Origin of the sequence: Niallia sp. Man26, assembly GCF_022049065.2 — a bacterium.
GTDB lineage: Bacteria > Bacillota > Bacilli > Bacillales > Cytobacillaceae > Niallia.
Genome location: NZ_CP095744.1, coordinates 1211103 through 1326445 on the forward strand (window position 1 = coordinate 1211103; position 115343 = coordinate 1326445).

Here is a 115343-nt window from a genome sequence, read left to right on the forward strand (position 1 = left end):
GGTCTTTGGTTGGAACCCGAAATGATTTCGAGAAACAGTAATTTATTTAAAGAACATCCGGATTGGATTATCCAAGTTCCAGGTCGTGTTCCACAGCAAGTGCGTAACCAACTAGTTTTAGACTTGAGTCGAAAAGATGTACAAAATTTCTTAATTGAAACTATCGATTCGCTCCTGAAAGAAAATAATATTACTTATTTGAAATGGGATATGAATCGTAATCTTACAGATATGGGAAGCATCCTACTGGAAAGTGACTACCAAAAGGAATTGGGACATCGCTATATTCTTGGCTTGTACTTTATATTAGAAACGTTGCTAGCCAAACACCCAGATGTATTAATAGAAAGCTGTGCTGGCGGTGGCGGTCGTTTTGATCCTGGTATGCTATATTACACTCCACAAATTTGGACCAGTGATAATACCGATGCAATAGAGCGTTTGGCAACTCAAGAAGGAATTTCTCTACTCTACCCTCCAGTCTCAATGAGTTGTCATGTCTCAGCCGTCCCGAACCATCAAGTCGGTCGTATGACAACATTAAATACTAGAGGAATTGTCGCACAACAAGGGAATTTTGGTTATGAAATAAATTTACTTGATGCAACTATGGAAGATAAACTTCAGATGAAATTACAAATTGAATTTTATAAGAAATATCGTAACACGTTTCAGTTTGGACAACATTATCGACTTAATGTATATGATGAGCAAAATGAAAAAGCTTGGATGAAATTGGACGCAAAAAAAGTGATAGTAAGTCATGTTTATCGACTCGCCAAAGTAAATACTGTACCCAAACGATTAAAGCTCCAAAATCTTGAGGAAACAGCATCATATCGTTTAGAAGGAACAAAAAGAACATTTAAAGGTGACGAATTAATGGAGATTGGAATTGCCTTAGATAAACCAACTCATGATTTTTATGCGTCACAATGGGTTTTTACAAGGGAAAAGTAGTTTCATGTTGAGGAGGATTTAAAAATGTTGACATTAAGATTAAGAAACAGTGAAGGGGAAATTTTAAGTGAAAGGTCCCATAAAACAGAAACATATTTAGCCTTTAAAGAATATGCGTACGAAAGCGGCGATTATATTGAGCTAGTTGTTGAAAAAGTACCCCAGTTTTTGTGGATACAAGTTGATGAGGCGCTTGCTCCAAGTTTAATTTATTTAACGGAGAAAACTTGGAAGTATAAAGTAATTACAGAACCAACACTTAAAAGAGCGTTTTCTCCAAAAATATTTAGTGGAGAGCGCCACTACATAACTGTTAAAAAAGCAACCAAACAAGATATTAACACGTATAGAAATTTGGCTTTAAATCCTCATGACCAAAAAGACGATTCTGGAGCCTATCCACATGCTTATGCCAATGTAGAAACTAGAAACGATTCAACTTTTTTTGCACGAAATGCAATAGACGGAATAATAGCAAATGAAAATCATGGTTCTTTTCCTTATCAGTCTTGGGGAATTAATCAGCAAGCAGATGCTGAAATTACAATTGATTTTGGTCGGCTTGTAAGTATCAATAAGGTAGCTCTAGTGCTAAGGGGAGACTACCCACATGATAGCTTTTGGGAAAAAGTAACAGTGGAATTTTCTAATGGTCAGGATTTTACTATTAATCCAACTAATAGCTTAGAAAGGCAATTTTTCAGTTTTGAAGATGTGGTATCTAGTTCAGTAAAATTAAAGGAACTTATTAAACATCAGGATGATTCCCCATTTCCTGCTCTTACTCAAATAGAGATTTACGGTAAAGAAATAAATGAATTTTAATCTCTGTTGCAGCAATTAATAAGCGATTATCATTCTAAAGGTAGATAGAGAGGGGATTATATATGATAGTAAATCCGATTTTAAGAGGATTTAATCCAGATGCAAGTGTAGTAAAAGTAGGAAGTGACTATTATCTAGCTACTTCGACCTTTGAATGGTGGCCGGGAGTAGAAATCTATCACTCTACTGATTTAGTTAATTGGAATTTGGTAGCGCAACCTATAAATAGAATTAGTCAAGCAAATTTAGTGGGGAATTATAACTCAGGTAGTATATGGGCCCCCCATCTTAGCTACTCTAAAGGAAAGTTTTGGCTATTATATACAGATGTAAAAACCGGCACAGCTTTTAAGGATACCATTAACTATGTTATTTCATGTGAGACTATTGATGGAGAATGGAGTGAACCCACTTTTGTAACAGCAAGTGGATTTGACCCAGCGTTTTTCCATGATGAAGATGGTCGTCATTATGTTATGAATATGCTATTTGACCATCGTTTGGATAAACCAAACTTTTCAGGATTAGTCATACAAGAATATGATTTAGAAGAAATGAAACTTATTGGGGAACGAAGTCACTTTTTTCGGGGGACAGATTTAGGCGTCTGTGAAGGACCCCAGTTATTAAAAAAAGATGGGTGGTATTATTTGCTCTGTGCAGCAGGGGGAACAGGGTATAGTCATGCCTCAACAGTTTGTCGAAGCAAAAACATCTTTGGCCCTTATGAGCTATCACCGTTTCATCCTCTTATCACAACTAAAACAGATTCAACAAATCCATTACAAAAAAGTGGTCATGCATCCTTTGTACCAATATCTGAACAGGAGTGGTATATTGTTCACTTATGTTCCCGTCCCTTAACTGAGCGTGGAAATTGTACTTTAGGTAGAGAGACTGCTTTACAAAAAATTGAATGGATTGATGGATGGCCGCGTTTGGTTAATGGAACTCCATATCCGGAAATGAGGGTACCAAAGCCTAGCATTGCGCTAAATACCAGTCAGAACACAGACAATTCAACATTCTGTAATTTTAACACAGAAGTTTTACCAAATTACTTTAAAACATTGAGACGCCCTCTTGGTGAAAAAGCTTCACTTATTGAACGCCCTGGATATTTACGATTATATGGAGAGCAGAGTTTATCAAGTCTTCATCAACAATCTTTAGTAGCGAGAAGGTGGCAAAGTTTTCGATTCCGAGCGGAGACAGAGATAGAGTTTTCTCCGAAAAGTTTTCAACAACTTGCAGGGCTAGTATTATTTTATGATACGGATAATTGGATTTATTTACATATATCCTATGATGAAGAAAGAAGAAGGAAATATATCCAACTTGAAACAGCTAAAATTAATCAATTCAGTTATGAATCAGATCGAATTCTCATTAGCCAACATGAAGAACCTATTAAATTAGCGGTAGAAGTTAACAGAGAAAAGGCACAGTTTTATTATAACTTATCTAATGAATGGATTAAGATTGGCGAAGAGATAGAAGTTAATCATTTAAGTGACGACTATATAAAAGCTAATGGTAAATTAGCTTTTACAGGTGCTATGGTGGGAATATGTGCTCAAGATATGGATAATCATACTTCTTACGCAGACTTTAAGTATTTTAATTATCAAGAAATATCACGAGATAAATTAAAAATATAAAAATAGTAAAATCCCATGCCTATTATTTGTCATCGACACTTATTGGCATGGGATTTGCTTTATGTTAAGTGTGGTATGCGCTTACATTAAGTGGGGTGGTAGAATACAAATTAATGAATTTTAGCTGATTTAATCTTTAAAGGAGGATAATATGAGGATAAAAATATTTCATTGTCTATTAGCAGTATTATTAGTTATGAGCTTTAGCTGGAAAACAGAGCCTAAAGTTTCTGCAGAACAGATTCAAAAAGATTTAAGTGAGGAAGTAAATCTCATTATTGAAGAAAAGGATGGGTTTATTCATCCAGGGATCAGTGTTGACCCAGAAAAATTAATGGAAACAAGACAGGAATTAATAAAAGGGAACGATCCTTGGAAAAGCTATTATAACGCTATGAAAGAGACTAAATATGCCTCAAAAACATTTGAATCGGCTAACTTAAAAGCTGGAACAATAGATCAGCCTAAAGATACCACTTTTCAGAAGGCTTCGGCTAATGTTAATTTAAGCAACGATGGTTTTAGAGCATACACACAGGCAGTATTATATTATTTAACTGGTGATAGTCAATATAGATACAATGCATTAAGACTAGTCCGTATTTGGGAAAACATGGACCCAAATAGTTTTAAGTATTATGCCGACTCCCATATACATGTTGGAACACCATTTTATTATATGATAAGTGCTGCGGAGCTACTGCGATATACTACAGTTTTAGATTCAACATACAATGATGAGAAAACAGGAATAAAGAATTATAATTTAAATTGGACAGAAGAGGATACTAATAAACTCACTGAAAATTTAATTGATCCAGTTATCGACACTTTCTTATACACGAATTACAGATACTTGAATCAACATACCTATCCCGTAATTGGAGCTATGGCAGGATATATATTTAAAGATGACAAAAAACGATATGAAGAAGCAGTAGAGTGGGCAATGGTCAACTCCACAACGGAAAAACCAGAAATAAACGGTGCTCTTAGTAACCAATTTAAATTAATAGATAAAGATAACCCTCTAAATCCCACTGGTCAAGATTACGTACAACATTTAGAGATGGGACGAGATCAAGCTCACGGGTCAGGGGACGTCATCAATTTTACGGGTATTGCACGAATTCTTACCCAACAAAAAACAAAAGTGGACCCTGTCAACGGAACAGTATCCATAGCAGAAAATGCAGTAACTCCTTATTCTTTTCTGGAAGAGCGAATATTAGAAGGTTCAGAAAAGCTTTATAGCTATATGGGAGGTTTTACTATACCTTGGACAGAGCTAGGGATTCAAGACTACGGTGGGAAAGTATCTGAGGCATATCGTGGACGAACAGGTCTATACTATAGCATGAGTGAGCTTTATGATGCATATAGATATAAGGAAAATATGACAAAAGAAGAGTTAGAAAAACAGGCTCCACAAATTTCATATATGGCCAAAAACTTAACTTCACCTGTTTTTTATAACGGAACAGTTAAAACTAATTTTTGGGGATCTTTTAGTGATAATAAACTGACAGAAATAGGAGCTGAATATTGGTTATCTATCCCAAAAGAGCGGGATTTAGACAGCGAGTTATCTATCCCTTCTCAAAATGTAAGCGATTCCTCCGTTTTGTTTAGTGAAAGAGCAGCTATATTAGACAAGAGCTTAAGTAAGTTGATAAATACAGAGGATATATCTTTTATACGTGTTAACTCGGCAAATAATCAAGGTGATATAAAAGAAACAGATTACAATAACCTCTATCCGAATGATAAAAATACAGTACGTGGAGGGAATCAAATAGCATTGCCTTCTTTAATAAAATCAACTAAAGAAGAGAGTAAATATCTTTCCTTGCGAATACGCTCAAATGGTAATGCAAAGTTATTAATTAGCAGCAATAATTATTTGGATGAAGCTTACCAAGAAGTAAGTATCCCAAATACTCACGGAGAATGGAAAAACATAATATATACAACTAGTGATAAAAAACAAATCTCCAGAACTGCTAGGCAATTAGATAATATGGACTTTTATTCTGTGATTGCAGATACAGATGTTCAAGTCGATTTTGACCGTCTACAATATGTAAATGGAAACGGTGGATTAGCAACAGAAGTACCAGCATTCCATGATACTTTTAGCAATGATTACTATCTCCTTAAAAAGGTACCTTTTGAGGAAAAAATTGAGGTTGATAGTAAGGATAAACTAGTTTACAGTCTAGAAAATGCCCCAGAAGGAATGACTATTGATAATAATGGGATTATCAAGTGGACGCCTGATAAAAAGACCAAGGAACCAATTACTGTCACAGTGGTTGTGGATAATGGTAAGGTAATAAATACAACCCAACTTAAGTTTAATGTTGCAAATAATCCTAACCAAGCTTATAAAAATGTTCTATCTTTATATGATCAAAATCAGGAATACACACAAAAAAGTATTCTAGAAGTTTCTAAAATGAAAGAAGAAGTAGAGATATTATTGGATAAAAAGGCTGAAGATATAGAATTCTTATCAGCATTGAGCAAATTTGCAAAGAGTATAGGAGCATTAGAGTTGTTGAATCCACACTTGGAGGATGGTTCCTTTAATTACTATGCTTATGACTCCATTTTATCTTCAGTAACAACCATGAATAGAGACAACGTAAAAAAATTAGTAGATAATGATACAGCAACTTTTAGTGGAGATTTAAGAGCCCCAGTTATATTTGATTTTGGAGCAGAATATAAAATCTCTCCAAAAGCTTTTTCTATCCAAGCAAGAAAAGGATTTCCTAATCGATCGGAAGGATTAAATGTTTACGGGTCTAATGATGGGAACGAATGGACATTACTATCAGATAGACCTACTACGAATACAGAAGAAATGGAACGAATTCCTGTAAAGTCTTCCTTGACCGATCAATCTTTTAGATACTTTAAACTTCAAATAGATTATCCAGGTATACCAACAGATCCGGCATATCCAGGGATTTCGTCATTTGCAGAATTGAGAATAGACGGGTCCCGTCTAGAAGTAGATAATCAATAGTTAGAACAAACAAAAACAACCATACTCATTTGAGTGTGGTTGTTTTTGTTTGTTCTTAAATGGTATAAGCCTATAAGCCGAAATTTATTGCAAAGAAAAGAATAGCCAAACAATAGTATATACTTCTTCTAAGTGAATCTAAAATATTTGGCAATTTAAAATTGCTGCAAAAGAGTTGTGATTACGCTGGAAAATATAAATAAAGGAATTAAAAAAATTGTGTCGGATTTTTTCGTATTCCTTATTTAAATATTATTTACAAACCGCCACAAGTTGGCACGAAAATTGCTATTAATAATGTAAAAGATAAGGGAGAAGGTTTAAAATGACAAAGAAGGTATTTTTAGTTTCACACAATAAATTAGCAGAAGGCTTAAAAAAGTCTGCAGAAATGATAGCTGGAAAGCAAGATAATGTATATGCATACTGCTTAATGGAGGATAATTCTCCTAATGGCTTAATTAAGGAACTAAAACAACAGATTAAAAAGGAAGATCAAGTCTTCTTATTAGCAGACATTGTTGGGGGAAGTATGTATAACGAGGCAATGACTTTATTATCCTTACCCAATATAAAATTAATAGGAGGAATGAATTTATCTTTATTATTAAACATTATTTTACATGAGGATATAACAGATGAACAGCTGTTAACTATTATCCAGGAAGCAAAAGACGGCATAAGTTTAGCACAAATCCCATTAGTTGCTAGCAATCAAGGTAATTTTTTCAGCTAAAATAGGATATTCTTTAGCTAATGGTAAGATTCTATATATGATAACTCCTTTTACAAAAAACGCCAAAGAGCTTTATGGTTATATAAAATCGCGCCAGAAACATGAAATAGATATTTGTGTCGGAATAAATATATAAATTTTATAAAAACATGCAATTATAAGGATTTTTTAAATTCGACAGTAAGTTGGCACAGAAATTGCTTTATAAATAGTGAAACAAAATATTAAGGGAGAATTAAAGAATGGAGAAAAAAATATTTTTAATTTCACACAGTGATTTTGCCGAAGGGATTAAAGGAGCATTAGAGATGATCACGGGAAAACAAGATAATCTTTTTGCGTATTGTTTAAAAGAAGATAATACGCCTAATGTTTTAATTGAGGATATTCGACAAAAAATTAACGAGAATGACCAAGTAATCCTACTGGCAGATATTACTGGAGGAAGTATGTATAATGAAGCAATTTCTCTACTAGTTCTTCCGAATGTCAGATTAATAGGAGGGATGAATTTATCATTATTGTTAAGTCTTGTTTTAGAAGAAAATATAACAGACGAGAATCTAGAAAAGATTATACAGAGTGCAAAAGATGGAATTAAACCAGCTAATATAAGTAAGATTACTGAACAAGATGATTTCTTTAATTAAGGGGGATAATTAATAATGAATAAGTTAATTAGAATAGATGAAAGATTAATCCATGGACAAGTGGCGTTTCTTTGGACTAAGCATTTGAATTTAGACAGAATTTTAGTCGCAAATGACTCTGTAGCAGATAATGAAATTCAAAAAACTTCTTTAATCATGGCTGCAGGAGATAGGGTGAAAGCAAGTATTGTGAAGGTTAAAGAAGCTGTTGAAATCTTAAACGACGAGCGAATTGATAAACTTAAAGTCTTAGTATTGGTAAATAACCCTGAAGATGCCCTATACATTTGTGAGAATGCTACTAATATACCTAAAGTAAATGTTGGGAACTACGGAAGAGTGAGTGGAAAGATAAAAGAAAAGAAAGCGGTTACGGAAAACTTGTATGTAGAAGATAACGATATAAATACTTTTAAGAAAATAATAGATTTAAAGATTCCTTTGGAATACCAATTAGTACCTGATAATACACCGTTAGATTTAACAAGTAAATTTTAAACAATATACAGACATAAAAGGGGGAGCAAGCTATGTTAGTGGAAGCTATACTTATAGCAGTAGTAACGTATTTGGCTAAGTTTTTTTCATTAAGTTTTGCGAATCTACAAATGCGTCCGATTATCCTCGGACCGATAGTAGGATTGGTTTTGGGGGATTTTCAGCAAGGCATAATTATAGGAGCAGCATTAGAAGCTGTATTCTTGGGGATTTTTGGAGTCGGTGGATCACTACCATCAGATACTGAAATGGGAGCAATAATCGGTACTTCTTTTGCCATATTAATGAGCAAAGATGTTGGAGCAGCGGTAGCTCTAGCTGTTCCGGTTGGTTTAATTTCCGTATTTATTTACCAATTGATTAAAATAGTTTGGCATAATGCCGTAGTTTCTATAGTAGATAAAAGTATTGAAAATGGAAATAATCGACGGTTTGAACAGATTCATATATTTGCTGTTATTGTCTTTGGGATACCATATGCTATTATCTCATTTATCGCTATTTTGGTTGGTGTAGAACCAATAAATAACTTAATGAATAATTTGCCTCAAGTAGTTAATGATTTCTTAACTATTGCATCTCGCTTATTGCCTGCTTTAGGATTCGGTTTATTATTAAAGTCTCTATGGGACAAAGAAATTATTGCGTTCTATTTCCTTGGTTTTGGATTAGCAGCATATTTAGGTTTAGATACGATGGGTATTGCTCTATTTGGAACAGTAGTAGCTGTTGTTTACGCAATGAATTATTTTAATAAACAAAAATTAGAACAAAAACTTCGATTAGCTGGTGAAAGCAGTTCTTTGCAGACAAATGAAAGCGCTAAAAATAATAATACAGTAGATGATTTCTTTAACTAGGATAAGGAGGGTAAATAATGGCTAAAAAAATGAAAGCAAAAAATAATAATATAGCTCCCGAAGAAAAGAAAATATTAAAAAAGGTATTTTGGAGATCTTTAACACAATCTGCAGAAATGAATTATGTAAAAATGCAAGGTATCGGTTATGGATTTGCCAGCATTCCTTTTCTAAAACATATTTATAAAGATAATAAAGAGGAATACTACAAGGCACTTGAAAGAAGTTCATCATACTTTAACACTTATCCAGGTTTTGTTCCTTTTATTATGGGTGTTACCCTTTCAATGGAAAAAGAAAACTCAGTAAAAAAGATTGATAATATGGATGAAACTGTTAATGGAATTAAGGTGGGGTTAATGGGACCACTAGCCGGTCTTGGTGACTCTTTCTTTATGGGAACCTTAAGAGTAATAGTTACAGGTATATCTTTAAGCCTAGCAACTGCTGGGAATATATTAGGTCCTATATTATTTTTCTTACTTTTTCATATCCCATTCTTCTTTGTTAGATATTTCGGAACATTTATCGGTTATTCGGTAGGCGCAACTTATATTAAAACAGCAACCGAGAGCGGCTTATTAAAGGCAGTTACAAAAGGTGCCACTATATTGGGACTTATAATGGTAGGTGCGATGACCTTTTTGAATGTTCCCTTTACCTTAGGTTTTACAACCACTATTTCAGGTCAAGAATTTGTCCTTCAAGATATCCTAGACAAAATTATGAAAGGTATACTTCCGCTTTCTCTAGTTTGGTACTGTACACACTTATTAAGAAAAGGAAAAAGTGGGAATTTTGTCTTAATGATTATTGTTGTCTTATCAGCAATATTAGCCGTTCTAGGCATTGCTGTTTAAGAGGTTAAATCATGAATAAGAATGGGGAAAAGTGGTATACAAAATCAGGTGATGAAATACAGGCTCATGGTGGAATGATTTTAAAATTTAATGAAAAATATTATTGGTATGGAGAATATAAGGGAGCACCAAATGTTGAAAATACAACACGTGTAGACTTTATCGGAATATCGTGTTATGAATCGGATAATTTGATTGATTGGGAGTATGTGGGATTAGTTTTACAAGCAGATTGTGAAAATAAGGAAAGTTATTTACATCCTTCTAAAGTAATTGAACGTCCAAAAGTCCTTTATAATGAGAAGACAAAGAAATTTGTTATGTGGTTTCATTATGATACAGCAGATTATCTATATGGGGGGCTGGAATTGCAATATCTGATAGCCCTCAAGGACCATTTGAATTAACGAAGGTAATAAAACCTAATCGAAAAGATTGCCGTGACATGACTCTATTCGAAGAAAATGGAAAAGGGTATTTAATTCATAGTAGCGATTTTAACAAAACACTTTATATCTCTGAACTAACAGATGATTTTCTAGATGTAAGCGGCTTATATACTAAAATATTAGTAGATCAAGAAAGGGAGGCACCAGCAATCTTTAAAGCCAATAATTATTATTTTACCATTACATCTGGCTGCAGCGGTTGGTCTCCCAATGCTGCTTTATATTCTAGAACACCTCATCTATTTTCACCGGCTAAATTAATAGATAATCCATGTGAAGGGCCTAATTACCGTAGTACATTTAATGGGCAAGGAACATTTGTCTTTGAAGATAAAGGGGAGTTATTCTTCATGGTAGATCATTGGGTCCCTAAAAATTTACGTGACTCTGGTTACAGTATCTTACCTATTAAAGTCAATAATCGAGAAATAACAGTATCTTGGACAGAAACTCCCTTTTCTAGAGACTAATTTTTATCCAGAAACAAATCTCTCTATGTATATATGTTATGAAAGGAGAAAGAAGATGCGAATTGAACTGAATCTGGGGCAGAAGCAAAGTCAGAAACTTATTATGACACAGTCATTACAACAATCCATTGAAATTCTTCGTTTTAGTAATGAAGAATTAAATGAATTTCTTCAAGAGAAATCTTTAGAAAACCCATTTCTCGATGTGAATATAGTAAGTGATTTTGTGAATGTTCCAGTTCGGTCTTCAAATCAAAATGCTTCTCACAGTAAGGAACCTATTGACATTTATCATATAAAAGATAAAAATATCTCTTTGCGTGACTACCTAATAAGTCAAATTAATTTGGAATTTGATGATACGTTTTTGAGGAAAATTATTTTATATTTAACAGAAAACCTTGATGCAAATGGTTATCTAGATATAAATTTAGAAGAAGCACAGCAACAAACCGCTGCTAGTATTGAAATATTAACTAAAGCACTTAGTTTGTTGCAACAATTAGATCCCCCTGGGGTTGGAGCAAGGAATTTGCAAGAATGTTTGCTGCTACAAGTACAACGAATTGGAGAGAAATCTCCACCTTGTACATACGAAATATTAAAGGATAATTTTGACGATTTTGTTCATAAAAGATGGGCGAAAATTGCAGAGATTTATAGATTAGAGCTAAACAAAATACAAAAAATTGCTGATTTCATACGAAATTTATCTCCTTATCCAGGTGGTAATTTTGGTGAAGTCGATAAAAATTATATTGTTCCAGATGTTATTGTACATATTGAGAATAATAATATTACCCTTTCATCTAATAAGTCGGGTAAACAAAAAATCATTTTTAGATCAAAGTACTTTGATAAAATTAGTAAATTAAAAGACGAAGAAGTACAAACCTATTTGAAAGAAAAGAAAGATGATTTTGATTTATTGCAAAAAAATATTATACAAAGAGATAATACTATTCTGCGGGTAAGTAACGAGATAGTGAATATTCAACATGAGTTTTTCTTAAATCCTAGCAACCCATTAAAAGCTCTAAAATTAAAAGACATTGCTAAAAAATTAGAACTACATGAATCCACAGTGAGTCGTGCAGTAAATGGTAAATACCTGCAAACTAATTTTGGCGTTTTTGAATTAAAGTATTTTTTTAATGCAGGGTTGGCACAAAAAAATGTAAAGGAAGATATTTCAACAGCAAAAATAAAACAAAGAATTAAAGAGTTCGTTAAAGAGGAAAATAAAAGAAAACCTTTATCCGATCAAAAAATAGTTGAATTAATTAAAAAGGAAGGTATTCAAATCTCAAGAAGGGCGATTGCAAAGTATAGGGAAGAATTAAATATACCCTCTTCTACTAATAGGAGAAGATATGATTAAAGAATGGATAAATTTGAAATAAACTATTATTTACAGATAATGAAGTTTGTTAAAGCATAAATCTAAAAAGATTTATGCTTTATTTGTAAATTTAGTTGGGTGGGAAAGCTTTACAATTTTAAATAATATAATTATTTTTCATGTCCCTTTAAAATACTGCTTTGGATTTGTGTATCATTCATGTTTACACTAAAAAATTAGGCAAGTTAATTAAGTTTTCATTTACGTCCAAAAGAACGACTAAAACTTTGTCCCGATTGCACCATTTGGCGTACAATCTTTAAACGCCGAGATTCATATTCCTGTAGGGCCACATTTGCTGAATTTCCTTTAATCCCCATTTCAATACAGCTAGCTAAAGTGTCAGCATCTCTTAATGAAGAATTGAATCCTTTTGCAGTAAGGGGTGTTAATACGTGTGCTGCATCTCCTACCAATGCTATACGTCCACGTGCAAGGTTATCAGGAACGTATTCGGCGATTGGAATTCCCGTAAGGTTACGTGTTTTAATGCTATGATTAATAGCGGATAACCAAGGTTGCTCCCATCTTTGATTAGCTTGATTTACTAGTTCAATTAGTGTCTGTTCTGGAATGTCGGTCCCATTAAGTGAATGTTTAACAACCATTCCATCCACACATCCTAGCTCACGCAATAAATCGTTACGAGTATTATCGTACCAAGCCCATCCTAACCGTCGATTTCCTAGCTCGTACGAACCGTCTTCAGCACCAACAATAGATCCAAGTAAAAAATCACCGATTCCATCTGGCATAACAAATCTAGGAGCATAGAGGCTTGGGCGATATTCATTAGGTATATCCTTCTCATCTACAATACCTACCCATATCAAGTATCCCGCAAAGGTTGCGTTTGGGTTGTGCGGTGCAACATGACGACGTACAATACTACGATGTCCATCGGCCCCAATTACAATATCTCCAAGGAAGGTTTCGCCCTTATCCGTAACTACCCACGCTGAGTTTTCATCTTGATTCACAGTTTGGATGCGAGTATTGTAGTGTAAGTCAATCCTAGGATTTGCTAAAGCCTCTTTGCGTAATCGGAACTCTATTGATGTCCAAGCCTCAGCAGATTTAATCCCACCTGATGCGAGACTTCTAAGGAATTTAGCTGTTTTAGTTTGATCAATTTCTCCACTGTCAACCTGAAGTCCAGCTCCATTTCGTCGTTCCACACTAGCTCTCTCTAAAATGGTAACGTTTATTCCAGTTCGCGACAGAGCAATTGCTGTCATTAATCCTGAAAGCGACGCACCTACCACTATTGCAGACTGTTTTTCATGGTTAATTTTAAAATTTCCGATCATTTCATCACTCCTATTTAAATTATGTGTTAGAACTATGTAATTAGGAGAGAGGATAAATCAAACCAATATTCTACATATGGAGAGCCGAATTTCATCGGCTTTTCCATATGTAGAAATAGTAAAGTAATCATAGGTTAGATAAATCATCAATTGTGACCAGAAATTGGGTGAGGTACATAGGGTTTTTCGAGTAATGCGATATCTTCAGTAGTTAATTTAACAGATAAGGAACCTAATGCATCTTGAAGATGGGATATTTTTGTAGCTCCGACAATAGGAGACGTTACTTGTTCTTTTTGTAACAACCAAGCAAGAGCAATATGAGAACGTGGAACACCATATTTTTTGGCAATCAAAGATACTTGTTCCACAATTTCTTTATCGGCTTCAGCTGTCGAATCATATTTAATTTTTTGTACGCGATCAGTTTCAGAACGGTGTGTTTTTTCTGACCAATCTCTGGTTAATCTTCCAGAAGCAAGTGGACTATAAGGAGTTACTCCAATCTTCTCTTCCTTGCATAGCGGAAGCATTTCTCTTTCGTCTTCACGATAAATTAGGTTTAGGTGGTTCTGCATGGAAACGAACTTAGTCCAACCATTTTTTTCAGCAACATACAAAGCCTTTTGAAACTGCCATGCAAACATAGCTGAGGCACCAATATATCTAGCTTTTCCAGACTTAACTACATCATTAAGTGCTTCCATTGTTTCTTCAATAGGAGTGTCGTAATCCCAACGATGGATAATGTACAGGTCAACGTAATCAGTTTCTAATCTTTTAAGACTTTTATCAATTTCGCTCATAATAGATTTTCTGGATAATCCCTTACCATTAGGACCTTGATGCATTTGATTATATACTTTTGTTGCTATAACAACTTCATCTCTATTAGCGTAATCTTTTAATGCTCGGCCAATAATTTCTTCACTTATACCATTTGAATAAACATTGGCAGTATCAAAGAAATTAATCCCTAATTCAATGGCCTTTTTAATAATAGGACGAGAATTATCTTCGTCTAATGCCCAAGGGTGAACCCAACCCTTTGGGTCACCAAATCCCATAGTGCCAAGGCATATTCTAGAAACATCTAACCCGGTATTCCCCAGTTTTGTATATTCCATTGTTTTTTCCTCACTTTCTATTTGTCCTCAATTGATTTTATAATTCTCCTAAAATTAACATAAGAAACTGTTTGGATTGTAGCTAAACTTTTTCAACTTTCCTCCTTCTCAAAATGTAGTTTTAAGTTCTAGTTTATTTACAAATTAAATAACTAGAACTATTATTAGTCTAACAACTTCGTGTTACACGAAGTCAAGAGATGTGTACCAATTTTATAGGGGGGATTAGATGTATACTGTTAAAGAAGTAGCTAAGATGTTAGATATAACAGAACATACTGTACGATTTTATACTGATAAGGGGTTAGTTCCAAGTTTAAAACGGGATAAAAATAATAATCGATTATTCGATCAAGATTCTGTGAACTGGCTAAAAGGTGCTAAGGCTTTAAAGAAAGCTGGCATGTCAGTTGAAGCAATAAAAAACTATGTAGATTTGTGTTTAAAAGGAGATGAAACGGTAATAAAGCGTTATGAAATTATATTGGAGCAAAAAGATGTGGCATTAAAAAAGCTTGAAGAAGCTAAAGAAATAGCAGCATTATTGGAAAAGAAGGCTGCACGGTATCTGGACATTATCAACCAGGAAATGCCTGATCATATGAATCCAGCGAAATGGGGAGATAATAATAACAAGAACGAAAAGGAAATAGAAGTAATACCTAAATAACATAAGTAATACTAAATAATTGTTAGAACATTTAGGAACATAATTTCAAGTAAGAAAATAGTACTACAATTAAGTAAATTGATTAGTCTATTGGAAATCTTTATAAGAGTGATTACTTATAGTGTTATTATATGTAATCACTCTTTTTATATTTGAAAGAACTTGCTCGAAAACAATATTTTTAATTTTTATGGCGTCATTGAGAAGGCGTAGGATGGAATTTATTCTAAATTTCTTTCTAATAATATTTCAATTTGTTTTTCCATTACTTGAGGTGGGTATGGCATCTCATTAGTGAACCACCATTCGACAACTTGTACATAAGCTGCCCCAAAAAATTGAAGTATAACGTCTTCACTTAGACCAAGATTCTTTCCGTCTAAAGTTATATCCCAACCGTTTTTAATATCCTCAATAACAAACTCTAAAAATCGTTTACGAAAAAAAGGAGCTCCTTTACTATTTAACATCATGGAAAAGAAGAGATAGTTATCCCTGAAATATTCAAACCAGCTTACAACCTCATTCTCTTCAGATGCTGAATCACATATTTCTCGTAGCTCATGTATATGTTCTTCAATAAGTTTATCAATTAGATCAAACTTATCCAGATAATGAAGGTAAAAGGTTTTTCTGCTAATATCTGCTTGATCGACAATGTTTTGAACTGTAATTTGATCAAAACTATTTTCAGACATTAAATCAATTAGTGCTTTTTTTATTGCCTTTTTAGATTTGATTATTCTTCTATCGACTTTAGTCATGTGTGGAAACACCAATCTTTCTTAAAAGTAATTACACATTATTATAAAACTTGTGTATTAACACACAAATTTAGGATATATGGGAATTGCAGTCATTTTATTTCTCTATATAATTATACACAGTTGTCTCCTATTATACCATTGTAACTTTTTATCTTTTTAATTCATAATAGGGAGTCAACCTATCTAAAGTTATAGTTTTATTATAATAAAAGGAAAGGAAGAATTATTATGTCAAAAATTCAGGATAAAGTAGTAATTATTACTGGTGTTTCTAGTGGAATTGGTGAAGCTACTGCAAAAGAACTTGCTTTTAGAGGAGCAAAGGTAGTTATGGCCGCTAGAAGAGAAGAAAGATTAAAAACAATCCAAGAAGATATAAAAAATAATGGAGGGGAAGCTCGCTATAAAGTAACAGATGTTTCCTCACATCAACAAATGGAGGAATTAGCTGACTATGCTTTAAAGGAGTTTGGCAAAATTGATGTATTGATTAATAATGCAGGGGTAATGCCATTGTCACCTGTACATGAGAATAAAATTAAAGAGTGGGATACGATGATTGATGTAAACATTAAAGGTGTACTTTATGGTATTTCCGCTGTTCTTCCGTTTATGAGAGAAAGGAAAGAGGGGCATATTATTAATGTATCATCGGTAGCTGGTCATTTAGTCTTTCCATCCAGCTCAGTGTATAGTGGTACAAAATTTGCTGTACGAGCTATTACAGAAGGACTACGTCAAGAGGAATGTATGAATAATATACGTACAACTATAATTTGCCCAGGTTCTGTTGCTACAGAATTAACTGACCACATTTCGGATGAAGAATTAAAAACATCTATAAAAAAACAAAGTGAAATTGCTATTGACCCAGCTAACATTGCTCGTGCAATTGGATTTGCAATTGAGCAGCCATCAGATGTAGCTATTAATGAGTTAATTATTCGTCCTACAATTCAAGAACTATGATAATAACAAAAATAATCGTAACACTATTTGGTATTCTTTACACCACATCTTATAATGTAAATTCTTATAGGAGATGATTACTTGGATAAACAAAATAAACTGTTGATAATAATATTAACAATAGGAGTATTTGGTCTTTTAACTACTGAAATGGGAATCACCGGAATATTACCAACACTAGCAGAACATTTCAATATTAGTATATCCAAAGCGGGCCTTCTAGTTAGTCTCTTTGCACTTGCTGTTGCTATCTCTGGACCGACTTTACCAATATTGTTCTCAGGAATTAATCGTAAAACGGTTATGTTACTGGTACTTGGAATATTTGTTATAGGTAACATTGTTTCAATGTTCGCACCAAACTTTACTGTATTGCTAGTTGCTCGTGTTATACCTGCCTTTTTTCATCCAATTTATTGTTCTTTGGCTTTGACAGTTGCGGCTACTTCCGTAAGTAGGGAAGAAGCACCGAAAGCTGTTTCAAAAGTAATTATGGGTGTTACTGCAGGAATGATACTTGGTGTACCAATTACCAATTTTATTGCTAGTCAGACATCTATAGAGATGTCAATGTTATTTTTTGCATTAGTTAATGCTATTGCTTTTATGGCTACATTGATTTTCGTTCCATCGTTGCCTGTTAAAGAAAGGTTGTCTTATGGAACACAATTAGGAGTATTGAAAAAGCCGTTAGTATGGTTAGCGATCTCTACCGTAATATTTATTGGATCTGCAACTTCTAGCATTAATAGTTTTATTGCAGAGTATCTCGGATCTGTAACAAATATATCTGGAAATACTTTAACTTTGGCATTATTTATTTTAGGGGTTTCTAGTCTGATAGGTAACCTTGCTGGAGGAAATTTACTTACTAAAAATGCAGTAAAAACCGCCATGTATTTTCCTGTTCTGTTAATAGTAGTTCATATATTGTCCTTTTTTACAGGAACGTCAACTATTCCTATGATGATAACAATTTTTTTATGGGGAATTTTATTTGCAATATCCAATAATGTTAGTCAGTTTTGGATTACCTCAGCGGCTCCAGAAGCTCCTGATTTTGCGAATGGTCTGTTTTTAGCTTGTGGTAATTTAGGGATAACAATTGGGACTGCTGTTGGTGGATTTTTCATATCAGGTATGGGAACTCAATATATCGTATTAGGAGGAATTATATTCCTAATATTGAGCTTTGTTTCTATTCTACTAAGAAGTTATATGTATAACATGAAAAATCAGTCTGTATAGTTAGTAGTTGCAATGCACTTTAACTAAAACATCTGACTTAATATATAAAGAATCGCCTTTAACTCAACATTTATCATTGTATTGATTCACTTTTAATAAAGTAATAGCTGTTAGTTCCTACTTATGGAATCTAAAAAACATATACCGTAACTTTAATTCGGATTACATGTAGGATTACTATTGCTTTAACAAGTTTAGTTAGAAAAATATTTTTATAATGAGGAGGACTTTGTATGCAAAAAGTTATTTTAAACAATGGTGTGAAAATGCCACTCTTAGGTTTTGGTGTGTTCCAAGTTCCAGATTTAGCACAATGTGAACAGGTAGTAGCAGATGCAATTGACGCTGGCTATCGTCTAATTGATACAGCAGCAGCCTATATGAATGAAGAAGCAGTTGGTGCTGCCATTAAAAAAAGCGGAATTTCACGAGAAGAACTTTTTATTACTACAAAACTTTGGGTGCAAGACCAAGGTTATGAGAATGCAAAAAAGGCATTTAATGTCTCATTAGATAAACTAGGACTCGATTATCTTGATTTATATCTCATTCATCAACCTTTTGGAGATTATTATGGTTCCTGGAGAGCAATGGAAGAACTCTATGAAGAAGGCAAGATTCGTGCTATCGGAGTTTCTAACTTCTATCCAGATCGTCTGGTTGATTTAATTAAAAACAATAAAATTGTACCCGCTGTAAATCAAGTAGAAACACACCCATTCTTCCAACAGAACATAGCTAAGGAAGTAATGAAGGAATATGGTGTTCAACTACAATCATGGGGACCTTTTGCAGAGGGACAAAAGAATATCTTCCAAAATGGAGTACTTACTGAAATTGGAGAGCAATATGGAAAGACGGTGGCACAAGTTATTTTACGTTGGCATTTACAGCGAGGGGTTGTGACAATACCTAAATCTGTGCATCAGGAACGTATAGTGGAAAACTTTAATATTTGGGATTTCACTTTAAGTGATGAAGATATGAGTAAGATTGCATTAATGGATATAGGTAAAAGCGAAATAGTTGATCATTTTTCTGCAGATATGGCTAAGATGTTGAATGAGTGGAGGATACATGAATAATTGATAAGAATTATTGTTGGTTCTATAAGTAAAGAGTAAACTATAAAAGACCGATTTTTCCTATTAGGAAATTCGGTTTTTTCTATTCAAATGGATAAGGAGGGCGAATTAAAAGACAAGTGGCCGCTAACTTATTTTTATATTCATTACTTTCCTTTACGTATAGGAACTTGCTGAACAGCTAAATATACGTATATATTTCAAAAAGATTGAGGATGATCATATGTCTAAACTAATCAAACAACAAAAAGAACTTATCGAATTTCTTGAACGTTATACACGAGAAGACGGATATTATGATACTGCCATTCCATTTTTACGTTTTGTTCGATTATCTAATACTACTGATCCGGATTATAGTGTGTATAAACCTGCCCTATTCATTGTTGTTCAGGGTACGAAGGAAGTCACTTTAGGACAGGAGCATTTTACTTATGGACCTTCTGATTATCTTGTGGCATCAGTTGGATTGCCAGCCAGAGCCCGTGTATTGGAAGCTTCTTCCGATGTTCCATATTTATCATTAAGAATTGAGTTTACGGCAAGTCAAATTCTAGAGGTTCTAAGCGGTACTGAAATTCAAGGTACCCCAATTGAAAAGGGAGAGCGAGCAATCTATGTTAGCCAGATTGAGTCATCTTTATTAGATGCTGTCATTCGATTAGTAAATTTGTTAGATAATCCAGAAGATATACAAGTACTTTCTCCTCTCTTTATTAAAGAAATTTTATATAGGGTTCTTCAGGGTACTCATGGAAATATATTGAGGCAGACTGCTATTGAAGGAAGTCACACTCACCGAATAAAAGAAGTAATTGAATATATAACAAATAATTATCATAAGGCATTTCATAGTCAAGAAATTGCGGATATAGCAAATATGAGTGTTGCCTCCCTTTATAGGTATTTTAAGGAGGTAACAGCTATGAGTCCTCTTCAATTCCAAAAGAAAATTAGACTGCAACAGGCTCGTCACCTACTATTCTCTGAGTCAACAGATGCAGCTGATGTTGCTTTCCGGGTAGGATATGAAAGTCCTTCTCAATTTAGTCGTGAATATTCTCGTTTCTTCGGTCTTCCACCAAAAGAGGACATAAAGGGATTAAGAGAGAAAAAAGACTACAAACTAAAAAGAATAAGTCTCTCCTAATTGTTTTGAAAAAAATAAACTCATTGACATAATTAATGAGTTTTGAAAACAATATAAAGGGACATGTAAAATATAGTTGTTAATTCATCAAGTGAAATAATTTAATAAGAAGAGATTAATAATGGATTTCAAGACTATATTATAAAAAAATATGTAATGATATTAAGGGTGAAAAAAAGACTAGATAGGTGAGCATATCTAGTCTTTTCTTCATTTTGTTTGCTAATCTTTTACTTAATGAATATTTGTAATAAAACAACTAAATAGTAAATATTTCAATCTTAGCTATTTATTGATGCAGTATTTTTTGAAGGGCGAGTAAGTCCAAGTGAGATTGCTGACAATAGTGCTGCGATAGCTATTAATACAGCCCCAATCCAGACGTTTGCTAGCATTGAAACACTTCCTACTATAATCCCGCCAATACCTGCACCAACAGCCATACCGATATGAATGAAGGAGGTATTTAGACTAAGCATGATACCAGAAGCTTCTGGAGCTAGTGAGGCTAAATTGAAATTCTGTGTTGTGGCAAAAACCCAGGCTGAGCCTGCCCAAATCATAAGTAATATTACTCCAGTTACTATTGAACCAGAAGTAATAGAAAGGATTATAAATAGTATAAAAAGAGAAATTAGTAATATACTAATGCTACTAATTAGTGTTTTACCACTACCAAATCGATCTCCCAAAAACCCTCCAAGCTTGGAACCAATTAAGCTAACAATTCCTAAGGAAAAGAAAGTTAAACTTATACCATCTTCATTCATGCCCATTACAATAGACAAGAATGGTGTCATGTATGTGTTTAATACTGAATAGCCAGTAAATACAAAGAAAGTGATCCCAAATGCTAAAGTTATTCTAGGTTTTTTTAAGAAAGCTAGCTGTTCACGTAGTGGAACAGGTACTTCAGCTTTAGTAGCAGGTATAGTTTTAGCTATCACTAGAATACCTACAAGACTCAAGATACCGATTCCCCAGAAAATAACTTTCCAATCATATGTGGATGCTATAACACGACCTATTGGTACGCCAAAAATTAAAGCAGAGCTAGAGCCCGCTAAAACGGTTGCTATTGCTCCTGCCTGACGATTTGGACCAGCTAATTTCGGTGCTACAGTCATTGCAGTAGTAACAAAAACTCCTGTTCCTACTGCAAGTATAACTCGAGAAACTATTAAAAAAGTAAATCCAGATAGTGTAGCAGTTAAAATACTTCCTATTACTAAAATCATGAGAGAAAGCATTAATAATTTACGACGATCCATTTTTGCTGCAGCCATCATTACAATTGGAGAACCAATAGCGAAACCAATAGAAAAGATGGTTATTAGTTGTCCTGCGGTTGATAACGAAACATTTGCTGAATCTGCAACTTTATCTAGTATGCCAGCAATTACAAATTCTGCTGTACCCGCTAAAAAGCTAATAAAAGCTAACATATATATTTTCAAAGTGTTTACCATATTTATCTACTCCTAATTTTAAAAAAATTTCACGATAGGTTATTAATAATAAATTCATTCTTAACAATCATTAGGGTGAGGAACATTTGAGATTGTGAATAATAGTTATCTAATACTATTTTTGACATTCCGATACTTTCCTACATGCAATTTATTTGCATTAAAACAGTTAATTCCCGATAAGTCCTATGATTTTTATATTTAATCCATAAAATAACTTACTTATTCATCGTCAACTGAACTTAATAAACACAGGGACATTTTCTAAGACCATAAAAGCAGAAATAAAAATTAGCTAAAAAAAGAGTATGAGAAATGAAATTAAATATAAGCCGATTACCTAACAGTAAATTACGGGAGATATACGGAGTAAATCACAGGCCTCTTTTTATGTGGAAAGAATTAAGGAACTACTATGTTATTGTGTACTTGTTTTGCTGACTCTTTAATATTTTAATTAGTTGTTTTACAAAACAAGGTTCTTAATACGTGGTATTTACATATGAAATCATCCTATTTTCTAAGTTCTTTATACCTAGGTTTGTTTAATACTAGAAAATTACTTAACTACCTCCAGTCTTTTTCCTTAATATAGGTGAACTATATACTCTCTCTACTTATAGTCTTAAATGATTAATGCTTCCTTTTTATAGTCGACACTTATAAGGGCAATAATATTTATTACATGTTTATTATGCCTTAAGTAATATGAACATCGTTATCTCATTCTTATCAAATGCTTGCCTAAATTTATCAGATGTATTAGATAAGTAATTTCAATTTGTGGCCCTTTTTAGTTTCCTTATTATAATTACTATTACTACAAGGCAAATTAATATCTGATACAAGTGTAGAAACTAGAGCACAATTTTAGGTTTAATTTCTTTTGTGTAAACACACAAAAGTACTTGCCTTGTAGTTAACTACAAGGTATATAATTCAATTTGATTTTATATCCCCTATAAGTAAGGTATCTCTAAAATACTAAAGGAGTACTGCTAATGAATATAAAAGAGGTCAGTATTAAGTTTGATATTTCTACAGAAACTCTAAGATATTATGAGCGAATTGGCTTAATACCAAAAATTACTCGTGACGATAAAGGTTATCGAAATTATTCAGAGCAAGACCAGCGTTGGGTTTATTATGCTAAGGCGCTTAGAAAAGCAGGGGTTTCGATTGAATCTTTAATTGAATATGTATCACTTGTACAAGAAGATGAAAGCTCACGTCAACTGAGGAAAGAAATATTAATCGAACAAGAAAAAAAGTTAGAAGAGAAGATTGAAATAATGCAAGAGGCATTGGGTTACTTGAGAACTAAAATAGTTGCTTATAATGATTATATTAAATCTTATGAAAAAACATTAGAGCTAGGTTACAAAGAAAATGAAGAAGGAGTTGTAGAATAATGGATTACGTTACATTAAATAATGGAATAAAAATGCCAATGGTGGGATTAGGGGTATTTAGAGTCAAAGACCAAAAGGAATGTGAAGAAATGGTCTATCAAGCAATAAAATTAGGATATCGTTTGATAGATACAGCAGCAGCTTATGAAAATGAAGAAGCTGTGGGAAGAGCGATTAAAAGAAGCAGTGTGCCACGTGAAGATTTATTTATTACTACTAAGCTATGGGTAACAGATACTAATTATGAAAGAGCAAAAAAAGGTTTTCAACGGTCATTGGATCGTTTGGGATTAGATTATATAGATTTATATTTGATACATCAACCGTATAATGATTACTATGGTGCTTGGCGGGCACTTGAGGAATTATATAGAGAAGGTAAAGTCCAAGCAATTGGCGTTGACAATTTTCAACAAGATCGTTTAATAGATTTCATCAGCTTTATTGATATAAAACCAGCTGTTAACTTGATTGAAGCGAATGTTTTCTTCCAACGTGAGGAAGAACTATTAGTAATGAAAAACAAAAATATACAGATGGAAGCATGGTCACCTTTTGCTGCTGGAGAAAATAAATTATTTACCAATGAACTTCTACAAAAGTTGAGTATAAAATATCAAAAATCTGTAGCCCAAATTGTTTTACGTTGGTTATATCAAAGAGGAATTGTATCTATTCCTAAGTCTTCAAACCCTGAAAGAATGAAAGAAAATATTGATATTTTTGGATTTGAAATAACAAGAGAAGATATGAACGCAATCGCACATTTAGATACTAGTCAAAGTTGTTTCCCAACACGTACTAAAGCTAATGAAGTTGAAGAATTTCTAGAAAACGCCAAAAAATTTCAAGTGTAGTGTAATAAGATATTTATAAAATAGCCAGGCTTTCCTTGATAAAGAAAAGCCTAGGCTAACAGTCTTGGCCAATTGAGAGTATGGAAAAATATCGATGAAATTTACACCGAACCGGTATTGAGAAAGATTAAAGATAGGGGAATAGTAGAAGGCACCTGTTGGAGCGAGTAGGGATGTATGTTTTCCTAATTATTCCTAAAAAATAAAGGAAAGTAGTTACCAATTCTCAATAACTGAAACAACTAAATATGTCACAATAATGGCAACATTCCAAAACTTGCTTATGTCACAAACGTGGCAGCATTCCTGTAATAAGTGAAGAGAATCCTTCTTGTGTCACAAACGGGGCAGGTTTGTTGAAGAAGAATTAAAATTAAAATAGCCTTGTACTTACTGAATTTTAAAACAGATAATTGATCAAGAACGGAGTGTTCCATAAATGATTATTATTTATAACTAGTTAGTATTCTGTTTAAATAGCTTTAGGCATAACCTTAACTAACATTAATAGTAGGAAGTGAACATAATGTCGGTTTTTATTCAAAATAGCGATATAAGCATTATTAACTCAATTAAGTTTAAAAAGAGGAATCTCACAGTTTTAAGTCTTGGAGTAAATTTTAGAGATTTTGAAGGTTTTTCAAATAATTTTATAAAAAATACTTTTGAGTTTCCTTTATTCTTTGTATTATCAACTGAGTTAATGGATGATGAAGATATAGAAAAGGTGAAGGAATTACATACTGATTACTTATGTAATAAAAAAAATGAATGGATGATTCTTAAAGTAGAGTCTGCTGCTCAATTAAAACTAACAACGAGACATTGTGAGGGGTTTGCTTCTAATGGTTTCCGTTCGTTTATGATAAAAGGTGAGAGTTTACTATTGGGTGAGTTATGTCCAAGTGTGAATTGGAATCATCCAATAGAATTCCCTGATCTTAATTGGGACAAGGTAATAACCTTAATTGATATAGAAGAAGTTGGGTTAACGGTATTCACTGATGATAATAGAATCAATAGTACATTAAAATTGTTAAATTATATTCCTAAAGAGTATGAAATTGATTTGAAGAATTGTGATATTTAATTTAAAAGTTCATAAGCTAACAGGTCCTTCCTTAAATAATGGAGGGTTCTTTTTTATACAACAATCTGGTCAGAATCCTTATTATAACTTAAGCATTAACCAAGTTTTGTGCTTGTTAGCCCAAGAAGGATTTTAAAATTATTGTACGAATATCTAAGTTATCCTATTTAAAGAGAAGTGATTTCTATATGAAATATAAACAAACGGAATTTACCGGAGAACTAAGAGATAAGATTAAAAACACCGAATTAATACTAAAAGACTATATCGAAAGTTTGTTAGACGAATATAAATCTGTTTTTGCAATGAAGAATTTAGAGTTTGATGCTGGATTCGATATAGAGGGAAATGACCCCTTTATGCCTGGGTACAGCTCCACAATTTCATTAGGAATTGCTGATGAAAATGAGGAACTAATAGATATACATATCATTAGAATTTGGGAATGCGAACGTTATTTATTGGGAATGGCAACTTCAAAAAAAGTTCCTGGTAGCAAAGTTATCGGTGAATTAATTGATGAGACTTTTGAAGATATCAAGGAAGAATTGAAAGAATATATTGATGAGTTTTTAGCTGATTGATTATGCTATTTTTCAACTATTGTATGGATCTGGTACAAACTTGGCAATATCAGTGTAAGCTATAAAAGGGTTATTGTTTATAACACAATCATGGGAGTATTTTTCTGTGTATAAGAAAAAAACCTTATTGTGTCACAAACAGGGCAGCATTCCTGTAATAAATGAAAAACTGGCTTATGGCAGAAACATGGCAGTTTAGTTGAAGATTATTAATTAAGAAAGGAGTATTATAATTACTATTAGTGTTTTAAGGGAGATATATTAAATGAGGCTAATTTGTCAAAAATGTAAAATTGTCATTTCTAAAGAAATAACAGAATTAAAAAATGTATCTGCATTAAATAACAAAGATCAAGCTGATTACATACCCGAAGGATTTTTCATTATTGAAAATGGCGAACAAGATATAAATTATAAGGGTCAAATTATAATGAACTTGAAAGATTTAATCAACTCTGAATATCATACTGATTCAAGTAGACTAAATGGCTGCTGTGGATACGATGGTTTAGACGGGATAAACAGAGTTTGTATAAATAATCATGAAATTGGTACTGAAAATTCGGATTGTTGGATGCCACATTTTATTTCTATTGATCCTATATTAGTTGACTATGATTAAAATTTTTATCCGATTAAATAGGGTCTCCTTTAATTATTGTAGATATTGATCAAGTTTCTTTTGTAATCTGGTACATAATCGAGGTTTCACTTTAACGAGGAAGATATTTCCTTTTTGAGTAGCACCTTTAAAATATTTTGTGTCACAAGCGGCGCAGCATTCCTGTAATAAAGAAATCTTGCTTATGTAACAATAATGGCAGTTGAGTTAAAGAAGGAGATGAATACAAGTTTGACCTAGACATTCCGTCTTTGTTAAAAGAATGCAAATTCAATAGTTAAAATTGTGGCAGTTTAAAAATTTGAAAAAGGGTTTAAAGTTTAATGGTATAATCTACCTTAGATAAAGACCACATCTCACTGGAGGGATTAATTTGTTAAATGAAGATATAGAAATAATTTTAAGTAAAATTGAGGAACTTGAAAGTTATGATGTTGAGATTGAAGTAGATGACCCTGAAATTGAATCTATATCTATTCACTTATTTTCAATAGAAGAATTTGAAGAAGGGCAGTTAGGATATAGAATGGACGAAGATGGCAATTCTTTAACAGGGGATAACGAGGGTGATTGGAAAGAAAATTGGTATGTTATTGGATACGATGAACTTGTAGGAGACCCAATTTTTATTGATATAAAAAATAAAAACTATCCTGTATTGACTGCAATACACGGTGAAGGAGATTGGGAACCAGAAGTAATGTATTCCTCATTAAATGAATTTTTAGAATATGTATCTTAAAAAGGACTGGTTTAACAAGTCCTTTTTTATCTGATTTTATTAAGGATTTTGAAAGTTGAAACAACTAATTATTTTAACTTTCCCTGCGAAAAGAGAACCCGTTATGCGGCAGCTCCATTTTCTTTTTTACTAACGTGGCAGTATAGTTTAAGTTCATTTGTTCACAAAGTTTCTCGTAATGATAGTTAAAAGAACCATATATGATAACTCGTTCTTTTACTCTTTCTCTGGATACTTTAATTCAAAATTTCTAGACTTTCCAGAGCTTGGGGTAGGTTAGTTTCATTAATTCCTATAAGGGGCCAATAAAAAAACCGTCAAAGACGGCATTATTTTATTCGAATAATTATATCCTCATATTTAATTAAGATTATCGCTTTAGTTATTGGATTTTGGACTTCTAACAAGCCGTTTTCATAGTCAAAAAAAACAAAGTGGATTCTGCTTCTATATATTACTTTCTGACCGAATACAATATGGCATCATCCTAAATGGTATTCAAAAAAATAATATTTGATTTATACAGAAAGTGATGAATAGCTGTATGTAATATTATTTTGGAGTAATTCAAGGATAACATAATCCCGATTATTAAGATATGAATATTAAGTAGGAATAAGCTTACTGATTAGGTCAGTATGTATGACAAATTTAAGCATCTTAAATAAAAAAAGTCTGAATCAAACTACTTCAGACTTAGATTAGTTTATGGGAGACTAATTTTAACTTCATTAATTCTTCTATACTAAATATTATGGATTGATATTGATATACTTTATTGCTTTATGCAAACTTGAAAATGTAGTTAGATCCTGCGTTTTAATCCCTAATTGTATCATCGTTTGGGCGATTTCTGGACGTATTCCCGAAAGTATTGTTTTTACACCTACTAAATTTAAATCATCTATTACTCTAAATAGATGATTTGCTACCATTGTATCAATTATAGGAACCCCTGATAAATCAATAAAAACATGAGATAACCCTAACTTAGAAACAGATTCTAAAGCCTTCTCCATAAGTTCCTGAGCCCTCTGGGTATCAATATCTCCTATTAATGGTAGAACACCTATATTTTCTGTAATTTGAATGACCGGTATAGATAACTCCATTGCTGTTATTTCAGCTGCCTTTATTCGGGAAAGATAATTTTCAGAATAGGATAAACTTAGTAAATGTACAGCTCGATCAACAACCGAATCAAAATTAGAAATTATTTTGTAGAACTCAGAAAGAGACATATGATTTTGGATAGCTTCATTTTTTATCATTTCTCCAATTTCATTACGATAGAATCTAACTTCCTCTATACCTACATCTAGTGGTAAATTTAATTTTATTAACAATTTTATGCCTTCATTACCCCAATGTGTTAAATGTTGATAGGTCATTTCTAAATCATCTGAGATAGATTTTGCAAAAATATCAATTAGGTTTTCTCTCCACTTTTTGAGTTCCTTATCAACTTCCATTGAATAATGATTCAAATCTGTGGTGTATCGTTGTACTGCTAAACTGGATTTTTTGTCTATTATTTCTGTAGTTATTTTTTGTACAACAATATTTGTTGAAATACTCATTAGAAAACCACCTTTACTAGTTCATATATAATAATTATATCTCAAAAACCTTATAATCAGAATTCCAATGAATAATTATAGATAGCCTCATCCCGTTCAAACTCTCAACTTCTTAATGAGAGATTTAAAAACTACCATTAACGGGACAGTTTAGTGTTAAAACAAAAAACCCTTAACTAAAGGTTAAATTAGGTAGTTAAGGGTTTTTTGTTTTAATTATTAATTACTCTGCTTGGTGGCTATGTCCGTCACTTTTCCTGATTTTCTCAATATATTAAGTTCATTTATCTTTGCGATTTTTTCTATCTCTTTTAAAAGCGAAGATCTTAGCCATAGAGTGTTTAAAATGGAGACTATTGCCCCAATAACGGTAATCAATATAATTTCTGTTAGCCTTTGTCGTCTGAACATGGTTGGTTATCTCCTAGGTTTTTTAATTATGCTTTGTTAAATAACATGAATATATACGCAACAATGGAAGGAACATGGCAGTTTAGTGGAAGAAGGTTTTGAAAAAATTAGGAGGAAATTCAATGGTTTTGTTGAATCCTAATGGCATGATATCCGTCAATATGCGATTGGGAGTTGTAAAAAATGACTTGGCAGCCTAATAAGTTCTCTACTGAAGAAAGATTTGAAGTTGCATATGAAATACTTAATGAGTTACTAAATAAATATAAGAAAAACCTTCTCTCTGTTGCGATAGAAGGATCTACCGCAAAGGGAATGGATGGACCTGAATCCGACTTAGAATTAAGAGTAGTAATAAATGGGCGAGAGAGCAGTTGGGAAGCTTTTTTTTACAAAGGTATGTTTGTTGGCATTAGTTTTAGTACTCTAGAAAAAATGAAATCGAAAGCAAAGAGTATTGATTATGAGTGGCCAGTAAAAAGTGATTCTCTTTTTACAAGTAAAGTTTTATATGATTCAACAAATCTCTATGAAGAAATAAGGAATACCGCGAAAGAAGCAGAAGAGCAAGCGGACTTTAACATCTTGATTAAAGATGCACTTACTGATATGTATGAACATGTTTATAAGGTTTTTGCATTAAAGGATACAGATTCTATACTTGCTGCGCATGAATCAAGACAAGTTGCATATTGGGCGGTAATGTCCGTTGGTTTAAAAAATAAGCACAGATATTTATCAAGTAGGGCAATGTATAAAGAAAGTTTTGAGTTGGAATGTTTGCCTGAAGAATTTGAACAGAAAATACGTGGCTTACTATCTTTAAATACGGATGTCCATAGTTTGAAAAATAATGTGGGAGGATTATGGGTTTCTACTCTTAATTGGATTGAAAATATTAATATAAATCTTGAAAAAACGGAACTTTCCTTTTTATAAAAGAGGTACTGTATATCAACTTACTTTGATTCTAAGCATCAGGGTATGCATTTTAAATAACTTACAAAAGAAACAGTAACATTGTTTAGGGAGTGAGAAAAAATGGATAAACTACTCCAGCAGTTACAAAGTGTCGGTGTTCATTACATTAAAAGTGATCGTTTAATCATTTTAGAAATTCTGGAGAATAACATTACTCAAGCTTCAGAAATAGATATGCTAATAAACAAGTTTTTAAACCAACTAAAAAGCAGTAAACTGAAAAAAGTAAAATTTGAGTGTCCTAAAACATTATTAGATAGCTTGAATATTACTAGAACTAAAATGAAAATTGTTGGTGAAAGGGTTATATATACGAGATCTTTTACAACCCCACTAGATAATTTGGTACCAAAATTTGAGGTTTGGTCTATTACTGAACATAACTCTATCTCCTTTTTATCTGAAGTAATGGGTAAAAATTTTATTGATGCTGAGGAATTTTTGGTAGGAATGAGGACGGAACTTTCAACGCAAGCAGAGAAAATGTATACAGTTTACATAGTAAATAATGAACCAGTTGGTGTAGTTTTTTCTCATATAGAACCGAATACAGATAAAGAAGGTCGCATTTTTTGGATAGGCATTCATCCGAATTTTATAGGGACAGGGATGGGTAAGAACTTACATTCAATAGGATTATACAGATTAAAAAATGATTTTAAAGCAAAATATTATTTAGGAATGACTCAAGTTGATAATATTCCAATGAGAAATATTATGATATCAAACGCTTGCGTTCAAAATAAAAATAAAGTAATTTCTTTACAATATTCTATTTAGTAATGAGTTGTTCGTTAAAGTATTTAAAGTATGGGGAGGGGACTATGGAACGAGTTGAATTTTTTGAAAGCAGTCTTTTTAGTTCAGATGTAGAGAAAACTTTACTAGTTCATAAAAAAATCATTAAAGAATATCTTCCAGAGGCTGATGTTCAGCACGTTGGAAGCACTGCTATACCTAAAAGTTTGACCAAAGGAGATTTGGATATACAAGTACGTGTATCTCCTCAACATTTCTCAGGGGCAGTTCAGATACTATCATCCTTGTATGAAAGTAACAACGGTAGTGTAAAAACGGAATTTTTTAGAGCTTTTAAAAAGGATTCGACCATTCCTCCTTTAGGAATTCAATTAACTGTAATTGGCTCTGAATATGATTTCTTTTGGAAATTCAGGGATGTTTTATTACAAAATGAAGCTTATAGAATCGAATATGATAACTTAAAGAGAGAGTTTGAAGGAAAAGAGATGGATGAGTATAGAAATCAAAAAAATATTTTTTTCCAAAAACTAATGCAAACTCCTGAATTTAAAAAACTTTAAACGTTTATTATTATTTTTTTGCTTCGTCACTAACATGGCAGCATTCCTGTAATAACTGAAGAGAAGCCTTCTTGTGTCACAAACAGGGCAGCATTCCTGTAATAAGTGAAAATGCGATTTGAAAGAAAAAAGACCTCTTGATAAGATAAATGTGTCCTCAGCTGGCCAGCTAAAAGGGACAAAATATCTACTCGGAGGTCTCACTATGAATTATAACCAAAATCATAAAATAGCTCAAATCACACCTAAAACTTTAGTAATAGGTATTGATATTGCCAAACATCATCATGTAGCTAGAGCGCAGGATTATCGTGGAATAGAACTAGGTACTACTTGCTTTTTTGATAATACCCAAGAAGGATTTAAGACATTTATTGATTGGGTTAATCAAATAAAAGAGTCATGCGAAATGGAGTCTGTCATTACTGGAATGGAGCCTACAGGCCATTATTGGCTTAATTTAGCTCATATTCTAAAGGAGGAACAGATTAAGTTCGTCACGGTCAATCCTTTACACGTCAAGCACAGTAAGGAGCTAGACGATAACTCTCCAACTAAAAACGATGTAAAAGACGCAAAAGTCATTGCACAACTAGTCAAAGATGGTAGATACGCCGAACCAACGATACCACAAGGAGTTTTCGCGGAACTGCGTGTGGCTAAAAAATTACGCGATTTATTAAATGTAGACTTACAAATTGTGCAGGGACAGGTACACAACTGGATTGATCGATACTTTCCAGAGTTTTTTACCGTTTTTAAAAGTTGGGAAGGGAAGGCAGCTCTTCATTTATTAAAGCTTGAAGCATTACCGGAAGAATTGGTTAGATATACAGAAGAAGAATTACTTGAATACCTTAGGCAAGCAGTGAAACGTAGTATAGGGATTAAGAAGATTCAAGCCTTAAAAGAAGTAGCCAATCGCTCGATTGGCATCCGACAGGGTGCCATGATGGCTAAAATGGAATTAAGAACCTTAATCCAAAAGTATGAACTCATTCAAGCCAAGTTCGAAGAGCTTGATCAAACTCTGGATACTCTGCTTCAAGATATTCCAGGCGTTGATCAAATGTTAGAGATAACAGGAATTGGGCGCGATACAGTGGCGGGTTTCTTCGCTGAGGTAGGCGATTTGAGTGAATACAATCATCCCCGTCAGATAACCAAACTGGCAGGACTCAGCTTAAAAGAAAATACATCAGGTAAGCATAAAGGGAGGACCAGAATAACTAAACGTGGTCGAAAGAAATTACGAGCATTGTTATTCCGGGCATCTATGATTCTAGTAGCCAAGAACAAAGCCTTTAAAGCCTTACATCATTACTACACAACGAGACCTGACAATCCGTTGAAAAAGATGCAGTCTTTAATTGCTTTGTGTAATAAGCTCATCCGTATACTCTTCTCTATTGGTAAGAAACAGTTTGTGTTTCAAGAGGAGAAGATGTTGAAGGACATCCCTCATATGCATGCATTTATCCAAGAACCAGTAGCAGCTTAATCTCTATTAAACTAAACTTTTAACAAATAGATTTGAACAGATGAACAGACAAAATCAGCATGGGATTAGTCGGCAACGGAACTAACGTAAGGACATGATCCTGTAGGGCAGCATGACCGACATCCACCTTATGGAAAGGTTGAACGAAGGAATGTAGGAGCGTAGACTCTGTGAGACTTGGGAGGGTAGACCCCCGTAAGAGATGTGGACATCCATTGGTGCGTACATACCAATTTATCCAACTTTTTGAAATAAACCGAAGGTTGGCTGGTTTCTTGTGCTCATTTTTTTCGTAAACAGCTTGATTGTGTTCTTTTCTCTATAACTAAATCTGTAAAGTTAAACAAGTTAGGTAGTAATATGGAGAAAAACTGCGTATTTAAGAGATAAGTGTTTGTTTATTGAGGGAGTATAGTTTAAGTGAGTAGTATCACAAAGTTTAAAGTAAGTGGCTATATGTCTAATAATTCCTATGATTACTGGATTTTCAGGAAAAAAATAAGAGAGGTCATATGTTTTCCTTGGCTAATAGCGGAATATGTTCTTAAGTGGTAAAATATAAAATGTTTGTAACTATCTTAAAAAGAGTAGGGGTTTAATGAGAAATAAAACCATCTCAAATTTGAAATACTACGCAGAGGTTGGTAATGGTATTAGTACTGAAAAAATAGAAATGCTTGAGAATATACTAGATGTACGTCTACCAAAAAGTTATAAAGAATTTTTAAACAATTTCGGGTATGCTGAGTTATTTGGCCAAACTGTATTTGGATATGAGCCTCCGGATGAAACAACAATAATTGTCCATACAGAAGAGTGGTTAGAACGTGGATTAGAAAAAGGTTATGTAGTAATTTCAGATTCACATGAGTTCATTTACTGTCTAAATACAAATGAAACCAATGATCAACTAGAATGTCCAGTAGTATGTTATCATCCTTATGAATCATTTTTTAGAGTTGATTATTCATCTTTCAATGATTATTTAGATGTTATTATAGAGGATGGAATTGACAACATAGACTAAATACGTCTGAATGAACACAGGCAGCTTTTTATAGTTAAAGAACAATAAAATTAGAAGATTGTTATTTTTTGGAGCATTCATCCTGCATGGATGAATGCTCCTTTTTATTCGTCAACTAAATGTCGCAACATTCCTGAATTATCTTTATTCTTGTCCAGATAAGTGTAGACGCTCCAAAAGAAATTTATATAAACGTAGAAAAAGATAATAAGATTGACATGAACTTTTGTTTTTTATTATGAACAATGATGATGTAAATACTAATTCTGAATTGATTTTAATTTATAAAAGATGGAGTGATATAATGGACTACTGGAGGAATAATACAATTTGGTTTGATGATGTTCCTGATTATCTATATGCAGATATAGATTTAAACAACGAAACGGTAAATAAACGGGAACTTGGTAGTGCTAAAATTGAAGAAAAGGAATTGGGGAAAATTAAGTATCTTACGCTTTGGAATTATAAAAAAAATAATGTAGGTGTCTTAGACGATGTTCCAGAAGAGCTTATTTATTTAGAAATGAATAAGTCTAATATAGAGAATTTTAAAAGCATAGAGAATTTTAGAGGGTTAAAACGTTTAGAACTTCATTACTGTACAAAATTACAAAATGATTCTGGTATATCAGCTTTTACTGATACTTTGGAACATTTACATATAAATCAATCAAAGAAGTTTACGCCTAATGAGGAACTATTCTCTTTGAAAAACCTTCGTGTTTTATGTTTAAATGCCTGCGGTGATTTACAAAATTTAAATTTCTTAGAAGAATTTCCTCACTTGATTGACTTTAGGTTTGCAAATACTAATGTATTGGACGGGGATTTAAATCCAATATTAAACCATCCGACAATTAGAACCGCTGGTTTTCTGAATAAAAAACATTATAATATAAAATCTAATGATTTAAATGAGCGGTTAAATTCTAAAAATGAGGGGAGACCATTTGAAGAAGTTATAAAAAATAAATATAATGACGAAACATTTAGATATATTTATTAATAATAATTAACTCTATTGAATTGTTAGAATGTGTGCTTTCAGACATAATAATTTTTAAATAAGTATGGTTAGAATTAAATTCTTGAAGATCGTGTTACCTTAACAGGTGACACGATCTTTCTACTTTCCATGTATACGTATCTGTATAGAAAAGACGTGGCAGCAAGCAAAAGAGACTTTATTGCTCCTAAACAATATGATAAAAAATATTTTGTTTTATTTGTAGTGTCATAACTCAAGGATTAATGACACAGCATTACGGTACTAACGTGGCAGCATTCCTGTAAGAAATGAAAAAACTCTTATGGGAGAAACAGGGCAGTTTAGCTGAATAAGCTTGGATAAAAATCAATTATTTCAAGATGAAAGAATCTTAGTTAATTAAATCAAATTAAGGCTTAGTGCTTTTTTTATTTAATTCTCTTTAAGTTTTAGAACTACAGGGAGTTTATTGCAAGTTCATTATATAATAGAACTAAAAACTAACTGTGAGCAGGTGTTTTGATGGTGAATGAGAAAGAACTGCTGAGTATAATCAATGAAATGGATGGATCTGACACTATTTATAATGAAATGCAGGGAGTTTATACAAGTGAAGGATCTCCATCTTCGATTGCATACAATAAAGCAAGGTCGTTGACAGATACAACTTTAATTTCTTTTCTAAGTGACCTGTTAGAAAAAAGTAAAAAAGAATCAATTAAAAGGAATATCTATTTTATTCTAGGAAAAATTGGAGAGAATACAGGTGATAAGCGAGTTGTCGAGATTCTTTTACAAAGAATTGGAATAGAAACAAATAAATATACACTCGATACGATACTAGAAAGAATAGAAGAACAAGAAGTTATACCAGACTGTTATCCAATCATTAAATGTGTATCTGATGTAAGAGGGTCAGTCAGACATTCGGCTATTAACGCATTGGGAAGATGTAAAAATTCAGACGCAGAAGATGCATTAATAAAAGTCATAAGGAATTCAAAAGATGAGTATGACCTTTGTTATGCCATTGGTTCTCTAAGTATGATGGGTGCTACTAAAGCTATTCCAGACATTCTTCCTTTATTTAAAAATGAAAAAGGGGAAGTAAGACGTGCTGCTCTTTGTGCTATTGATAAATTGGGTGGTTCTGCATTCCTTCCCCTTTATATGGAGGCCTTAGGCGATCGTTCATTATCTGTAAAATATTATGCTCTATTAGCTATTAAAGATCATGGGGATGAAACAGCTATCGATGTTGTATATAAACGAGTAAGAACGATTTTAAGTAAAAAGCGGAAGATTAATAGTGACGAGTTAGTAGCAGCCTTTGAATTTCTGAATCAGTTCAAAAATCAGGATGAGAAAATCGAAAAACTATTGGAATGGATAGTATCAAAAAAGTGGGATTTCCTTTCAGATAGAGAAAAAGAAGGATTCAACAGTTGTTTTTCAACTAATGATCTATCTTACAGGTGAAAAAATTTCCTATCAAAGGTGTTAGAAAAATTATTTTGGATTTGGATTTTTTGATTGCAATTTAACTTCCATAATTAAACTACCCGTGGCTTTCCTTAGTTAACTAGGAAGGTCCTTTTCTTATGTAACCATCAGGGCAGCATTCCTGTAACAAGTGAAAACTCTCATTATGGGATAAACTGGAATGTTAGCTTAAGAAGAAAATGAAGTGAGTTGTGCTAAAATTAAAACCTACGTATGCCTATTGTTGAGTATCAAAAAAATGCTCATTATTTATTTCTTAATGGGGGATCGAAATGCTACTATTTCCTACTGGGAAACAACCAAAATTTATTAAGGACTTGAAAGACATTATAGAAGCTCCAAAAGAAATTGCATTAAAAGGAAATACTCAACATCTTGAGTATTTGAGTAACTTCGCTGAGATTGAGATAGTTTGGATATATTCTGTTAATCAAAAAGAATTTGACTTAATTATTAACTCCATCAATCCTAAAACATTATACATATATGAAATGCGAGTTGAAGATCTATCATCTATAGAACGGCTTAAAGACTTAGAACAGTTGTATCTTTGTTGGAATCCTAAAGCAAATAAATTATGGGATATGTCGAAAAATCCTAATTTAAAACACCTTTCCATTGAGGATTTTAAACGATTGAATCATATTGACCAACTCGAATCGTGTTATTTATTACAAGAATTAAATTTGGCTGGAGGAATTTGGACAACTTTAAATATCGACACACTGGAACCTATCAAGCAGCTTCAGAACCTTAAAGTTTTGGGGTTATCAAACTTAAAAGTAAAAGATAATTCTTTAGAGCCTATATCGCATTTAAAGGGTTTAATGGAACTCAACTTATCGAATCAGTTCTCTACCGAGGAGTTTGCAATGCTGTCAGTTAAGCTACCTAAAACTAAATGTGAATATTTTCATCCTTACGTTAAACTGAAGGATGTCCCAACAGATGAAAAAGACATTATGGTTATTGGAAAGAGAAAGCCATTCTTGAATTCAACTAAAGATATAAAAAAGCTACAAAAGTACGAAAAACAGTTTAAGGAGTTTCAAAAGAAATACCTAATCACTTAAAATACTTCTTATTTCAAATAGGGCATTATTTCTTCTTGGAGGAGTAATGCCTTGTTTCTTATTTCTCTTCTGTAATTATAATGCAAGTATTCCTGTATTAAATGAAAAAATAGCTTATGGAAGAAAAGAGGGAGGGTTGTTCAAGAGGAGTTTTTGGTAAGTAGTTGAATATTAATAAAATTATTGTCCTTGGAGGTTCTTATGAAAAAATACGAGAAGATGGTTGTATCCATTAATGATTCCGATTTTAATTGTTATGCAAATAAAGGGGATTGGCTTTACAAGGCCAATGATAAAGATACAAAAAAAGGACTGTTTCGTTTACCGAAAGATATTCATTTCTTTGTTTCCTTAAATGAGGATCGGTTACCATCTGAAATTGGTGTTGTTAAGAAAATTGATGGTTATATAACCGCACATGAGCTAGCGGTATTAGATTACTCTTCTAGAAAGAAAGATATAAATCAACTCAATGATAATATTATTAGTGAATATGAATGGTTTCTGGAAAAAGTAAATGCACTTCCTGAACATACCCCCGTGGCATTAACTTGGTTAGAAAAGGTATTTCCCAAAAAAATAAAGGAACTAAGACTACATAAAAAGTTTTTCACTGGAATGTCTAGAGAAGAGAAGGAAGAACTGTTTCAAAATTAAGAATGCACAAACGTGACAGCATTCCTGTAACAAATGAAAACTTGGCTTATGGAATAAACATGCTGATTAGTGATATAAGGTTAAGAGTAATTTGTTAATATATTAAATAAATGAATTTATTTAGAAGGTGTTTGATCATGTTTTTTAAAAAGAAAAAATTTTATGTTTGTTCTGTTTGTGGTTTTGACAGGTTACGAGGTCCTTTGTATAACAAAGATGGGTTACCTGATATAAGCCTAATTTGTGGATGTTGTGGGTTTCACCCAGGTTATGATGATGATGAATTAGGATATTCCTTTGAGACTTATCGTAATAAGTGGATACAGAATGGCATGGAATGGTTGAGGGAGGAAGAAAAGCCAACAAATTGGGATCTGAATAAACAATTGAGTAATATCAATGTTTCTTATAAAGGCTAACGGGGTGTAATCCTGAAGTAGATGGAGAGAACTTTTTAATGTCACAAACTTGGCAGGAGAGTGAGAGAAGGAATTACGAAGTAAAACAGCGAATAAAAAGAATTGTTAATAAGGGGGGGAAGTGATATTACAAAGCCTTTAATTATAAAAAATAAGACATACAATCAAATAAAAAAAATGGTTTCACCAATATATAAGGGGATAATTCCTAACTCTAATGAAATTGTTACAGGAATAATTTTTCCAGAAGAAACAATTCTATTGAGTGATGTTAGAAAAGCGTTGAAAAGAATAAATCAGGACAGTGAAATGAAAAGGGTAGCTGTTGGTTATAGCTTTACGATTGAAGCACAACAATTATTAAAGGAATATAATTATAACACTTTTTCGATAAGTAATTTTGAATGGACAGAAGAACGTTATAAAGAAATTAAGGGTGGAAGTTCCTAATTGAGGAACTTCTTATTTATATATAAGATTGTGAGTAAATGCACTTAAACTAAACCAGCTAATAGTTTGTCAACATTTTTCAATAAAAAGATAAATAATCTCGTGGTATACTAAAAATGCACATGCCAAATAACCTACCGCTATATTTTAATTGGAAGGTTTTGTTGTATTTAGTTAGATATAGTTATTAATCTATATCTTGGAAAGTTGTTCGTTTTTTTAATAAGGCAAAGATCCAGTGTAAGAGCTTGTTTACACATGCAATAACGGCTACCCTAAAGGGTTTTCCTTCTTCTCGTTTCTTATCATAAAACTCTCTTAGTTTTCGATTGCGTGGAATAATCTCGTCGGTTGTCTTCTTTTTACGACTATCCCTTATACCACTTTGAACAGCCATATATAAGGCGTGGCGAAGTCTACATGAGCCACGTTTCGTTATTCGATTCACCGATGCGGTAAACCTCCCAGATGAGTACACACTAGGATCTATCCCAGCGAATGCAACAAGTTTCTTGGCATCATTAAATCGATCTATTTCTCCAATTTCGGATATAATCGTGGCAGCGATTTTTTCTCCGATTCCAGGGATAGATTGAAGAATATAATACTCTTCAATTTCTTTAGCGAGAGCATTTATTTCATCTGCAATCTTGGATAGATGCTCTTGGTATTGAAGAACTATCTTAATTAAAATTTCTAGATTGAAAATATGACTCTCATAGAGATTGTTTTGAAATGGATTACGTAGGGCAGCCTCTATTAACATTTGTGCCTTTTCCTCTGCCCAGGACACCGAACGATTCTTACATAATGAAGCTATTTTATCAGTTAATTCTTTTTCACTGACACTTAATACCGCCTTAGAAGTAGGGAATTCTAGTAAAGTAAGCAAAGATACTTTTGAGTATAAACTTCCGAAAACTCCTCGATACTCAGGGAATACCTGATCAATTAAGGAATGTAACTGTATTTTTGTTTTCGCTGAAATTTCTGCAATACTCTCTTGTTGCCTTGTTAGATTTCGAAGGTTTAAGAGTTGAATTCCTCGCTTCTTGTAAGGCTGTAGTTCTTCCTTATAATACAGTTCACAAAGATGATAAGCATCGATTGCATCTGTTTTAACTTTGCGTAGGCTTGAACTCTTGGCTCTATGTGAAATAAGAGGATTGACGAGAATATATACATATTTTTGTTCCTCTAAAAACTGAATAACTGGGGTGTGATAATGCCCAGTTGACTCTAATACAACCGAAGGTTGAGTACCCAAAGCTGCTTTTTCAACATCTTGAAGAAAATCTAATAACCTACCTAAACCCTCTAGATTATGTGTAATACTAAAACTCTTCCGATATGGTTTACCTTTATCTAAAAATGCTTGAACATGGCTTTCTCCTTTTGAAACATCCAGACCAATCACTGGATTCATACTAATTTCTCCTCCTTAAAAAGCATATTAGTCGGTAACCCCTAAACTCCTTGTAATATCATAGGTTCGCTTGTTAAACGGGTTCATTGTCCCAACCAGCCTGAAACATGTTTATACAAGTAGGGGGTGAACAGTTTAGCTGACGGGATTTATTCCCACGGGGGCGCCGTTCTACCCCGACTACCGTAATCATAAAACTAAAAAAAAAATGGTCAACCAGAAAAATCTGGCTAACCATATATTACGAACGGGGGCTTGAGCGAAAGATCAGAGCTGTCATTTGGCGGCTTTTCTTATTGACAGTTTTTTTGAATAACGAGTCGTTATTATAATGGTTTTACAGATGGTTGGGCAGTATGATGAAAGAATAATAAAGTAAAAGTAGGGAGACTTTGAGTGCTCCCTACTTTATTTTATAATATTTTTTATTATGAACAATGATGTAAATACTAATTCTGAATTGATTTTAATTTATAAAAGATGGAGTGATATAATGGACTACTGGAGGAATAATACAATTTGGTTTGATGATGTTCCTGATTATCTATATGCAGATATAAATTTAAACAACGAAACGGTAAATAAACGGGAACTTGGTAGTGTTAAAATTGAAGAAATAGCATTGGGGAAAATTAGGTATCTTACGCTTTGGAATTATAAAAAAAATAATGTAGGTGTCTTAGACAATATTCCAGAAGATCTTATTTATTTAGAAATGAATAAGGCTAATATAGAGAATTTTAAAAGCATAGAGAATTTTAGAGGGTTAAAACGTTTAGAACTTCATTACTGTACAAAATTACAAAGTGATTCTGGTATATCAGCTTTTACTGATACTTTGGAACATTTACATATAAATCAATCAAAGAAGTTTACGCCTAATGAGGAACTATTCTCTTTGAAAAACCTTCGTGTTTTATGTTTAAATGCCTGCGGTGATTTACAAAATTTAAATTTCTTAGAAGAATTTCCTCACTTGATTGACTTTAGGTTTGCAAATACTAATGTATTGGACGGGGATTTAAATCCAATATTAAACCATCCGACAATTAGAACCGCTGGTTTTCTGAATAAAAAACATTATAATATAAAATCTAATGATTTAAATGAGCGGTTAAATTCTAAAAATGAGGGGAGACCATTTGAAGAAGTTATAAAAAATAAATATAATGACGAAACATTTAGATATATTTATTAATAATAATTAACTCTATTGAATTGTTAGAATGTGTGCTTTCAGACATAATAATTTTTAAATAAGTATGGTTAGAATTAAATTCTTGAAGATCGTGTTACCTTAACAGGTGACACGATCTTTCTACTTTCCATGTATACGTATCTGTAATAGAACTAAAAAGACGTGGCAGCAAGCAAAAGAGATTTTATTGCTTTTAAACAATATGATAAAAAATATTTTGTTTTATTTGTAGTGTCATAACTCAATGATTAATGACACAGCATTACGGTACTAACATGGCAGCATTCCTGTAATAAATGAAAGCTTGCTTATGGTAGAAACGAGGCAGGTTTGTTTAAGTGAAATTAATCACAAAATGAATATTATTTCTAATAATATAGGGAGTCTAGTCCTCAAATTTTTCTTTTGGGAATAATTCCTTGACAATTTAATTAACCTAAGATAATATGATGTCAGTCAGTACTGACATAAAAAAGGGTGATGATAGCAATGAGTAACAGTAAAAAAATAAGTACAAATGATAAATTGTTGATGGCAGCAATTGATCTATTTGCAGAAAAAGGTTATAAAGGTGTAACAACTCAGGAAATTGCTACCTCTGCTGGATTGAGCGAAAAAACACTGTTTCGTCATTTTGGGTGTAAACAAAACCTGCTCGAGACAGCAGTTGAAAGGTTTCATTATACGGAAGAAATGACAAAACTTTTTAATGAGAAAATTGTTTGGGATTTACAAACAGACTTACTCTTAATCAGTCGAACTTATCATAAAATTATGAATAAAAATCGGAAAATGATTATGATTAGTATTAAGGAAGAAGAAAATTTACCAGGATTCCGAGAAAGAAAAAATAAGCCACCTTTGCAATTATTTGAAATCTTATCAGATTATTTTTCAGTTATGATTGAAAAAGGGAAAATAGTTAAAACAAATCCAGATGTTCAGGCTTTTTCGTTTATGGCAATGAATTATGGAGCATTTTTAAACAACTTAGAAACAGAGATTAATTTCCCCTCTGTGTCACTTGAAAATTTTATTACTGTTAGTGTTCAAACTGTTACTAGGGCTTTAACTCCCTAGTTTTTTCACCCGTATAATGTCAGTCAGTACTGACTGACTATTAAATAAATAAAAGTAATTAAAGAATCAATAAGATAAATAATTAAAACAATTTTAGTGAGGAGTAAAGTAATAACCTTTAGAAAAGAGGAAATAAAATGAAATCCAACCGAAAAATTAAAAAGAGCACCGGTGAGCTATTAATGCAGGTTCTTGTTTTTACTCTTATTATCTCTGTAATGAATGCAACAATGTTTAATGTTGCACTACCAGTTATCAGTAAGCAATTTCAGCTTTCTCCATCACAAGCTAGTTGGATTATAACTGCTTATATGATTATTTATGCAATTGGTACAGTAACTTTTGGGAAAATGACAGATAAATATAGTTTGAAGAATTTGTTGACATTTGGTCTCATATTTTTATCCTTAGGATCTCTAATCGGTTTTATAGCAACCGAATATTGGATGATTATAGTTGCGCGAATTATACAAGCAGCTGGTGCATCTGTTATTCCAGCTCTATCAATGATAGTGCCAGTTCGTTATTTTTCACCTGAGAAGAGAGGGCGAGCATTAGGTACATCAGCAGTCGGTTTAGCGTTGGGAACTGCACTTGGTCCCATAGTAGCTGGATTTGTGACCAGTGCAATGAGTTGGCAAGTTTTATTCGCCATTCCACTTCTTTCACTAATTACATTACCATTTTATCGTAAATATTTAGTTCATGAAAAAGGGAAAGAGTCAAAAATGGACTTCTTGGGAGGAGTATTTTTGGCAGGTACTGTAGCAACACTGTTACTCGCATTAACAAATGGTAATGGTTGGTTTTTGTTAGCTGGTGTAGTTTTATTAATTTTCTTCATAATACGTATCTATTACGCTACTGAACCATTTGTAAACCCGGCTATTTTTCGAAATAAACAGTATTCATTAGGTCTTGCAATTACATTCGTAGTAACGGCAATAGGATTTGGTACACCTTATATTACGCCACAATTGTTATCAAACGTAAACGAATTGTCACCTGCTTTTACAGGCATCGTTATGTTACCTTCAGCCTTATTAACCGCAATTTTGGGAAGAAAAGGTGGGAAAATAGCTGATGAAAAAGGGAATCCATTTTTAGTTTATACAGCATCAACACTTCTCTTTATAGGATTTATATCTTTATCTTCAGTTGTTGGTATGTCATCTGTATTTATTGCTATTTTCCTTATTTTTGGTATTTTGGGGCAATCATTCATGCAAATTGCCATGTCGAACACAATTTCACGTACGCTACCTAAAGAGCAGACAGGAATTGGGATGGGATTTTACTCAATGCTCAACTTCATTTCAGCAGCAGTATCGACAGCCACAATTGGAAAGGTACTTGATTACGGTACACAATCTGTTCATTTAAATACAAGTACTACATTGATATACAGTAATATTTTCCTTGTACTTGCCATTCTAATTGTTCTAATGACTGCTATTTATTATTTGAAATTTGGACATTCTGTCAAAAGGAATCTTACAAATTAGAACTTTAGAACTCAATGATTGGGGGTGGTTCCCAAAAAGTTACTTAACAGTTAACAGATAATAAAATTATTAACCAATTATCTAATTTTAGGAGGAAAAACAAATGAAGATAGTAGCAATTATAGGAAGTATACGTAAGGATTCTTACAACTTAAAACTTACTCAGTTTATGCAAAAACGATATAAAGAAAAATTCAATCTAGAAATTCTAAGTATTCGAGAACTACCATTCTATGATCAAGATATAGAAAATAATGCACCATCTACAGTAAAAGAATTTAAAAGAAAAGTTGCTGAAGCTGATGCAGTTTTGTGGGTAACCCCTGAATATAATGGAACAATCCCAGGTGTATTAGGGAACACGATTGACTGGTTATCTCGGGTAGATAAAGTAATGGTAGGCAAACCATCATGGATTATCGGTGCTACTCCTGGATTTCTAGGTACAGTAAAAGCACAGTTACATTTACGAGAAATTTTATTTTCATTATCATCTCCACTTTTACCGGGTAATGAAGTGTATATTGGGGCTGTGCATGAAAAAATTAATGTTGCGGGTGAACTGATTGATGAGCAAACAGTTAAATTTTTAGATCTTGTAGTTACTAATTTTCTATTCTGGATGAAACATCAAAAATCGTTTACTAGTAAATAATACAACTAATAAATATCCCTTTAAAGGAGAATGATTAAAATGCCTATCGTTAATATTAATATCGCACCAGAACTACTCCATGTAGATAAAGAAGAAGCATATAAGGAAATGGTAAAAGGAATAACACGGACTATTTCAGAAAGTGCAAAAGTACCTGCAGAAGCAGTACATGTTATGATTAATGAGACAAGTGCTAAACGTTATAGTGTTGCTGGAAAGTTTCTTATTGAAAAATAAAGTATTCTTTAGATAGGTTCAGTATTAAATTAATAAAGCTCGGATTCCTAAATAATTATAAAAGTTATTAATATTGTTGATGTGTAATTGTAAATTTAGAGATGATATAGGAATTATTCAGACAAAAATATAGGAAAAGCAAATGAGAGATCACTTGGATGCACAAATCAATAGACTAAGAAATAAAATGATCTATATTGGTATGAGAAAAGGATTTTCCTCTAAAGAAACCTTAATACTAAGTACAAAATTGGATAGTTTGTTAATCTTAAAAATGAGGTTACTTAAAGAGAAGAATACTTCCCCAAAAGAATAGTTAATTATAATTAGATATATTTTGAGGTATTGAAAAAGGAGAGTACTACGGTTTGTAGACTCTCCTTTTGTTTATATAAGGAAACATATGTGAAAAATAACACTTGAACGAAAGGTTATATTAGAGAGAAGCTTTTCTCTTATGTCGCAATAAGAGGAGGTAATTCTGCACTTAATAAATAAACAGTTGAAGGAGAGAGGAGAAAGTATATGAGAGAGTGTAGAAGCATTGAAGAGGTAAGAGAAAGTATTGATTATCATTTAGCAGCTTGTTCAACGTAACGACTTCTATCGCTTATTAACTTTACAATTTGATTATCACGGAAGAAACGTGGCAGCACTCCTGTAACAAATGAAGAAAAATTGGCTTATGTCACAAACCGAAAAGGGTTGTTAATAAGTTAAGAAAAAATGTTAAGCTTTCCAAATGAAACGATAAAATAAACTTAAGCATTTAAAATAGACTATCTTCTTTTATATATCAAGAATTAGTTCTTCATTCAAAAATTAATACTAGGCAAGAGTAAGAAACTGAAATTACATAAGGCAATGCTATAAATGTGCATAGCCTTTTTGTATGTTTGATAATGGAGCTTGTGAACTATTACACTTAAACAATAGGGGGCAATAGTTAAACAAGAATTATGAAACACAAGGTGTTTTCGTGTTTCTTTTTTTAGTAGTATCAACAGTGAAGTTCTGCGAACCGCGAAAAATTTATAGTAAAATGTAATAAAAGAATCAATGTGCAATGTTATCAATCAACTGCAAAAGCCTTTTAGAACGTTTAATTACTTTTAAGAGGCTTTTTCTTATGGTTTTGAACTTTTATAATTTCACAGCCTAAGTTAAGGCGAACAAGCTTCACAAAAAACAGTAAAACATACAATACCTTTAGAGATTTATTTAAAATAAGGTAGCGATGTTTCAAATGTATCAAAATATAAATGATAATCGACAATTTCTAAACTTTCTATTACCATCATTTCCAGGCCCATCAGGTCCACCTGGTTTCCCAGGACCTGGGTTTGGAGGTCCATCAGGTCTACCACCATTACAACCTTCACAAGCTCCAACAGCTCCTCCTCCACCATTTATTCCTCAACAAGCAGCTGCTTCACCATTTGCTGTGGATCCTGGAGCAATAAGATTTTGCCTGTTTCGTAATACTTTTATTTGGCTAAGTAATGGTACAGGATTTTGGTTTTATCCCGTATTCGTAGGTCCAAGATCTGTTGCTGGTTTCAGATGGAATGGAAGGACTTGGGTGATTTTTGGTATTGACACAAGAAGAATTATTTCATTTACATGTTACTAAATACATTTAGGGTGATGCTTTCATTAGAGCATCGCCCTTTTACTTAGTTAAGAATGAATTGGCATTTAGATTAAAGAATCTGTTTATTGAGGGAGCAACTTAATCAAGGATTTAATATTTACTTAGTCATTTATGCATAAATAGCTTCCTACCAACAAGATTTGATTTCATTTTTTAAGAAGACGGGAAAATAAAAAAGCAGAGAATGGAGGAATAAAAGTGATACAAGTAATGGGTAAATCCTTTGAATTCCAAGGGAATTTGGAATTGGATCAAGTTGAAAAAAATATACTGCAATATATGCAAGAAGATCATATCGTATATTCTTATATTTCTTCGAGAGAATTACTTTTTGAAATTAAATTACGGAAAAATATTATTAAAAGTGCAAAAGAAATGAATGAAACCAAGCCTGAATTTACTATTTTTGAGCAAGCTCGATGTAACCGGAATTACTGGCAATTAACTAAGGCTGGTGGTTTTTTGTTAAGACCGGATGTAAGGCCTTCTGATGCAATTATGGACATTTTTAAGAACAGTTCGCTGTATGCGTTTGAATGTGCAACAGCTTCTGTGATTATCTATTACTATGCTACGTTAAAGACCATTGGACATCATTTATTTAATGCACATTTTCAAGAACTGTATCTATATAGCTGGCATACAGATACAGATCTTGGTCTAGTTACGTTTTATTCAGATGGTTTTTTACCTGGTGACGTTGTTTATTTTGATAATCCTGACTATAATTCACAAACACCATGGTTTAGAGGGGTAAATGCCATACTTTTAGATGATTGGAGATATTTCGGACATGGATTTTCCATTAAGACAGATGAAGAAATTGTTCAGGTTCTAAATAAAAAGAGAATGGAAGGGAGTAAACAGTCCGCAGTCCTGACAAGTTTGTTGACAAGACCTTCTTTTTCCCGTTTATCAGCATTAACAAACAGACAACAGACTAGCAGTGATTTCAAAATGAAACAACATGTCGCGCACCATAACCGGAGTTCCATATCATTACTAAATTATTATAATTATATAATTTCATTGGGATATCAGTTCTTCTAAGATAAAATAAGCATAAGCAAATTATACGATAAATTGCATTTTTAATTACCGGGTAAAAACCCAATTTTCAGTAGACGGGCTCCATTTTCATATTTGAGCGTATCATGTAGTGATAAGCTTACTTAAAAAGAAAGGATGTTTAATTATGTATGCAAACGTGAACGCACCTCCAACTGTCGGAGCAAATGTTCCTCCTCAACCGACTACGGCCCCTACTTTTGTTCAATCATTCCCATCCTATACGGCTCCAGCTTACAGTTATGCCTGTCCAACATATCAAAATAATAACTTTATCTTAATTGTCGTGTTATTTATTTTATTAATCATTGTGGGAGCATGTATCTGTTAAATATTTTTTCTGCTTAGGTAGAAAAAATATAGCTCATTTGGTGGTATTAAAGATACGTTAACAATGAGATTTACAATTACAATGCAAGAGAATATAGAAAGTCCCCCTAGCAATGTCGTGGCAAAGCTGTAATAAAAAACGTAAGAGATAAAGTGGGGGAGTGCATTCCTTTTTTAAAGGGGAGTGCTTTTCTTTGTATGCGAATAGGTAGATTGTTGAAAAGGCAGTTTACATATTCTATTTTTCAAAAAAGCTTACTGATTAAGAAATTCTGGCTGATCTTATAATTCGATAGGGGGCGTTAGTTGAAGAAAACAAATAATATAGAATTTACGCATCCATAGTTATAGTGAATAAAAAATTAAACTATTAAAGAAATTCTATAATCTATATATTTTTAAGAATATATATAAAGTACCGCTTCATGGTTTGCGGTAGGTATTGGTGTAGCCGCTGCCTTAGGTTTGTTCGGAAATAAATAGAAAAAGAAAAAACATTAACAATTGCACTCAGAATAGGAGTGCTTTTTCTATGACATTACAAGATAGTTGTAATGAAACTTCATATTGGTAATAATGGAACAAAAAGGGGATGAGGGGAGGAGAGTAGAAGTGGAAAATACACTTTTATTGGTTACAGGAACATCTTTTACATTAAATTTTTTAATTTATATACAAAATATCTATCTCAATCAAAATCAAACAGATGAAGAAATAAGATTCCCTTATTCATCAACAGAAATAGCCTTTAAAGAGGATTTTCCCAAGCAATATGAACAATTATGGAAGGCTATTGCAGAAAAGGTCAAACTAGATAATAGCTATATATATGAACTATCCAATGAAGATAAAAAATTATTTTACGATAGATTATTGGAGGGTAAGTCAGAGGCCCCCGAATGTTTTAATCAGATTTATAAAAGCTTTCAAGCATGGTGGAACAGCTTGGCAGGATCTTTTTCACTGGAAAGATCCATTGATTCATCAACGATTGGAAAATTATATGAGGATTTATCTAATTTACTGAAAGTAAGGGGAAAAACTCCACAAAACTCATTGTACATTAGCTTAATTTATGACAAATGTTTATTAGCTAATAGTCCGTCCTCTCCTTCTTTTGCAGTTTTAGCTATTGAGGAATTTTTTATTAGATACAGAGAATTAGTTCCCAAATTAGAAAAATCCTTTTAATGCGTTTTTTTCAGTAAATGGATTAAACTACTAGCGGCATTAATCATCAGGTTGATGCCTTTTGGGTTTTCCATTTAGAGAAATGATCGATGGTTTTAAATATTAAATGACATGAACCATAATTTTTGTGATGTACTCTTCTTCTCGATTTTTGACCACATTATCATATATATATTCCTCAAAAACATACTCTCCTAAGGTTAAATTTAAACGATTCATTTCAGCAAAAATACGCGTATATGTTTTATCGATGTCTTTTTCTAAACCGATGTGGTAGCCGATTAAATAATAACCCTTTAAAGATGGATGGAATGTGTAGCTGTCTTTTTGTTTCGGTTGCTCCATATATAAATAATTATAGTTAGTGTACTCTCCTTTTAGTACTTCCTCACGCATAGTCATACCGCCGATTGGATAGCCTGTATCTAGTTCTTTCACATATAGTTCGGTAATAAAATCAGACACAGCCTCCACAAATTCTTCATCAGGTATGTCTTTTATATTCCTGCTTAAATACAGGTTAGCTGCAGAAATTTGTTCTAGTGATATTTGCTCAAAGTTGAGGCTTGAGGCTTGTTCCATTAGCTTAATTTTTGCTTCGATAATCTGCTCGTTTTTCTCTAATTCCTTCCTTTTTTGTATCAATAAATCTTTTTGTTGATACATTAGTGATAAAAATTCTTCTGGTGATTTATTCTGCGTATATTGTTGGATATCGTTTAATGACATTCCTAAATCTTTTAATAAATCAATTACAATAAATAACTCTAATTGGCGAATAGAATAGTAACGATAGCCCTTAGAGTCTTTTATAACAGGTGATAAAAGGCCAATTTGTTCATAATAAATAACTGTTTGCTTATTAACTTTACATAGTTTGGCAAACTCGCCAGTAGTGAAATATTTTGAATTTTCATGTTCCATATTTTTGAATCTCCTTCTTGACTATATAGTTACTATATACATTAAGATGATTTCAAAATCAATCATTATGTAGTCCACATTTAAGGATGGAGATGTCTATATGAAAACTATTGAGATTAGGCCAGTAACCAAAGCAAATGCTTCAGAAGTTCTAGCCTTAAAAGTCAATGAAAGCCAGAGGCACTATATTGAAACAACCGAACAGTGTTTAGAAGACGCAAAAAATTGCGTTTACTACAAGCCTGTCGGTCTTTATAAGGAAGGTGTTTTAGTTGGTTTTGCCATGTACGGATGGTTTCCTGAATATGATGAAAATCATAAAAAGGGAAAAGTATGGCTAGATCGGTATTTAATTGATGAAAGATTTCAAGGCCAAGGTCTAGGCAGTATATTTTTAAAAACGCTAATCAGCAAGTTAATTAATGAATTCGCATGCACAAAGATTTTTTTAAGTATTTATGATACTAACATACATGCTATAAGCCTTTATAAGCGCTATGGTTTCACCTTTAATGGAGAATTGGATTTTAACGGAGAAAAAGTGATGGAATTAATCGTATAGCTTTTTATGTATCATTTTAGACCAGAAAAAAAGGAGCAATAAGCAAATGCATTTTAAAATCGAAACTATTAAAACTACAAAGGAGTTTAATAAAGTGAAAGCATTAATCTCCGAATCATTCCCTAGAAATGAGCAAATTCCATTTTGGTTTCTTCTATGGAAGTCGAAGAAAAACTTCGTAGACCTATTAGGTGTATATGCTGATAATTCGTTAGTAGGTTTTATTTATTTAATTACACATAAAGATTTAACCTTTGTTTTGTATTTTGCTATTGATAATAAGCATAGATCAAAGGGGTTTGGTAGTATGGCAATTAGTAAGTTGAGGGAGTATTGCCCAAATAATCGAATCATGCTTAACATAGAAGCAGTTAAAAAAAATGCAAGTAATTATGAGCAAAGAGTTAAAAGAAAGAAGTTTTATATAAATAATGGGTTTAAAAACGCTAGTCTTATGATAGAAGAGAATAGTAATAATTTATTTGAAGTTTTAGTAAATAACAGCGATGTTACAGTAGCAGAATACGCTAATCTGTTGAAGCGATTTACTGGAAGATTGCTATATCTATTTTTTAAGCCGAAATTTATCCGATAGATTCAACATATCAAAGCTAATGTAAAAATTTGCTTTGATCTTTTTTATGTCTGAAACCTATTGTTCTATATTTCGTATTTGTAAACAAAGCCTATTACGAATAAAGTCTCTTGAACCAAAAGGAGGTAAATCAAAATGAAAAAACTATCGACTATCGGAAAGATAAATTTAATTGCAGGTACGCTATTTGTACTAATGGGGATATTGGCTTTTTTTAGTGGATATTTGCCAGGCAGCTTTTTTGTGGAGATGGAGCCTTTCTTATTTATTCCTATTGGCCTTTCCTTATTATTGTCCGCTTCGTCCTTTCAAAAGGCAGATGGAAATTAACGTATTTTTATAACTTTTGGCTGGTTTTGTCAATGAAGGCTTAACGAGTATAATAAAAGTAGATAAATGTAATACGTATCTAAACTTTGGGGAGCACACTAATGATAACTAATATAAAAGAGTATCTATTATATAATAACTTTAATGAACTTGCCGTTGATATTTTAACCTTGGCAAAAGAGATATTACCAGACAGCTTTCTGTTTTTAAGTGCCATTGTCAATAATGAACAGCATATTTTGAAGACTTCTCCTAATACGGAGCATATTAACATTAGAGAGGGAATAGCGCTCCCGCTGAAAGTGGCAATTTGCAGCAGGATTGATTTTACTAAAGGTATCCCATTAGTCTATGAGGATATAAGTAAGGAATCTAGCCTAGATGATATCAAGGGAATATACTCTAACACGAATGTGAACGCTTATTTAGGTGTGCCGGTAATCTTAAGGGATGGCGAGGTTTTTGGGACTTTATGTGCTGTTCATGAGAAGGCTGCACAGTTTAATGAGAAAAGTATAAAGCTGATTGAAAAAATTGCGAAAATGTTTTCTTATTACTTAGAGCTAGAGCAATTAGCATACAGAGACCATTTAACAGGCAGTTATAATCGGCATTTTCTTGAAAGATATTTTAATGAATTTGCCCATGAGGATGGCGCAATTTTCTTTCTAGATTTAGATTGTTTTAAAGAGATAAATGATAGCCTTGGCCATGATACAGGTGATTTGATATTAAAAGAAGTCGCCCTTAGAATGGAGGCAGTCATGCGGCAGAGGAATATAAATGGAGCGGTATTTCGGTTAGGCGGAGATGAATTTATTATTAACTTAGTTGGAAAATTAAGCGTTCAAGAAATCGAGGAAATAGCAGAGGCTTTTATTGAAAGATTATCGTCCTGGGATTTTCAAATCAAGGAGTTTAACTTATCTGTGAGCATTGGCATTGTTCAATACACAAATACAATGAAACTGACGTTAAATAAACTGCTGAAAAAAGCAGATAATGCTTTATATCGGGCGAAAACTAGTGGGAAAAGTACCTACTGCTTTTTTTGATTTTTGGATGAGATTTATATGTGCAGAACCAGTAGAGCACAAAAAATATCCAAAACTAAGCAAATAAGCAGGGAAATTATTTATTGACTTCTACATTAGTTGTAATTATAATGAAAAAACGAAATTCGAATACTAAAATTATTTAGGTCGTGGATTTTTCTAGAGTGAACTCTATTTTCGCCACACAAATGTTGTGAGACATTTGTGTGGCTTTTTTTATGCGCAGAAGGGGGATTTAAATTTGAGTAAATGGCATTATGTATTATTTGTTTTTTTAGGTGGCTGCAGTTACGGAATATTATCTACGTTTGTAAAGCTTGCATACGGAGCTGGGTTATCTGTTAACGAGGTAACGGGGGGACAATATTTTATTGGTACTTTAATTATTTGGATACTCGTTTTGTTTATGAAAAAGAGGGGGATTTCTGGTAATCAAGCCATAAAGTTAATTTTATCGGGCATTCCATTTGGACTGACAGGCATATTTTATTATCAATCCTTACAAACACTTCATGCCTCATTAGCCATTATCTTTTTGTTTCAATATATCTGGATAGGATCATTATTAGAATTGGTGTTTTTAAAGAACAAGCCTTCGAAGGAAAAATTAATAGCAATAGGTATTCTGCTGGCAGGATCGCTATTAGCTGCGGGGATTACCTCGGAAACTGGTGTTCACATTACATGGCAAGGTATGATGTGGGGACTGCTTGCTGCTATAACCTTTGCAACGTTTATTTTTCTGAGCGGTACAGTTGGACATAATACGGAACCGCTGTTGAAAAGCGCACTGCTTTCCTCAGGCGGCTTAATCGTTGTTTTTATCATCTTTCCACCAGTATATTTTGTGGATGTGTCTGTTCTAGGCGGATTTATACAATATGGATTAATACTAGGAATATTTGGTGCAGTGCTTCCGCCGCTTTTATTATCCATTGGTATGCCTAAAGTCGGCCCAGGACTCGGCACAATCCTGACAGCTTCAGAGCTTCCGGTAGCAGTCTTAATGTCTGCGTTAATACTGCGTGAACAAGTAGGTGTTTGGCAATGGTTTGGTGTTGCTCTCATATTAGGAGGCATTATGGTGAGTAATGTCAAAATGTTTAAAGCAAGAAATATTTCAAGTCCCAATTGGTAAGGGATATGCGGAGCTGTCCATTAATTAATGGACAGCTCCAGTTTATTGCATGCTACCAATCAATGCTGTTTTTGCCTCTGAAAAATTTTCCCGATGGTCCGTCAGACCCAATAGCAGTTAACCATAAAATGGACTCAGCAGCTTGCTTCGGTGTCGTTGGAGCAGAAGTTCCACCCATATCTGTGCTTACCCAGCCAGGATCGGCTGCGTTTACTTTGATATCACCTTTGACTTCTCCCGCAATTAATTGTGTTAAACCGTTTAAAGCAAACTTAGACAATTTATACGCTCCGACTTCTGGGGATGTTAATTGGCTTAAACGGCCATAATCAGAAGAAATATTAATAATTTTTCCATATCCATATTTTTCCATGAGAAGCAGAAAGGACTGAATGGTATAGTAAGCCCCAAAAAAGTTTGTTTCCATTGTTTTTTCCAAAATGGCAGGGTCCATAGTTAATAAACTTTCATCTTCGTCTAAATAAACACCTGCATTATTAATCAAAACATCTAATCTTCCAAAGTGCTCATCTACCGTGATGGCGGCTTGGCGAATGCTTTCATGATTGTTCACATCCATCTCGAGAAAAGATACTTCTAAATTTGATTTGCGAAGTTTTTTAACAGCTTCTAGCCCTTTTTTTGAGTCTCGGCTTGTTAAGATAACTTTAAAACCTTTCAAAGCCAATTGGCGGACCAGTTCATAGCCAATTCCGCGATTACCGCCAGTGACTAGGGCAACTTTTGAGTCTGTAAACATATTATTATCCTCCTTGAAAAGAATGGAATTTATCTTGATACTTGATGTACAGGAGTCATCATATAGTTTCTAAGTACAATAGTTACTAAACTTAACACTAATGAAAGAATCCCAACTAATACAACATATTGCGTACCCATTGATGCTATTAAAAGTCCGCCTGCAGCTGACCCGACAGTTGTCCCAACGTTGCAAGAAGAGATAAAGAGTCCGTTAGCAAAATCAGGTGCTTCAGGGGCTGAAGACGTAATTAAATATTGATTAATATTCGCCATTATTCCCCCTGCTAAAATTCCCCAAATGAAAGTAAGCATTGCCATTGGCAGCGGATACTGTCCTGTGAAGAATAAGAGGATGTAATAGTAGAGGGAAATATACTACAGATTTAATCGGGTTTTGCGTAAGCAGCTTTCCTGCGACAATATTACCAATCATATTGGCCCCGCCAAAAATAAACAGCGTTAAAGTTATTGTATTTGGAGACATATTCGTTACTGTCTTCAAATATTCCGTGAAGTAGCTGTAAACTCCAAATACAGATGCATTTAATAAAATAACTGTCACAATAGAAATCCAGATTATTGATTTCTTTAAGACAGACAGCTGTGCACCGTAAGATTGTTTTACTTCGACAGGCATAGAAGGGACAAAAATGAATGTCGCAATAAAGACTATAACAGTAACAACAGCAAAGAATGCCATCGCCATTTCATAAGATAGGACACTATCAATAAAACTTGCGATTGGCACACCGGCTACCATACCCGCAGATACGCCAATAAATACTTTAGAAACAGCTTTTGGAGCTTCTTCTTTACTAACAGAGGAAGCAGCAACTGTAAAAGCCATCGAACAATAAATAGGATGAAAAAAACCTAGAACGACTCGTGTTAATAATAAAACAGTAAAATTAGTAGTAAATACAGACACAATATTCCCTAGCACAAACATGCCTAAAACAATTAACATGACTGTTTTTCGATTTATCCCTGAAAACAATAACGGCATTATTGGACCAGAAATAGCAATCGCGAGTGCAAACAGACTCACCAGCAAGCCGGCAGTTGATACACTGACATTAAATTGTTCAGCAATCGAGGGCAATAACCCGATAACCCCCATTTCGGTATTTAAGATGCCAAAAACTCCTATAGTTAAGATGAATATTAATAATTTTTTATTATACAAAAAAATCCCTCCATAAAATTCTTCATTTTACCGGTGCAGCAAAGGTATTACGCGATGACAAGTTTTTTGTAAGTATAAAGGTTAGAGTTAACTCTAGTTCAAGAAGTATTTTTGAAAAAAAATTGTTTTTTTTATTTGGAGGGAGGGGCATTTAATAAAAAGAGCCATCTAACCTACTGGTTGTAGGTTAGATGGCTCTATGTTAATTTAAACTGCCAATTTTTTCAGTTTTATGAATATCTTCTGTGCCTGCCTCTAAGGCAGTCTTATAATAGTCGCATTTATGTTTAATAATTTCCATCGTTTTATTTATTTCTGCCAGCTGTGCTTCAACAGCGGCTTTCCGTTCTAAAAACATGTCATATCTCTGCTGGAGGGTAGCATCTCCATCCTGACACCAATCAATGAAACTTTTAATTTCCTTTATAGGCATCCCAGTAGATTTCAGACATTCAATGATCCTTAATGCGCCAATATCCGACTCTTTAAACAATCTTGTTCCATTAGTTGTTCGTTCTACAAAAGGCAAAAGGCCTTCTTTGTCATAATAACGGAGCGTATAGGTGGTAAGGTTTAATTCTTTCGCTACTTCACTAATAGAGTATGTGTTCATTGTTTCACTCCTTATTCTTCTATAAATATAGATTTAGAGTTAACTCTAGGATGCGAGGCCAATTCTATCATGGTTATTTACTGATTGTCAAAGCTGATTTTAAAAATATTGTAAATTATCATAAAAATGGATAATTCACTTGACTTAGAGTTAACTTTAAGGTTTATCATATTTGCTAGTAAAAGTTTTAACTAGGAATATAGTGTAATTTGTTTTGTGTTTAAACTAAATTATTAACATGAAAGTTAACTGATTTTTACTAGGTGTTATTTTATATCCAAAACAGTTAACTGAATTTCTAATAGGAAGGTGATTATCATGTTGGTAACAAAGGAAACGGTAAGACTGATCCGGGGACTGCAAGCAAGAAATACGACGATATTTGTTGCTAAAGCCCGTTCTTTTAGTAGTGATGTGTTTCTAACTAAGAATGGTAAAGCTTCAAATGGAAAAGAAATTATGAAGGTAATGGACTTAAATGTAAACACTGGTGATGAAATCACCTTGTTAGTCGATGGACCAGATGAGAAGGACGCCATCCATACATTAAAAAAATTCCTATTTAATAAGTAGAAATATTTAGTATTTACTTGGAATTTTCTATGACCAATCTGCAAAAAAGACTCACTACCAAGAACGTTATTCCGATGATTCATATCACATCTGTCCATGACGACGAAGTTTTCCTATTCCGAAAATACAGCTGAAGTTAATCATAAAGAAAAGGGGAATAACCAATGAATTGGTACCCCTCTTTTTCTTATTACAGATTTTACGGAACGAGAAAGCCCATTCCTTAAGGTGTGGGATGAAAGTGAATGGTTTTTTATTTCTTAGAGTAATCCACTAGGCATTTGAATCTCTTGTTGTTATAATATACGAAACGTACGTTCGATGGGTGGTGAACAAACTTGGAAACAATTTCTTTGAAACTAGAATTATTAAATCCTACTAAAGCTAAAAAAGAGATGTACAAAGAAATGACAAATATCAATACATCTTTTGCGAACTGGTTATTGGAATATCAAGGTCTAAAGGATGCAACATCGAAAGTTTATAAGTTGTTTTCTGATGGGAAATTCCCCTCGGCTATTGTGAACCAAACCATTCGAGAGGTTAAATCTAAGAAAAATAATCAAAAAGCGAAGGTTTTTCGCCGTTTTTGGTGTGGCTTCAACAACCAAAATTTGAAAGTAGAGAAAGAAAACAACCTCTATAAAGTTTCATTTCCTACTCTTGAGAAACGTGTTGGTGTACCAGTTGTAATAGAAACATACCAAACACATTGGTTAGATAAAGTTTTGGAAGGGAAAGCAAAACAAGGAGCAGCGGAGTTGTATGAGAAAAAGGGGCGTTGGTATGTTTCCATTTCTATCTCTTTTGAACCAAAAATACCGAAATTTGAATCTATTAAACCTCCAATAATGGGCATTGATGTAGGGTTAAACTATCTTGCTGTTGCTATGGTTGGAACAACTTCGTTGTTTTTTAAAGGAAATGAGGCAGCATTTATTCGCAGGAAATATGCTTCGAAAAGACGAGTCCTTGGACAGAATAAAAAGTTGGATGCTATTCGCAAATCCAAAAACAAAGAATCGCAATGGATGAAGGAATTAAATCATGTCATAAGCCGAAAAATCGTAAACTTCGCATTAGAGAACGGTGTTCGTCTAATACGAATGGAAGATTTAACAGGCATTAGAAAAACAGCAAAATCAAAGAAAGAAGCAGGTCGAAATCTACATTCTTGGGCACAATATCAACTTCAAACTTTCATTGAATACAAAGCAAAGGTGGAAGGCATGGAAGTTCAATATGTAAATCCTTATAACACATCGCAGATGTGTAAATGTGGTCATATTGATAAAAATAATAGAAACCGTCATCTATTTCAGTGCGAAAAATGTGGATATAAAAGCCATGCAGATGTGAATGCTGGACTTAATATATCAAAATGTGTAAGTGGTATTTCTAAAAAGAAAAAAGCATCCTAACTAGTGTTGTGGTAAAAGCAACACCGCCTGTTTAGGTACATATACACCAAAGGTGTATAGAACGTAACAGGATGGGGTAATGACATACCCCTTAACTAAAGGCTAGTTCAAAGCAGAAATGAATTGCGAACGCAATAGCACTTTAGAATCCCATTGCTTTAGCTGTGGGAGTGTCAAGAAACAAAAAAGCAGGAAATCTTAGATGCATTTAACTTTCGTCATGCTACAAAGGTATTTGACCCTACGAAGAAAATTTCTAAAGAGGACTTTTCATTTATCCTAGAAACTGGTCGTTTATCTCCAAGCTCTGTTGGTTATGAACCATGGAAATTTCTTATCGTGCAAAATAAGGAGTTTCATGAGCGATTGAAGGAGGTTGCATGGGGAGCACAAGGTCAGCTTCCGACTGCTAGTCATTTCGTTATCATTCTTGCACGGACAGATGCAAGATACGATTCTGAGTATGTATGGCAACTGCAAAAAAACGTGAAGCACATACCGGAAGATAAAATTGAAAAGATGAAGTCTGCGTACAAAAGTTTTCAAGAGGGTATGAAGCTGTTGGAAAGCGATAGAGCATTGTTTGACTGGGCTAGCAAGCAAACATATATCGCCCTTGGCAATATGATGACAGCAGCGGCACAAATCGGAATTGATTCTTGTCCAATTGAAGGCTTTAGTCCTGAAAAAGTGAATCAGCTTTTGGAGGAAAAAGGTTTGTTGGAGAATGGCAAGCTTGCGGTATCTGCTATGGTTGCTTTTGGCTATCGCGCAGAAAATCCAGACCGTCCGAAAACACGCCGAGCTATGGAAGATGTAGTACAGTGGATAGACTAATGGATAAACGACTACTAAGAAGTCTGTGCAGCGATTGTTTGGGCTGCATGGACTTGTTTTTTGCATATACACAAAAATAAGGGGGAAATATGAGATAAAACTTGGGGAAACGCTGAAGAGTAAATTAAACAAATAGTAGTAGTAAATTTGGCTATATTTCTCATTATAAAAAAAACAAGTAATACTATGTGCTTAAAAGAGTTATACCATAGATAGGCAATTGACATTAATAAATCCATCATGTAAGATGTATTTTAATAAATATATCTAACACGATGTATCGTAACTGATGTTAATGAGAGGATTGAAAAAATGTTAGAAAGAGCTGATTATCTTCGAGAGTCGATCGATTTTTTACAGCGGTTTATAGCAAAAAGTATGCAGAAGGAAGCTGAGGGCTATGGATTTACAGTGCCGCAGATTAGGGTTATTGCGGAAGTAATGACAAATAAAACTTCAAGTATTAAGCAATTAACTCATAATTTAAAAATGACCCAAAGTTCTGTTTCTGATATAGTGGAAAGACTTATCGGAAAAGGCATACTTGAGAAAACTCCCAATCCTAAAGATAAACGCTCAGTGGTTATCACATTAACGAAGGGTGCAGAAGATGGAATAAACAAAAAGGATTACACCCATTTAAATGAAATGATAACCGGTGCGCTGAGTCAGCTTAATGCCGAAGAACAAGAAATCGTTATGAAGGGAATGCAGCTGCTTGTCGGAGCCGTAAAAGAAAAAATGACATCAGAAGGAATGAACTATAATGAGTCCTTTGATGTAATGCTATTTCCTACTCATGAAAATAAACAATAATTTTCTATTGTAATGTTATTAACAATACTTGTAGTGGGCATTATGAAAGACTTTAGGTGAATTAGCATTCAAGCCTCATACATATAAGTTTACAAGTAGCAATATACTTAAAATAATCGCTTTTCATCATGAATAGCGTTTTTTTGTATGGATAACTTTTAATGATTATTGCAGGAGAAAGGATAATACTGAATATATGGAAACAAGCAACATAATAACGCTGTTAATTTCGTTAATTTCTTTTATAAATATAGCGCTTGGTATTGCTGTTATCTTTTTCGAAAGAAGGGATGTTGGCTATACATGGGCTTGGTTATTAATACTGTTTACTGTTCCGGTCGTAGGTTTTCTTATTTATATTTTCTTAGGCCGCCAAGTGAGAAAAGAGAATTTTTATAAGTTAACTGATTTTGAAAAAAGTGATTTTGAGATGGCTGTTAATAGGGAGCTAGAAGCGGTAAAAGAACATTATTCGCATAATGAAATGCTGGATCAATATTCGGATTTAATTAATATGAATTTAAACTCTTCTAATGCATTTTTAACTACTGATAATGAAATTAATATCTTTACCACTGGGCAGGAAAAATTTGCTTCGCTTTTTGAGGATATTAAGAAGGCAAAAGAAGAAGTGAATATACAATACTATATTATTCAACCTGATAATCTTGGTAAACAACTAAGAGATTTATTAGTTCAAAAAGCGAAGGAAGGAGTTAAAGTGCGTTTGCTTTTTGATGCGATTGGTTCGAAGAAAATATCACCCTCTTTTTATCAAGAGATTATTAAGAATGGCGGAGAGGTCGAAGTTTTTTTTCCTTCTTTTCTAAGATTAATTAACTTTCGTATTAACAATCGCAACCATCGAAAGCTTTGTATTATTGACGGAAATATTGCTTATATAGGCGGATTTAATGTTGGTGATGAGTATATGGGCATGAAAAAAAAGTTTGGGTATTGGCGTGACACTCACTTAAAAATTACGGGTAATGCGGTTAATCACGTGCAGGCGAGATTTATCTTGGATTGGGTTTATTCAAGTAAAGCTGAGCAAGTAGCTGGAGAGGATTTCTCCTTTACAAAAGGGGAGCATAACGGAAACAGTCCTGTTCAAATTGTTTCAAGCGGCCCAAACTCAAAAACAGAGCATTTAAAAAATATGTATGTAAGACTTATTATGTCTGCGAAGAAAAGTATCTATATCCAGACACCGTATTTTATTCCAGATGCGAGTTTTATGGACGCATGTAAAATGGCCCTTTTATCTGGCGTGGATTTGCGTATTATGATTCCGAATAAGCCTGATCATCCCTTTGTGTATTGGGCCACATGGGCATTTGCAGGTGAACTGTTATCATATGGAGCTAAAATCTATTTGTATGAGAAAGGCTTCTTGCATGCTAAGACAATTGTAGTCGATCAAAAGACATCGTCTGTTGGAACGACCAATATAGATAATAGAAGCTTTAAGTTGAATTTCGAAGTTAATGCAACTGTATATGACAAAGCTATTGCAGACGAGCTTGCACATATCTTTCATGAGGATATAAAAAACTGCTCCCACTTAACAATAGAAAGATATGAGGAAAGACCACTAAGCATAAAATTTAAAGAAGCTATATCAAGGCTTTTAGCGCCTATTTTATAAGATGGAAACGGAAACGGAAGAGTTTCCGTTTTTTTAATGAAAATACATCCTTTTATTAAAAATTGACAATCGAAATTATATCGTATAAGATGCATATTATACGATATATCCTGTGCGATGTAGTTTGCAAATTGTTACTACTGTAAAAAATTTACTTGTGTTTTGGCTGGTGAATAAGCACATTATGTTGAAGCATTAAAAGGTTCGGAATCAGAAATGAACTAACACCTAACAAGACTTTGAAATGGACAAAAGGAGCAGGTTTTATGCAAAGGGAGGATTTCAGCAATGTTAAAAATATTTAGCCACTTTCAAAGAAAAGATTGGCTGTTAATTACATGTGCGTTAGTATTCATTGTTATGCAAGTCTGGCTTGATCTGAAGCTTCCGGATTATATGTCGGAAATTACTAGGCTTGTTCAAACAGAGGGAAGTGAAATTAGTGATGTTCTTTCCCAAGGCGGATTTATGCTGCTGTGTGCGGTGGGAAGTATGGCCGCTTCCATCATCACTGTGTATTTTGCCGCAAAAGTAGCAGCGAGATTTTCAAACAGATTAAGGGGAATGGTGTTTGATAAAACCTTATCCTTCTCGATGCAGGAGCTTTCTAGTTTTTCTACGGCAAGTTTAATTACTCGTTCCACAAATGATATTATGCAGGTTCAAATGCTCATCATACTTGGGTTGCAAGTTGTTTTGAAAGCCCCGATACTTGCGGTTTGGGCTATTTTAAAGATTATGGGGAAATCTTGGCAGTGGACTGCCGCGACTGGAGTCGCTGTGTTCGTACTATTGGTGTTAATTGCTATCATAGTTTTAATCGCATTACCTAAATTCAAAGTTATTCAAACATTAACAGATAATTTAAACATGGTTACAAGAGAAAATTTAACGGGAATACGTGTTGTTCATGCCTACAATTCTACTAAGTTCCATCAAAGTAAATTTGAAAAAGCGAACAACGATTTAACAGACACAAACCTGTTTACAACGAGAACGATGGCCATATTAATGCCGACAATTTCGCTTATTATGTCCGGAATCAGTCTTGCGATTTATTGGATTGGCGCCGTATTAATAAATGATGCGCCAATGACAAATAAACTGACGATATTCTCTGATATGGTCGTATTTTCTTCTTATGCGATGCAGATAATTATGGCATTTATGATGGTTTCCATTACTTTTGTTTTGCTGCCTCGTGCAGCTGTTTCTGCAAAGAGGATAAATGAAGTTCTCGATACGGAAGTCAGCATTAAGGATGGAACAGCAACAGAAGGAACTACAGAAGCAGAAATTGAATTTCGAAATGTCAGCTTTAAATACCCTGGGGCATCTGAATATGTTTTACAGAATGTAAGTTTCAAAGCGTCTAAGGGAGAAACGCTTGCTATTATCGGTTCTACAGGCAGCGGAAAGAGTACCCTTGTTAACTTGATTCCTCGTTTTATGGAAGCAACAGAAGGCGAAATTCTTGTGGATGGTCTTAATGTAAAAGAATATAATTTAGAATCGTTAAGAGATAAATTAGGCTATGTATCCCAAAAGGCGGTTATGTTCAGCGGGTCCGTTTCTTCCAATATTGCTTTTGGTGAAGCAGACAAAAGCACAAAAGCTGAAAGCGAAATAAAGAGAGCCGTAGAGATAGCGCAAGGAAAAGACTTTATTGAAAAAATGGATCAGCAATACGAGGCAGCTATTTCACAAGGTGGTACCAATCTCTCAGGTGGTCAGAAGCAAAGACTATCCATTGCACGTGCCATCTATAAATTGCCTGAAATTTATCTATTCGATGATTCCTTTTCTGCTTTAGATTATAAAACAGACCGTGTCCTCCGTTCTAAGTTAAAGCAGGAAATTAAGGATGCTACTTCCATTATTATTGCGCAGAGAATCGGTACAATCAAAGACGCGGATCGCATTCTTGTCCTAGATGAAGGCAAAATAGTAGGAATTGGCAGACACGATGAATTAATGCAGACATGTGATGTATACCAAGAAATTGCTTATTCACAATTGTCAAAGGAGGAGCTTGAAATTGGATGAAAAAAGTCAAGCTGGTCAAGAGCATACAAACATGGAACCAGATAAACAACCAAAAGATGCTAACATTCAGAGCACGCAAAAAGGCATGAATATAAAAAGCCTAAATGAGCTTGCCTCGTATTCGAAGGCTTACTTCCCAGCAATAATTATTGCCTTAATTCTTGCTATGGCGGCTGCCATCTTTAGTATCGTTGGCCCTAATCAGCTAAGCAAGATGACAGATCTTATCACAGAAGGTTTAGTGGGCAGTATTGATATGGACGCTGTTTTCGATGTTGCTATTTTACTTGTGTTTTTGTATGGCGTAGGATTCATTTTCAACTATATCCAAGGCTATATTATGGCGACTGTTACACAAAGAGTTTCTAAGCAATTAAGACATGATATTTCCGAGAAAATAAATCGTCTTCCCTTGAAGTATTTTGATTCGACTACAACAGGAGATGTGTTAAGCAGAGTAACTAATGATGTAGATATGGTCGGTCAAACGATGAACCAAAGCATCAGTGGTTTAATTACAGCCATTACTATGTTTGTAGGATCATTAATTATGATGTTTTACACAAACTGGATTATGGCAATTTCAGCTGTGCTTTCAACCGTAGTTGGGTTTGTATTGATGGTCTTTATCATATCAAAATCTCAAACCTACTTTGCACAGCAGCAAGCAGACCTAGGTAAGCTCAATGGTCATATTGAGGAGACTTATTCAGGGCATAATGTGGTAAAGGCATATAATGGCGAAAAACAAGCGCAGAATGATTTTTCTGTCATTAACACAAGATTATATGATAGTGCATGGAAATCTCAATTCATGTCAGGTCTTATGATGCCACTCATGATGTTCATCGGAAACTTTGGATATGTAGTCGTTTGTATTGTTGGGGCTGCCCTTGCAGTAAATGGCACGATCTCCTTTGGTGTAATTGTTGCGTTTATGCTTTATATTCGGCTATTTACACAACCGCTTCAACAGCTGGCCCAAGCAGCCACTAATTTACAGTCTACTGCGGCAGCGAGTGGACGAGTCTTTGAATTTTTAGGAGAGGAAGAGCTTGCGAAAGAAAGCAACAAATTAGAAAAGTTAGAAAATGTTAATGGAAATGTGGAATTTAAGCATGTGCAATTTGGTTATGACGAAGATAAGTTAATTATTAAGGATTTTTCTGTAAAGGTGGCAGCAGGGCAAAAAGTTGCTATTGTAGGGCCAACAGGTGCGGGAAAAACAACGCTAATCAACTTACTGATGCGATTTTATGAATTAAATGGCGGAGAAATCACGATTGACGGCATTTCGACTAATCAAATGACAAGAGAGTGTTTGCATGATCTGTTCTGTATGGTGCTTCAAGATACATGGGTGTTTGAGGGGTCTATTCGCGATAATATTGTTTATTCAAGGGATGATGTATCAAATCAAGAGGTAGAAGCAGCCTGCAAAGCAGTAGGGCTAGATCACTTTATTAAAACATTGCCTGATAAATATGATACGATTTTAAATGACAAGTCAAGTTTATCTGCAGGACAAAAGCAGCTGATTACCATTGCCCGGGCTATGGTGAAAATGGCGCCATTACTTATTCTCGATGAAGCAACAAGCTCAGTCGATACGCGCACAGAGGTGCTTATCCAGCAAGCAATGGATAAACTAACGGAAGGAAAAACATCCTTTGTTATCGCGCACAGATTGTCTACGATAAAAAATGCCGATTTGATTTTAGTAATGAAAGATGGCGATATTATCGAAGCTGGTAACCATCAAGAATTAATCAGCCAAGACGGCTTCTATGCAGAACTATATAATAGCCAATTTGAAGAGGCATCTTAAAAAGATTACAAAAATATTAATTAGTAAAAGTCTATAGATATATATTCTATAGACTTTTTTGTCTTTAACTCCAAATTAATGAAGTACCTTCTTTGCCTTGAAGCTTTCTTGTATCCACTTGCACTCCTCTCCACCAGCTAAAAATAAGTCTCCTGCACTTACAGCTGCCGAAAAACAATGACCTTTTATCGTTTCAACTGGCACTAAACTCATGTGCGAAAAATCGTATTGATAGATTCGGGAATAGCCATATTCGTCCTTGCTGGAACAAACATACATATTATCATCAGCATGAACCATATGTAAAAAAGCACGCTCTTCTATTTGAGAAGTAAGAGAATGCCAGATGGTTTCCCCATGTTTTCGAAAAGAGATGGTACCTTTATTTGTCTGACATGCGCCAGTTGTCATCCATAGGTAAGTGGGATCTACGTGAATGGATGACACCATTTTTTCTTGTTCATAAAGTAAAGCTTCTAGCACCTTGGTAGATAACGAATATTTCCACAGACCGCCATTTTGTTTATGTATTTGTGTTCCAATGTATATTTCATCAGCAAATAATGTTAAGGAGCGAATAACTGGTCTAACGGATAGTTCTTTAAAAAGCGAAATCACATTCCATTTTTGTCCGAAATCATAGGATACTAGTAATTGTGTGCCAGCATGTGTAATAACTAAGCCGCTGTCATTGCCGACGATATTCCACAGGCGTTGACTAGTTGGGAAGGAAGAGGTGCGCCATCTTCCGGTTTTCAAATGAAGCTTAATATATCTGCCTTTGTCACCAACTCCCATAATATACTCACCAATTCTTTTCAGCTGGTAAATGGATTCTTGTAATGGAATCATTAGCTTCGATTTATTATGTTTATACGAGAAGATTCCATGCCCCTTAATGGAGACTAAAAATTCATGTGGGGCAGGGGAGACAACAGCGGTCGCTCCATTAGCGTGCATGACTAGTGTCCTTTTCCTTTACCCATTCATATGCACCAAGAGCAAATTGCTCACATTCCTGTATTTCCTCCTCACTATCAGGACTAAATTCGATTTTTAATCTAGTGGTAAATACTTCTCCGCCTCTTTCTTTAACTTTGTCTGCCAAAGTATCTACAGCTTGACAGAAGGCAGGATAAAAAGTATCTCCAGAGCCAAAAATACCGAAGGACATTCCATGTAAATCCATTTCACATAGCTCATCATACATATCCTCCAGTTCGTATGGTAAATCCCCATCTCCCCAAGTATAGCTTCCGAAAAGAACGAGATCATATGATGATAAATTTTCAAGAGGAATTAAATCTAATTCCTCTACGTCTATGTCACAATTTAAAGATTCTAATTTATTTTTAATAACAGTAGTTATATCCTCTGTATTGCTCGTCAAACTTACATATCCAATTAATACTTTCATTCTGTCCACCTCTTAAATGAGAATAATTTTCATTTGTTATTAACTATAAGTGATAATGATTATCATTGTCAACATAATAAATAATTCATTTTATGACAAGAGGGGAATGAATTTTACAATTGTGGCAGAAAGGAAACGATTGATTACTATTTATCCAGAAAAATCCAGAAATGGTTCTTGACGTTCTTATACTATACGCCGTATAATATGATTATCCTAATACTATACGCCGTATAATATTATAAACGAACATGGGAGGTGTTCCATTTAAATGTCTTTTCAGCTTGGTTCCTCGTTACTTGATGCCTGTGTTCTTGCAGTCTTGGCTAAGAGTGATGCATATGGTTATTCCCTTACACAGCAAGTGCGTGAGATTATGGATATTTCCGAATCAACACTTTATCCTGTACTGCGCAGGCTTCAAAAGAAAGATTACTTAACAACATATGATCAACCATATCAAGGCAGAAATCGGCGATATTACCGAATTACAGATAGTGGGATTGAAAAGTACCAAGAACTTATTCAAGAATGGTTGGAGCATAAGCAAAAAATTGATTCTGTCCTATTAGGAGGTATAAAAGATGACTAAAGAAGAGTATTTAAAAAAGCTCCGATTGAAGATTAAGAAATTGCCAGATGAGGAGGTAAATGAGGCAATAGAATATTATCATCAATATTTTGAGGAGGCTGGCGCAGAAAATTCCCAAGCAGTGATTGCTAGCTTAGGTTCTCCAGCATTTGTTGCATCCCAAATTCTTGCAGATTATGCCACTAAGGACTTGGATACTCATAAAAACACTACCAAGAAGAATTTCTCCGCCATTTGGTTTATCATCCTGGCTACTGTAGCTTCTCCCATAGCTTTGCCATTGGCACTATTCATCATTTGCTTAGCAGTAACATTAATTTTAGTATGCGGTGTTACCATTCTTACTTTTTTCATTTTTATCATAGGCTTACCTATTTGTGGCCTATTCAGCATTATTTCTGGCGCTGCAGTTATTCTGCAAGATTGGCAAACAGCTATTTTCTTTATAGGAATAGGCATTATTGCATTGGGAATTGGCTTACTCTTATTTTCACCATTTGTCCAATTCTCCAAAAAGGTAAGCGCGAGTATTGTTAAATTACTAAAAAAACTGCTCGATACATTTAGCATGAAACGCAAGGAGGAAATATAAATGAAACAACCTGTAAGACGGATTACGATAATTGCCAGCGGATTAATTGTGCTCGGCATCCTTCTTGCTGCTATTGGCTTTTTCTCTGGTGCAAAATTATCGATTATAAAAACAGAAACTGGCTTAAAAGCAGTTGGACTAGAAGATAGAAAGCATGAGGAATGGGTATTAAATGAATTTAAAAATCTTGAAGTTGATCTGGCTGATGCTGATATTGAGATAATTCCTTCTAATGAGTACAAACTGGAAATAGACAGAATGGAAGGCAGTGAAATAACCCATCAAATTAAAAATAACACACTAATTATTAACGATAAAACAGCTTTTCCAGCAATTACATTTAGTATGAATTTTTCTGGGGCCATCCAACAAACGAAGATCAAAGTTTATATTCCTGAAAGTACAGAGTTTGACGACGTTTATATTGTTAGTAAATTTGGAGATACAAACATTAATGGAGTGACTACAAATAATTTTAAGATTGCATCTAATGATAGTGATGTCGTAATAAAGAATGTTAAATCAAATAAATTAGCGATTGAAAACAAATTTGGCGATATTACCGCTTCGAATATTGAAGCAGCCCAATTAGCTATCCAAATAAATGATGGAGATGCCGAGTTGAGTAAAATTGATATTACAGAAAATGCAAGTGTGATTAACCAGTTTGGCGATACTAACTTAAGCGATTTTACAAGTCATGACATTAAGCTCGAAAGTAAAGACGGCGATATCAACATAAAAGGTAAATTATTAGGTCAATCAATCATAGATTCTAAATTTGGCGATATTAACTTGGCATTAGCAAACAAGGAATCAGAATTGAGTTATGATATCGACAATGATTTTGGTGATATTACTATTAATGGAACAGAAATAGTCTCCAAAGCGTCTAAATCCGTAAATGGAGAGGATACGCTAACCGTTCAATCAAATGATGGAGATGTTGAGATTACTTTGGAATAAAGAAAGGGTAACATCAAATAAATTTATACGGTAACGTATTGGGGCTTTCCAGAGTTGGGAAGCCTTTTTATCAGGAAAGGTTAATGAAGGATTTTTACTCTATAAAAAAGAATATTAGTTTATAAACACAGTCTTTTAAAAGGAGTGAAAGGTAAATGTTTAGTAGAGTCGGTCAAATTATGTTATATGTTCATAACCAAGATGAGGCAGTGAACTTCTGGACAGAAAAATTAGGGTTTGCTGTAATCTCTGAAGAAAACAACAATCAAGGAATGAGATGGATTGAAATTGCTCCAAAAGAAGGAGCGGAAACGAGCATCATTTTGCATAATAAAGAATTCGTTGCTAAAATGTCGCCAGGATTAAATCTTGCTACACCATCTTTAATGTTTTTCACAGACAATCTTGATCAATTATACAGTGAGTTAGTAAACAAAAAAATAACAGTTGGCGAGATTGTAAATATGCCATCTGGCCGAGTATTTAACTTTGCAGATAATGAAGAAAACTATTTTGCAGTAATGGAAAAATAACTCGTTAAAATAAGTATCTCCTCAAAAAACAATATGGGAAGAGGAAATAGAAACGGAGAGAAGAGGTATCGTAGTATGGCCCGACACAACTACATCATAAGCCCTTACCATCCTATGTATGCTGACCAGACGGTCAAGATGTGGAGAGACAGCAAGGAAAAAGCTATTGGTCAAAAAGAAGTTCATAGTATGGAAAACCAGATTACCTTTTTAAATGATATATTGCCTGACAAATATAAAATAGAATTGGCGATAGCCGATAACAAAATCGTTGGAATGATTGCCTATAATGATAGGGAAATAAGCCAGCTTTATATCCATCTGGACTATCAAGGAATCGGGATAGGTCAAACATTATTAGACAAGGCAAAAGAACAATCCAGTGGGAAATTATCATTATATACATTTGAAGTTAATGTAAACGCACAACGTTTTTATGAGAAGAATGGTTTTAGGATCATTGGCAGAGGACATGAAAATGAAGAGAATCTACCTGATATTCAATATGAATGGACAGTTTAACAGCTAATATTTTCTATAGTAATCCGACTAGCTGAAATGATTGATCTGTGTATTACCAAGTATTTTCCATGGATGCTGTCGCTCTAGCGAATATGCTGACAATTCTTCCTTTACTAGGAGATAATAATAAAACTGAAAAACCGTGCTATAATTGGATATTTTAATAGTTAAAGGTCATCAGAATTCCCTGATGACCTTTAACTATTAGGATATGTAAATGGATAAAACCTCTTTTTTTACTTTCATATAAGCCCCAACCTAACATCTTACGGTAAAATATTACTATTCGGATAATGTAAGCAGTAATGGAGGAAAAAACTTGAAAAAAACGTGGATATTTATAATTATTTTCGCTGTTTCAGCAATGGTGGCTAGTGCCTATATTTATAATAATGCTAAAGCTAAAGGAGATAAGGAAATGATCCTTGGCTATACAACTGGAGATAATGATTCTTATAAATCACTGACATCCTTTCATAAATATATAAACACGATAGCGACAGATACTTTTTCATTTAATGAAAATGGCTATATAGTAGGAGCGACACCAGAAAATGAACTGGGGTATGCAAAAAAGAAGCAGATAAAAACATATGCAGTTATTTCTAACTTTGGGGAAACTGATTTTGATGCAGAGTTAGCACATATAGTTATGACGGATAAGGAAGCAAAGAATAGATTTATAAAACAACTGATAAGCTTATCGAAGGAAAATGGATATAGCGGAGTTAATATCGATTTTGAAGCAATTAACCCAATTGATCGTTCAAACTATTCTAATCTTATTAAAGCAGCCTCCTCCGCTCTGCATAAAGAAAAAGTGAAAACAATGGTATCTGTGCCGGCAAAATCATCCGATGATAAGAAGAATGATTGGACTTGGCCGTATGATTACAAACAAATTGGCAAATATGCCGATTATGTTCAAGTGATGACGTATGATGAACATGGTTCTTGGGGAGATTCTGGCTCTATAGCAAGTAGAGATTGGTTACAGGATACATTGGACTATTCAATAAAAAATATAAAATCAAAGAAAATACTTATGGGGATTCCAGCGTATGGATATGATTGGAATCTGGATGACTCTGCACAAAATAAACTAGTGCAGTGGGATTATATTCAGGAGCTTTTGAAAAAACATAAAGTAAAACCTACATATGATAAAGTGACAGCGTCTGTATTTTTTACTTATAATGATAATCAGAAGCAAAAGCATGTTGTCTGGTATGAAAATGTATTAACCATTGAGAAGAAAACAAAACTCGTAAAAAAATATAAACTTGGCGGTGTATCAGTCTATGCACTTGGCCATGAATCAACAAGCTTTTGGAAAGCGATTCAGCAAGGGATTAAATAAGTTTACTATTCTATGAACTAAAACAGAGACAATTCTTCAAATTGTCTCTGTTTTTAATTCTATTTTTTAATGACTTTAGGCTCCCGATATCTCTCTAATACAAAATCAATAAAATGCCTGCAGGCAATCGGCAGTACTCGTTTGTCTTTGTATGCAAGGCTGATGGTGCGTACAACAGAAGGGATGAGTGGTTTTGTGCTGATGCGGTAAGGGCATCTTTGGAGCACAAGACCAGGCAAAATAGAAATGCCAAGTCCCTGTTCTATCATGGACATAATCGTATAGTCATCATGTACGTGGTAGTGAATATTTGGTTCAAAACGGTGTTGCTCAAAAGTAGTCAAAGCTTCACTGACTTCACCTTCCTCTAACAGAATGAAGGGATCTTCGGTCAAGCTGTGGAGGGGAATACGATCAAGGCTTGCCAATGGATGATCTACTGGCAAGACAGCAAGCATATCATCAGCTTGTAATCTGATTATTGTCAGATTTGTTATTCCATATGGATTTACAAAGCCAAAATCGACACTTCCTTCTTTAATCCAATTGGCGATGTCCGTATAATCTCCTTGATGCAGTTCAAAATGAACAGCTGGATAATTCTCTTTAAAATCCTTCATTAGTCTTGGTAGCCACTGGCTGGAGACACTCGAAAAGGTGCCAATCCGTATAAGCCCGCTTTCAAGACCTTCCATTTCTTTTCGTCTCTCAATCAGCTCTCGATGAGAATTATATATTTTCCTGATGAATGGGAGAAGTTCTTCTCCGTCAGGGGTCAGTGTTATCCCTGTTCGAGATCGTATGATTAATGTAGATGAAAGCTCTTTTTCAAGTGTATGTATCATTTGACTGACGGCTGATTGCGTATAGCCAAGCTGTTCGGCAGCTTTCGTAAAACTGCCTGTTTCAATCGCTTTGATAAAGGCGTAATATGGATTCATTTCCATCCCTCCTAAAGCATTAGGGTTTCTAATGGTTAAATTATAAATATTCGTTTTACTAATGTAAATACAGTTGCTAATATAAATCCAGAAGAATATAAGTAGAGGGAAGGGCTTAGGCACTATGACACAAAAAAAGGCAAATTTGATTTTAGCTACTGTCTCGATGGGATGGGGAACTTCATATATTTTTATGAAGCTTTTGGCTGATACCGTATCACCTATGACAATGGTGTCCCTGCGATTTGGGATTGCATTTATCGTAATGGCTTTATTGTTTTCAAAACGGATTTTTCCAATAGATAGGAAGACATTGAAAAATAGTATGATTACAGGATTGCTTTTATTAGGAATTTTTATGTTTCTTTCAATTGGAATGAAAAGCACCACCGCATCCACTGCAGGTTTCCTGACTAGCACAACAGTGATTTTAGTTCCTGTTTTGCAAGCAATTATTAATCGGAAATGGCCAAGTACAAAGATTACTTTAGGAGTTATCATTGTGTCTATCGGACTTTCGCTTCTGTCATTAGGCGATGACTTTGCCTTGTCAGCTGGAGCTCTCTACTGTTTAGCTGGAGCACTTTTTTATGCAGTGCATATTATCGTGACAAACCGCTTTATAAAGGTAGCAGATCCATTAAAGCTCGGTGTGTATCAGCTTGGTTTTGCGGCCATTTATGCTGCGATTAGCGGGATATTCCTATTTGGTAATCTCACGCTGCCTCAAGCGGGGATGGATTGGTTGGCAATTCTCGGTTTAGCGCTGATTTGTTCTGCATATGGATTTGTAATGCAGCCGATTGCGCAAAAGCATACTACACCTGAAATGACAGGGTTTTTATTTGCGCTGGAGCCGATTTTTGCAGCCGTGTTTGCCTTTGTTTTTCTCCAGGAAAATATCGGCCTGCAAGGATATGTAGGGGCATTACTTGTGCTTTGTGGCGTGTTGACCGCAAGTATGAACACAGATAAGATAGGAAAAGCAAAAAGGAAGCAGCAAGTTGAACTAAAGACAAAACAGCCTGTGTAAAAATCACAATAGAGCGTATTATTTGTAGTCTGAACACGTTTGAGATACTCTTTTCATGGGAGAAATACTGCTTTTAAACATAGGGGAGAGGTTAAACCGATGAATAAAATATCTCGAACAAGAACAGTATTGCTTCTGACTTTTCTCGTTATTGTCTGGGGAGTCAACTGGCCGTTATCTAAAATGGCGCTTAGCTACACACCTCCATTGCTGTTTGCAGGAATTAGAACAGTACTTGGAGGATTGATATTGCTTGTGTTTGCATTGCCAAGAATAAAGCAATTAAGATTTAAAGAAACATGGCACTTATACGTAATTTCTGCAATATTAAACATCATCATATTTTACGGATTTCAAACAGTAGGCTTAGGCTATATGCCAGCTGGATTATTTTCAAGCATCGTCTTTATTGAACCAGTTCTGCTGGGAATATTCTCATGGATTTGGCTTGGAGAGTCTATGTACGGGTGGAAAATCATCGGCTTGATACTTGGCTTTGCTGGTGTTGCCATTATCAGTACTGGCGGGTTAACAGGTGATATCTCTATGCTTGGTATTCTACTTGCGCTTGGTTCAGCAATTGGCTGGGGATTAGGAACTGTATTTGTTAAGAAGACAGGTAGTTCTGTTGATTCTATTTGGATGGTCACAATGCAGCTCCTCATTGGAGGGCTTTTCCTGTTAGGTGTAGGTTCAAGCATAGAAAGCTGGTCAAGTATTGAGTGGCAAATGCTGTTTATTGCTAATTTGCTGTTCATTTCCATCTTTGTCATCGCCTTTGGGTGGCTTGCTTACTTCACCCTAGTAGGCTCTGGAGAAGCAAGCAAAGTAGGTTCCTACACCTTTCTCATCCCGCTGATTGCGATTTTTTGCAGCTCTATCGTTTTAAATGAATCGATTACTTTCAAGCTTGTGCTTGGACTTATCTGTATCATCATCAGTATCTGTTTTGTGAATATTAAGCTGAAACCAAGACGAGTGAAAACTCAAATAGAAGGATAAATTTATCTCCATGAAAAGAGCCTTTTGTGTGTAAAAGGCTCTTTGATTTTTTGCCGGCAAACTATAAATTTTATTAAAATCTATCAAAAAATACAAAATGTGGAATATTACATAAGCTGCGAAGGATTAAAACCAAGAAATTTGTTATTTTTGCTTGCATCCCGCGCCTGAACATAATAATGTTGATATAGCCTTTTTATAAAATGAACATATAGGAGTAATTTCAATCAGGGGGTAACAAATGTCACAAGCACGTCATCATGAGCTGACCATAATAGACTTTGAAAAGACAGGTCAGCAAACTATATTTGTAAAGTTAGCAGGTTTTGATGCTAACTTAGAGAAAAACTTTGCCGGCGAGGTGAAATTTGTCGGAGCTATGCCGTACGGAGATCTTATACATGCCAAAAGATCATTTTTGTCTGCTGAATGCAGAGAATATATTCAGTCATTGTTGGTGGATAAGTATAGTTCTGGGGCATTTAATTAATAAGGGGGGGTAGCATGAAAGTAGTGAGTGCAAAAGATTGTGGGAACTCCCCTAAGAAGCTTTTTATCCAAAATCATCTTATAGCTTCCGCAAAAAAAGACATTTTTGAGCTGGAAGCAACTTTCGCTGCTGATATTATTTGGACAATAGCAGGGAGTGACAGAATTTGTGGAAAAAAAGAAGTATTAGATAGCTTCAATAAAAATTGCACTGATAACATAGTGGAAGTCGGAATCCATCATATTATTACACATGGCAGTACGGCCGCCGCTAACGGCAGCTATAAAACAGCTAATAACAGCCAAATTTCCTTCTGTCATGTTTACAGCTTCGTTAGTGCTGGTAAAAATATCATTAAGGAAATGACTACATATTTAATAAGAGTATAAGGGGGTAAGTAAATGGAACCTAAATGGCTGGAATGGTCGAAGCAACTACAAGCGATTTCCCAAGCAGGCTTATCGTATTCAAAGGATGTATATGATATAGAAAGGTTCGAAGCAATCCGTAAAATAAGTGTAGAGATAATGGCTATGCATACAGAGGTGGATTCCACTATTATTAAAGACTTGTTTGCCAATGAAACAGGGTATGCCACCCCAAAGGTAGATATTAGAGCAGCTGTGTTTAAAAATAACAGAATCTTATTGGTGAAAGAAAAGACTGACGGTAAATGGGCGCTACCTGGCGGCTGGGGAGATATTGGACTGTCACCAAGTGAAGTGGCTGTTAAAGAAGTGAAAGAGGAATCGGGGTTTGATGTGAAAGCAACAAAATTAATGGCTGTGTTTGATAAGAAATTTCATGGCCATCCACCGTCTCCTTCACATGTATATAAGATACTAATAAACTGTAAAATTATTGGCGGAAATGCTGAGGTTGGAATAGAAACAAGTGAAGTTCAATTTTTTGCGGAGGATGCGTTGCCGCCTTTATCTCTGCCAAGAAATACAGAAGCACAAATCCAGATAGCTTTTAAACATCATTATAACGCTAATGAGCCAGTTTATTTTGATTAATCCTTAAAAAAGTTTTTTTTGTATTGACACTTACTAATATTTGTTTTATTATTATCTCATATTCAAGATATCTTAAATCGAGATAAACAAAAAAGTTTTTGCTTTTATTTTTGTTAAATATCTCGAATTCGAAATAAATTCACTTAACAGTGGATGCAATTACAAGTGTAAGTAAACAATGAAATGGAAAATGCTAAAGATTATGAATTAATGAAGCGGAGGAAGAAATAATGAGCAAAAAAACAATGGGAATTCACCACATTACAGCAATTGTCGGCCATCCACAAGAAAATGTAGACTTTTATGCAGGGGTTCTAGGCTTAAGATTAGTAAAGCAAACAGTCAACTTCGATGATCCAGGAACATATCATCTATACTTTGGTAATGAAGGAGGAAAACCTGGTACCATCATCACCTTCTTTCCATGGGCCGGAGCAAAACAAGGAGTAATCGGAGATGGGCAAGTTGGTGTTACTGCGTATGCAGTGCCAGCAGGAGCAATGGCATTCTGGGAAAAAAGGCTGGAAAGTTTCCAAATACCATTTACTAAAATGGAGAGATTTGGAGAACAGTATCTTGAATTCGATGACCCACATGGTCTTCATCTAGAAATAGTCGAAAGAGCAGACGGAGAAACAAACACATGGACTTTTGGTGGCGTGACTCCAGAAGTCGCAATAAAAGGTTTTGCTGGAGCTACTTTATTATCCGCACAGCCAGAAAAAACGGCTGACTTGCTGGAAAATGTGATGGGTCTTGAATTAGTCGGCAAAGAAGGAGATTTTGCCCGCTACCGTGCAACAGCTGATATTGGTAGTATCATCGATCTGAAATTAACATCTATTGGCCGCGGTCAGATGGGAGTCGGAACAGTCCACCATATTGCATGGCGTGCTATTGATGACGCAGACCACTTAGATTGGCAGGAATATATTGCAGACAATGGTTATGGAGTAACAGCTGTTCGTGATAGAAACTACTTTAATGCCATTTACTTTAAAGAACACGGAGAAATTTTATTCGAGATTGCAACAGATCCTCCAGGATTTGCGCATGATGAATCTCAACAAACAATGGGAGAGAGTTTAAAGCTGCCAGCTCAATACGAGCAGCATAGAGCACAGCTTGAAAAAGTGCTTATTCCGATAGAAGTAAAACCACTTGATTAACAGGGCAGAAGCCATTTCAATGGCTTCACCCGCCAGGTTTTTAGATAGCATTCGTAAAATAAAATGGAATAAAAAAGGAGAAGATAGTAATGGAAGATGTAGGTTTGCTTATAATTAGAATAATGGTTGGAATTGTGTTTTTATATTATGGATCTCAGAAGCTGTTTGGCTTATTTGGAGGACATGGTATTAAAGGAACAGGCGGATGGTTTGAGTCAATCGGTGTAAAGCCAGGTATTCCGGCAGCGTTTTTAAGCGGTCTGGGCGAATTTGTAAGTGGGATTTTAATGATTCTCGGTTTGTTTTTACCTGTAGCAGCAGTTATTATAACCATTATTATGGCAGGAGCAATTGTAAAGGTGCATGGTTCTAAAGGCTTCGCTGCTGGTGGTGGCGGGTTTGAATATAACCTAATGCTAATAGTTGTGGCAATAGGACTTGCATTAATTGGTCCAGGAGCATTTGCATTAAGTTTATAATGAAAATTTAGAGGTACACTAGTATTGACCGTAATAACAGTTAATGTTATAATTATCACGAATTAGAGATATTTTAATTAAAGGTATTTATATTTTTTTCGCTCATATCTCGAAATCGAGATAAAAAATAGGAGGATAACTTACATGAATGAGTTAAAAGGACTTCATCACATTACCGCTATAACTAGCAGCGCTGAAAAAATTTATGAATTTTTCACATACGTTTTAGGATTGCGTCTCGTGAAAAAAACAGTCAATCAAGATGACATTCAAACATATCATTTATACTTTACTGATGATGTTGGAAGTCCTGGGACAGATATGACATTCTTTGATTTCCCTGGTATTCCAAAGGGAGTGCATGGCACAAACGAGATTTCCAAAACCTCCTTCCGCGTGCCGACAGATGCAGCTCTTGAGTATTGGGTGAAACGTTTTGACAAATACGATGTGAAGCATAAAGGTATTCAAGAACAATTTGGGAAAAAGATACTTTCATTTGCTGATTTTGATGACCAGCAATATCAGTTGATTTCAGATGAACAGAATGAAGGGGTTGCAGCAGGTACACCTTGGCAAAATGGTCCAGTTCCATTGGAAAATGCTATTACTGGACTTGGCCCAATCTTTGTTCGCACCTCTTACTTTGATTATTTCAAAGAAGTGTTAGAAAAAGTATTTTTAATGAGAGAAGCAGCTCAGGAAGGCTCCTTCCATCTGTTTGAAATGGGAGAAGGCGGCAACGGAGCACAAGTTATTGTGGAATTCAATAATACCCTTCCACAAGCAAGACAAGGCTTCGGTACTGTTCACCATGCTGCCTTCCGCGTTGCCGATCGCAAAGAATTAGATCAGTGGCAAAGCCGTTTAGCAAGCTTTAAGTTGCCAAACTCCGGGTTTGTAGAGCGCTACTACTTCGGATCACTGTACTCTAATGTTGCACCACAAATATTATTCGAACTAGCAACAGATGGGCCTGGGTTTATGGGGGATGAGCCATATGAAACACTCGGCGAAAAATTATCACTGCCACCATTTTTTGAATCAAAACGGGAAGAGATTGAGAAGCTTGTCCGCCCGATTAACACTGTTCGCAGCAATTTAGAAATAGACAAAGAATACTTGTAATAAAAGGGGAATGAACATGGGTTTTTTCAATAAATTATTTGGAACAAAACAAGAGGAGGTAGTAAAAATGGAAAAATTAAATATTGGAATCGTATTAGGATCAACTCGTGAGGGACGTGTAAGTCCACAAGTAGGAGCATGGGTAAAAGAACTAGCAGACAAACGCGGTGACGCAAACTACACAATCATTGATATTGCAGATTATAAATTGCCATTCCTTGGTGAGCCAGGAGCAGACGCATCAGGTGCAGCAGCATGGTCAGAAATTATTGCTAAACAAGATGGATTCGTGTTTATTGTGCAGGAATACAACCACTCCATTACAGGTGCTTTAAAAAATGCTTTAGACTTCCTGCGTGATGAATGGAATAACAAAGCAGCAGGAATTGTATCGTACGGCTCAGTCGGAGGAGCACGCGCTGCAGAACATTTACGCGGCATTTTAGGTGAGCTGCTAGTTGCAGATGTTCGTGTTCATCCAGCATTGTCCTTGTTCACTGATTTTGAAAACGGCACAGAATTTAAACCGAAAGAAGTGCAAGCAGATTCTGTTAACCAAATGCTAGACCAAGTAATTCCATGGTCTACTGCTCTAAAAACAATCCGTAAATAAATTAGTTAGTAAAAAAAGCTTGTGCTTCAGTGCACAGGCTTTTTTTTGGAAGAATGCTGATTGATTCCTTTTCTATAGTTTCTTACCCACTGATTATTGAGGTAATATATCTATTTTTTTTCACAAGTAACTGGAGACCAGAAACTATCCTTCTTAATTACTACCGACTCAACCTTCTCGAAATGATCAAAACATTTCTCAATAATAAGGTTATTTTCCTGATGATTTTTAACAATCAAGTTAATAGCTAATACACCAATGATGAGAATAAAAATGCTTGTAATTATTATTGTATTAAGTTTGTGTTTGTACAAATAGGAAACGCTCCTTCCTTATACAAAATATTAACATTAATAACAGATTTAACCTACTGAAATTTTCTCTTTGACCATTACCTTATCTAGTAAGGCTAAACATAATTAGCCACTAATAGCGAGAAACTACAGAAAAAGAAAATAAGGTGAGGTTGTATTGATGAAAATGCTTAGAATATTTCTTTTCCTTTTTACCATCCTTGTTATACCACCTTCTGTTTCCGCTCAACAAAAAGTGCCAATCTTAATTTATCATTCAATTGACGAATTTTCCGGACAAGGCTCCAAAGAGTTGTATGTTACTCCTGAAAACTTTGAAAAGCAAATTGAATATTTACGAAAAGCTGGCTTCACTTTATTAACATTTGAGCGCTGGCAGGACATTTCAAAGGTTAACAAGCCGATTTTTCTTACATTTGATGATGGATACAAAAATAACTGGGAAGTATATAAGATTTTTCGGAAATTGAAAACAGAGCAATTCCAACCGACTGCAACATTTTTTGTTATCGCAGATTTTATTGGTCGCTCTAATCGGTTATCGAAGGCAGAACTAAAAGAACTTGCTGATTCTGGGATTATCTCCATCCAGTCTCATACAGCAACACACCCTGATTTAACAAAAATAACAAACTATCGAGCAGAACTAAAAGGATCGCGAGACACTATTCAAACGATTACTGGCAAACCAGTGATAGCAGTTGCCTATCCGTATGGGAGCTTTAACAGTAGCGTTATGGAGCAAGCAAAGAGGTACTATAAATTTGGACTTACTACAACTCCTGCCTATTACGCTAACGAAGGCTTGAAAGATGGGGAGTATCTGCTGCCTCGTATTTATATTAAGTACACAACCTCATTGGATGAATTTACAAAAATAGTGGAAGGAAATTAGGGTGGAATGGTGTGTACTCTTTGCCAAGCTGGCGAAAAATATGAATATTATATGGCATTTTTTGCTAAAGTGAAGACGCTTACCATCAGATAAGATATGATAGAAAAAAGCAGCTTAATTAAAGGGGGGAATGTAAAGGAATGACTTTAACGAAACTTTCTATTAGTAAAAATAGACAGCTATTAATAGGTGGTATCGCATTATGTATTATCATAGGTTGTATTTACACAGCAGCAATACTTAATCTAAAAAGGCAAGTGGAACAGGAAAATATGGTCTTAAATGAAGTGAAGGGTGCAAATACAGAATGGAAGAGTAATGGAAAGGAGTATCATTTATTAAGTGCAGTTGCGTATTTTCAAATGGAAAAAAAGGTTGGAAATCAGATTATTTTGTCTGGTTCAATGGAGCAAAAGGTAAACGTTCTTGGGAGTGAGGAATTGATAAGTTCCGCAGAGAAGAAGGTTGAGGGCGAAGAAAGTAATGAACTGCTTTTTTTTGATCCGAAAGTAGAATATGCTACACTTCCTCAAGAACTGAACAAAGCAGTTACAGAAGATACAAACACATTGATGGAGGCCGCAATTTCCTTTGATAAGCCTTATTCATTAACAGAGCTGGAAGATATTTTAGGCACCAAGCATGTTAATTGGCTATGGGTCGAATTGGATTCAGCGGTTGATAAAAAATTAAAAGAAGAGGAAGGACAATCAGAAGATTACACCACATATGTGGAAGGGCATTCGGCTATCGGTTTTCCAGTAAATGGGTCTGGCTTCGAAATAAAAGGGCAGCTTTTTCTTAATAAGCTAGCAAAACAAATGCAGGAAGAGACATATCGCAAGGAAGCTCAGCTTATTTTAACAGCGCTTAACAAAACCTCTGCCCCATCTGTTACGGATATTAAGGCAAGAGGTACCGTTGTTTCTGGAACACCGGAACAGCTGCAGACTCTAGCGAAATTAAAGATAATCAGAGCATCTACAATTGGCGCTAAAATTACTCAACAAAAGGAGGATCAGGCACTTTGAAGCATGAATGGCGAAAACATGAAAAGGGGTTGTACTTGCCAAAAGCAAAACCAGAGCTTGTGACTGTTCCAGAGCAAAAGTTTTTTATGATAGATGGACAAGGAAATCCGAATGGAGAAGAATTTGCAGAAAAGATTAAGGTCTTATATTCCCTTGCATATGCAATTCGGATGATGCCAAAAGGCGGCTATACACCTCAAGGGTATTTCGAATATACTGTTTATCCTTTAGAAGGGATATGGAGCTTAACAGAAAAAGGCAGGCAGCTGCAGGAATTAAATAAAGATGAATTTTTATACACGATTATGATCAGGCAGCCGGACTTTGTATCAGAAGAATTAGCCCAATTAGTAATGGAACAAGTAAAGAAAAAGAAGCCTCATCCTTATCTGGAGTATGCATATTTCCAAACAGCAGAACAAGAAGAATGTGTGCAGATGCTCCATGTAGGTCCATATGATAATGAACCCGAAACCTTCGCGATAATGCATGAGTTTACTAAGAATAATAACTTAGAGAGAATATCCCTTGAACACCGGGAAATATATTTATCTGATGCGAGAAAGGCAGCTTCAGCAAAATTAAAAACAGTATTAAGTTATAAGATTAGTCATATGCAAACAGAAATATAAGGGGGGAAAAGGGAACTTAGTCAGTTCCCTTTTTATATGGTTGACTAAAACCTACCAATATTTGTATGATTATTGCAAGGAAGCAAGTAACCTCGATTGGAGTGGGGAATATGAATCAATCAAGCTGTCCGAATTGCAGCGGAAGTGACATCAAGAAGGGGATTATCGCATCAGGTGTTAATGCTTTGCATATGTACGCTTACGAAAATAGAAGAAGCGAGCCTTCGCCAATCCTGTCATACTATTGTGCAGATTGCGGGTATATTATTGGTTCGTTTGTGGAAAATCCCAGCAAAATAAAAGAATGAATATTTTTATAGTAAGTTAATGTAATTGTTCCTAAATAGATATGGAGGATAGTTATGAATCTCATTCTGGAATCTAGTAATCTTCAAGATTATTTAAAAGAACAAGTTGAAGTTGATTTTTCTCATCCTCTCATTCAAGCTGCCTCAGAGGAGCTGTTTGTTAATACATATACAGACTTGGAGAAGGTTAAAAAGGCTTTTGAGTTTGTTCGTGATGAAATTTATCATTCGTGGGATATACAAGGAAAGCTCGTAACTTGTGCTGCTTCAGATGTGTTGGCAAATAAACAAGGCATATGTTATGCTAAGTCGCATTTGCTAGCAGCAATTCTGCGGTCACAAGGAATTCCAACAGGCTTTTGTTACCAGAGGCTGCTGCTGTTTCAAACTCCTGAAGAAGGATACTGTGTGCACGCATTAAACGCTGTGTATATAAAATCCCTTTCAAAATGGATTAGATTGGATGCCAGAGGCAATAAAAAAGGGGTTAATGCTCAGTTTTCCATTGAAAAGGAAAAACTAGCTTTTACTATCAACGAGGAGCTTGGTGAAGTAGACTATCCTGTCATATACGTTCATCCACATCCGAAGGTACTTGCTGTCCTTAAGGAAAATAAGGATGCGATTACCATGTATAAAGAGCGTTTGCCAGAAGCGCTTTGAGTTTAATAGAGCGGTGGAGGAAAACCTATGAAACATAAACCTTACGTTATTTCTATTGCTGCTGTGTCTGGCGGCGGCAAAACGGCAGTAGCAAAGCACTTAGCAGCTAAGTGGAATAAAGGAGTGCAACTTATTCATTTTGATGACTATGAGTTAAAAGGACCGCATCACTTTGGGGAATGGGCCAAGAATAGTGGAGATTATAATGATTGGGATGTTCTACCTATTGTTGTCGATATTTGCTCATCACTTGAAAATCCAGCGGTTGAAATTATTATTTTAGATTATCCGTTCTCCACTCTTAATACCCAGTTGCAGCATTTGATAGATTTATCTATTTACATAGACACTCCGTTAGATATTGCGATGGCCCGAAGGATAGTTCGTGATGAGTTTAGCTCTATTACTGAAATACGAACAAATTGTCAAAGTTACTTGAATGAAGGCAGACGCGCATATCAAGTCATGGTTGAAAAAGTAAAGCCAAGCGCTGATATAGTAATCGATGGTACATTACAGCTGGAAGAAATAACAGCTAGGATATTTACTAACATAAAACAGGAGCGGAAGTAGTAATGAATATAAGGATTTCAGCTAAAGCAATAATCATAGATAATGACAAGTTATTGTTAACGAAGAATCAAGACGACGAAGGGTATTTTTATTTATTCCCAGGCGGCGGGCAGGAGCACGGTGAAACATTGGAACAGGCCGTTAGAAGAGAGTGCCTGGAAGAAGTCGGGGAACAAGTGGAAGTCGGTTCATTGGTTTTTATTCGCGAATATATCGGCAAAAACCATGAGCATGCTTCGTTTGATTATGACTTCCATCAAGTTGAGCATTATTTTATTTGTAATATAGAAAATGGTCAAAGTGAAAAAACAAAACCAGCAAATCCTGACACTAATCAAGTCGGTCTTGAATGGCTGCCTATCGATAAGTTACTTGACTACAGGATATATCCGAAAGAACTGCTTCAACAAATTATTAACTATACACAAAATATCACCACACCTGTATATTTAGGAGACATTAATTAATATACGCTTTTGAAACCAAAAAGGAGGAAAGATACTGCAGCATTGATTAGTTTATTTCCCGCAGTCTCTTCCCATCATGCATCTCTTGAATGCCTTCCTCACAGACCCCGTATGAACGCCAAGAGCATGTTTCACATACTACTTGAATATCGGCAGGCACAGTTCGATTTCGAACAGCTGCTTCAATATTCCGCCACTGCAGTATCTCGCCAATTTGAAGGCCTAACTTTTTGAGAATGGCAGCATCTCTTTCATATATATGTGGATCCTGACAGTGATACTTCCCTGAGTTTGGGTATTTTTCGCATAAATGATCAGGTTCATTTACGATTTGAATATATGTATGAGGATTATTTCTCAATGTTTGATGCAGTTTTGTCATGTTTTTTACATATTCCTCTGAATATCCCATGCCTCTGTATCCTAATAGACAAAAAAGATGATGACCTCGCAATTTATACATCATTCTAATCCTCCGTAAAAATAATAAGTTAACCATAAAGAATATATGGTTAACTTATTATTAATATAACATTTAATGATGTTATCGTAAATATAGATGGTTTTTACATGTTTAAATAAAATCAATTTAATGAGAAATCAGCTGCCAATATTATGGAAGCTGATTTTTTTTGCAGCTAATTCAAATCGAATTGTCGCGAGTAAAGCTGGGCATATGTTCCATTGTTTCGAATTAACTTATCATGTGAGCCTTCCTCTAAAATACCATCTTTATTTAAAATGATGATTCGGTCTGCATTGCGAATGCTTGACAGGCGGTGTGCGATTACAATCGTAGTCCTATTCTTTGTTAACGCTTCCAACGATTTCTTGACAACTGCTTCGCTTGCGTTATCCAAGGCACTTGTCGCTTCGTCAAAAATAAGAATGGACGGGTTTTTCAGAAAAACTCGGGCAATGCTGAGGCGCTGCTTTTGGCCACCAGACAGCTTAATGCCTCGTTGACCTATTTCAGAGTGGTAGCCGTTCGGTAAGTTCATAATAAAATCATGGGCATCAGCATGCTTTGCGGCTGTGATTATTTCATCTATCGTTGCAGCAGGCTTGCCATAGCGAATATTATCTAGAATGGTGCCTGTAAATAGATAAACATCTTGCTGGACAATGCCAATTGATCTTCTTAAATAATCGAGTTTATAATCTCGGACATCCATATTATCTACGAGCACTTTGCCTTCTGACACATCATAAAAGCGGGGGATGAGGGAACATAATGATGTCTTTCCGATTCCTGACATCCCAACTAAAGCGACATACTCACCTGGCTGTATACACAAAGACAAATTCTCGAAAACATTATGCAAACGGTCTTCATAGCGGAAGGAAATATGGCGGAACTCCACTTTTCCAGCTATGACAGCTCTGGGTAAGCTTTGTGTTTCTGCTTCAGGTTTGGTTTTCATAATTTCCATAAATCGCTGAAAGCCTGTAATCCCTTCTTGTAGCTGTGTGCTCATATGTGCAAGATGAGAAACAGGTTCAATCATAAAGTTGATATACAGCAAAAAAGTCAGCAAATCAGCTAAGTCTAATGTTTCGTTGGTAATTTTGGCACTGCCGATGACGACTACTGTTACAGTGATTAGTTGGAGCAATACTTGAAAAATATTATAGAAAGTTGCTTCTGCTTTATATGTGTTTTTACGGCTTTCAAAAAAAGAGCTGTTCTTTTGGTTGAATTTTAGTATTTCTTCTTGTTCGTTAACAAAGGATTTCACTGTTCTTATACCGGCTAAACTGTCCTCAACCTGAGCATTAACCTCGGCAATCCGTTCTTTGTTGTTACGTAACGCTTTATTAACCACCTTATTAAACAAGAAGGCACATATAGCCAAAACTGGGGTAAAACAAAATACAACAATAGTTAAAGCTGCATTGATATGAAACAGAATAACGAAAGCGCCGAAAAAGCGGACGCTGTATTTCAGATAATCTTCCGGTCCATGATGGTACAGCTCTGAGAGGAGCAGCAAATCATTGGTAATTCTGGACATTAGCTGACCCGTTTTTTCTTTATCAAAAAAGCTGAAAGGCAGACTTTGCATATGCGCAAACAGCTCACTTCGCATGTCTGTTTCCATGCGAGCACCAAGCTCATGCCCTTTATAATCAACATAAAAATAGATAAGATTTTGCACGATAACCAATGCAAGCATTAACCCGCCGACCCAATATATCTGATCCAATCCGGCCGAATAACTTCCAGCTAGAAAATCCTTTGTAATATAGCGCACAAGCAATGGAAAAGCCAATGCTAGAGTTGATGCGAGCAAAGCACAAGCTAGAATGGAAAAAAACTGCTTTAAATATGGCTGATAATAGGAAAGAAATTTCTTTATAGGAAAATCCATGTTTTAACCCCTTAAATGTATTATTTAAATAATTCATATAAGGGGATACACATCTGAAAAATTATGAATCAGTGCGCCCCTTATAGTTTTCTGCGCATAAAATCATGTTTTTGTTTTTCATCTGAATTCCTCCTTAGCTTAGATAGATTCATTATATACTGCAGTCAGAATGTTTAGAATACAGGTATGTAAGTTAATTTTGCCTAAATAATTACATTTTGCGCTCTATAGATGGAAGCAAGCACCAAACTTTAGAGCGCTTGCTTTTTTATGTATAAAATTAGACTTCATTAGGAAGAAGCCCCCATGCTTCTGTTAAGGCTTTGGCGATTGCTTGCAGTGCCTTCTGTTCGTCTGCACCATCTGCCCACACCTTGAAATATGCTCCCGGTTTTATTTCCAATGACATAACCTCCATTATGGCACAGGGAGAGTTTTGTAGATTTACTGAACGGTTATTATATTCGAGGAAAATTCGCGATTGAAACATAGAGGCACTGCTTACTAACAAACATGCCGGGCGGGCAAATCCTGTTATGGCAATAATGTTAAAATGCATTTCTGTCATTTTTTGAAACTACTCCTTTCATCCAAGGTAAAATATGGATGTCTGTATCTTTATTATGGTATAGAAAAACAGTGTACCGGTAACCTAATCATCGCAAAAGATTGCCTAATACTCTCACAGCACTTACTAAAATTACAGGAATTGGTTTATAATCACTAATAGTGCGTGAGGTTTTAAGGAGGCAGTTATGACAGAACTATCAACAAATCAATTGAATGAGCTGAGCAAGCTTATAAACCGTTTTACAAATAGTGAAGGTTCAAATAAAACAGCTATTCCGTCATTATTTTTTATCCGAGAATCTGATATTACTGAACCAATTCATGCCGTATTTAAACCGTCGTTTTGCATCATTCTTCAAGGAGAAAAAGAAGTGCTACTTGCTAGTGACCGCTTCCGGTACGGTCCTCAAGACTATATTGTTTCATCTGTTCACTTGCCGGTAACCGGACAGGTAATTAAAGCTTCTAAAGATATACCTTACTTGGCATTTAAGCTTGAATTTACATCGAGTGAAATTTTATCGCTTTTAGATGAAGCTAGAAATGAAAGAGCAAACCAGAAGATGAACAGAGCAATGTTCATAGACAAGGCAGAACCAGTTTTGTTGGATGCAGTAACTCGCCTTGCCCGTTTATTAGATAGACCACAGGATATACCTGTACTGGCTCCACTTTATAAGAAAGAAATTTTGTATTTAGTTTTGCAAGGGCCACATGGAAACATATTAGAGCAAATGGCGTTAGAAGGAAGCCAAGTCTATCGAATTAGGGAAGTAATTGAGTATATTAAACGTCACTACGTCGAAGCTTTTCGGATAGAAGAGCTTGCGGAAAAGGTAAATATGAGTGTGGCGACACTGCATCGGTACTTCAAACAAGTTACAGCAATGAGCCCGATACAATTCCAAAAGAACTTAAGGCTGCAGGAAGCAAGGAGGCGTTTATTGGCAGAAGCAACAGACGCAGCAGAAGTTGCCTTCCAGGTCGGCTATGAAAGTCCGTCCCAGTTCAGCCGAGAGTATTCCCGAATGTTTGGGCTACCGCCTAAAGAAGACATTAAACAGCTTAGGGAAAATCAAGTACACAGCAAAAATGCCTAATAGTAAAAAGCGGACCGAATTCATGAGTTCGGTCCGCTTTTTCTTATAAAGAATTATACGTGCTATCACTTACAGGCTCCAGCCACTCTGTTTCTCCCGGTGTCAAAGCAAGATGGACAAACCAGCTGTCCTTGGTTGCCCCATGCCAATGTTTTGTATTAGCTGGTATATTGACTACGTCTCCAGCTTTAAGAAGCTGAGCCGTTTTCCCTTCTTCTTGGTACCAGCCTTCGCCGCCAGTAACTAACAATACTTGCCCGACTTTATGTGAATGCCAGTTATTGCGCGCACCTGGAGCAAATGTAACATTACCGATGGAAGTATTAAGGGGACTTGGGTCTGTGAAAACCATCTGTAAATAGGCATCCCCGCTAAAATTTGCTGTTACTTTTTCTCCTCGTGGAAAAATGATGCTGTAATTCAACTGTTCGTTTTCCATATTATTACCTGCCTTCTTCTGATTCGTAGATTGATTTCGCGATGTTGAATGCTGACCAGGCTTTTGGCCAACCAGCATAAAATGCAAGATGTGTAATTATTTCGGCGATTTCTTCCTTTGTTATTCCATTAGCCTTTGCCTTATGCAAATGGGGTGTTAACTGTTCAAAGTTGCCGCCTGCTAATAATGCGGAAACTGTTATCATGCTGCGGTCCCGGGGTGAGAGCTCTTTTTCTCTTGACCAAACCTCTCCGAATAGCACATCATCATTTAACTCAGCAAATTTTGGAGCAAAATCTCCTAATAAATCTCGTCCAGCTGTTTGTTTTTCCGCCATTTAGCTCATTCCTTTCTTAAACTATCGCTTTACAAGATGAAGTATAGACCTTAAAGTGTACTTTAAGGCAAGGGAATGGATGATAGTTTTTAAGAAAATCGTTTATTTTTTTAAGCATTTACATAAGTGAATGCTGTTAAAAGCAATATACAAATAGAGGTGGACCATTTGACTTATTCTATTGGAGAGTTTGCTAAGATTATCGGTGTAACATCAAGCATGCTCAGATACTACGAAAAAGAAGGGCTATTAACTCCCGGACGAGATGAAAATAATCTGCGGGAATATACAGAACAGGATATTGGCTGGGTTCAATTCTTGCTGCATTTAAAGAGTTCCGGCATGTCGATTACAGAGCTGAAACAATATACAAATTGGCGTGCAATAGGCGAATCGACTATTTTAGAAAGAAAAGATCTTCTCGAAAAACGGAAAAGTCTTCTAGCAAAGCAAATACAAGAGCTGCAGGAAAGTATGAATATCTTAACCAGTAAAATTGAATTTTATCAAGATCAGCTAGACGGTAACAAATACGATTTTGTTCTTTATCATCATGAAAAGTCAAAATAAGGCTAATGGGCATAAACCCATTAGCCTTATAATTTCTTCTATATGTAGCATCCTAAAGAGGCTGTTTTAAAAAAAATTGTTGTAAAAAAGTAAGAGTAATTGCTGAAAGTGCTTTTATTTGGTATGATAACTAACGACCGTTCGTTAGAATGGTTTCGCAAATAAAAGATTACATCTTACTAGGGAAGTGAGTGCATATGCAAAAACCAATCAAAGAACAAAAAATGGTTTTAGTTATTTTATTAAGCAATCTTTTTATCGTATTTTTAGGAATAGGCTTGATTATTCCTGTCATGCCTTCTTTCATGAACATGATGCATATAACAGGAAGCACAATGGGCTATCTTGTTGCTGTGTTTGCTTTCTCGCAGCTTGTTGTGTCACCCTTTGCAGGAAGATGGGTAGACCGGTTTGGCAGAAAAAAGATGATTGTTATCGGTCTTGTAATATTTGGAGTGTCTGAATTGATTTTCGGATTGGGAACCAATGTTGCAGTATTATATATATCGAGAATATTGGGTGGTGTCAGCGCTGCGTTTATTATGCCAGCTGTAACGGCATATGTTGCAGATATTACAACCATTCAGGAAAGATCAAAAGCGATGGGCTATGTTTCTGCTGCAATCAGCACGGGCTTTATTATTGGCCCGGGAGCAGGGGGCTTTATCGCTGACTTTGGCATTCGAATGCCGTTTTTCTTTGCTGCTGCGATTGCATTCCTGGCAGCATTCACATCTGTCTTTATTTTGAAAGAGCCGTTGTCTAAGAGTGAGCTTGCTGAGCTTGCTGAAAATAGTCAGAAAACTAACTTCTTGAAAGACTTGAAACAATCACTACATCCGATTTATCTGATTGCCTTTATCATTGTGTTTGTTCTTGCCTTTGGTTTATCTGCTTATGAAACGGTGTTCAGCCTGTTCTCTGATCATAAGTTTGGCTTCACACCGAAGGATATTGCCACAATTATTACGATTAGTTCCATTTTCGCTGTTATTGTTCAAATTGCATGGTTCGGTAAATTAGTAAATAAGCTTGGTGAAAAAAGGGTTATCCAGCTTTGTTTAATTGTTGGTGCAGTATTAGCCTTCGTTTCGACATTTATGTCAGGATTTATCGTTGTCTTGCTTGTTACATGCTTTATTTTCTTAGCATTCGATCTGCTGCGCCCGGCATTGACAACTTTTTTGTCCAAAGCGGCTGGCAAACAGCAAGGTTTTGTTGCTGGAATGAACTCAACCTACACAAGCTTAGGAAATATTTTTGGTCCTGCCCTAGGCGGAATTTTATTTGATCTAAATATTAATTTCCCATTCCTTTTTGCAGGCGTTGTTATGATAGTAGGCTTATGCCTTACTGTCATGTGGAAAGAAAAAGCGTTAAATGAAGTATCATACTAAACAAAAGGCCTTCACTTACGGTGGAGGTTCTTTTTTGTGGAAATGTTCTAAAAATAATTGTCTCCAATGTTCTAAGAAAATATAATAAAAGCAGAGATGGAAGAAAGGGGAATTAATATTTCATATGTGGCTAACTCTTTAATGACTATCGAATCGAAACAAATCCTGATAGGGAAGTTGTATGTTGCGGTATTTAAATATCATTAAAGGGATGCGGGGTATGGAATTATTTATTTCCGCTGCTAAGCAGAGTCCAATTGGATCTGTTTTCTATATCGGTGTGTCCCTTGAATAGGGGAGATATTAATGACTCAATTAAAAAATAAAACAGCAATTATAACAGGTGCAAGCAGCCCACGAGACATTGGAACAGCCATTTGCAGAAAATTAGCATCACAAGGGATAAATATCTTCTTTACGTATTGGAAAGCTGAAAATGATTGGGTAGAGGAGTTTCAGCAAGAAATGGTTAATGTAGGAGTCCGTTGTGAAAGCTTAGAAATTGATTTAGCTAATGCAAATGCTGCATATGTCTTATTTGATACAGCGGAAACCAAACTTGGTTTTCCTTCTATTCTAGTAAACAACGCAGCTCATTCAAAGAATGATGGATACAAATTACTTGATGCTAAAACGCTTGATGAACATTATGCAGTTAATATGAGAACCACTCTTCTGCTTTGTGTCGAGTTTGTCCGCCGTTTTCCAAAGTCTGGTTTCACAGCAGGCAGAATTATTAATATGACATCAGGACAAGATATCGGACCAATGCCGGGAGAGCTTGCATATGCTGCAACGAAAGGTGCTATTTCCGCATTCACAAAGTCACTGTCACAAGAGGTTGCATCATTAGGAATTACAGTTAATGCCGTAAACCCAGGACCTACTGATTCCACGTGGATGAACGATGAAATAAGAGAGCATCTGCTGCCTAAATTTCCGATGGGGCGCATTGGGCTGCCAGAAGATGTTGCATCCACCATTGCTTTTCTTGCAAGTGAGGAAGCAAAGTGGATAACTGGACAGATCATCCATTCAGAAGGTGGATTTATTAGAGGTTAAATAAGTGATTAACAAAGCTGTGCCAAGATTCATTGGCACAGCTTTTTTGATTTTTATTTATTGGAAAAGGCAAAAAAGGGGACAAACCTGATGGCATGAATCATTTTCATGGACTAATATTAGATACACTGTAAAATCTATAGAACTTCCCCCCAATCTATTGCTCTGTCATGCAGGATGATTAAAATGAAAGAAAAGCAATAATTCTAAAATGATAGCGTTTTCCTAAAGCTGGCATAAAGAAAGGCGGGTAAAATCAATGAAAAAAACGGCACATATTATCTCCCACACTCATTGGGACAGGGAATGGTATCTGTCCTTTGAACAGCACCGTTACTATTTTCTAAAACTGATGAATGAATTGTTAGACCAGTTTCAAGCAGAAGGAAATGCTTTTCAATCCTTCCATCTGGATGGTCAAACTGTACTGTTAGAGGACTACTTTGCTGTTCATCCGGAGAAACGGGAGGCAGTCAAGCAATTAATAGAAAACAAAAAGCTTCATATTGGACCATGGTATGTGCTGCAGGATGCTTTTTTAACAAGTTCGGAAGCCAATGTACGGAACTTGCAAATAGGTTTGCATGATGCAAAAGACTATGGGCATGTATCAAAGCTTGGGTATTTTCCTGATACTTTTGGCATTTACGGGCAGGCACCACAGCTGTTAAAGCAAGCTGGCATTGATACAGCTGCTTTTGGAAGAGGCGTAAAACCTACTGGCTTTAATAATATGGTGTCAGATTCTCCTAATTTCGAATCACCTTTTTCTGAGATGATTTGGAAGGCGCCAGACGGCTCTGAAGTACTAGGAATTCTTTTTGCTAATTGGTATTCAAACGGTAATGAAATACCAGTTGATGAAGCGGAAGCGAAAATATTTTGGGACCGCAAACTGCAGGATGCGGAAAAATATGCGTCCACAAATCAGTTATTGTTTATGAACGGATGTGATCATCAGCCGCTCCAAAAAACAATTCCAAAGGCCATTGAAACCGCAACGCGCCTCTACCCTGGCTATTCTTTTAAGCATTCCAGCTTCGCTGATTATACAGAAGCGTTAAAAGCAAATCTGCCTGACGAACTCCAAGTTATTGAAGGAGAATTGCGCAATCAACGAACAGATGGCTGGTCGACGCTTGTAAATACAGCATCCAGCCGCATTTACTTAAAGCAGTGGAACAATCATTGTCAAACTCTTATGGAAAAGATTGCAGAACCGCTCGCAACTTTTGGCTATTTAGCAGGAGGAAAGTATCCAAGAGAATATTTGCGCTTCATGTGGAAATCATTAATGAAAAATCATCCTCATGACAGTATTTGCGGCTGCAGTGTTGATGAAGTTCATCGCGAAATGGTGACCCGTTTTGAAACAGTTTTGCAAATGGGTAAAGTATTCGTTCGTGAGCACGGTGCGGAGCTTGCAGGTAAAATTGATACTTCTAACACACCAAAGGGGGCAGTTCCGCTAGTAGTCTTAAATACAACAGGATGGGATAAAAATGACGTTGTTGAAAAAACAGTCGATTTAGAAAAAGTGTATTTCTCAGAGATGCATTTTGAACAAATACCAGCTTATTTACAGGAAAAAGCCATGCCTGCATACAGATTAGTTGATCAAGACGGAAAGAGCATCAACTGTTTTGTGGAAGAGCCAATGATTGAGTTTGACTATGATTTGCCTAGTGATAAATTTCGCCAGCCGTTTTTTGCGAAGCGGGCTAAGCTGTCTTTTTTTGCTGAAGGAATCCCAGCATTCGGCTATAAAAGCTTCTATCTTATCCCACAGGAGCAGTTTGCTGAAGAGATTCAGGAACACACAGCTGACAAAGCCATGGAAATGGAAAATGAATATGTTCACGTCCTCTTTCATGATGATGGTACATATAATTTAACAGATAAAGCAACAGGCAAGACCTTGAATCACCTCGGTATTTACGAGGACACAGGGGATGTTGGAAATGAATATATGTTCAAGGAAGCAAAGGGGCAGCGTATAACTACAAAGAATGTTCCAGCTGTATTTCGTCTAGTAAAAAGAACATCCCTTCGAACAGAGCTTGAATTCACACACACTTTAACTATTCCTGCTTCAGCAGACAATCAGCTTGCCATGGAACGAAACAGCTTAATTTGGCATAAAGACAGGCAAGCAGGCAGATCATGCGATACGAAAAAGATTATATTGCGCACAACAGCCATTCTCGAAAAGGGGATGAAGGGACCAGCCTTCAAGCTGACAATGGATAATCAAGCAACAGATCATCGCCTGCGCGTCCTGTTTCCAACAAAAATGGAAACGGATACACATCGTGCGGACAGTATTTTTGAGATTGTGACTCGTCCCAATATTCCGGAACAAGAGTGGGAAAACCCTAGCTTTTGTCATCATCTGCAGCGTTTTGCCAGCATTGCTGATGAAAAAAAGGGCTTCACTGTAGTGACGGATGGCCTTCAAGAATATGAAATTCTGCCAGAAGACGGAACGATTGCCATCACCGTACTTCGTTCTGTAGCTGAGCTTGGTGACTGGGGATATTTCCCGACACCTGAAGCACAATGCTTAGGGACTCAAACAGCTGAGTGGCAAGTTTTTATCCATGAGAAAGATGTTATTGCATCAAAGGCATATGTGGACGCTTATCAATATAAAGTTCCTCTTCAGGTTATACAAACCAGTGCACATAAGGGGGAATTGCCTGCTGAACACAGATTTGTGAAGTGGGAGTCAGAAGGGCTAGCGTGGACATCTATGAAACTGGCAGAGGATTGTGATGACATAATGATTCGTTGGTTTAACCCTAGCCCAGAAAGCGGCAATCTAAAGGCTTCTATAGGGACAGATTTTGCAGCCTATAAGAGTACGATACTTGAAGAAAGAAGCAATGAATCTAGTAATCACTACAATGCAGCAGGTCATGAAATTATAACTATCGGTTTTCAAAAAGGAGAGAGACTATGACAACAGCAATTCCAAAATCATTGCAAAAATTAATTCAACATGTAAAGGATTTTTTTCCTGAGGATGAAAAGCTGCAGCAAATGTTTGAACAATGCTTCGTTAATACGTATACAACAACAATGAAAAAGCTGGCAGACGGAAAAACCTTTGTTGTAACTGGAGATATTCCGGCGATGTGGTTAAGAGATTCAGCTGCCCAAGTGCGCCCGTATTTACTTGCTGCAGAGGAGGATGAAGAGCTTGCTGATTTACTTGAAGGAGTCATTCGTCAGCAATTTGCTTTCATTATGCATGATCCATATGCAAACGCATTTAACGAAACAGAAAACGGCAGAGGGCACCAAACCGATTGTACCGATATGACTCCGCATATTTGGGAACGGAAATACGAAATTGATTCGTTATGCTATCCCATTCAGCTTGCTTATTTATTTTGGAAGTCAACTGGACGGACTAAGTATATACAGGAAACATTCAAAGAGGTGTGTGAGACGGTTATTGAAGTTTGGAGAACAGAGCAAGATCACGAAAACAAGTCATCATACCGGTTTGAGCGGGCAGATGTGCGCCAATCAGATACATTAATCCGCCAAGGAAAAGGCGGCCGGGTGATCCCTACTGGCATGACCTGGAGCGCCTTCCGCCCAAGCGATGATGCCTGCACCTACGGATATCTTGTTCCGGCTAATATGTTTGCGGTAGTCGTGTTAGGATATGCTGCAGAAATAAGTGGTGAGGTATTAAATGATGCTTCCTTAAAGGAAGAATGCTTAAGGCTTCAGAAGGAAATCAAGCAAGGCATAGAGCAGTATGCGAAATTAGAGCATCCGATTTACGGCGAGATGTACGTTTATGAAACGGACGGAGAAGGTCGTGTGCATTTAATGGATGATGCCAATGTTCCAAGCTTGCTGGCAGCTCCGTATTTAGGGTACCAACATTTTGATGATACAACCTATCTCAACACACGGAATTTTCTTTTAAGCAGGGATAATCCTTATTATTACGAAGGCAAATTCGCAAATGGGATCGGCAGCCCGCATACTCCAGACCACTATATTTGGCATATTGCCTTAGCTATTCAAGGGATGACAGCAGCAAGTGCAGAGGAAAAACAACAGATTTTAGCTTCATTCAAAAACACAGATGGCGGCACAAATTTTATGCACGAAGGCTTTAACGCAGATTGTCCTGAGGAATTTACAAGAGATTGGTTTGCGTGGGCTAATACAATGTTCAGCGAATTTGTACTCAGTTTAACAGGTAAAGCAGTTAAAGGGAGTCCTCTGTATCATCAATTGCAGAAACACATTACCAAATAGAAAGGGTGGCCAAAATTGAAGAAAGGTTCATCGATTATTGTTGTGTGTGAATGGATATGGCGAGGAATCTTCGTAAACTTATGCTGGATTGCCTTTATCGTCTTAGGACTAGGGATTTTTGGTTTTTTTCCAGCGACTGTCGCCCTGTTTACAATTGTGCGTAAATGGCTGCGGAAGGATACAGATTTCCCAATATGGAAAACCTTTAAGCAAGTGTATTTAAAAGAATGGAAGAGAAGCAATCAAATAGGCCTTGTTTTTTACAGCATAGGCCTGTTTCTTTATCTTGATATCCGATTGACAGAAACCTTTATGTCAGGTGTTTTGGCCAGCTTCCTGTCTATCATTTTTTCCATTATGCTGCTGATTCTGTTATTAGTAGTAAGCTATTTCTTTGCTGTTTATGTTCATTACGAGTTGTCGAATAAGGAATATATTAAACAATCATTTCTGATCACTTTAACGAGCTTACCATCAACGATAGGAATTGGTGCCGGCTTTTTTGTGATTGGGAGCCTGATTAATCAGATGCCCGGTCTCATCCCCTTCATTTCTGCGGTGGCTCCTGCTTTTTGGATGATGAAGGTTTGTCTGAGCAGATTTGCATTTTTAGAGAGTAGAGTACAGCAGCAATATTAACTAACATAGGGGGAAACAAATGGAACTGTTTTTAAAGGGAGACACAGCGAATGTGGCAGCGGGTCTTGAATTTATTACACAGAAATTAAAGATAAAGCTGACAAGTGATGGTTACCCTATTCAAGTTAAACAAGTTCAGGGGCCGTTGCGCATTACTAGTAGCAGCGGCAAAGGAGAAATATCGTTTGCAAAGCCAATTCATTTCTTCCGAGCACTTGGATTATGGCTGGAAAATTATCGAAAGAATCATGAATTCGATATAACACCACAATTTACGATGAGCGGTGTCATGCTGGATGCATCGCGAAATGCTGTACCAACTGTTCATGAAGTGAAAAAGCTGCTCGAGCATATGGCGCTGCTAGGATTAGATACTTTGATGCTATATACAGAGGATACGTATGAGGTGAAGGATTACCCTTATTTCGGATATATGCGTGGGAAATATACTAGCGAGGAGCTAAAGACCTGCGATGAATATGCGGAGACACTTGGGATAGACATAATCCCATGCATCCAAACCTTGGGGCATTTACGAGAAGCTCTTAAGTGGAATTATGCTTCTAGTTTTAAAGATACAGATGATATTTTACTAGTCGACAAAACGGAGACATATGAGTTTTTAGAAAGTTGCTTAAAGGCAGCTTCTGAGCCGTTTCGTACAAACAGGATTCATATTGGCATGGATGAGACATTCCAGCTTGGCTTAGGAAAATATTTGGAAGAGCACGGGTATGAGCATCATATTGACATTATGAATCGTCATCTTCAAAAGCTTGTCTCTATAACCGATAAGCTTGGATTACAACCAATGATTTGGAGTGATATGTATTATCCATTGTTTGCCGAAAACAGCCCGTATAAGGATGAAACGGGAAACATCCGAGCAGATATTATGAATGGAATTCCTCCTATTGAGTATGTGTACTGGAATTATTACCGCAACGAACAAGAAGTGTATGAACAAGATATCCAAAAGCATAAGTTGCTTGGCGGGAAGCCAATTTTTGCTGGTGGTGCTTGGACTTGGAATGGACTGGCGCCGAACTACGGCAAGGCAATTAGTACCACAAGAGCAGCTCTTTCTGCCTGTAAAAAAACAGGGGTAGAGCAAATCTTTGTAACACTATGGGGAGATAACGGAGCAGAAACGCCGTTTGTTGCTGCTTATCCAATATTGCAATTATTTTCCGAGCACTCCTACCAGCAGGAAGTTACGTTAGAGAAGGTATCTGAGCGGTTTGCATTTTGCAGTGACGGCACTTTTGCCGATTTTATGAATTTGCGTTTATTGGATGAAACTCCCGGTGTTATGAAGGATAACATGAACAGCTCGATGACGTCTAAAGTCCTGCTTTACCAAGATATTTTAATAGGTTTATATGATGAGAATGTCCGCGGTCTATCGCTAGGAGAGCATTATCAGCGCTTGGCAGCAGTGCTTGCAATCAGTAAAAAGAACAATCCAGCCTGGGAAGCTTTGTTTGGTTTATATGAACAGCTCGCAACAGTTTTAGCAGACAAAGCGGAAATCGGGATAAAGCTAAAAAGCGCATACGAAAATAAGGACTTTGAACAACTGAAAGCACTTCTAACCGTTTTGGATAGCATCAAAGCAAATGTAGATCTGTTAAGACAAAAACACCGCAGTCTCTGGTTTGCAGCATACAAGCCCTTTGGCTGGGAAGTAATGGATATACGTTACGGTGGTGTTATCACAAGGATTGATTCGGTCAAGTACCGGATTCAGGAGTGGATGGAAGGAAGAATATCCGAAATAGAGGAGTTAGCAGAAAACCGGCTGTACCATGATGGACCTTGGGAAATGGCTGATGGGCTGGTAGGCGGCAATGTCTATCATCGTATCGTCACTGCCGGCAGCTTTTCATTATAATCTACGAGGTGAAAATAATGTTTTTAACAGATAGAAAATTTGAAGAGCGTATTAAGGAATTGGCAGGTTACCGGTACCGGGATCTTGTGGAAATCTCACAGTTTAATATACAAGAAGATGATGGGGAAATTGGAACATATCCTCCATCTGTCTATGATGAACAGCATAAAATGAGAATAGGTGATTACTGGAAAGGGAGAGACCGTTATATTTGGCTTCATACAGAGGTTGATACGCATTTGCATCATACCAATCAGCAAATTGTCGGTCTCTTTTCATTCGGCAAGACAGGAGGAGGTAATAACTCCGGCTTTGAATCCCTACTTTTTGTAAATGGAAACCCTTATCAAGGTGTCGATTCTAACCATGAGGAAGTTCTTTTTGATACAGCAACAGCCAAAGGGCCGATTCATTTGGATTTCAGACTTTGGTCAGGATTCGAAGGGGGAGGCATTCCTGTTCAGAATGAGCTGAAGCTTGAAATGGCGGCAATAGGTTGGCTTGATAAGCAGGTAGATAATCTGTATTACACGCTTTTAGCGGCTTTTGAGGTATTGTCAGAAATCAGTGAGTCTGATTCTGCCTACAGTATTTTAAAAAGACTGATTTCGGACGCTCTAAAGCGGATTAATTGGACCGAGCCTGGAAGCCCTGTATTTTACGAATCTTGTTATGCAGCGGAAGTAAACCTTACAGAATCCATTCAAGCTGTTACTAAATCATCTGATATTACAATTCATACAGTCGGGCATACCCATATTGATGTAGCTTGGCTTTGGCGTTTAAAAAATACAAGAGAGAAAGCAGCTCGTTCCTTTTCAACCGTCTTACATTTAATGAAGCAATATCCTGACTATGTATTTCTGCAAACACAGCCGCAGCTCTATGATTATCTTAAAACAGATTATCCTGATATTTACGCCCAAATTAAGGAAAGAGCTGCAGAAGGCAAATGGGAAGCCGGCGGGGCAATGTGGCTCGAGTCTGACTGTAATATACCAAGCGGAGAATCACTTGTCCGCCAAATTCTGCATGGTAAACATTTTTTTAAAGAGGAATTTGGAGTGGACTGTGACTATTTATGGCTGCCTGATGTGTTCGGTTACAGCTGGGCGTTGCCGCAAATCTTAAAAAAATCTGGTATTAAAACGATGATGACAACAAAGATTAGCTGGAATCAGTATAACCGGATGCCACACGATACATTTTACTGGAAAGGAATCGATGGATCAGAAATTTTAACGCATTTTATAACAACACCTGAACCATGGAATTCTCCTGACTCTTGGTTCTATACGTATAATGGCTTTATTACGGCTAAAACAGTCAATGGATCATGGAAAGGCTATCGTGATAAAGATTTATCTAAAGATTTGCTTCTTTCCTATGGCTATGGAGATGGCGGCGGTGGTGTGAACCGGCATATGCTTGAAATGCGCCGACGCTTTGATTCGCTGCCAGGCATGCCGAACGTCAAAACATCTACAGCAGGGGAATTCTTTAATAAGCTCCATCAAAATGTTTCAGAGGCTGATGGCTATATCCATAAATGGGATGGAGAGCTGTACTTGGAGTATCATCGCGGCACTTATACAAGCCAAGCGTTTATGAAGCAGACTAATCGTAAATTGGAGCTATTATACAGACGGGCTGAGTTTCTAACAGCTTGGCTTTCCGAATTTGGACAGCAGCCTGCAAACGAGGAGCTGAAAAAAGGCTGGAAGATTATTTTACGGAATCAATTTCATGATATTATTCCTGGCTCCTCCATTCATGAAGTCTATGAGGATGCTAGAGAAGAATATAAGGAAGCACTTCAGTTAGTGGAAAGCTTGGAATCTCGTATTCTTCAGCAGAATATGAACAAGGATGACCAGTCTGTTGTGTTAGTGAACGCAACAGGCTACAAAGGGAAGAGGAATGTTGCTGTGCCTTCATTTGATGATATGACTGAAGGTGTCTGGAAGAACAGTAAAGGAGATATCTTGCCACAGCAAAAGCGGAATAATAGCTGGCTTGTTGAGGCGGATACCCTCCCAGCTTTTGGTGCAGCATCATTATATTTTGACCATTCAGCAGCCGTTCCAAAGGCAGAATCTAATTTTCTCTATCAAAATTGGAAACTTGAAACAAAATATTATACAGTTGAATGGAACGAATATGGCCAAATAACGTCCATATTTGACAAGGAAGCAGGTCGTCAAGTGCTCAGCAGCAGGCAAAACGGGAACGTACTGCAAATTTTTGAGGATAAGCCGCTTGCTCATGATGCGTGGGATATCGATATCTTCTATCAAGAAAAAATGGAAGAAATCCGGAATTTATGCTCATTTGAAGTCGTGGAAAATGGCGAATTGGTATTTACGATTCTGGCGAAGTGGACCTATCATCATTCGGAAATTTCCCAGCGCATCATCTTTTATCATAATGATCGCAGAATAGATTTCGATACAACGGTCGATTGGCATGAAAAGCATAAGCTGCTTAAAAGCGCCTTTCCTGTCGAAATCCGTGCAACGGAGGCAACATATGATATTCAATATGGAAATGTGAAGCGTCCGACCCATTGGAATACTAGCTGGGATATGGCTAAGTTTGAAGGTGTTGCCCACCAGTGGGCTGACTTGTCAGAACCAGATTACGGGGTGAGCTTGCTGAATGATTCCAAATACGGCTATGATATTAAAGATAAAACAATGCGAATCTCCTTATTAAAAGCAGCGACACATCCTGACCCGCAAGCAGATCAAGGAAGACATTCGTTTACTTATTCTCTTTATCCGCATATGGGTGATTGGCGCCAAGCTGGTACAGTGGAGAAAGCATGGGATTTGAACGACCCTGTTGCCGTTTTTAAAGGAGGATGGACAAAGGCAGCGTCCTTCCTAGAAATTGACTCAGACCATGTTTGGGTAGACGCGATTAAACCAAGCTTCGACGGCAACGGAATTATTATCCGCTTGCATGAATATGAAGGCCGAAGAGGAAAGGTGAATCTTTCTGTCTTAAAGGATAGCACATCATGGGTGGAAACCAATTTGATGGAGGAGCCGCTTGGAGAAGAGTCTGCCTCACCGATTCAGTTTGAAATAAAACCATATGAGATAAAAACCTTTAGAGTTTTGTAGAATAAAGATGACCGGAGAGCAACACTTTCCGGTCTTTTTTGCGCTTTGTTGACTAATTTCCGCTAATTTTTTATAATTCTAAGATTTTTGCACTTAATCCTAAATTAGTCAACTATAAATAGGGGGCGTTTTACTATAAGATAGATGTATGGAAGCGCTAACATTAATGAGAGGAGGAGAATAATGAAAAGGGTAGTAAAGGATCTTTATAAAAATCGAATTTGGCTGCTGATGGTTTTACCTGGAACAATCTGGTTGCTGTTATTTTCCTATCTGCCGATGTTCGGACAAGTGCTGGCCTTTAAGAAATTCCGGATTGATCCTGATGGTTTTTTTGCCAGCGTAATAAACAGTGAATGGGTTGGCTTTGATAACTTTAAATATTTGTTTAGTACGAATGACGCGTGGGTCATCACAAGAAACACGATTCTTTATAATCTAATTTTTATCGTACTAGGTCTTGTTACAGCAGTCGCAACAGCTGTTTTGCTTAATGAGTTAATCAATAAGAAGCTGTCAAAGGTTTATCAGACATCTATCTTGTTTCCTCACTTTATTTCATGGGTAATTGGCAGCTACTTTGTGTTTACGTTTTTAAGTACAGAACATGGTTTGTTAAATCTAATTCTTGGCTGGTTTCATGTTGACTCTATTTCCTGGTATAACGAATCAAAATATTGGCCGTTTATTCTCGTCCTTATGAGTATTTGGAAGGGTGTAGGATATGGCAGCATCGTTTATTTAGCATCTATTGTCGGAATCGACCGAACATATTATGAAGCTGCCATGATTGACGGAGCTTCGAAATGGAAGCAGATTAAGCATGTTACGCTGCCAATGCTTAAGCCACTGATGATTATCTTAACCATCATGAATATCGGGCGCATATTTAACTCCGATTTCGGCTTATTCTATCAAGTGCCTAGAGATTCAGGTGCTTTGTATGGCGTAACAAATGTTATTGATACATTTGTTTACCGCGGACTAATGAATTTAGGAGACATCGGCATGAGCACTGCAGCAGGGCTGTATCAATCAGCTGTTGGCTTTATCCTAGTTATCATCACAAACTATGTTGTGAGAAAAGTAGATGAGGAAAGTGCATTGTTTTAATGCCATTCCAATACGAAGGGAGGAAAAGTCGCCCGTGCGGCTAAGTGTATGCCAAATTTAGAACAACCGCAGCCAACACCTGCTGTTCCAAACCCAATCGATAAAGTTAAAGAGGGGAAGACGAAAACCTCCAGAAAAAAGTATCGGGATCCCCAACATTTGCATCCAGCCGCAAATGCTGTTATTAGCATACTGCTTGGGGTCCTTGCGTTTACGTGTATCTTTCCTTTTATCTATGTCATTATCATCTCCTTTACAAATGAAGAAAGTATTGTCAGGAATGGTTTTGAACTAATCCCAAAGGAATGGAGCATTGATGCTTATAAGTATTTATGGAGTATGAAGGAGACTTTATTCCGCTCCTATGGTGTCACCATTTTAATCACCATTTTGGGGACTGTTATCAGTGTGTTTATGATTACCTTTTACGCATATGCAATTTCAAGACCGCAATTTAAATATCGTCGATTTTTCACCTTTTTAGCATTTTTCACAATGCTGTTTAGCGGAGGTCTTGTGCCGACTTATATCGTTGTTACTCAATTTTTACATTTGAAGAATTCGATTTGGGCTTTAATCCTGCCTCTAGCGATGAATGCATTTTACATCATCATAATGAGAACCTTCTTTCTGAAGTCTGTTTCTGAATCTATTTTAGAATCAGCAAGAATGGATGGAGCCAGTGAATGGCGAATCTTTTTTCAGATTATCTTTCCACTTTCCTTACCGGGAATTGCCACAATTGCCTTGTTTAGCACACTCGGTTATTGGAACGACTGGTTTGCAGCATTGCTGTATATCGATAATCCCAATCTCGTGCCGCTTCAAGCATTGCTGATGAAAATAGAAGCAAATCTTGAATTTATGAGAAAGAATATGGATGTTGCTATCTTGCAGAAGAGCTTATTCGATACGATTCCGCAAGAATCAGCCAAAATGGCCATGGTAGTGATCGCCACATTGCCGATTGCAGTTTCTTATCCGTTTTTCCAAAAGTACTTTATTAGCGGACTGACAATTGGCGGCGTTAAAGAATAACTAATAGAAAGAGGAGAAAAGGTATGAAGAAAAAGAAGCTAAGTGTTATTCTCGCAGCTGCTTTGGCAGCAGGTACTCTTCTGTCTGCCTGCAGCAAAGACAGCTCCACATCAGAAAACGGCGGCAAAGATGGTCAACCATATGAAATTAAATGGTACACGATTGGAACGCCGCAAAAAGATACAGATAAGGTTTTTGAAGAGGTTAATAAGTATACAAAGGAAAAAATCAACGCCACTGTAAAGATGACACAGATTGACTGGGGCGATTGGGACCAAAAATCTCAAGTGATGATCAATTCAGGGGAAGCAATTGATATTATCTTTACAAATGGCACGTCATATGTTCAAAATGCCCAAAAAGGTGCATTCCTGGCTATAGATGATTTGTTAGATAAGGAAGGTAAAGCACTTAAAGAGGTTATTAACCCTGACCTGCTGGAAGGAAATAAGGTGGACGGAAAACTTTATGGTATCCCTTCAAACAAAGAGGTTGCCAGACAGGATGTTTATACGTTTAACAAACGCCTTGCAGATAAATATAAATTTGACCTTTCAAAAGTGAAAACATTGCAGGACCTTGAACCTATGCTAAAAACAATTAAAGAAAATGAATCTGGAATTACTCCAATGGCAACATTTAAAGCACCTTTACGCTACGACTATGTGTTCAATAATGAAATGCCGTTTGCCTTCCCGTTTGAAGGAGATACAGACAAAGTCATTAATCCATTTGACACAGAGGATGCTATGAAACAATACACAACGATGCGAGAATACTATAAAGCAGGCTATCTGAAGGAAGATGCCGCAACAAGCAAAGACAGCTGGCCGATGGATGTGGAAAACTGGTTTGTCCGCATGGGCGGTTCCCAGCCGTATGCAGATTTATTATGGTCTCGCTCTGCTAAGTACGAAGTAGTGTCAGTTCCTGCTGAGCAGCCGACCATTATTAATGATTCTGTATCTGGTTCCATTCAGGCGATTTCTGCCACATCACAAAATCCGGAAAAAGCCATGGAATTTTTAACACTGCTTAATACAGATCCATATCTTCGCAATCTTGTCGATAAAGGGATTGAAGGAACGCATTATAAGAAAAATGATGATGGCACTATCGAGGACCTTCCAGCTCGTATTGACGGATATAATATGCCATCCTACTCTTTAGGAAACCACTTTATTTTAGATTTGTATAAAGATGATCCAAAGGATAAATGGGAAAAATTCAAAGAGTTTAATGCCTCAGCAGTAAAAGCACCATCACTTGGCTTTAAGTTTAACAGTGATCCTGTCCGCTCTGAGCTTGCGGCCATTACGAATATTTCTCAGGAATTCTACCCAGCTTTGGCAACAGGTTCTGTTGATCCAGAAGAATATTTGCCAAAATTCAATGAAAAGCTGAAAGAGGCTGGTGTGGATAAGGTATTAACCGAAATTCAAAAACAATTTGATGACTGGAAAAGCTCTCAGCAATAAGCAACCAAGTCAAGCTGGATCTTCTCTTCCAGCTTGACATTAACTATATTTTTTTCGATCTCTTCCATTGAATAGACTTAAAACGGTAAACATTGCATACCGAAGGGATTGAAATTGGTAATACAGTCTTATATAAGTTTTCCAAACTTATATGTCGGTCTGACAATTGTTGATCGTTTAAAGTAATCAATAAAGAAGAGGAGAAAAAAATGAAGAAAGCGAAGTTAAGTCTTATTCTCGTAACTATTCTCGTCCTTGGAACGATATTGTCTGCTTGCAGCAAAAACAGTGCTACACAAAGTAACGATGGTAAGGATGAAAAGCCTTATGAAATCAAATGGTACACACTTGGAACACCACAAAAGGATACGGATAAAGTCTTTGCAGAAGTGAACAAATATACAAAGGAAAAAATTAACGCGACCGTGACAATGACACAAATTGACTGGGGAGATTGGGACCAGAAGTCTCAAGTGATGATCAATTCAGGCGAAGAATTTGATATTATCTTCACCTTTGGGAACCCATATGTCCAAAATGCCCAAAAGGGTGCATTTATCGCGGTAGATGATCTGTTAGAAAAGGAAGGGAAAGCACTTAAAGAGCTGATTAACCCTGTTCTGCTGGAAGGAAATAAGGTCGATGGAAAACTTTATGGTATTCCTGCAAATAAAGAGATTGCCAAACAAAATGTTTATACATTTAACAAACGCCTTGTGGACAAATATAACTTTGATCTTTCAAAGGTAAAAACATTGCAGGATCTCGAGCCAATGCTGAAAACAATTAAAGAAAATGAGCCTTCAATAACACCGATTGCTTCATTTAAGGCACCTTTACGCTTTGACATTGTCTTTAATGGTGAAATGCCCTTTGCATTTCCATTTGAAGGGGAAACAGACAAGGTGATTAACCATTTTGAAACAGATACTGCGATGCAACAATTCAAAACGATGCATAAGTACTATAAATCAGGATTTCTTAAAGAAGATGCGGCCACAAGCAGCGAAAACTGGCCATTGGAAGTAGAAAACTGGTTTGTGCGCATGAACTATTACCAGCCGTATGCAGATTTATTATGGTCTCGTTCAGCTAAATATGAGGTAGTATCCATTCCTGCCGAACCGGCTGCGATTGTCAATGATTCTATATCTGGATCGATTCAAGCAATTTCCGCTACCTCAAAAAATCCACAAAAAGCCATGGAATTTCTGACACTCCTTAACACAGATCCATATCTTCGCAATCTTATCGATAAAGGGATTGAAGGAACTCACTACAAAAAGAATGATGATGGTATGATTGAGGATTTGCCTGCGCGTATTGACGGCTATAATATCCCATCCTACACATTAGGCAACAACTATATCCTCGATTTATACAAAGGTGACCCAGAGGATAAATGGGAAAAGTTCGAGGAATTTAATGAATCTGCAGTAAGGGGACCTTCACTAGGCTTTAAATTTAGCAGTGACCCAGTTCGTTCAGAACTCGCAGCCATCACTAACATTACGAAAGAATTCTACCCTGCTCTTGCAACAGGCTCTGTTGACCCAGAAGAATATTTGCCGAAGTTCAATCAGAAATTGAAAGAGGCGGGAGTTGATAAGGTATTAAAGGAGATTCAAAGTCAATTTGACGAGTGGAAAAGCGCTCAAAAATAAGAGTACTAGTAACTTACAAGGTATATTAGCTCATCTTCGATCCTTTCCATTGTGTTAAACTAAAAAAGGTAAACTATCATATTTGAGGGATTGAAAATGAAATTAAAACAAACAGGCCGCTTTCAGCAAAAGATGTTTAATAAGCTTTTTTTAACGTCCTCTATTACGATAATTGTAACCGTTATCATTTTGATTGTAACTATTACAAACTATTATTCTGAAATCATCATTCAGAAGGAAGTGAATGTGAATACAAGGACGATAGAACGGGTAGAGGATTATTTTTCTGCCAAGGATTCAGATGTAAATAAAGCAATTAGAGATATTTATGTTCAAGGAGATCTCATTGATGATATCTCCTTTGCCCTTCATAACGGATATGGAAAATATTTGGAGTATCGCCTTAATCGCTTTACAGAGGACCATTCTTATTTTCCTAGCAATCTAGATACTTATTTTAATGGTTTTTTTAGTCAAGATAGTGATATTAATGCAATCAGTCTCCGCTCATTGGATAGTCATAGTGTAGAATATTTGCTTATCAATAATTATCTTCGCTGGAATGAAAGCATGAAGAACGCAGAAGTAACGGAGAACAAACCTGAAGCAAATTTAAGGAGTGCCGGCCTGCCGAAAGGGCGGAGATTAAAGGATACCATCACCAAAAAGGTGGTCATAAATAATCCTGTCACACTGGAGAAAATAGGTGAAATTTCCATCTTTTACTCGACTGAACATTTAGATAAGATGGTCCAAAAGGAGGAAGGCGCACCAGCCTCTTTCTTTTTATTGGATGCTGAAGGCAAAACCATTTATTCTCATAATGAAGGTGTGCCATCAGCAATAATCCAGCAATTTAAACAAGAAACGAATGAAACGAAGCTAAGTTATAAATCAAAAAAATTTTACATTAATACAGTTGCCAATAAGGGTGATTATACATTTGTCAGTGTCATAACGAATGAAGGCTGGCAGAAGCTATCGATTGTCAGGGGAACGATGTGGGTCGTCATAATTCTCCTTATAGTCGCAGCCATTTTGATGTCTTATACATTTATGCAAAATTACTCACGCCGCATTAACAAAATAGTATCGACCATTCGTCAAGTGGAAAAGGGAAACCTGGCTGCACGGATTCCTGCATCTGATGAAGAGGATGAATTAGCGAAGATTGCCTTTAATATAAATTCCATGCTCGATGAATTAAATAATTATATTGCCCAATTTTATTTACTTAACTTAAAGCAGCAGCAGGCAGAATTGAAGGCGCTTCAAGCACAGATTAATCCGCACTTTTTATTTAATACGCTTGAAGCCATCAGAATGGTGGCAATGTTGGAGGGTTCTAAAACTTCCAGTAAGATGACCTTTCATTTATCAAAACTGTTCCGCTATTCACTGGAATCGAAAGATATTGTCCCATTATATACCGAGATTGAATATGTTAAACAATATTTAACATTAATGCAGTTTAAACATCCCGATAAGCTGGAGGTTCAGTTTCATTTAGCAGAGGAAGTAGAGCAAACACCTGTGCAAAAATTAATCCTTCAGCCGATTATTGAAAATTACTTTGTACATGGCTTTAAAAAGGATCGAACTGACAATCTCTTAACAATTAGCGGCGTTAAACTTGGCGAAAAAATTGAAATCAGGATTGACGATAATGGGAAGGGCATGTCAGAAGAAAAACTGTCCCAAATTGTTCATCATATTAATTGTGAAGAGGGCGATGAAATGAAATCAATTGGATTAAGAAATATTCATCAGCGTTTAAAGCTAAAATATGGAGACCAATACGGGCTCTCGGTAAAAAGCAGTCCAGCAGTAGGAACAACCGTTATTTTAACCATTCCAGTTCAGGGGATTTACCATGTTTAAAGTACTGTTGGCAGATGACGAACCGATTATTACAAAAGGACTTTCAGCGATTTTGGATTGGGAAGATTACGGATTTGAGATAGTACATACAGCAGAAAGTGGCGAGGAGGCACTCTCTTATATAAAAGAGAATCCGATTGATATTCTCATTTCGGATATTTTAATGGGAGAAATGTCCGGTCTTGATTTAATCCAAGAGGTTAAAAGCATTCGGTCTGACACAAAGAGTATTGTTTTAACAGGTTATCAGGAGTTTGACTATATAAAACGAGGGTTGTTATTAGGGATTGAAAATTATTTAGTTAAGCCTGTTGATGAAGAGGAATTATTAAAAACACTGCAATCTGTCGGACAGAAATTAAAGGTTGCAACTGCTGGCAGCCAGACAAAAGACTCAACTACCATGCTGGATAATACATTATGGGGCTTTCTGACAGGGGAAGTTAGCCAGCATGATTGCTTGGAAAGATTAGCATTGTATAACATTGAATTTAATAAGCCGTTTTATAATGTTTCTATCTTAAATATTGAACATTTTCAGCAGTCTGAAGTTGTAAATCACATCCGTCATTATATTGAAACAAAGTACTCTGCCTTATGTCTCCATAATCCGAATCAAGAGATCATCATTATATTTGACGGTTCAAGTGAAGAGGAACTAATAAAGCAAAACCAGCGTCTAGTGACTGACCTCTGCAATGAACAAAAAAGAATAGGCTTATTTTATTTGGCAATGGGCAAACCAGTTCAAATGCTGGATGAATTAAATGAAAGCTTTACGATGGCAAGAGACTGCAGCGCCATGCAGTTATATTTAGAACCTAATGTGCTGATTACAGATAAACAGGCATTAGATCGGCATGATGAACAGAAACAGCAGCAGGAATTCAAAGATTGCCTTGTGAAAATGCTTATGAATGCGGAGGAAGAATCGTTAGCTCTAGTTGATTTATTTTTTAAGAATTTAACAGAAAAAGACAATCTTATCTCGCCGCAAGTAGCGAAAAAATATACATTTGATTTAATCTCTTATATTCATTATTCAGTGCGTCCAGATGATCTTTGTCTTTATACAGCTGTTGTGGAACGGATTGTCTATAGTTCGGATATTGAGCAGATGAGGGACATTTTGACTGAATATTGCTATGAACTGATTCTGACTGTTCATAATCATGTTCATTTGCGAAGTCCAATTGTCCAAAATGTTCTTACCTTTATTCATGCTCACTTTGACCAAGGCTTGTCCTTAAAAACACTAGGGCAGCAATTTCATGTTAATGCTATTTACTTAGGTCAGTTATTCCAAAAGGAAGTAGGAGTTGTCTTTTCAGAATACCTTAATCGTTATCGCTTGGAAAAAGCGAAGGAATTATTGAAAGCCACTCATTACAGGGCAGGCGATATTGGGAAAAAAGTAGGTTATTCTGATACGACTTATTTTTATAAGCAATTTAAGAAAATGGTTGGCACAACTCCGAGTGAGTGGCGGAAAATTTAAAAAAGGAAGCGGTGATAAATTTGAAATATCTTTTTCCTGAAAAATTTTGGTGGGGAAGTGCGGCATCTGGTCCGCAAACAGAAGGAGCAGCTATGATTGATGGCAGAAAGGAAAGTATGTGGGATTTTTGGTATAGCCAAAATCCTGAATGCTTTCATCATGGCGTCGGACCGACCCATACATCAGATTTCTATCATCGATTTAAAGAAGATATTCAGTTAATGAAAGAAACGGGTCATAACTCTTTTCGCACATCTATCCAATGGTCACGGTTAATCCCAAATGGAACCGGGGAAGTAAACGAGAAGGCTGTTGATTTCTACAATCAGGTCATTGATGAGCTGCTGGCCAATGATATCGAACCATTTATAAATTTATACCACTTTGATATGCCAATGTGCATGCAGGAAATAGGCGGCTGGGAGAACCGAAACGTGATTGATGCCTATGTGAACTATGCTACTACCTGTTTTCGGTTATTTGGAGATCGTGTGAAGTATTGGTTTACCTTCAATGAACCAATTGTGCCTGTCGAGGCTAGTTATTTATATGATTTGCATTATCCTAATGTAATTGATTTTAAGCGGGCGGCCATCGTTGCCCATCATACCATTGTCGCTCATGCAAAAGCCGTCGAGGCATTTAGGAAATTAGAGTTAGCTGGGAAAATCGGCATTATTCTTAACTTAACACCCTCTTATCCAAGAAGCGAGGACAAAGAGGATAGGGCAGCAGCTCATATTGCAGATGTATTCTTTAACCGCAGTTTTCTCGACCCAGTCACAAAGGGGGTATATCCTCGTGAATTGGTTGAAATTTTACAAGCAAGAGAGTTGCTTCCGCCTGTTGAGGCCGATGATTTGGAGGTAATCCGCAATAATCCGATTGATATTTTAGGAGTGAACTACTATCAGCCTCGCCGCGTAAAAGCGAAAGAAACCCAAGAATCAGAAAATGCTCCGTTTATGCCTGAACATCTATTTGATCCTTATATTATGCCAGGCCGAAAAATCAATCCCCACCGCGGCTGGGAGATTGCAGAGGAAGTAATTTACGATATTATGATTGATATTCGTGATAATTATGATAACATACCTTTTTTCATCTCAGAAAATGGTATGGGGGTTGAAGGGGAGGAAAAGTTCCGCAATGACGCAGGATATATTGAGGACGATTACCGAATTGAGTTTGTGAGAGAGCATTTGCAATGGGTGCATAAAGGTATACAGGAAGGAGCCAATTGTCTTGGATACCATATGTGGACATTTATGGATAACTGGTCATGGACAAACGCTTATAAGAACCGCTACGGATTTGTAGAGGTAGATTTAAAGAATAGCCTGAAACGTACTGTGAAAAAATCAGGGCGATGGTACAAGCAGCTGGCAGAAAATAACGGATTTTAACAGAATGGAGAGTGAAATTCTGATGGAAGCCTATATGGTATTCGATATTGGCGGCACCTTTATCAAATACGCAGTAATGGATGAGTCTGCCAGAAAACTAAGAAGTGGCAAGCTGGCAACACCTAAGGATGGACTGGACAGTTTCTTGCAGACCATACAAAGAGTAGCAGAGGAAAATGCTGCTGACTTTGAGTTGCAAGGAATAGCAGTAAGCTCACCAGGGGCGGTCGATATAAAAACAGGTTATATTGGCGGAGCGAGCGCTATCCCCTATATACATGGGGTAAACATGACAGCACACATCAGAGAAAAGACCAGACTTCGGACAGTAATAGAAAATGACGCGAATTGTGCAGCCTTGGCAGAAGGCTGGTTAGGAGCAGCCAAAGCAACAGATTACTATATTTGTATTGTAATAGGAACAGGAATAGGCGGCAGTATCGTCCTCAATCAAACCATTTTACGCGGCGCCAATCTTCACGGCGGAGAGTTCGGCTGCATGATAATGGGAGCACCAGCACAAGAGCCACTACAAGGCACATGGAGCCTTGCAGCTTCCACGAATGCTCTAGTAGAGGAAGTAAAAAAGAGAAAACAGCTAGAAGAAGGAACATTCGATGGAGAAGCTGTATTCCGCTTAGCAAAAGAAGGCGATTCGATTGCCAAAGAATGCATTGCTGAATTTTATAAAAGGCTTGCCATCGGTATATATAATTTGAAATATGCCCTCGACCCTGAAAAAATCCTAATTGGCGGCGGAGTCAGCAGCCGTCCAGAAGTAATAGAGGGAATTAACCGTGAATTACAGCAGCTGCGAAATGATGTTTCTACCTTACAAATAGAAGTGGAAGCTTGTCAGTTTGGAAATGATGCAAATTTAGTCGGAGCGTTGTTTCATTTTCTTAATACCAAGTATTGATAATTGCCCACCTATATTAAGTGCTGAAATGCACTTGAATATAGGTGGGTTTTATTTTTTATGGAGATATTTAGATAATGAACCTATTAGTTAACCAAAAATAAAGGAAGAGAAAGGGAATCTAGAACACGATAGTGCGTGCAGTGACTTTTCCGGTTGGCATGTTGCCTACTGCTCCCAGCAAAAACAGTTCTTTATTTTAACCAATGAATCTATGCTTTTACCAATAGGATGAGAAGTATAGTCCTGATAAAATTATGTAAGGGTTTACATTTTAGTTAGGCATCTATTGAAAATAACGTCTCAAAAGGGGGGAGAGTAGCACTTATTCCAAACATGGACGAAATACGTGGTGAGTACTTTGCAGAAATGGTTAAACAAAAAAGCGTTCACTTAACTTCTTTTGTTATCACATACAGTAGTAAAAATAAAGGAGGACAATGGATGTTTTCGCGATTCGGAAAAACTAAAAAAACACTAATCGTCACAGTTTCGTTGCTTTTTACTTTGCAAACAGGCTTGTCTACAGCTTTGGCGGGAGATACTTTGCCATACACAGGTGACAGTGCAACTGGATTAAATCAGCCAACTCAACACGGTTATACAGCGAATGACATTTTAGAATGGACACCTGAAGCGGATAAAAATGCGGAAATGCTGCGGTCACGAGTTCCTTTACAAGAACGTAATCAGGCATTTTCTGCTACACAGGCTAACCCAAATGTAAGCTCTGAGACACAAATGTTAAATCTTGCTGGTGATTATGGCAATGCTTTTATGGACAGCACAGCGTATACGAATAAATTCGGTCAATATACATTCCCGTACTGGCAGTATATTGACTATTATTCTTATTGGCATGGTACAGCGTCAGCTGATGTGCCGAATTACTTATATAATCCGAGCCTGCCATGGTATGAAAGATGGTTTGAATTTGGAGTACTTAATATTCCGAATCCTGCTTATACAAATGCCGCACATAAAAACGGGGTTAAATCTCTGGCGGTTATTTTTTTCTCGAGCAATGACAGGGGACCGCAAACGTATACACAAATGCTGGTAAAGGATAAGAAAGGTAACTTTCCTGTTGCTGAAAAGCTGATAGAGATGGCTCAATATTATGGTTATGACGGTTATTTCTTTAACCAGGAAGAAGCTAGCTCAGGGGTAGCTGTGAAGGATATACCTGTTTATAAAGAGTTTTTAAAGGTGTTAAGAGACAAAGGATTGTATGTGCAATGGTACGATTCTGTTCATAATACTACTGGCAAAACGAGGTATGAAAATGAATTTACGGCAGTTAATAGTCCGTTTGTAAAGGATGAGCAGTATGGTGATTTGGCTAACTCGATTTTCTTAAATTACTTATGGAACAAACAAAAAATGGTGAATTCTAAAGCACACGCCGAAAGTCTAGGGTTAGATTCATTGAAGACAGTGTTTGCTGGAATTGAAGCGGGCGGCGACAGGTTTAATAAACAGCGTAATGATTTGCGAAATAATTTGGACAGCAACGGAAAGCCGTTAAATAGTATTGCTATGCTGGGGTCTGATTTTACGCATCACGGCTTGGATGAAGATCTTGGCGGGGAAGATACAAATCGACGCAATGACAGTGATTATCAATGGATGTCATTTATCCGTGATCGTGCTTGGTGGTCAGGACCAAATTTGGACCCGACGAAAACGGGAAGAAACGGAAATGCACAGCTTTC

The 115343-nt window shown here is 35.7% G+C and carries 113 protein-coding genes and 1 pseudogene (2 of these 114 cut by a window edge); 96 read left to right on the forward strand and 18 right to left on the reverse strand.

Annotated features, from left to right (window positions below):
* The 12 genes from L8T27_RS25555 to rpoN form a co-directional block, all read left to right on the forward strand.
* On the forward strand, positions 1–960 hold the final stretch of the coding sequence (locus L8T27_RS25555; protein WP_237943883.1) for an alpha-galactosidase. 1215 nt of this gene lie to the left of the window's left edge; only the last 960 of its 2175 coding nucleotides appear in the window; the start codon falls outside the window, past its left edge; it ends in the stop codon at positions 958–960.
* 24 nt (positions 961–984) lie between these two features.
* On the forward strand, positions 985–1785 hold the full coding sequence (locus L8T27_RS25560) for a discoidin domain-containing protein (RefSeq protein WP_237943884.1): 801 nt from the start codon (positions 985–987) through the stop codon (positions 1783–1785).
* Positions 1786–1847: 62 nt separating this feature from the next.
* Positions 1848–3446, forward strand: a complete 1599-nt coding sequence (locus tag L8T27_RS25565) for a glycoside hydrolase family 43 protein (RefSeq protein ID WP_237943886.1) — start codon at positions 1848–1850, stop codon at positions 3444–3446.
* A 151-nt stretch (positions 3447–3597) separates the two neighbouring features.
* A complete protein-coding gene (locus L8T27_RS25570; protein WP_237943888.1) occupies positions 3598–6480 on the forward strand; it encodes a putative Ig domain-containing protein in 2883 nt (960 codons plus the stop codon).
* Positions 6481–6805: 325 nt separating this feature from the next.
* Positions 6806–7216 carry a PTS sugar transporter subunit IIA gene (locus L8T27_RS25575; RefSeq protein WP_237943891.1) on the forward strand — a complete coding sequence of 137 codons (411 nt, stop codon included), beginning with the start codon at positions 6806–6808 and terminating at the stop codon, positions 7214–7216.
* A gap of 242 nt (positions 7217–7458) precedes the next feature.
* The gene (locus tag L8T27_RS25580) at positions 7459–7866 is read left to right on the forward strand and encodes a PTS sugar transporter subunit IIA (RefSeq protein WP_237943893.1); all 408 of its coding nucleotides are present in this window, start codon (positions 7459–7461) and stop codon (positions 7864–7866) included.
* Positions 7867–7881: 15 nt separating this feature from the next.
* Entirely contained in the window at positions 7882–8364 is a 483-nt protein-coding gene (locus L8T27_RS25585) for a PTS sugar transporter subunit IIB (protein WP_237943895.1), read from the forward strand.
* A gap of 32 nt (positions 8365–8396) precedes the next feature.
* A complete protein-coding gene (locus L8T27_RS25590) occupies positions 8397–9224 on the forward strand; it encodes a PTS mannose/fructose/sorbose/N-acetylgalactosamine transporter subunit IIC (protein WP_237943897.1) in 828 nt (275 codons plus the stop codon).
* Between the two features lie 17 nt (positions 9225–9241).
* Complete coding sequence (locus L8T27_RS25595) at positions 9242–10084, forward strand: PTS system mannose/fructose/sorbose family transporter subunit IID (RefSeq protein ID WP_237943898.1); 843 nt, start codon at positions 9242–9244, stop codon at positions 10082–10084.
* Between the two features lie 11 nt (positions 10085–10095).
* Positions 10096–10491, forward strand: a complete 396-nt coding sequence (locus L8T27_RS25600) for a glycoside hydrolase family protein (RefSeq protein WP_237943900.1) — start codon at positions 10096–10098, stop codon at positions 10489–10491.
* An 8-nt stretch (positions 10492–10499) separates the two neighbouring features.
* Positions 10500–11003: a family 43 glycosylhydrolase gene (locus L8T27_RS25605; protein ID WP_237944210.1), complete on the forward strand. Its 504-nt coding sequence runs from the start codon at positions 10500–10502 to the stop codon at positions 11001–11003.
* A 55-nt stretch (positions 11004–11058) separates the two neighbouring features.
* Positions 11059–12384 carry an RNA polymerase factor sigma-54 gene (gene rpoN / locus L8T27_RS25610; RefSeq protein WP_237943902.1) on the forward strand — a complete coding sequence of 442 codons (1326 nt, stop codon included), beginning with the start codon at positions 11059–11061 and terminating at the stop codon, positions 12382–12384.
* A 218-nt stretch (positions 12385–12602) separates the two neighbouring features.
* Here rpoN and L8T27_RS25615 read toward each other — a convergent pair whose 3' ends face one another.
* Both L8T27_RS25615 and L8T27_RS25620 read right to left on the reverse strand, forming a co-directional pair.
* Entirely contained in the window at positions 12603–13715 is a 1113-nt protein-coding gene (locus tag L8T27_RS25615; RefSeq protein WP_237943904.1) for an FAD-dependent monooxygenase, read from the reverse strand.
* Between the two features lie 146 nt (positions 13716–13861).
* Complete coding sequence (locus tag L8T27_RS25620) at positions 13862–14842, reverse strand: aldo/keto reductase (RefSeq protein WP_237943906.1); 981 nt, start codon at positions 14840–14842, stop codon at positions 13862–13864.
* A gap of 229 nt (positions 14843–15071) precedes the next feature.
* Between L8T27_RS25620 and L8T27_RS25625 the strand changes: the two genes are divergently transcribed.
* Complete coding sequence (locus L8T27_RS25625; RefSeq protein ID WP_237943908.1) at positions 15072–15512, forward strand: MerR family transcriptional regulator; 441 nt, start codon at positions 15072–15074, stop codon at positions 15510–15512.
* A gap of 221 nt (positions 15513–15733) precedes the next feature.
* Here L8T27_RS25625 and L8T27_RS25630 read toward each other — a convergent pair whose 3' ends face one another.
* Positions 15734–16276: a TetR/AcrR family transcriptional regulator gene (locus L8T27_RS25630; RefSeq protein WP_237943909.1), complete on the reverse strand. Its 543-nt coding sequence runs from the start codon at positions 16274–16276 to the stop codon at positions 15734–15736.
* 231 nt (positions 16277–16507) lie between these two features.
* Between L8T27_RS25630 and L8T27_RS25635 the strand changes: the two genes are divergently transcribed.
* From L8T27_RS25635 to L8T27_RS25650, 4 genes are all read left to right on the forward strand, one after another.
* Positions 16508–17248, forward strand: a complete 741-nt coding sequence (locus L8T27_RS25635) for an SDR family oxidoreductase (RefSeq protein ID WP_237943911.1) — start codon at positions 16508–16510, stop codon at positions 17246–17248.
* Positions 17249–17329: 81 nt separating this feature from the next.
* Positions 17330–18496, forward strand: a complete 1167-nt coding sequence (locus L8T27_RS25640; protein WP_237943913.1) for an MFS transporter — start codon at positions 17330–17332, stop codon at positions 18494–18496.
* A gap of 233 nt (positions 18497–18729) precedes the next feature.
* Positions 18730–19581 carry an aldo/keto reductase gene (locus L8T27_RS25645; protein WP_237943915.1) on the forward strand — a complete coding sequence of 284 codons (852 nt, stop codon included), beginning with the start codon at positions 18730–18732 and terminating at the stop codon, positions 19579–19581.
* Positions 19582–19804: 223 nt separating this feature from the next.
* The gene (locus L8T27_RS25650; protein ID WP_237943917.1) at positions 19805–20731 is read left to right on the forward strand and encodes an AraC family transcriptional regulator; all 927 of its coding nucleotides are present in this window, start codon (positions 19805–19807) and stop codon (positions 20729–20731) included.
* 281 nt (positions 20732–21012) lie between these two features.
* Here L8T27_RS25650 and L8T27_RS25655 read toward each other — a convergent pair whose 3' ends face one another.
* Positions 21013–22200 (reverse strand): MFS transporter, encoded by a 1188-nt coding sequence (locus L8T27_RS25655; RefSeq protein WP_237943919.1) that lies wholly within the window; start codon positions 22198–22200, stop codon positions 21013–21015.
* Between the two features lie 1001 nt (positions 22201–23201).
* Between L8T27_RS25655 and L8T27_RS25660 the strand changes: the two genes are divergently transcribed.
* The 6 genes from L8T27_RS25660 (at position 23202) to L8T27_RS25685 (ending at position 27507) form a co-directional block, all read left to right on the forward strand.
* Complete coding sequence (locus L8T27_RS25660) at positions 23202–23612, forward strand: MerR family transcriptional regulator (protein ID WP_237943921.1); 411 nt, start codon at positions 23202–23204, stop codon at positions 23610–23612.
* Positions 23612–24469 carry an aldo/keto reductase gene (locus L8T27_RS25665; RefSeq protein ID WP_237943923.1) on the forward strand — a complete coding sequence of 286 codons (858 nt, stop codon included), beginning with the start codon at positions 23612–23614 and terminating at the stop codon, positions 24467–24469. Before L8T27_RS25660 ends, L8T27_RS25665 begins: the two co-directional genes overlap by 1 nt.
* A 526-nt stretch (positions 24470–24995) precedes the next feature.
* Positions 24996–25559 carry a hypothetical protein gene (locus tag L8T27_RS25670; RefSeq protein ID WP_237943586.1) on the forward strand — a complete coding sequence of 188 codons (564 nt, stop codon included), beginning with the start codon at positions 24996–24998 and terminating at the stop codon, positions 25557–25559.
* Positions 25560–25747: 188 nt separating this feature from the next.
* Entirely contained in the window at positions 25748–26143 is a 396-nt protein-coding gene (locus L8T27_RS25675) for a hypothetical protein (protein ID WP_237943925.1), read from the forward strand.
* A 265-nt stretch (positions 26144–26408) separates the two neighbouring features.
* A complete protein-coding gene (locus tag L8T27_RS25680) occupies positions 26409–26765 on the forward strand; it encodes a hypothetical protein (protein WP_237943927.1) in 357 nt (118 codons plus the stop codon).
* A gap of 373 nt (positions 26766–27138) precedes the next feature.
* Positions 27139–27507, forward strand: a complete 369-nt coding sequence (locus L8T27_RS25685; protein WP_237943929.1) for an SMI1/KNR4 family protein — start codon at positions 27139–27141, stop codon at positions 27505–27507.
* Between the two features lie 752 nt (positions 27508–28259).
* On the opposite strand, the gene L8T27_RS25690 is transcribed toward L8T27_RS25685, so the two are convergent.
* Positions 28260–29087 carry an STAS domain-containing protein gene (locus L8T27_RS25690; RefSeq protein ID WP_237943931.1) on the reverse strand — a complete coding sequence of 276 codons (828 nt, stop codon included), beginning with the start codon at positions 29085–29087 and terminating at the stop codon, positions 28260–28262.
* 594 nt (positions 29088–29681) lie between these two features.
* Here L8T27_RS25690 and L8T27_RS25695 point away from each other — a divergent pair.
* The 11 genes from L8T27_RS25695 (at position 29682) to L8T27_RS25745 (ending at position 39422) form a co-directional block, all read left to right on the forward strand.
* Positions 29682–30437 (forward strand): kanamycin nucleotidyltransferase C-terminal domain-containing protein, encoded by a 756-nt coding sequence (locus L8T27_RS25695; RefSeq protein ID WP_237943932.1) that lies wholly within the window; start codon positions 29682–29684, stop codon positions 30435–30437.
* A gap of 102 nt (positions 30438–30539) precedes the next feature.
* Positions 30540–31259, forward strand: a complete 720-nt coding sequence (locus L8T27_RS25700) for a GNAT family N-acetyltransferase (RefSeq protein WP_237943934.1) — start codon at positions 30540–30542, stop codon at positions 31257–31259.
* Between the two features lie 44 nt (positions 31260–31303).
* The gene (locus L8T27_RS25705) at positions 31304–31801 is read left to right on the forward strand and encodes a GrpB family protein (protein WP_237943935.1); all 498 of its coding nucleotides are present in this window, start codon (positions 31304–31306) and stop codon (positions 31799–31801) included.
* A gap of 205 nt (positions 31802–32006) precedes the next feature.
* Entirely contained in the window at positions 32007–33302 is a 1296-nt protein-coding gene (locus L8T27_RS25710) for an IS110 family RNA-guided transposase (RefSeq protein WP_237944207.1), read from the forward strand.
* Between the two features lie 598 nt (positions 33303–33900).
* Positions 33901–34329 (forward strand): SMI1/KNR4 family protein, encoded by a 429-nt coding sequence (locus tag L8T27_RS25715; protein WP_237943937.1) that lies wholly within the window; start codon positions 33901–33903, stop codon positions 34327–34329.
* Between the two features lie 304 nt (positions 34330–34633).
* Positions 34634–35338: a leucine-rich repeat domain-containing protein gene (locus tag L8T27_RS25720; protein WP_248574486.1), complete on the forward strand. Its 705-nt coding sequence runs from the start codon at positions 34634–34636 to the stop codon at positions 35336–35338.
* A 504-nt stretch (positions 35339–35842) separates the two neighbouring features.
* Positions 35843–36799 (forward strand): HEAT repeat domain-containing protein, encoded by a 957-nt coding sequence (locus L8T27_RS25725; protein WP_237943941.1) that lies wholly within the window; start codon positions 35843–35845, stop codon positions 36797–36799.
* Between the two features lie 296 nt (positions 36800–37095).
* Complete coding sequence (locus tag L8T27_RS25730) at positions 37096–37896, forward strand: leucine-rich repeat domain-containing protein (protein ID WP_237943943.1); 801 nt, start codon at positions 37096–37098, stop codon at positions 37894–37896.
* Positions 37897–38097: 201 nt separating this feature from the next.
* The gene (locus L8T27_RS25735) at positions 38098–38553 is read left to right on the forward strand and encodes a hypothetical protein (RefSeq protein WP_237943945.1); all 456 of its coding nucleotides are present in this window, start codon (positions 38098–38100) and stop codon (positions 38551–38553) included.
* Positions 38554–38690: 137 nt separating this feature from the next.
* Positions 38691–38972 carry a hypothetical protein gene (locus tag L8T27_RS25740; protein ID WP_127743155.1) on the forward strand — a complete coding sequence of 94 codons (282 nt, stop codon included), beginning with the start codon at positions 38691–38693 and terminating at the stop codon, positions 38970–38972.
* Between the two features lie 102 nt (positions 38973–39074).
* Positions 39075–39422 carry a hypothetical protein gene (locus L8T27_RS25745; RefSeq protein ID WP_237943947.1) on the forward strand — a complete coding sequence of 116 codons (348 nt, stop codon included), beginning with the start codon at positions 39075–39077 and terminating at the stop codon, positions 39420–39422.
* 187 nt (positions 39423–39609) lie between these two features.
* Here L8T27_RS25745 and L8T27_RS25750 read toward each other — a convergent pair whose 3' ends face one another.
* Complete coding sequence (locus L8T27_RS25750; protein ID WP_237943046.1) at positions 39610–40848, reverse strand: IS110 family RNA-guided transposase; 1239 nt, start codon at positions 40846–40848, stop codon at positions 39610–39612.
* Positions 40849–41341: 493 nt separating this feature from the next.
* Here L8T27_RS25750 and L8T27_RS25755 point away from each other — a divergent pair, with 493 nt between their 5' ends.
* The 10 genes from L8T27_RS25755 (at position 41342) to L8T27_RS25800 (ending at position 49766) form a co-directional block, all read left to right on the forward strand.
* Positions 41342–42046 carry a hypothetical protein gene (locus tag L8T27_RS25755; protein ID WP_237943949.1) on the forward strand — a complete coding sequence of 235 codons (705 nt, stop codon included), beginning with the start codon at positions 41342–41344 and terminating at the stop codon, positions 42044–42046.
* Positions 42047–42535: 489 nt separating this feature from the next.
* Positions 42536–43126 (forward strand): TetR/AcrR family transcriptional regulator, encoded by a 591-nt coding sequence (locus tag L8T27_RS25760; protein WP_237943951.1) that lies wholly within the window; start codon positions 42536–42538, stop codon positions 43124–43126.
* Between the two features lie 137 nt (positions 43127–43263).
* Positions 43264–44631, forward strand: coding sequence for an MFS transporter (locus L8T27_RS25765; RefSeq protein WP_237943953.1), 1368 nt, complete (start codon positions 43264–43266; stop codon positions 44629–44631).
* Positions 44632–44734: 103 nt separating this feature from the next.
* Entirely contained in the window at positions 44735–45286 is a 552-nt protein-coding gene (locus L8T27_RS25770; protein ID WP_237943955.1) for an NADPH-dependent FMN reductase, read from the forward strand.
* Between the two features lie 39 nt (positions 45287–45325).
* A complete protein-coding gene (locus L8T27_RS25775) occupies positions 45326–45523 on the forward strand; it encodes a tautomerase family protein (RefSeq protein ID WP_237943957.1) in 198 nt (65 codons plus the stop codon).
* A gap of 142 nt (positions 45524–45665) precedes the next feature.
* Positions 45666–45839, forward strand: a complete 174-nt coding sequence (locus L8T27_RS25780; RefSeq protein WP_282581453.1) for an aspartyl-phosphate phosphatase Spo0E family protein — start codon at positions 45666–45668, stop codon at positions 45837–45839.
* A gap of 930 nt (positions 45840–46769) precedes the next feature.
* Entirely contained in the window at positions 46770–47156 is a 387-nt protein-coding gene (locus tag L8T27_RS25785; RefSeq protein ID WP_237943959.1) for a hypothetical protein, read from the forward strand.
* Positions 47157–47375: 219 nt separating this feature from the next.
* Positions 47376–48227 (forward strand): protein-glutamine gamma-glutamyltransferase, encoded by an 852-nt coding sequence (locus L8T27_RS25790; RefSeq protein ID WP_237943968.1) that lies wholly within the window; start codon positions 47376–47378, stop codon positions 48225–48227.
* Positions 48228–48372: 145 nt separating this feature from the next.
* Positions 48373–48576 (forward strand): YjcZ family sporulation protein, encoded by a 204-nt coding sequence (locus tag L8T27_RS29005; RefSeq protein WP_396953853.1) that lies wholly within the window; start codon positions 48373–48375, stop codon positions 48574–48576.
* Positions 48577–49187: 611 nt separating this feature from the next.
* Entirely contained in the window at positions 49188–49766 is a 579-nt protein-coding gene (locus L8T27_RS25800; protein ID WP_237943970.1) for a hypothetical protein, read from the forward strand.
* 102 nt (positions 49767–49868) lie between these two features.
* Here L8T27_RS25800 and L8T27_RS25805 read toward each other — a convergent pair whose 3' ends face one another.
* The gene (locus tag L8T27_RS25805) at positions 49869–50690 is read right to left on the reverse strand and encodes a MerR family transcriptional regulator (RefSeq protein ID WP_237943971.1); all 822 of its coding nucleotides are present in this window, start codon (positions 50688–50690) and stop codon (positions 49869–49871) included.
* Positions 50691–50790: 100 nt separating this feature from the next.
* On the opposite strand from L8T27_RS25805, the gene L8T27_RS25810 reads away from it, so the two are divergent.
* The 5 genes from L8T27_RS25810 to L8T27_RS25830 all read left to right on the forward strand — a co-directional run bounded on the left by L8T27_RS25810 (position 50791) and on the right by L8T27_RS25830 (position 54370).
* Positions 50791–51252, forward strand: coding sequence for a GNAT family N-acetyltransferase (locus tag L8T27_RS25810; protein WP_237943974.1), 462 nt, complete (start codon positions 50791–50793; stop codon positions 51250–51252).
* Between the two features lie 46 nt (positions 51253–51298).
* Positions 51299–51847, forward strand: a complete 549-nt coding sequence (locus L8T27_RS25815) for a GNAT family N-acetyltransferase (RefSeq protein WP_237943976.1) — start codon at positions 51299–51301, stop codon at positions 51845–51847.
* 135 nt (positions 51848–51982) lie between these two features.
* Positions 51983–52177, forward strand: a complete 195-nt coding sequence (locus L8T27_RS25820) for a hypothetical protein (RefSeq protein WP_233315601.1) — start codon at positions 51983–51985, stop codon at positions 52175–52177.
* 101 nt (positions 52178–52278) lie between these two features.
* Entirely contained in the window at positions 52279–53232 is a 954-nt protein-coding gene (locus L8T27_RS25825; protein WP_237943985.1) for a sensor domain-containing diguanylate cyclase, read from the forward strand.
* A 241-nt stretch (positions 53233–53473) separates the two neighbouring features.
* The gene (locus L8T27_RS25830) at positions 53474–54370 is read left to right on the forward strand and encodes an EamA family transporter (RefSeq protein WP_237943987.1); all 897 of its coding nucleotides are present in this window, start codon (positions 53474–53476) and stop codon (positions 54368–54370) included.
* Positions 54371–54422: 52 nt separating this feature from the next.
* Here L8T27_RS25830 and L8T27_RS25835 read toward each other — a convergent pair whose 3' ends face one another.
* The 3 genes and pseudogenes from L8T27_RS25835 to L8T27_RS25845 form a co-directional block, all read right to left on the reverse strand.
* Positions 54423–55130, reverse strand: a complete 708-nt coding sequence (locus L8T27_RS25835; RefSeq protein ID WP_237943989.1) for an SDR family oxidoreductase — start codon at positions 55128–55130, stop codon at positions 54423–54425.
* Positions 55131–55159: 29 nt separating this feature from the next.
* A pseudogene (locus tag L8T27_RS25840) lies at positions 55160–56252 on the reverse strand (MFS transporter).
* A gap of 268 nt (positions 56253–56520) precedes the next feature.
* On the reverse strand, positions 56521–56931 hold the full coding sequence (locus L8T27_RS25845) for a MerR family transcriptional regulator (protein ID WP_233315596.1): 411 nt from the start codon (positions 56929–56931) through the stop codon (positions 56521–56523).
* A gap of 318 nt (positions 56932–57249) precedes the next feature.
* On the opposite strand from L8T27_RS25845, the gene L8T27_RS25850 reads away from it, so the two are divergent.
* The 7 genes from L8T27_RS25850 (at position 57250) to L8T27_RS25880 (ending at position 66100) form a co-directional block, all read left to right on the forward strand.
* On the forward strand, positions 57250–57504 hold the full coding sequence (locus tag L8T27_RS25850; RefSeq protein ID WP_237943991.1) for an HPr family phosphocarrier protein: 255 nt from the start codon (positions 57250–57252) through the stop codon (positions 57502–57504).
* Between the two features lie 338 nt (positions 57505–57842).
* A complete protein-coding gene (locus L8T27_RS25855; RefSeq protein ID WP_237943993.1) occupies positions 57843–58925 on the forward strand; it encodes an RNA-guided endonuclease TnpB family protein in 1083 nt (360 codons plus the stop codon).
* 162 nt (positions 58926–59087) lie between these two features.
* Positions 59088–59762 carry an NAD(P)H-dependent oxidoreductase gene (locus L8T27_RS25860; RefSeq protein WP_237944212.1) on the forward strand — a complete coding sequence of 225 codons (675 nt, stop codon included), beginning with the start codon at positions 59088–59090 and terminating at the stop codon, positions 59760–59762.
* Between the two features lie 312 nt (positions 59763–60074).
* Entirely contained in the window at positions 60075–60578 is a 504-nt protein-coding gene (locus L8T27_RS25865) for a MarR family winged helix-turn-helix transcriptional regulator (protein WP_237943994.1), read from the forward strand.
* A 196-nt stretch (positions 60579–60774) separates the two neighbouring features.
* A complete protein-coding gene (cls, locus tag L8T27_RS25870; RefSeq protein WP_237943996.1) occupies positions 60775–62226 on the forward strand; it encodes a cardiolipin synthase in 1452 nt (483 codons plus the stop codon).
* Positions 62227–62514: 288 nt separating this feature from the next.
* On the forward strand, positions 62515–64272 hold the full coding sequence (locus L8T27_RS25875) for an ABC transporter ATP-binding protein (protein WP_237943998.1): 1758 nt from the start codon (positions 62515–62517) through the stop codon (positions 64270–64272).
* 85 nt (positions 64273–64357) lie between these two features.
* Positions 64358–66100 carry an ABC transporter ATP-binding protein gene (locus L8T27_RS25880; RefSeq protein WP_396953826.1) on the forward strand — a complete coding sequence of 581 codons (1743 nt, stop codon included), beginning with the start codon at positions 64358–64360 and terminating at the stop codon, positions 66098–66100.
* A 75-nt stretch (positions 66101–66175) separates the two neighbouring features.
* On the opposite strand, the gene L8T27_RS25885 is transcribed toward L8T27_RS25880, so the two are convergent.
* A complete protein-coding gene (locus L8T27_RS25885) occupies positions 66176–67060 on the reverse strand; it encodes a hypothetical protein (protein WP_237944000.1) in 885 nt (294 codons plus the stop codon).
* The gene (locus tag L8T27_RS25890) at positions 67050–67517 is read right to left on the reverse strand and encodes a flavodoxin domain-containing protein (RefSeq protein WP_233315585.1); all 468 of its coding nucleotides are present in this window, start codon (positions 67515–67517) and stop codon (positions 67050–67052) included. Before L8T27_RS25890 ends, L8T27_RS25885 begins: the two co-directional genes overlap by 11 nt.
* A 271-nt stretch (positions 67518–67788) precedes the next feature.
* Between L8T27_RS25890 and L8T27_RS25895 the strand changes: the two genes are divergently transcribed.
* The 6 genes from L8T27_RS25895 (at position 67789) to L8T27_RS25920 (ending at position 72082) form a co-directional block, all read left to right on the forward strand.
* Positions 67789–68109 (forward strand): PadR family transcriptional regulator, encoded by a 321-nt coding sequence (locus L8T27_RS25895; RefSeq protein ID WP_233315584.1) that lies wholly within the window; start codon positions 67789–67791, stop codon positions 68107–68109.
* Positions 68102–68701, forward strand: coding sequence for a DUF1700 domain-containing protein (locus tag L8T27_RS25900; protein ID WP_237944002.1), 600 nt, complete (start codon positions 68102–68104; stop codon positions 68699–68701). Before L8T27_RS25895 ends, L8T27_RS25900 begins: the two co-directional genes overlap by 8 nt.
* The gene (locus L8T27_RS25905; RefSeq protein WP_237944004.1) at positions 68702–69667 is read left to right on the forward strand and encodes a DUF4097 family beta strand repeat-containing protein; all 966 of its coding nucleotides are present in this window, start codon (positions 68702–68704) and stop codon (positions 69665–69667) included.
* 155 nt (positions 69668–69822) lie between these two features.
* On the forward strand, positions 69823–70200 hold the full coding sequence (locus L8T27_RS25910) for a VOC family protein (RefSeq protein ID WP_233315581.1): 378 nt from the start codon (positions 69823–69825) through the stop codon (positions 70198–70200).
* Between the two features lie 75 nt (positions 70201–70275).
* A complete protein-coding gene (locus L8T27_RS25915) occupies positions 70276–70722 on the forward strand; it encodes a GNAT family N-acetyltransferase (protein ID WP_237944006.1) in 447 nt (148 codons plus the stop codon).
* 364 nt (positions 70723–71086) lie between these two features.
* Positions 71087–72082: a glycosyl hydrolase family 18 protein gene (locus tag L8T27_RS25920; protein WP_396953825.1), complete on the forward strand. Its 996-nt coding sequence runs from the start codon at positions 71087–71089 to the stop codon at positions 72080–72082.
* A gap of 59 nt (positions 72083–72141) precedes the next feature.
* Here L8T27_RS25920 and L8T27_RS25925 read toward each other — a convergent pair whose 3' ends face one another.
* Positions 72142–73023: a LysR family transcriptional regulator gene (locus tag L8T27_RS25925; protein ID WP_237944010.1), complete on the reverse strand. Its 882-nt coding sequence runs from the start codon at positions 73021–73023 to the stop codon at positions 72142–72144.
* A gap of 124 nt (positions 73024–73147) precedes the next feature.
* Between L8T27_RS25925 and L8T27_RS25930 the strand changes: the two genes are divergently transcribed.
* The 16 genes from L8T27_RS25930 to L8T27_RS26005 all read left to right on the forward strand — a co-directional run bounded on the left by L8T27_RS25930 (position 73148) and on the right by L8T27_RS26005 (position 84839).
* Entirely contained in the window at positions 73148–74056 is a 909-nt protein-coding gene (locus L8T27_RS25930; protein ID WP_237944012.1) for a DMT family transporter, read from the forward strand.
* Positions 74057–74155: 99 nt separating this feature from the next.
* Complete coding sequence (locus L8T27_RS25935; RefSeq protein ID WP_237944014.1) at positions 74156–75058, forward strand: DMT family transporter; 903 nt, start codon at positions 74156–74158, stop codon at positions 75056–75058.
* 241 nt (positions 75059–75299) lie between these two features.
* Positions 75300–75548 carry a hypothetical protein gene (locus L8T27_RS25940; protein ID WP_233315575.1) on the forward strand — a complete coding sequence of 83 codons (249 nt, stop codon included), beginning with the start codon at positions 75300–75302 and terminating at the stop codon, positions 75546–75548.
* Positions 75549–75562: 14 nt separating this feature from the next.
* Positions 75563–75937, forward strand: a complete 375-nt coding sequence (locus L8T27_RS25945) for a nuclear transport factor 2 family protein (protein ID WP_233315574.1) — start codon at positions 75563–75565, stop codon at positions 75935–75937.
* Between the two features lie 12 nt (positions 75938–75949).
* The gene (locus tag L8T27_RS25950; RefSeq protein WP_237944016.1) at positions 75950–76567 is read left to right on the forward strand and encodes an NUDIX hydrolase; all 618 of its coding nucleotides are present in this window, start codon (positions 75950–75952) and stop codon (positions 76565–76567) included.
* Between the two features lie 230 nt (positions 76568–76797).
* Positions 76798–77736 (forward strand): ring-cleaving dioxygenase, encoded by a 939-nt coding sequence (locus tag L8T27_RS25955; protein WP_237944018.1) that lies wholly within the window; start codon positions 76798–76800, stop codon positions 77734–77736.
* An 89-nt stretch (positions 77737–77825) separates the two neighbouring features.
* Complete coding sequence (locus L8T27_RS25960; RefSeq protein WP_233315571.1) at positions 77826–78215, forward strand: DoxX family protein; 390 nt, start codon at positions 77826–77828, stop codon at positions 78213–78215.
* Positions 78216–78359: 144 nt separating this feature from the next.
* Positions 78360–79343 (forward strand): ring-cleaving dioxygenase, encoded by a 984-nt coding sequence (locus tag L8T27_RS25965; RefSeq protein WP_233315570.1) that lies wholly within the window; start codon positions 78360–78362, stop codon positions 79341–79343.
* A 16-nt stretch (positions 79344–79359) separates the two neighbouring features.
* Positions 79360–79956 carry an NADPH-dependent FMN reductase gene (locus L8T27_RS25970; RefSeq protein ID WP_233315569.1) on the forward strand — a complete coding sequence of 199 codons (597 nt, stop codon included), beginning with the start codon at positions 79360–79362 and terminating at the stop codon, positions 79954–79956.
* A gap of 474 nt (positions 79957–80430) precedes the next feature.
* The gene (locus L8T27_RS25975) at positions 80431–81165 is read left to right on the forward strand and encodes a polysaccharide deacetylase family protein (RefSeq protein ID WP_237944214.1); all 735 of its coding nucleotides are present in this window, start codon (positions 80431–80433) and stop codon (positions 81163–81165) included.
* A gap of 140 nt (positions 81166–81305) precedes the next feature.
* A complete protein-coding gene (locus L8T27_RS25980) occupies positions 81306–82196 on the forward strand; it encodes an anti sigma factor C-terminal domain-containing protein (RefSeq protein ID WP_237944020.1) in 891 nt (296 codons plus the stop codon).
* Complete coding sequence (locus L8T27_RS25985) at positions 82193–82828, forward strand: GyrI-like domain-containing protein (RefSeq protein ID WP_237944031.1); 636 nt, start codon at positions 82193–82195, stop codon at positions 82826–82828. The genes L8T27_RS25980 and L8T27_RS25985 overlap by 4 nt, the downstream gene beginning before the upstream one ends.
* 110 nt (positions 82829–82938) lie before the next feature.
* Entirely contained in the window at positions 82939–83136 is a 198-nt protein-coding gene (locus tag L8T27_RS25990; protein ID WP_237944033.1) for an acetyltransferase, read from the forward strand.
* Positions 83137–83190: 54 nt separating this feature from the next.
* Positions 83191–83799 carry a transglutaminase-like domain-containing protein gene (locus L8T27_RS25995; protein WP_237944035.1) on the forward strand — a complete coding sequence of 203 codons (609 nt, stop codon included), beginning with the start codon at positions 83191–83193 and terminating at the stop codon, positions 83797–83799.
* A 27-nt stretch (positions 83800–83826) separates the two neighbouring features.
* The gene (locus tag L8T27_RS26000; RefSeq protein ID WP_237944036.1) at positions 83827–84372 is read left to right on the forward strand and encodes a nucleoside/nucleotide kinase family protein; all 546 of its coding nucleotides are present in this window, start codon (positions 83827–83829) and stop codon (positions 84370–84372) included.
* 2 nt (positions 84373–84374) lie between these two features.
* Positions 84375–84839 carry an NUDIX domain-containing protein gene (locus L8T27_RS26005; protein ID WP_237944038.1) on the forward strand — a complete coding sequence of 155 codons (465 nt, stop codon included), beginning with the start codon at positions 84375–84377 and terminating at the stop codon, positions 84837–84839.
* 46 nt (positions 84840–84885) lie between these two features.
* Here the strand turns inward: L8T27_RS26005 and L8T27_RS26010 are convergent, their stop codons facing one another.
* The 3 genes from L8T27_RS26010 to L8T27_RS26020 all read right to left on the reverse strand — a co-directional run bounded on the left by L8T27_RS26010 (position 84886) and on the right by L8T27_RS26020 (position 87779).
* Complete coding sequence (locus L8T27_RS26010; protein WP_233315663.1) at positions 84886–85302, reverse strand: DUF1284 domain-containing protein; 417 nt, start codon at positions 85300–85302, stop codon at positions 84886–84888.
* A 175-nt stretch (positions 85303–85477) separates the two neighbouring features.
* Positions 85478–87211: an ABC transporter ATP-binding protein gene (locus tag L8T27_RS26015; RefSeq protein WP_237944040.1), complete on the reverse strand. Its 1734-nt coding sequence runs from the start codon at positions 87209–87211 to the stop codon at positions 85478–85480.
* A 280-nt stretch (positions 87212–87491) separates the two neighbouring features.
* The gene (locus L8T27_RS26020) at positions 87492–87779 is read right to left on the reverse strand and encodes an HPr family phosphocarrier protein (protein ID WP_233315561.1); all 288 of its coding nucleotides are present in this window, start codon (positions 87777–87779) and stop codon (positions 87492–87494) included.
* A 187-nt stretch (positions 87780–87966) separates the two neighbouring features.
* On the opposite strand from L8T27_RS26020, the gene L8T27_RS26025 reads away from it, so the two are divergent.
* Entirely contained in the window at positions 87967–88881 is a 915-nt protein-coding gene (locus L8T27_RS26025) for an AraC family transcriptional regulator (protein WP_237944042.1), read from the forward strand.
* A 43-nt stretch (positions 88882–88924) separates the two neighbouring features.
* On the opposite strand, the gene L8T27_RS26030 is transcribed toward L8T27_RS26025, so the two are convergent.
* Both L8T27_RS26030 and L8T27_RS26035 read right to left on the reverse strand, forming a co-directional pair.
* Positions 88925–89320 (reverse strand): cupin domain-containing protein, encoded by a 396-nt coding sequence (locus L8T27_RS26030; protein ID WP_237944044.1) that lies wholly within the window; start codon positions 89318–89320, stop codon positions 88925–88927.
* A gap of 4 nt (positions 89321–89324) precedes the next feature.
* On the reverse strand, positions 89325–89657 hold the full coding sequence (locus L8T27_RS26035) for a carboxymuconolactone decarboxylase family protein (protein ID WP_233315558.1): 333 nt from the start codon (positions 89655–89657) through the stop codon (positions 89325–89327).
* A 168-nt stretch (positions 89658–89825) separates the two neighbouring features.
* Between L8T27_RS26035 and L8T27_RS26040 the strand changes: the two genes are divergently transcribed.
* The 17 genes from L8T27_RS26040 to L8T27_RS26120 form a co-directional block, all read left to right on the forward strand.
* A complete protein-coding gene (locus L8T27_RS26040) occupies positions 89826–90227 on the forward strand; it encodes a MerR family transcriptional regulator (RefSeq protein ID WP_237944046.1) in 402 nt (133 codons plus the stop codon).
* 197 nt (positions 90228–90424) lie between these two features.
* The gene (locus L8T27_RS26045) at positions 90425–91624 is read left to right on the forward strand and encodes an MFS transporter (RefSeq protein ID WP_237944048.1); all 1200 of its coding nucleotides are present in this window, start codon (positions 90425–90427) and stop codon (positions 91622–91624) included.
* 306 nt (positions 91625–91930) lie between these two features.
* Complete coding sequence (locus L8T27_RS26050; protein ID WP_233315555.1) at positions 91931–92686, forward strand: SDR family oxidoreductase; 756 nt, start codon at positions 91931–91933, stop codon at positions 92684–92686.
* Between the two features lie 259 nt (positions 92687–92945).
* Entirely contained in the window at positions 92946–95648 is a 2703-nt protein-coding gene (locus L8T27_RS26055; RefSeq protein WP_237944050.1) for an alpha-mannosidase, read from the forward strand.
* Positions 95645–96970 carry a glycoside hydrolase family 125 protein gene (locus tag L8T27_RS26060; RefSeq protein WP_233315553.1) on the forward strand — a complete coding sequence of 442 codons (1326 nt, stop codon included), beginning with the start codon at positions 95645–95647 and terminating at the stop codon, positions 96968–96970. Before L8T27_RS26055 ends, L8T27_RS26060 begins: the two co-directional genes overlap by 4 nt.
* Positions 96971–96985: 15 nt before the next feature.
* The gene (locus L8T27_RS26065; RefSeq protein ID WP_233315552.1) at positions 96986–97609 is read left to right on the forward strand and encodes a YesL family protein; all 624 of its coding nucleotides are present in this window, start codon (positions 96986–96988) and stop codon (positions 97607–97609) included.
* A 19-nt stretch (positions 97610–97628) separates the two neighbouring features.
* Positions 97629–99503, forward strand: coding sequence for a beta-N-acetylhexosaminidase (locus tag L8T27_RS26070; protein WP_237944051.1), 1875 nt, complete (start codon positions 97629–97631; stop codon positions 99501–99503).
* A 17-nt stretch (positions 99504–99520) separates the two neighbouring features.
* On the forward strand, positions 99521–102631 hold the full coding sequence (locus L8T27_RS26075; RefSeq protein ID WP_237944053.1) for an alpha-mannosidase: 3111 nt from the start codon (positions 99521–99523) through the stop codon (positions 102629–102631).
* 183 nt (positions 102632–102814) lie between these two features.
* Entirely contained in the window at positions 102815–103744 is a 930-nt protein-coding gene (locus L8T27_RS26080; protein ID WP_233315549.1) for an ABC transporter permease, read from the forward strand.
* 48 nt (positions 103745–103792) lie between these two features.
* Entirely contained in the window at positions 103793–104782 is a 990-nt protein-coding gene (locus L8T27_RS26085) for a carbohydrate ABC transporter permease (RefSeq protein WP_233315548.1), read from the forward strand.
* Positions 104783–104805: 23 nt separating this feature from the next.
* Positions 104806–106260, forward strand: a complete 1455-nt coding sequence (locus L8T27_RS26090; protein WP_237944055.1) for an ABC transporter substrate-binding protein — start codon at positions 104806–104808, stop codon at positions 106258–106260.
* 209 nt (positions 106261–106469) lie between these two features.
* On the forward strand, positions 106470–107924 hold the full coding sequence (locus L8T27_RS26095) for an ABC transporter substrate-binding protein (RefSeq protein WP_233315546.1): 1455 nt from the start codon (positions 106470–106472) through the stop codon (positions 107922–107924).
* Between the two features lie 96 nt (positions 107925–108020).
* The gene (locus tag L8T27_RS26100) at positions 108021–109805 is read left to right on the forward strand and encodes a sensor histidine kinase (RefSeq protein WP_237944057.1); all 1785 of its coding nucleotides are present in this window, start codon (positions 108021–108023) and stop codon (positions 109803–109805) included.
* Positions 109798–111303 (forward strand): response regulator transcription factor, encoded by a 1506-nt coding sequence (locus tag L8T27_RS26105; protein ID WP_233315544.1) that lies wholly within the window; start codon positions 109798–109800, stop codon positions 111301–111303. The genes L8T27_RS26100 and L8T27_RS26105 overlap by 8 nt, the downstream gene beginning before the upstream one ends.
* A 20-nt stretch (positions 111304–111323) precedes the next feature.
* Entirely contained in the window at positions 111324–112709 is a 1386-nt protein-coding gene (locus L8T27_RS26110; protein ID WP_233315543.1) for a glycoside hydrolase family 1 protein, read from the forward strand.
* Positions 112710–112713: 4 nt separating this feature from the next.
* Positions 112714–113628: an ROK family protein gene (locus L8T27_RS26115; protein WP_237944059.1), complete on the forward strand. Its 915-nt coding sequence runs from the start codon at positions 112714–112716 to the stop codon at positions 113626–113628.
* A 444-nt stretch (positions 113629–114072) separates the two neighbouring features.
* Positions 114073–115343 carry the start of an endo-beta-N-acetylglucosaminidase gene (locus L8T27_RS26120; protein ID WP_248574487.1) on the forward strand. The gene runs 1726 nt beyond the window's last position, so 1271 of the gene's 2997 nt are visible here — the first part of the coding sequence; the start codon lies at positions 114073–114075; the stop codon falls past the right edge of the window.

Bases quoted from the DNA above. Each gene is read 5' to 3' on its own strand.
- L8T27_RS25560 (WP_237943884.1), top strand. From the start codon at position 985: ATGTTGACATTAAGATTAAGAAACAGTGAAGGGGAAATTTTAAGTGAA.
- L8T27_RS25565 (WP_237943886.1), top strand. From the start codon at position 1,848: ATGATAGTAAATCCGATTTTAAGAGGATTTAATCCAGATGCAAGTGTA.
- L8T27_RS25570 (WP_237943888.1), top strand. From the start codon at position 3,598: ATGAGGATAAAAATATTTCATTGTCTATTAGCAGTATTATTAGTTATG.
- L8T27_RS25575 (WP_237943891.1), top strand. From the start codon at position 6,806: ATGACAAAGAAGGTATTTTTAGTTTCACACAATAAATTAGCAGAAGGC.
- L8T27_RS25580 (WP_237943893.1), top strand. From the start codon at position 7,459: ATGGAGAAAAAAATATTTTTAATTTCACACAGTGATTTTGCCGAAGGG.
- L8T27_RS25585 (WP_237943895.1), top strand. From the start codon at position 7,882: ATGAATAAGTTAATTAGAATAGATGAAAGATTAATCCATGGACAAGTG.
- L8T27_RS25590 (WP_237943897.1), top strand. From the start codon at position 8,397: ATGTTAGTGGAAGCTATACTTATAGCAGTAGTAACGTATTTGGCTAAG.
- L8T27_RS25595 (WP_237943898.1), top strand. From the start codon at position 9,242: ATGGCTAAAAAAATGAAAGCAAAAAATAATAATATAGCTCCCGAAGAA.
- L8T27_RS25600 (WP_237943900.1), top strand. From the start codon at position 10,096: ATGAATAAGAATGGGGAAAAGTGGTATACAAAATCAGGTGATGAAATA.
- rpoN (WP_237943902.1), top strand. From the start codon at position 11,059: ATGCGAATTGAACTGAATCTGGGGCAGAAGCAAAGTCAGAAACTTATT.
- L8T27_RS25615 (WP_237943904.1), bottom strand. From the start codon at position 13,715: ATGATCGGAAATTTTAAAATTAACCATGAAAAACAGTCTGCAATAGTG.
- L8T27_RS25620 (WP_237943906.1), bottom strand. From the start codon at position 14,842: ATGGAATATACAAAACTGGGGAATACCGGGTTAGATGTTTCTAGAATA.
- L8T27_RS25625 (WP_237943908.1), top strand. From the start codon at position 15,072: ATGTATACTGTTAAAGAAGTAGCTAAGATGTTAGATATAACAGAACAT.
- L8T27_RS25630 (WP_237943909.1), bottom strand. From the start codon at position 16,276: ATGACTAAAGTCGATAGAAGAATAATCAAATCTAAAAAGGCAATAAAA.
- L8T27_RS25635 (WP_237943911.1), top strand. From the start codon at position 16,508: ATGTCAAAAATTCAGGATAAAGTAGTAATTATTACTGGTGTTTCTAGT.
- L8T27_RS25645 (WP_237943915.1), top strand. From the start codon at position 18,730: ATGCAAAAAGTTATTTTAAACAATGGTGTGAAAATGCCACTCTTAGGT.
- L8T27_RS25650 (WP_237943917.1), top strand. From the start codon at position 19,805: ATGTCTAAACTAATCAAACAACAAAAAGAACTTATCGAATTTCTTGAA.
- L8T27_RS25655 (WP_237943919.1), bottom strand. From the start codon at position 22,200: ATGGTAAACACTTTGAAAATATATATGTTAGCTTTTATTAGCTTTTTA.
- L8T27_RS25660 (WP_237943921.1), top strand. From the start codon at position 23,202: ATGAATATAAAAGAGGTCAGTATTAAGTTTGATATTTCTACAGAAACT.
- L8T27_RS25665 (WP_237943923.1), top strand. From the start codon at position 23,612: ATGGATTACGTTACATTAAATAATGGAATAAAAATGCCAATGGTGGGA.
- L8T27_RS25670 (WP_237943586.1), top strand. From the start codon at position 24,996: ATGTCGGTTTTTATTCAAAATAGCGATATAAGCATTATTAACTCAATT.
- L8T27_RS25675 (WP_237943925.1), top strand. From the start codon at position 25,748: ATGAAATATAAACAAACGGAATTTACCGGAGAACTAAGAGATAAGATT.
- L8T27_RS25680 (WP_237943927.1), top strand. From the start codon at position 26,409: ATGAGGCTAATTTGTCAAAAATGTAAAATTGTCATTTCTAAAGAAATA.
- L8T27_RS25690 (WP_237943931.1), bottom strand. From the start codon at position 29,087: ATGAGTATTTCAACAAATATTGTTGTACAAAAAATAACTACAGAAATA.
- L8T27_RS25695 (WP_237943932.1), top strand. From the start codon at position 29,682: ATGACTTGGCAGCCTAATAAGTTCTCTACTGAAGAAAGATTTGAAGTT.
- L8T27_RS25700 (WP_237943934.1), top strand. From the start codon at position 30,540: ATGGATAAACTACTCCAGCAGTTACAAAGTGTCGGTGTTCATTACATT.
- L8T27_RS25705 (WP_237943935.1), top strand. From the start codon at position 31,304: ATGGAACGAGTTGAATTTTTTGAAAGCAGTCTTTTTAGTTCAGATGTA.
- L8T27_RS25710 (WP_237944207.1), top strand. From the start codon at position 32,007: ATGAATTATAACCAAAATCATAAAATAGCTCAAATCACACCTAAAACT.
- L8T27_RS25715 (WP_237943937.1), top strand. From the start codon at position 33,901: ATGAGAAATAAAACCATCTCAAATTTGAAATACTACGCAGAGGTTGGT.
- L8T27_RS25720 (WP_248574486.1), top strand. From the start codon at position 34,634: ATGGACTACTGGAGGAATAATACAATTTGGTTTGATGATGTTCCTGAT.
- L8T27_RS25725 (WP_237943941.1), top strand. From the start codon at position 35,843: ATGGTGAATGAGAAAGAACTGCTGAGTATAATCAATGAAATGGATGGA.
- L8T27_RS25730 (WP_237943943.1), top strand. From the start codon at position 37,096: ATGCTACTATTTCCTACTGGGAAACAACCAAAATTTATTAAGGACTTG.
- L8T27_RS25735 (WP_237943945.1), top strand. From the start codon at position 38,098: ATGAAAAAATACGAGAAGATGGTTGTATCCATTAATGATTCCGATTTT.
- L8T27_RS25740 (WP_127743155.1), top strand. From the start codon at position 38,691: ATGTTTTTTAAAAAGAAAAAATTTTATGTTTGTTCTGTTTGTGGTTTT.
- L8T27_RS25750 (WP_237943046.1), bottom strand. From the start codon at position 40,848: ATGAATCCAGTGATTGGTCTGGATGTTTCAAAAGGAGAAAGCCATGTT.
- L8T27_RS25755 (WP_237943949.1), top strand. From the start codon at position 41,342: ATGGACTACTGGAGGAATAATACAATTTGGTTTGATGATGTTCCTGAT.
- L8T27_RS25760 (WP_237943951.1), top strand. From the start codon at position 42,536: ATGAGTAACAGTAAAAAAATAAGTACAAATGATAAATTGTTGATGGCA.
- L8T27_RS25765 (WP_237943953.1), top strand. From the start codon at position 43,264: ATGAAATCCAACCGAAAAATTAAAAAGAGCACCGGTGAGCTATTAATG.
- L8T27_RS25770 (WP_237943955.1), top strand. From the start codon at position 44,735: ATGAAGATAGTAGCAATTATAGGAAGTATACGTAAGGATTCTTACAAC.
- L8T27_RS25775 (WP_237943957.1), top strand. From the start codon at position 45,326: ATGCCTATCGTTAATATTAATATCGCACCAGAACTACTCCATGTAGAT.
- L8T27_RS25780 (WP_282581453.1), top strand. From the start codon at position 45,666: ATGAGAGATCACTTGGATGCACAAATCAATAGACTAAGAAATAAAATG.
- L8T27_RS25785 (WP_237943959.1), top strand. From the start codon at position 46,770: ATGTATCAAAATATAAATGATAATCGACAATTTCTAAACTTTCTATTA.
- L8T27_RS29005 (WP_396953853.1), top strand. From the start codon at position 48,373: ATGTATGCAAACGTGAACGCACCTCCAACTGTCGGAGCAAATGTTCCT.
- L8T27_RS25805 (WP_237943971.1), bottom strand. From the start codon at position 50,690: ATGGAACATGAAAATTCAAAATATTTCACTACTGGCGAGTTTGCCAAA.
- L8T27_RS25810 (WP_237943974.1), top strand. From the start codon at position 50,791: ATGAAAACTATTGAGATTAGGCCAGTAACCAAAGCAAATGCTTCAGAA.
- L8T27_RS25815 (WP_237943976.1), top strand. From the start codon at position 51,299: ATGCATTTTAAAATCGAAACTATTAAAACTACAAAGGAGTTTAATAAA.
- L8T27_RS25820 (WP_233315601.1), top strand. From the start codon at position 51,983: ATGAAAAAACTATCGACTATCGGAAAGATAAATTTAATTGCAGGTACG.
- L8T27_RS25825 (WP_237943985.1), top strand. From the start codon at position 52,279: ATGATAACTAATATAAAAGAGTATCTATTATATAATAACTTTAATGAA.
- L8T27_RS25835 (WP_237943989.1), bottom strand. From the start codon at position 55,130: ATGTTTACAGACTCAAAAGTTGCCCTAGTCACTGGCGGTAATCGCGGA.
- L8T27_RS25845 (WP_233315596.1), bottom strand. From the start codon at position 56,931: ATGAACACATACTCTATTAGTGAAGTAGCGAAAGAATTAAACCTTACC.
- L8T27_RS25850 (WP_237943991.1), top strand. From the start codon at position 57,250: ATGTTGGTAACAAAGGAAACGGTAAGACTGATCCGGGGACTGCAAGCA.
- L8T27_RS25865 (WP_237943994.1), top strand. From the start codon at position 60,075: ATGTTAGAAAGAGCTGATTATCTTCGAGAGTCGATCGATTTTTTACAG.
- cls (WP_237943996.1), top strand. From the start codon at position 60,775: ATGGAAACAAGCAACATAATAACGCTGTTAATTTCGTTAATTTCTTTT.
- L8T27_RS25875 (WP_237943998.1), top strand. From the start codon at position 62,515: ATGTTAAAAATATTTAGCCACTTTCAAAGAAAAGATTGGCTGTTAATT.
- L8T27_RS25880 (WP_396953826.1), top strand. From the start codon at position 64,358: ATGAATATAAAAAGCCTAAATGAGCTTGCCTCGTATTCGAAGGCTTAC.
- L8T27_RS25885 (WP_237944000.1), bottom strand. From the start codon at position 67,060: ATGCACGCTAATGGAGCGACCGCTGTTGTCTCCCCTGCCCCACATGAA.
- L8T27_RS25890 (WP_233315585.1), bottom strand. From the start codon at position 67,517: ATGAAAGTATTAATTGGATATGTAAGTTTGACGAGCAATACAGAGGAT.
- L8T27_RS25895 (WP_233315584.1), top strand. From the start codon at position 67,789: ATGTCTTTTCAGCTTGGTTCCTCGTTACTTGATGCCTGTGTTCTTGCA.
- L8T27_RS25900 (WP_237944002.1), top strand. From the start codon at position 68,102: ATGACTAAAGAAGAGTATTTAAAAAAGCTCCGATTGAAGATTAAGAAA.
- L8T27_RS25905 (WP_237944004.1), top strand. From the start codon at position 68,702: ATGAAACAACCTGTAAGACGGATTACGATAATTGCCAGCGGATTAATT.
- L8T27_RS25910 (WP_233315581.1), top strand. From the start codon at position 69,823: ATGTTTAGTAGAGTCGGTCAAATTATGTTATATGTTCATAACCAAGAT.
- L8T27_RS25915 (WP_237944006.1), top strand. From the start codon at position 70,276: ATGGCCCGACACAACTACATCATAAGCCCTTACCATCCTATGTATGCT.
- L8T27_RS25920 (WP_396953825.1), top strand. From the start codon at position 71,087: ATGGTGGCTAGTGCCTATATTTATAATAATGCTAAAGCTAAAGGAGAT.
- L8T27_RS25925 (WP_237944010.1), bottom strand. From the start codon at position 73,023: ATGAATCCATATTACGCCTTTATCAAAGCGATTGAAACAGGCAGTTTT.
- L8T27_RS25930 (WP_237944012.1), top strand. From the start codon at position 73,148: ATGACACAAAAAAAGGCAAATTTGATTTTAGCTACTGTCTCGATGGGA.
- L8T27_RS25935 (WP_237944014.1), top strand. From the start codon at position 74,156: ATGAATAAAATATCTCGAACAAGAACAGTATTGCTTCTGACTTTTCTC.
- L8T27_RS25940 (WP_233315575.1), top strand. From the start codon at position 75,300: ATGTCACAAGCACGTCATCATGAGCTGACCATAATAGACTTTGAAAAG.
- L8T27_RS25945 (WP_233315574.1), top strand. From the start codon at position 75,563: ATGAAAGTAGTGAGTGCAAAAGATTGTGGGAACTCCCCTAAGAAGCTT.
- L8T27_RS25950 (WP_237944016.1), top strand. From the start codon at position 75,950: ATGGAACCTAAATGGCTGGAATGGTCGAAGCAACTACAAGCGATTTCC.
- L8T27_RS25955 (WP_237944018.1), top strand. From the start codon at position 76,798: ATGAGCAAAAAAACAATGGGAATTCACCACATTACAGCAATTGTCGGC.
- L8T27_RS25960 (WP_233315571.1), top strand. From the start codon at position 77,826: ATGGAAGATGTAGGTTTGCTTATAATTAGAATAATGGTTGGAATTGTG.
- L8T27_RS25965 (WP_233315570.1), top strand. From the start codon at position 78,360: ATGAATGAGTTAAAAGGACTTCATCACATTACCGCTATAACTAGCAGC.
- L8T27_RS25970 (WP_233315569.1), top strand. From the start codon at position 79,360: ATGGGTTTTTTCAATAAATTATTTGGAACAAAACAAGAGGAGGTAGTA.
- L8T27_RS25975 (WP_237944214.1), top strand. From the start codon at position 80,431: ATGAAAATGCTTAGAATATTTCTTTTCCTTTTTACCATCCTTGTTATA.
- L8T27_RS25980 (WP_237944020.1), top strand. From the start codon at position 81,306: ATGACTTTAACGAAACTTTCTATTAGTAAAAATAGACAGCTATTAATA.
- L8T27_RS25990 (WP_237944033.1), top strand. From the start codon at position 82,939: ATGAATCAATCAAGCTGTCCGAATTGCAGCGGAAGTGACATCAAGAAG.
- L8T27_RS25995 (WP_237944035.1), top strand. From the start codon at position 83,191: ATGAATCTCATTCTGGAATCTAGTAATCTTCAAGATTATTTAAAAGAA.
- L8T27_RS26000 (WP_237944036.1), top strand. From the start codon at position 83,827: ATGAAACATAAACCTTACGTTATTTCTATTGCTGCTGTGTCTGGCGGC.
- L8T27_RS26005 (WP_237944038.1), top strand. From the start codon at position 84,375: ATGAATATAAGGATTTCAGCTAAAGCAATAATCATAGATAATGACAAG.
- L8T27_RS26010 (WP_233315663.1), bottom strand. From the start codon at position 85,302: ATGTATAAATTGCGAGGTCATCATCTTTTTTGTCTATTAGGATACAGA.
- L8T27_RS26015 (WP_237944040.1), bottom strand. From the start codon at position 87,211: ATGGATTTTCCTATAAAGAAATTTCTTTCCTATTATCAGCCATATTTA.
- L8T27_RS26020 (WP_233315561.1), bottom strand. From the start codon at position 87,779: ATGACAGAAATGCATTTTAACATTATTGCCATAACAGGATTTGCCCGC.
- L8T27_RS26025 (WP_237944042.1), top strand. From the start codon at position 87,967: ATGACAGAACTATCAACAAATCAATTGAATGAGCTGAGCAAGCTTATA.
- L8T27_RS26030 (WP_237944044.1), bottom strand. From the start codon at position 89,320: ATGGAAAACGAACAGTTGAATTACAGCATCATTTTTCCACGAGGAGAA.
- L8T27_RS26035 (WP_233315558.1), bottom strand. From the start codon at position 89,657: ATGGCGGAAAAACAAACAGCTGGACGAGATTTATTAGGAGATTTTGCT.
- L8T27_RS26045 (WP_237944048.1), top strand. From the start codon at position 90,425: ATGCAAAAACCAATCAAAGAACAAAAAATGGTTTTAGTTATTTTATTA.
- L8T27_RS26050 (WP_233315555.1), top strand. From the start codon at position 91,931: ATGACTCAATTAAAAAATAAAACAGCAATTATAACAGGTGCAAGCAGC.
- L8T27_RS26055 (WP_237944050.1), top strand. From the start codon at position 92,946: ATGAAAAAAACGGCACATATTATCTCCCACACTCATTGGGACAGGGAA.
- L8T27_RS26060 (WP_233315553.1), top strand. From the start codon at position 95,645: ATGACAACAGCAATTCCAAAATCATTGCAAAAATTAATTCAACATGTA.
- L8T27_RS26070 (WP_237944051.1), top strand. From the start codon at position 97,629: ATGGAACTGTTTTTAAAGGGAGACACAGCGAATGTGGCAGCGGGTCTT.
- L8T27_RS26075 (WP_237944053.1), top strand. From the start codon at position 99,521: ATGTTTTTAACAGATAGAAAATTTGAAGAGCGTATTAAGGAATTGGCA.
- L8T27_RS26080 (WP_233315549.1), top strand. From the start codon at position 102,815: ATGAAAAGGGTAGTAAAGGATCTTTATAAAAATCGAATTTGGCTGCTG.
- L8T27_RS26085 (WP_233315548.1), top strand. From the start codon at position 103,793: ATGCCAAATTTAGAACAACCGCAGCCAACACCTGCTGTTCCAAACCCA.
- L8T27_RS26090 (WP_237944055.1), top strand. From the start codon at position 104,806: ATGAAGAAAAAGAAGCTAAGTGTTATTCTCGCAGCTGCTTTGGCAGCA.
- L8T27_RS26095 (WP_233315546.1), top strand. From the start codon at position 106,470: ATGAAGAAAGCGAAGTTAAGTCTTATTCTCGTAACTATTCTCGTCCTT.
- L8T27_RS26100 (WP_237944057.1), top strand. From the start codon at position 108,021: ATGAAATTAAAACAAACAGGCCGCTTTCAGCAAAAGATGTTTAATAAG.
- L8T27_RS26105 (WP_233315544.1), top strand. From the start codon at position 109,798: ATGTTTAAAGTACTGTTGGCAGATGACGAACCGATTATTACAAAAGGA.
- L8T27_RS26115 (WP_237944059.1), top strand. From the start codon at position 112,714: ATGGAGAGTGAAATTCTGATGGAAGCCTATATGGTATTCGATATTGGC.